The sequence below is a fragment of the Rhizobium herbae genome (assembly GCF_017873135.1).
In the GTDB taxonomy this organism is placed as follows: Bacteria; Pseudomonadota; Alphaproteobacteria; order Rhizobiales; family Rhizobiaceae; genus Pararhizobium; species Pararhizobium herbae.
In genome coordinates, this window is the sequence record NZ_JAGGJV010000007.1 from 113807 (window position 1) to 229149 (window position 115343).

Sequence of the window (115343 nt, forward strand, 5' to 3'; positions counted from 1 at the left end):
TAGCGGATGGCTGTCTTGTTTTCCATGATCAGGTAGAGAAAATGGTGCCTCGTATCGACAACAACGGTGCCGATCGGCTCGCTGCTGAAATATTTGACAACCTGGCGGCGCCACTGTTTGTCGATCTTGGCGAAGTTCGTCGCCCGGAACGTCACGCCATTGTCGACAGCAGTGCCGTCAAAATAGGAAGCCGCCGCGGCGAATGCCGGTTTCCGAAGCGCGCCGGCGCCAAGTAACGCCAGACCACCAAGCAAAATATCCCTGCGGGTCAACACCATCGGCAACATCCCCCGAAAGCCAATTAGCGAAGCGCCAGTAAATCAGAATTTTCATTTGCCACAACAGAAAACTCCTCGGCATCGATTCTTTCGCCGGACTGATGAGCAAGGGGTGTCTTATCGATAGCGGCAAAGACATATCCCAATTTCGGCGCCGGTAATATGTTTCCTCTCAAGAACATCGCCACTCATAGCGTATCTCATCGCGCTCATCGGTATGCCACGACGTGCCTTGCCCGCTTTGTTCGCAAGCAAGCGAAAATACAGCCCGAGTGGTGATCCGGCGAAAAACGCTGGTTCTTCTAACCGGCGGAACGAACAAAGACGATGCGACCAGCTCTCGACCGGCGCCAAATGCCCGTTTTGAGTTGAACCAACATGTCATTGATCTAGGACTTACCTGTTAAGGGCGCCCGTCAGACGGTGAATGTGCTCGGCCCCGATGCCGCAACAGCCGCCGACAAGCGTTGCACCGGCCTCCACCCAATCACAGGCAAAGCGGGAATAGCTGTCCCCTGTCAGATCGTTACGCGTGGCGTGTAACGTCTCATTGGCCGCGCCTTCTGTTTCTCCGTCAAATGCGTTGGCATAGACGCCGATCTCGATGCTCGCGCCGCACTCATGAAACACGGTTGAGGCGGCCGCGACGGCTTCCGCCATCACCTCGGGCCGGCTGCAATTGAAGAGTAGAGCCTGAATCCCGGCGCTCGCGGCCCAGTTCGCGGCACTTTCAACGGTCTCGCCGGATCGCAGTCTCGGTACATCGCCGGCAATCGAGTCCGGATCGTCGGCGAGGGTGAATGAAACCCACAGCGGCTTGCCGGTTCCTGCCGTTGCGATACGAACGGCTTCGCCTTCGGCGATCAGGCTCAGCGTCTCGCCCAGCCAGATATCGACATGCGGCAACAGTGCCTCGACCAGGACCGTAAGGTAGCCCTGCACGCGCGCGGGATCGAAGAGTTCGGGCTCATAGGAGCCAAAAATCGGCGGCAATGAACCGGCAACAAGGATTTTGCGGTCCCTTTGCCCGTCTGCCGCCTCGCGAGCCAATCTTCCCGACAGGTCTATCAGCGAGGCTCCCTGAGCGTGGAAACGTTCTTCGCCGATATGGAATGGAACGAGGGCATAACTGTTCGTTGTGATCACATCGGCGCCAGCCTCGATAAACTCACGATGGACCTGGCCGACGATGTCGGGCGTTTCGATCAACGCCAGCGCGGACCATTCCGGTTGCCTCAGTTGCGCGCCGAGACGCAGCAGTTCCCGGCTCATGCCGCCATCTAGAATACGTATCCTGCTCATTTTACTCATAATCTCCATACGAATCGGCTTCATTTACCTGCGAATGACCGATGACAGGGCAAAAGCCGTGAGGGTGTCCCGCACCCCGGGAAGTGCGGAAATTTCCTGCCAGACCAGCCTGATACGGTCGGCCTCCGTCGCTGTTGGACGCGACCATGAGCCAGGCGCCCGCTGAGAGCACCAGGAAAGGCATAGCCATATTGACGCCAAACTGTCTCAAGCCGAACCTTATCGGCGGCGATGACGTTGAAGGTGATATTCCTGCGTATACGGCACCGCCTTACATTCGAGACGCGATGAGAATCCAAAATCGGACGCATTTGTCTCTATCAATCCACCAGGAATTGCGCATCTCGTCACCGTGCTTCTTGCCATGCAAATCGCATCGAATCTAGACGATATCGAGCCACGTCTTCTCTAAAAAAGATCGCGCCATTGCTTGGACGGTCTGCTCGATGCGGCGGCCATCGGCCTGATAGAGTTCGAATTCGTATGCGTTCCTGATCAAAAAGGATCGAGCCCTTCGAGCCATAAATCTGCATGCGATACAGCCTTTGCGGCCCCAGGCAGCTCGATTGGCCATCAACACGCAGGAAATGCCCATATAACCCGTGCCGATCAGGCCGACGCCCAATGGTTTCATCGTTACCATCTTGCTGTCGGTGTGCGGGCACGTGTCGTCAGACCCTTTGGTGGGATCCTTCAATGCACGAACCAACAACCTATGGGGCGATTGGTGATTTCGAGCCGGGCTTTGCGGCGATGGACAGAGAGGAAGTCATCAATCAGACATTCTTCAGGTAATCAACCCAGCGTGGATCCTGCATGACGGCGCGGGCGCGCATGTGCTTCCAGGCGCCGTATTTGTAGAAATCGAAATCGAGCGCCGAGACAACCTTCTGGACCATGGACCAGGTGGACCATTTTATGTCGGCGAGCGCCTGATGCACAACGAGGCGCGCTTTCATCCGGGGATCGAAGCGGCCGAAATACTCCTCGATCACTTCGTTTTGCACCGAATCGGAAAAGAACATCTCGCCGCACCAGATGCCGATATCGTAGCAGCGGTCGTTGTTGGAGGCGTATTCGTAGTCGATGAGCATCAGCGACCTGTCTTCGGCGACCATGAAATTGCCTGCCATCGGATCGTTGAAGCAGGCAACGAGATCGATGCCGGAGGCTTCGAGCGCCGAGCGCGCCAGCCGATATTGCTTATAAAGCCAGGCAAAATCGAGCGGAAAGGCGCCACCCAGTTCGCGTACCTGTTCGATATGCTCGTCGATCATGTCGAAGATCGTCTTGGTCAGTGGCAGTTTTCCGGAATCGTTGAAGGTGCGGTAGAGCCCGACGACCGATTTGCGCACAGCCGGGTCCTGGAAATCGCGGTTGGTGCAGGCGCGCCGGCCTTCGATGAAATCGGTGATCTCCACACCCCTGTCAGCGAGGTATTCGTAAATCCTCGGGCCGATGCCGAGCTCCTGCGCCCGGCGGCTGGCATCCAGCGCCGCGTTGCGGTCGATGAACATCTCGGTGCCGCGGCCGGGAACCTTGACGAAGAACCGGCCCTGTTCGCCGGCAATCCTGACCCGCCAGTTGGAATTGCTGATACCACCGTGCACCGGGCCGTAATGGAGTTCGCGCCCCGACCACGGTTCAATCTCGCGCAGCAGGGATTCGATCTCTGCTTCCGCCTCGTTTGCCGCTTCTCCCAATCGTTTTTCCATGGCTTGATCTCTCAGAGTGTGCGGAGCATGGCTTCGAAACGCGGATTGCGCAGCGCCATCCGGCAGCGCAACAGGCGCCATTGCGCATATTTCAGGAATTCGACGCCGCCACGCGGTGAAACCGTGTCCATCAGCGTTCCCCACACGCCCCAGAAGAGATCGTCGGCAATGGCGTAAAGGCGGCAGCGGTTGAGCGATCTCTGGCGAAATTGCCCCTCGAAGATCTCGAGCGCCGGCTGCATTTCACTGTCGAACTGAAAGGCCTCGTTGAGCAGGATACCGATGTCGTAGAACGGATCGACATTGCGGGCCTCGTCGAAGTCGACCAGCTGCACCGCGCCATCCGGCGCGATCATAATGTTGGAAGCAAGGCCGTCGGCATGGGCAGGTTTTGGATCGAAGCCGCTGGCGATGATCGCCGCCTCGATATCGCCGACACACTCGCGCATCCACCAACCGTCAGCGGCAACCTCTGCGATGGCCGCATCGCCCAGCGCTTTCTCGGCGAAGCGGATACGGTCGAACACCGTCCACGTTTCGCCAAACGGTGTACTGCCGTGAAGGGTCTTCTTGGCCGCAATGGCATGCTCCAGAATGTCCGGCTTGCGCAGATCATCCATCCGGGCGGTGCGCCAGCTTTCCGGAAGAAGGTCGAAAACGACCGCGGACATCGGCGCGCTGTGCCAAAGGGGTGCCGGCGTCAGGCCCAGGGTTGAAGCCTGACGCGCGGCGGTAACGGACCTGTCCAGATCGATGAAATCCGACTGGTCCGCATGGAGAATTTTCAGGAAACAGGTGGCGGGCGCATCCCCTTTGGCAACGAACCAGTTCTGGCTGTCGACCGCGCGGTGCGTCGGCGAGGCGACGCCGGGAATGCCCGGCGTATAGCGCATGTCGGCGTTTTTCCAGTCCGGAACGGCACGGATGGCGGCTTCCGCCGCCCTCTCATCCGCCGTCGATGCTTGCCCGAGTGCCTTCACCATCCCACTCCTTCAGTCTGCGGTTTTCAGGATGTTGCCGTTGATGCAGAATTTCCACAGCATGGCGGCAAGGATTTCCGTGCCCAGCAACCGGTCTTCCGGCGTGGTGAATTCCGTCGGGTGGTGGATGACGCCGCCGACGCTCGGCACAGCGATGACGACTGCCGGGGAAACGGCCGTCATGCTGATGGCGTCATGTCCGCCGATGGTGTCGAGAAGCAGGGTTTCGAGGCCGAAGCCGGCCGCCGTATCCCGGGCAAGGGCCACCAGTCCTTCGTCCATGATGTCGGCGCGGCGACGATCGATCGCGCGAATCTCGAAGCCGACATCCGCTTTTTGGGCGCAGATCCCGGCCTTCTCGTTGAGTTTGGTTTCCGCCCAGGCAAGCACATCAGGCTTGGCAGAGCGCAGTTCGATGAACATCACCGCCTCGCCGGGCACCACGTTGGGGGAATTCGGATAGACCTCGAGACGACCGCAGGAGGTATGCAGGTCGATCCCTGCCTGATCGGCAAAGCCCTTCAGCTCGGCAATCAGGTAGGCCGCGGCCAGAAGCGCATCATGGCGCTCGGCCATCGGCGTCGGGCCGGTATGGGCCTGGCGGCCGATGAAGGCGAGCCGGTATTTGACATTGCCCCAGAAGCGGTTGAACACGGCAAAGCGCATACCCTTCTTTTCCAGCTCGGCGGAACCCTCGATATGCAACTCGATCAGGGCATCGGGAACAACCGGGCCGTAAGTCCCTGCATAACCGATGTCGTCCAGAGCGTCCTTCACGGAAATGCCGTCGCCATCCTTGCGAGCCAGCGCGAAATCGATGGAAAGCTCACCGGCGTTGAAACCGCTGCCGAGAAGACTCGGCTGGAAACGGGCGCCTTCCTCATTGGTCCAGTTGACAATGCAGAAGTTCACTTTCGGTGTCACGCCGGTCTTCGCAACATGCTTGCGGATGGCATCGATGGCCGCGCAGGCGGCGATCACCCCATAGGCGCCATCGAAGCGGCCGCCGTTCGGCTGGCTGTCGAGGTGCGACCCGCTCATGACCAGAGGTGCACCCGGCCCGGCCCAGTCGAGGAAGCCGTACATGTTGCCCATCGGGTCTTTCTCGAGGCGCAGGCCCGAATTCTTCAGCCAGTTCGCCAGCCAGTCGCGGGCCGCCTTGTCTTCCTGAGACAGGGTCAGCCGCGTCATCGCGCCGCCCGGTCCGCCGCCGAAGGCGGAGACCTCCTCCATCATCCGGTGCAGGGTTTCGGCATCGACCTGCGGCAGGGACGCGGGCTCATTGCGGGTTTCAAGCATAAATCACCTTCACTTGCGCCTCCTCAAGCTTTTCAAGGAAATCTGCCCGCGGAGGTGCATCGGTGATGAGCAGATCGACGTCACGAAAATTATAGGTGCAGAAGTTGCCCTGGCGGCCAAACTTGCTGCTGTCGGCCAGCATCACGACCTGCTTGGCGTGGCGGCGCAGCGCCCGGCGCACCAGCGCCTCGTCCTCGCCGAGATCCATGAATCCGAGATTGACATCAACCGTCACCGCACTGACGAAGGCGATATCAAACAGATGTTCGCGGATGACATTGAGGGTATCGGTGCCGAGAAACGCCCGGTAGCTCGGACGCAGAATGCCGCCGACGGCGACCACGTTGCTTGATTCTACCGCCGATAGCGTCTGGATGATATCCAGCGAGTTGGTGTAGACGTTGATCAGCGGCCGATCGACCAGATAGCGCGACAGCGCCAGCATCGTCGTACCGCTGTCGAGGAAGATCTTGGTGTGGTCGCGCAGATGTTTTGCGGCCAGTGACGCGATCTTTGCCTTTTCACGGGCATTGACGCGCATGCGCTGCGAAATCGGCTGGTCGGCATCCCGGCGCGGCGTCACGCCGCCGCCATAGATGCAGCGCAGGTGCCCTTCCATTTCAAGCTGCTTCAGGTCCCGGCGCACCGTTTCCGGACTGACGGAAAACTCCATCGCCAGCTCCTTGACCGTGACCCGGCCATGCTTGGCCAGCTCTTCGAGAATGTGTTGCAGACGAGTCTGGGGATGATCGGTCATAAGGGGTTTCCCGGTCACAGGCCCATCGGCAAGTCTGTCGAACCAGCGTGTCCCGTCGCGGTGGCTGCTGTTTTCTTCATCCGATCCTCCCGGGTTTCGATGCAATTTGCGGTTTCAAGCTGCCGCATGGGTAAGCGTGTTTTCTACCAAAAAGCAAGCAGCCAGGTCCTTTCCGCCGCGGGCAGTCAAAACCGGGCTTTGCTGGTGACAGCGGCCGAATGCGTTCGGGCAGCGACTGGTGAAACTGCAGCCGGGCGGCAGGTCGATCGGGCTTGGCGGCTCTCCTTCCAGCAGGCAATCCTCCGGCTTGTAACGGCGCTCCTCCAGCGTCGGCACGGCACTGAGCAAGGCCTTGGTGTAGGGATGGCCGGGATCGAAGAACAGCCGGCTGTTGTCGGCTATCTCGACGACTTCGCCGAGATACATCACGGCAACGCGATTGCAGACGCGCCGGACCATCGCCAGATCGTGGGAGATGTAGACATAGGTCAGGCCGTGCTGAACCTGCAACTGCTCGAACAGCTTCAGCAGCTTGAACTGCTCGGTCTGGTCGAGCGACGACAGCGTCTCGTCCATGATCAGCACCTTCGGTTCCAGCACCATGGCGCGGGCGACGTTGACGCGCTGGCGCTGGCCGGCGCTCAAGCCCAGCGGCAGCTCGTCGTAGAGCGCGCCGGGCAGGCCGACCTCATGCATCACGGAGAGCACGCGGTCGCGCAATTGCTCGCCCCTAGCGATGCCATGGGTCTTCAGCGGCTCCTCGATGATGGCCCCGATGGCGGTTCTCGGCGGCAGCGAATTGAACGGATCCTGCAGCACCAGCTGGAAATCGCGCCGGAATTTCAGAAGCCCCTTGCCGGACAGCCTGGCGATATCCTGCCCGTCGCAGAGAACATGGCCGCTATCGGGCCGTTCCAGCCGGCTGAGCAGGCGCATGAGGGTGGACTTGCCGCAGCCGGATTCGCCGACGATGCCGAAGTTCTCACCTGGAAAGACGTCGAAAGTGACGTTCCGAACGGCACGCACGGTGCTGTAGCTGGCAAAGGTGCCACGCTTGCGCACCCGGTAGGATCGCGTCGCATCCAGAATGCTGATGATCGGCTCGCGGCTCTGGGCCGGTGGGTCGATGGCGACCGCTTCGCTCGTCCAGATCTTCGGAATCTGGCTGATCAGCTCGCGGGTATAGGGATGCTGCGGCGTGGCGACGAGTGCCTTTGTCACCTGCCGCTCGACGACCCGGCCTTCGGCGAGAACCAGGATCTGATCGGCGGCATCGCTCACCAGCGGCAGCGACGAGGATATGAACACGATCGCCGTATCGAAGCGCGTTGTCAGCTCGCGCATCAGGCGCAGCACCTGGGCGGCAACCGTGACATCCAATGGCTGGGTGACGTTGTCGGCGACGAGGAAGGCGGGGTTGCTGACGAGCGCATCGACGATCAGGGCACGCTGCATCATGCCGCCGCTGAACTGCGAGGGATATTCATGGTAGCGCATCTGCGGTGAGGGGATGCGCACAGCACCCAGCAGATCGATGACCCGTTTCCTGGCTTCGTCGTGCGGAACTTCCGGCGCGATCGCCCGCAGCTTCTCGACGATCTGCTGGCCGACCGGCAAAGTCGGGTCAAGCGCGCCCGCCGGATTGGCGCCGACATAGGCGATCTCGCGGCGCAGCGTCCGTAGCTTCTGTGCCGGCAGGTCGAGAATGTTCTGTGATTTGTAGATCACCGATCCAGACGTGACCTTCAGCGGCGGGTCGATCCAGTTGACCAGCGCACGCGAGAGCACCGTCTTGCCGGCGCCGCTGGCGCCGATGATGCCGAGAATTTCGCGCGGGGCCAGATCGAAGCCGATGCCGGAAATGATCGGGCGTATGCCACCGCCCGTTTCCAGGCCGACGCTCAGATCGCGAACCTTGAGAAGCGGTGTGCCGGTCATGATTTGCCTCCGTAGATGCGATTGCGGGCCCGTTCGAGCGATGCGCCCATCAGGTTGATGCTGGTCAGGCACAGACAAAGAAAAACACCGGGCATGGTGGCGATCCACCAGGCATTGAGCAGGTATTTGCGGCCGTCGGCGATGATGTTGCCGAAGGTGGGCGTCGGCGGTTGAACGCCCAGACCGATGAAGCCGAGGATGGATTCGAAGATCATCATCCGGGCGACATCGAGCGCCGAGACGAAAATGATCGGCGGCAGCACCAGTGGGGCCAGCAGGCGCACCATGATGCGGAAATCCGATGCGCCGTAGATTTCGGCGGCGCGCACATATTCCCGCTTGCGCTCGGTCATCACGACACTGCGGGTAACGCGGGCATAGACCGGCCAGCTCGACAGCCCGAGGACGAGGATGATCGCCGGGATGGTCGGGCGCGAAACGCCGAGCACGGTGATGGCGAGGATGATCATCGGGATCGACAGCTGGGCATCCGTCAGGCGCATGATCACCATGTCGACGCGGCCGCCATAGTAACCCGCAACGGTGCCGAGCGAGCAGCCGATGATCAGCATGAGGACAACGGTGGAAAGACCGATAAACAGCGAGTAGCGCAGGCCGACGAGACTGCGCACCAGCATGTCGCGGCCGATCTGGTCGGTGCCGAGCGGCGCCGTCCAGCTCCATTTGTCGCCCATGAACGGCGGCGCATGCAAGCGGGTGGCGACGCTCATCTTGGTCGGGTCGATGCCGCTCAGTTCCGGATAGAGCAGGGCTGCCAGCACCAGCACGGTGAAGATGATCGCGCCGACGCGGAATTCGTTGGAGGCAAGGGCAATCCGCCAGATGCGCCGGGCAACCGAAGCACCGCGTTGTGTGGGAACCGGGATTACCGGGATGTCTGTCTCGGTCACGCTCATCAGTATTCCAGCCTTGGATCGATCATAGTGGCAATCAGGTCGACTGCGATGTTGATGAAAACGAAGATCGCGCTGGTGACGATGGCGATCCCCTGGATCAGTGGGAAGTCACGCTGCAGCACGGCGGTGATGGTCAGAAGGCCGAGGCCCGGATAGTCGAAGATGAATTCGACGACGAGGACACCGCCCAGCAGGCCGCTGATCTGGATGCCGATCAGGTTCAAAAGCGGCACCGAGGCATTGCGCAGCGCATGGGCGACGATGATGCGGCTGCGGCTGAGGCCGCGCACGTTTCCGACGGCGATGAAGGGCTCCATCATGACGCCGGCGACAGACCCGGTCAGTGTCCGGATCAGCACCGGCGCCAGTTCGACGGCAAGAACGATGGCAGGCAGGATGGTATAGGCAAAACCGCCATAGCCGATGGCGGGCAGCCAGCCGAGCTGGACCGACAAAAGCATCGCAAGGACGATGCCGAGCCAGAAGTTGGGCAGCGATATGAAGATCGAGGAAATATAGAAAGCCACGCGGTCCGGCCAGCGCCCGGGCGCCAGTCCGCCGGGAATGCCGACGAGGAACGAGAAGACCAGGGCGAAGAGTATGGCAAGGCCACCGAGTTGCAGCGTCATCGGCAGGGTTTCGCCGATCAGGGTGAGCACTTCGGCCCGTTCGCCGCGGGTGGAATCACCGAAGCTGGAACCGCCCGTGGACGCGCCGCTTGCGGGCCGCACGAAGGATTGTCCAAGATCGCCCCTAACCACGCCGCCCATGTAGCGACCGAACTGCACCAGGATCGGATCGCGCAGGCCCATGTCCTTAGCGATCTGCTCGATCAGCGCTTCCGGCGCCATACCGCCGGCCATCAGCCGGACCGGGTCGCCCGGAACCACACGCAGCAGCGTGAAGATCAGCAGCGTCACCAGAAAGACGATCAATGCGCCTTGCGCCAGCCGGCGAACCAGAAAACTGAGAACGAACATGTCATATCCTGACAGCAATCGGAGCGAACGGCCCTGAAGGGAGACGGTCGCTATCGTTTGTTGGCATCATGAGCGAAACGGAAGCTCTGCGGCGCCGGTATCCGCGCCGCAGAAAATGCAAGCCAGCGTCAGCCGAAAGTGGCTTTCGAGGCATCCATCGAGCCGTCGGGATAGATGAACAGGCCAGCCAGCGACTTGTCCATCGCGTGGATCATCACCGAGGTGAACAGCGACAGGGCAGGCACCTTGTCGGCAAGCATCGGCATGGTTTCGGTCTGAAGAATGGCCTTGCGTTCTTCCAGCGTCGGCGCGCTGCGTTCCTTGTCGAGGCTCGCATCGATCTCCTTGTCCACGATGCCGCAGATGCGTTTCGAGGACGAATGGAAATGCGTGCGCAGGACGAGATCCGGCTCGGGCGAACCGGTGGACCAGCCGCAATCGACCATGTGGCCGGGGCCGCCGCCCGGGCGGTCGTAGAGGCGTTCGTTCCAGGCAGCGATTTCCAGAACCGAGAGCGACACCTGAAATCCCTGCTCCTGCAGCATGGCGGTGATGACTTCGCCATATTCCTTGGTCTTCGGGTAGAAGCCGACCGAGGTGATGTATTCGAGCGCCGGCAGACCTTCGCCCTTGGGGAAGCCGGCTTCGGCCAGCAGCGCCTGGCATTTTTCAGGGCTGTATTCCGGGTAGTTCGGCAGATCGAGGTAGCCGAATTTCACCGGCGACACGTAGTTTGCCGAGGCATGGCCAGCCGAGCCGAGGATTTCGACCAGCATCGAACGGTCGATCGCGTGGCAGGCGGCCTTGCGGACCAGCGGGTTGTCGAAGGGCGCCTTCGAGCAACGGAACCAGAGATACTTGTTTTCCACCGAGATGACGCTGCTGATCGCGATCTTGTCGTTGCCTTCGAGCGAGGTCACCTGCTCGGGCTCAAGACGCTCGACGATCGACGCCTGGCCGTTGAGCAGGGAGAGCATGCGCGTGGTGCTGTCGCCGACGAAATTGAAGGAGATGCCGGGGATCTTCGGAGCGCCGAGGAAGTAGTCCGGATAGGCTTCGAGGATTGTGGCGTTGCCTTCCTGCTTGCCGAACTTGAACGGCCCGGTGCCGTTCAGACGCTGCGTCAGCGGGCCTGTGGGGCCGCCGGCGATATCCTTGGCCGACATGATCGGCAGGAAGGAGGCAAGGAAGATGAAGAGATGCGCGGGATAGCCGCCTTTCGAGGTATCGACGATCACAGTGTAATCGTCCGGCGTCTCGATTGTCAGCGTTTCCGTCGGACCGGGATACCATTGCGCCGGACGATCCGGCAGGGCGCCATATTCGAACGTCGCCTTGACGTCCTCCGCCTTGAACGGCTTGCCGTCATGGAACACGATCCCTTCGCGCAGCTTGATCTGGAGGCGGTGAGGATCGAGCAGCTTGATGTCGGTCGCCAGCTCGTAGACGACCTCGCCCGGATTATCGAGCTTCATCGGCGTGCGCGTCAGGAAGCCCATGACGAAGCCTTCGATGTTCTTCTGCGACAGCGTCGTGTGGCCGCTCGGGTCCCAGTTGCCGGTGATGTTTTCCGCCGACAGGAACACCATGGTCTTGCCCGTCTGGGCAAAGGCCGAGGAGAACAGGAAATCCGGGTTGATCTGCAGGAGACCGGCGCCGGCACCGGCCACACCGATCCCGGCGAGGAAATTGCGTCTGCTGATGTCATTCATAAGCTGTTTCCCTTTTTTGTGGTTTTATGTGACTTTCTTATAAGTCCACAATATCGGGCATTTTGGGTTTTGCAATGGGCGATTTTCGACGGACCTTTCCGGCATAGGCGGAGAGCCATAATTCAGCAAAAGCCTGCTCAAACTATGCGCAGAACAACGCCATTTAGCTTTAATTTTAGGATATTTAAGCCCGCGCGCCAATCGCTCGCAGTGCGATACGACGAAGTATGTGGCATCTAGCTATTCCTTAGGCAGAACGCCGCGAGGAATATTTTCTAAAACCACAATATCACATTTCATGACATATGCGTTGGCGGTTATCGCAAACCTGCCCACGTACGAAGAGCGGGGGTAAAGGCCTTAACAATACAGGGCAACGCATGTGAGGGATTACACGTAGCGGACTTCGACCCCCAGTTTATCCAATCGGCTGCGAATTCCATGCGGCATGCCGCTGTCGGTGATGATCAGATCGACCCGAGACAAGGAAAACGCCTTGGACGAGGCGCCAATATCCCATTTGCTTGAGTCCGCCACGAGGATCACCCGCCGGGCCATGCGAACCAGATTGCGCTTGGTGCGTGCGATGTCTTCCGAGACGTCGACAACATCAAACGATTGATCGATCGCATGCGCGCTGACGAATGCCTGGTGGGCGACAAGGCCGCCCACGGCCTTGTCGGAATCCGACACGATCGTGCTGACCGTGTTGGGAAAGACCCGACCGCCAATCATGTGCACGTCCAGCCCCGGGCGATACATCAAATGTTGCGCGATGTTCATCGCGGTTGTTGCCACCACGACATTGGTGACCGGTGGCATCTGCATGGCGAGTTGTAGCAGCGTCGAGCCGCTGTCGAACACCACGGACTGATTGTCGATGATCTGGCGCGCCGCCATCTGTGCGATACGCCTTTTGGCATCGAAATTGCGGTTCATGCGTTCTTCGAAGGCCGCCGCGGGCGAACCGGCCGGCAAGGCGATCGCACCGCCGTGCGTTTTGATCAGCTGCTTCTTTGCATCCAGAATTTCCAGGTCGGACCGGATCGTGACCTCGGAGACGCCGAAGTTTTCCGCCAGCTGGCTGGTGCGCGCCTGACCGGTTCGCTGAAGTTCCAGCATGATGTGGTGTCGCCGTTGTTCTGCAAGCATGTGTGATCCCGAATTGCCGTTGGAATTTCTGCCTGTGCCGAACTTTCGAAAAGCGAAATCTCTGAACATCTTGCGCTCACAAATTCCCGAAATAACGGCCATCGTTTTTGAAAATTACCCGATGCGACCATAATCTTAAATCAAAACGAAAGAAATCGAAATATTGAGTATTGTTTTACTTTCGAGTTAGGGTCCCTCAATACCGGATCAAACATCATGAAGGGATTCCTTGTTATGGGCCTCGGCACCAAAGTTCGTCTGTCACGTCTGTTCTCACATCCATCCGGGCATTTGTTCGGTGGCGCGGTCGACCATTTCGTGGGCTACGGCAACGTCCGCGAAGGCGGTCTTGCAGACCTGCCCGGCGCTCTGGCGCGGGTGATGGCCGGGGGTCCGGACTACATCAGCATTCAGCCCGGCGCGGCGCGTCATCTGTGGCCGGCTTATGCGGGCAAGGCGGCGCTGGTCATTCAGGCGGGCTGCTTTACGCCCGACGACCGGATCCGTCAGTTGATCGCGACGCCCGAAGATGCGGTGCGCTACGGCGCCGATGCACTGGCCGTCGCGATTCCCGTGCGTGGCGATACTGAGGGCCATTACATTCGTTGGCTTACCGATACGGTCAACGCCGCCGCCCGGTTCGAAATGCCGGTCGTTGCGCATGTTTATCCCCGCGACTATGCAAACGGCGGCAAGATCGTATTCACCCCCGACGAAATCGCCTATGCTGTGCGGATCGGCTTCGAGACCGGTGTTGACGTGATCAAGGTCGGATATACTGGCGACTTCGACTCCTTCCAGGAAACCGTTGCCACTTGCCCGGTCCCGATCGTCATTGCCGGCGGCCCGAAGACCGATACGCTTCTGGGCGCCCTGACCCAGACCTCCGAAGCGCTGCGTGCCGGTGCAAAGGGTGCCGTGGTGGGGCGCAACCTGTGGGGACACGGTGACACGACGATGGCCGCGCGCGCATTCAAGTTCGTCATTCACGACGGTATGGCGCCGGAAAAAGCCTTGGCGGCGGCAGGCGCCTGACACGTGACCCGCGATCTTCAGGTTCTGGGCTTCGGTGCCTTGGCGGTTGACGACATCATCTATGTCGACCGGCCGTTGAACGCCGGCAAAGGAAAGGTGACCAACCGCACGCAGGACCACGGTGGCAATGTGGCGACGGCACTTGTTGCTGTCGCAAGGCTGGGTGGACGCGCCGGCTTCATCGGCTGGCTGAGCGATCAGCCGCTGACTGATGTCGGCGGCCGCGAGCTTGAGCGGCACGGGGTCGATATATCGTTCGCGCCGCGTCGTGCGGACGCAAGGCCAATCCGGTCGGTCATCACCGTCGGGCCCGATGGCGACAGGTTCATCGCCTATGATGACGACGTGCCGCACGGAACCTCTGACGCGCTGGCCGATGGTATCCTTGCGCAAGCCCAGGTGCTGCTGATCGACGGCTATGCCACACATGCCGAGATGATCGTTGCGCGTGCCCGCAAGCTGGGTCTGGCGGTGGTCGCCGATATTGAATGGACGATCGGCCCGGCAACCGAGCGTTTGATGGATCTATCCGACCATCTGGTCCTGCCCCTGGGGTTTGCGCAGGCCAATACCGGCGAGAAGGGTGCGGCGGCGATCCTGCGCAAGCTGTGGTCGGGTGACCGCTCCGCGGTCGTTCTAACCGATGGCAATCAGGGGGCCTACATCCGACAAAAGGACGACGCCGTCCTGTGGCACCTACCGGCCTACAAGGTCGCGGCGGTGGATACCACAGGCGCTGGGGATTGCTTTCATGGCGCCTATGCCTTTGCCCTCACGCAGGGAAAATCGCCTGTCGCCTGCGCAATTTACGCGACTGCCGCCGCGGCGATTTCGGTGACGGGGCGAGGTGGCCGCATGGCTCTGCCGGATCACGAAACGTGCCTTGCATGGATGGCAGGAGAAAATGCGCCCGTGCCCATACCGATTGCGCCCTTGGACTGAAAATTCATCACCTGCTGTTGCCGATCCGAGGAGGGGCGGGCAGTACGGTGTAGGAGCAATCTGAGGGTTTGGACGCTTTGACAATAGGGAGGAAGTGACGTGGCTGTTGTTGTGTTGGACAAAATTTGCAAAACTTTTGGGACAAAATTCCATGCGATCAAGGATCTTAGCCTGACGATAAACGATGGCGAGTTTCTGATTCTCGTGGGTCCTTCGGGATGCGGGAAATCAACCGCCTTGCGCATGATCGCGGGGCTGGAGGAGATCACCAGCGGAACCTTGAGCATTGGCGGCGAGAATGTCGAGGACCTGGCGCCGAAGGACCGGGATATCGCGATGGTCTTTCAGAACTACGCCCTATATCCGCACATGACGGTCTTCGACAACATTGCCTTCTCGATGAAACTTGCGGGGAAGAGCAAGGCCGAACGTACGAAGCGCGTCCATGAAATAGCAAAGATCCTGCAATTGCATACGCTGCTCGACAGCAAGCCGGCGGCGCTGTCTGGCGGACAACGTCAGCGCGTCGCAATGGGGCGTGCGATGGTGCGGGAACCCGCGGCCTTTCTCATGGATGAGCCTCTGTCGAACCTGGACGCCAAGCTGCGTGTGCAGATGCGCGCGGAAATAGCCAGCCTGCAACGACAACTTGGCGTGACGACGATCTACGTGACGCATGATCAGACCGAAGCCCTGACCATGGGTGACCGGGTCGCTGTCTTGAAGGGTGGCGTTCTCCAGCAGGTCGATACGCCCAAGACCCTGTACAATCGGCCGGTCAATGCGTTCGTCGCCGGCTTTATCGGTTCGCCGTCGATGAACCTGTTCGAAGGCCGTTTGCACGATGGAAGGATCAACCTGTCGACCTTTTCGATACCGGTGCCGGCGGGCGTTTTCGAGCGCTCCCCCGGCCTGACTGCATTCGAAGGCAAGACAGTTATCTTTGGAATCCGCCCGGAAGACCTCTATGACAGCAACCTGGCATCCGGATCTGACCACGCGACGATTCCGGCGATCGTCAAGTCGATAGAAGAATTGGGGTCCGAACTCATTGTTCATCTGGGCATCGACGCGGTTCGGATCGATTCCGGCGACCCCGATGCCGTCGAGGACCTCAGCGGCGCCGCAAATGCCGTGGCGAAGTTCGAATCCGTCAGCGCGGTCCAAGCGGGCGAACTGATCAATCTGGCCATCGATGTGGCCAAGCTGCATTTTTTCGATCCCCAGACACATCTCGCGATCTAGCCTGATGTGCGCTTGTTGATCTGGGCGCGGGATCATGGTTCGGAAATGTTGTTTCAAGCTTCAGGCCCGACTGCGCGCGCTCAGAATAGACCGTTGTAAAGCTCTATTACGCAATCCCAACCGCATTATCTCGCTCAGCCGCTGAAATCGGCTGCGCGACGATCATCCTGGCTCATTGCCTCGAGCCTCTTGCTGCGGACCCGCACCGGCTGCGAGGCGGGCATTCGTTCGACGGATAAATACCTCGACCATGCCACATTCCCGGGAAACTCGGGCAGCACCTTCGTCGGCAATAGCACAATTTAAGCGACCTCAGATTGGAGCGATTGTAACGCGGCGGAGTTCTGTTGCGATGTGCCGATTTGCTCGCGAAGATGGAGCCCGATCAACCACTCCTATCGAACCTCGAGAAACGACAGCCCTTTGCCATTCCGAAGCTGGGGTGTACCTGCCGACCATGAGCTTCAAAGGCTTGGTCGCTGGTTCGTGAAATACAATCTTTAAGAGAAAAAAGCATCCAGTCACCTGCCCCTCGCCTTCAGGCGAGGGGGCTTTCATTTATTTTCTTTTAGACGAGGAGACTTTCATTTGTTTACGAACGTAAAGAAAAAATGCTTCGCGTGCGATGCACAAAATAGAAAAAACACTTCTGAGGGATTTCGATTTAATCGATCATAATCAGTTACTTACAGAAACAGACGACGCTCTGACGGTCCGCGGATCCATCACGATTGCAGTTCTTCGTTGACACAAACATCCCGAAAGGAACCTACTTTGATCGCGATCTTGGGAGGATCGAGCCAATTAGAGGTCCCATGGGAGGGAAACATGAACGTCAGAAAATATCTTGCGACGATGAAGGCTGCTGCGGCTGTCTGGGCACTATGTGCTACCTGCGCCTTTGCCGAGACCAATATCGAGTTCATCCAGTGGTGGGAGCCTGAAATGCCTGCCGGTGCCCTGCGCGGCATCATGGACGATTTTGAGGCCGCAAACCCCGGCATCAAGGTCACACTTGTCAGCGGCCCCTATTCCGCCACGCACGATCAGATCGTGGTCGGCGCCGCGTCGGGAACGCTTAGCGATGTCGTCGGGCTGGACGGTGCATGGGTCAACGGACTTGCAAAGCAGGGCGCCATCGCGTCGATGGACAGCCTGATGGCTGACGCCAAGTATGATCCAAGTCAGATCGCCGACATCGTCAAGGTCAACGGACAGAGCGTCATGTTCCCGCTCGCCTCGTTTGTCTATCCGGTCTTCGTCAACCTCGATCTGGCCAAGGCTGCGGGCATCGACAAGATGCCGGCCACCCGCACTGAATTTGCCGATGCCGCGAAGAAGATGACCAATCCGGACAAGAACGAGTACGGCTGGGTGCTGCCACTCGCCCTGCAAAATCCCGGCGGCATCCAGAATGACGTGATGTCATGGGTCTGGGCCTCGGGTGCGTCGATGCTGAAGGATGGCAAGCCCGATCTGGAAAACGAAGCGGTCGTCGGTACGCTCGAATATATCAAGTCGCTGCAGGACGCCGGCGTCATCTCGCCCGGTATCTTTGCCAAGAAGGAACAGGACAAGGTCGAAGAATTCGTCAACGGCCGTGTTGGCATGATGATCGACTCGCTGGCTCACATCAACCTGATCCGCGAGCGCAATGCCAAGCTGAATTTCGGCATCTCGGCACTGCCTGCCGTCGATGGTTATACCGGCAAGCGCGGACTGCCCTACGCCTCCTGGGGCATCGGCATCAGCGACAGCAGCGAGCACAAGGCAGAGGCCTGGAAACTCGTTGAGTATCTGATGAGCCCGGACGTGAACGGTCGCCTTGTGTCTATCGCCAACGCCTTTCCCGGCAACGTGAAGGCCAAGCCCGACTTCTCGAAATCGGACCCGCTTTTCGAAGAAGCCTTCAAGATCTTCCAAAGCGGTCATCTGGCCAACGAATTCGTCGGACTGCCGGTCGCCGAAGACCTGATGCGCGACATGAACGTCGAAGTGCAGAAGATGTTCGACGGCCAACAGACCGCAAAAGACGCGGCTGCCAATACGCAGAAGCAGTGGCTGGTCGAGTTCGCCAAATAAAACACAGCTGAAAACGTTCTGGCAGCGCGGCGTGATGTGCCGTGCTGCCAGAACGCACATCCACCAATCCGTCACGACCAAGTGGAAAATCACATCCGATGAGCAGCGCCAATGAAATTCTGATGGGCACGCAAGCCGGGACGTTCAAGCCCAGGACACGGCAGCGCGGCATGTTTTCCTACAAGACGAAAAAGAGGCTGGTTCCTTTTTTGTATGTCGCACCGGCGGCAGTCCTGTTTTCCTTGCTGATGCTGTTCCCGATGATCACCGTCCTGCGCTATTCGCTGATGGACGGCGCCATCATGAAGAAGAACGCAGTCTTCGTCGGGCTGCAGAACTACGTGACGATCTTCAGCGACCCGGTTTTCTGGCAGTCGGTCGGGCAGACGCTCTATTTCACGGTGATGAGCGTCATCTTCCATCTCCTGATCGGTCTGGCCTTCGCCCTTTTGCTCAACACGCAACGCATCGACCCGACGCTCAGAAGCATCCTGCGCGTTCTCTTCATTCTACCGTGGCTCTTTACGGCGGTGATCATCGCGATCATCTGGCGGCTGCTGCTGGATCCCAACGGCGTGGTCAACAGCATCCTGATCGCGCTCCACATCGTCGACTTCAAGGTCGAGTGGTTCTCGTCGACGAAAACCGCGCTTCATGCGCTGACATTCGCGAATATCTGGGCGGGATACCCGCTCTATATGGTCAGCCTGTTGGCCGGCCTCCAGGGCATCCCCAAGGAACTGTACGAGGCTGCAGGCATCGACGGCGCCAATGAGGTTCAAAAATTCCGCTACATCACGATCCCACAACTGATGCCGATCATCATCAGCATCGCGCTGCTGGACTTCATCTGGACGATGCAGGTCTTCCCGCTGGTCTGGATGACAACGGGCGGTGGCCCGATCCATTCGACCGAGGTGCTGAGCACCTACACCTACAAACTTGCGTTCTCGAGCTACGAATTTTCACTGGCTTCGGCGAGCGCGATCTGCATCCTGATCATGTCGATGAGCGTGACGTACTTCTACATCAAACATCAGAAGGCCAGGTAACAGCCAATGGCAAAACGTTCTTTCAACAAGAGTGCGCTACCGACCGTATTGACATATCTCGGGCTTGCGGTTGGTCTGGTCTTCGCAGGATTTCCGATCCTGTGGATGTTTTTCACCTCCCTGAAATCGAATACCGAGATCTTTGCACTGCCGCCGCGGCTGCTGCCCGACCAGTTCACCAGCGTGGCTTATCTGTCGATCTTCAACGATCCGGTCAAGGTCCGCTTCTTCATCAACAGCTATCTCGTCGCCGGCGTGGTTACCCTTCTGACGTTGCTGATCGCCATACTGACGGCCTATGGTTTCAGCCGGTATTCATTCCGGTTCAAGAACACGCTCAACGTTTTCATCATCAGCACGCAGACGGTGCCGCCGATCACGCTTCTCATCCCCTACTTCGGCATGGTCGTTGCCTTCGGCATTTTCGATACATATTTCGCGCTGGTTCTGACCTACATGGTCTTCACCCTGCCTTACGCGATTTTGCTGATGACTGGCTATCTGAACACCCTGCCAAAAGAGCTGGATGAAGCCGTACTGGTCGATGGCGGGTCGAGCTGGACCGCACTTTGGCGCGTGATCGTCCCCCTGTCCGTGCCCGGTATCGTCGCAACAGCGGTCTATACCTTCCTGCTGGCGTGGAACGAGTTCCTCTTCGCACTGACGCTCACCAAATCGATGGACATGCGGACCGTGCCGATCGGCATCGAGTTGCTCATGGGCCAGCATGCATTCGAGTGGAACGAGATGATGGCGATGAGCGTCCTCGGGTCGCTGCCGCTTCTGGTTCTGTATCTAATCGCACAGCGGTACTTCCTTGCGGGCATGACGGCTGGTTCTGTGAAGAGCTAGGCTCGCAGACAGCGTTGCTGCGGCTCATTCAAACTTGTCGATCAAAGTCCTGCTCACGCATCACTGGACATCAACCCCTTGCGCCTGAGCATTTGCGGATAGCGCTGAAATGCCGGTCGAAGAAATCGATGCGTCTTCAACATTACCCAACATAACAGAACATTTGAAAACGCTCATTCTTGCTATGGGTTGCCAACCATCGACGTGCCGATGGTTGGCATGTCTGTACGCCGGATGCGCGCGGACATGTTTTGGCCACAGCCATGCGGGAATTCAGCAGCTTACAATCCTGCGAACATGGGAATGGAAAGTACGATGACGATGAATATGCGGCAGACATGGTATAGGGTTCTACCTGAAACGGATCGGGGACCAGGCATCAGGATCGGTGTTTTCGCCGTCATCATCGGTCTGTTTTGCACGGTCGCCTATAACAGCCGGCAAGAAGTCGCTGTTGCGCCGATTGATACAAAAGACCGTATCGCGGCTGACTTGGGCAAACGCGAAGACAACCAAACCAAACTACAGGCCGCCGTCGACGCGAGTCCCGCCTTTCAAGTCGCACTTGCGATGAAACCGGATCTTCCGGCGACGGCAATCCCCTCAATGAAACCCGTTTCTTCGCCAAGGCGGGCGATATCTCATGCCGATATAAAAAAGGCGGCGGTTGAGACGACGATGCCATCAGGCGTTCTCCGGTTTGATCGTTGCCAGCCGCAGTGCGAAACGCACGATCCGCTGATCGTCGGCTATACCGCGCCAAGGCAGTATTCCGAGGAAGCGCCTTTGATAGCGCACAACGGGGACGATGAGGGTTTCAATCTGTCACCTCTGCAGGGAGCTCGCTATATTTTCGCTCGCACCGCAGAATTGCCGCGTTCGGCCCTCAGAAGAGGTCGGGAAGTGCTCGACAGTATCGTTCGCGCCGACTGATGAAATGTGCCGACGGCGTGGTGGGCGTTGCAACGCGGTGACGTTCAAGTCGTCCGGATTGCGGACCTAGATCCCGCTCCTTTTGATAGAGACGACAGTGCAGGCCGATATGACTGAATCCGTACATAAACGAGTGGTGTTGCACTTTCCTGGCTTTGAACGAATGGACACACAGGCGCACCACAGCCGTTTTAAAAGAACAGCCTACCAATCCGCAAAAGTATGGGACTTTTCGGCCGACATAGGACCATTGCGCAAATCAGGATCCGCATCGGACTTTGCGGTCGTTTGCAACGGGGAGAACTGGCAGACCTCGAGCAGGATTTACATCTGCGACCACAACACGCTTGTCGAAAGATTGACCGGCAGGCCTGTCTCCCAGCGAATCGTATCAGGCTTCCTCAGTGCCGCGCGCGTTGTGGAACAGGGTGGACTTGCTGCCTACTTCCGGCACGCATGGCGGTTCGGTCTGTTTTTCCTGTTCCCTTTTCTCCTCGTGGCCATCGCTCTCGCCACAAGCCTGGCCTTGGCCGCGTTGCCCGGATTGTCTGGTCTTACTCCCTGGCATTATCTTTGGAGCCTGCCACTGGCCTGGGCATTCTTTGGCGCTGTGTTTCTCCCTTTTTCCGAGAGGTTTCACACACTCCACCTGTTTGCGGATTGGGAATTGGCGGTGGCCGCGGCAAACATGGACAATCCCATTCTCATGGATTGGCTGGAGGATTGCGTCGATACCGTACTCAAAGCATTGGACGAAGACGCGGATGAATACGTCATCAGTTCACATAGTATGGGATCCAGTCTTGCGACGCATGTACTCGGCATGGTGCTGGAACGGAACCCCCATGCTTTGGAGGGCAGACGCGTCGTGTTTGTTACCCTCGGCGGCGCAATCCTTCAGTGCGCCTTGCTAAGGCCTGCGACCAGATTGCGGCGCCGCGTAGGGTTAATCGCACGTGCTCGGGACGTATCCTGGTTGGAAGTGCAGTGTTTGACGGATGTGATTCATTTCTACAAATCCCGCGTTGTCGCTTTGTCCGGGCACCCCGATGCACCGCAGGCCGGGCTGTTGTCTATCCGCGTAAAGCATCTTCTTTCGACGGAACGGTACAAAAAAATCAGGCGCGATTTTCTCAGGGTTCACCGCCAGTATGTGCTTCACCCCGACCTGCGGGGGCCGTTCGATTTTACCCTTTTGACGACCGGTCCATTTCCAGCCCGGTCGCTTACCGATTTTTCCAAGCTGGACTTTGATCGCTTGTCGACAAGAACGCCAGCGGTTCGTCACAGTGAACGGCTGGGCCTTTAGGGCAATCTTCCGGATCAGGACTGCGTCTCAGCGCTTGTCGGAATTGGACAGCGGTCCTGATTTGGGGCCGTTGGTGAAATCCGCGACAGCCAAAATGCATGGAATTCCACCATCGCGCAAAGCTCAGCGTTGCGATCATCGAGAAGAGTCTCGCAACATAATCGAACAAAACGGAACACACTAAAGCACGGATATCCGGTACCTGTTCCTTGGAACAACGAGGATAATGGCCGTGACGTCGCATCCGGAAATCAAAACCCAGAAATCGATCCTGGTATTTCTCCCAAGGCGCGCTGCCCAAGTCATCGTCTCGAAGCTCATCGAGCATGGTTATGGAGCGAACGCCGTCCATTCCGTGCCTGAACTGTTCGACGCATTGCGCTCCGACAGCTATTGCCTGGCCGTCACCACCCGGCCGGACATCGACATGGTCCGCAACATCAAATCCATGCCGGTCGTGAACCTGGAAGTGTTTTTCCACTCCGTCGGTATCATAGGGGACGGCGTGACCTCATCAAAGCAGTTCGATGGCAAGGCATTTCTGGAGCGGGTCAAGGCTCTCAGCGAACCACGGTCAACCAGGTCCGCAGCCATTCACGCCCATACGGCTGCCAACGCCAATTCGAGCGGCGCCAGAAGGCAGATGTCTCGATGGTGGGAGGCTGCAAGGTCCTATCTAGACAGCCGCGCGCGCGCAGGCGCGAAGAAATGAACATGGCCGTGCACCAGAACGAAGTCCAGACCGCAGCCAGCGATCATGGAAAAGGTTCACCCCGGTTCGTCACTCTCAACCAGTACCAAACAGCGGCTCTGAAAAGAGAGTTTCTCCTATACGGCGGGTGTCTTCTGATGTTTTGGTTGATTGGAGCAACATCGTTGAGCGGGTTCGTGATCACGGCTTTCTTCGTCATCATGGCAACGGCACAGTTCATCAAAAGAGCTGCACACAACGCCATGGCGAAAATGAGCAAGCGCTCCGCCTTCCGACGTTATGGAGCGGGGATGGTGTCACTCTGCTTCTTCTGCCTGATGGTCGCACGCGCATGTTACATCGCGACCGTCCTCGTCGATACCGAACTTCGAACGCCGGCCGTGCCTCTCATCGCCGCTTCAACCGGCCCGTCCTGACGCACGGGACGTCTGGTCGGTCGCAACATATCTCAACATATTGGAACATCGCGTTACACAGTAATTGATTATCCTGCTGCATGACTTGCATCGAGAATTCCCCATGCTTCAAACGTTGAATACGATCAGGACGCACATCCTGCTCTGCCTGCCCGATCCATACGTCACCACCATGCTCAATGCTTTTCTCACATCAAACGGCTTCGCCGTCACCACGACTTATCTATTGAGAGAGTTCACAGAGGCGGCAGCGCTGGGCAGATACAGCGTTGTCATCACGTCAACAGCGGTGGCTGGTCGGATTCGTGACGTTTCGGCACTGCCTATCATCGACATATCGGCTTTCCTCGTCAACACGGCGGGCGGTATCGGACATCGGCACAGCAAAAGCCTGGACAGCACTGCGCTTGCCGAGCGCATCAAGACGGTCATCGCCTTGAACCCAGGCCGAGACCGCCTGGCAAAGTCGGGGCGTCTCAACGTCAAAAACGGGTGTATGCAGCGGCCCGAATGACATGTTCGCTTCGACATGAGATAATTTCAGATGCATTAGAATTCCATCGATAACAAAGCGATCGATCATGGCGTACGAAATGGCAGTCTCCGACCAAACCCATATCCTCATCGTCGAGGACGATCCCGACATCTCGGGCATGCTGGTCGAGCTGGTCAAAAGCAACGGATTTGAAGCCTCTTCTGCGGCAAGCGGGATCGAAATGGATCGATTGCTGACCCGACACCAATTCGATCTGATCGTTTTGGACGCGATGCTTCCCGGCGAGGATGGCTTCAGTATCTGCAGGCGGCTCCGCTCGTCGCGCGCTATCCCGATCCTGATGCTGACGGCGCTACGGGAGGATATCGACCGGATCCTCGGCCTGGAACTCGGCGCCGATGACTATGTTACCAAGCCGTTCAACTCACGCGAGCTGATGGCGCGGATCAAGAGCATCCTGCGCAGGGCATCCCATTCCCAGGCGATGGACGAGGGACTTGCGCCGATGACATTTGCGGGATGGCGCATCGATCCCAAAAGCCGTCAGCTCCAGGACCCGGATGGTGCGCAGGTCTCCATGACCACTGCGGAGTTCGATCTGCTTCTCGCGTTCTGTTTCAATCCCAACAAAATCCTGACGCGAGAGCAGCTTCTATCCATGACGCATGCGGGATCCGCCGGGCCTGTCGAACGCAGCATCGACGCCCATATCAGTCGGGTCCGGCAGAAAATAGAGCCAAACCTCAAAGACCCGACGTTCATCAAGACCGTACGCCTCGGAGGCTATCTGTTCGCGTCCAAGGTGGAGCGCCTGCCTTGAAAAACCTGCGCAGGGCGTCCATTCAAAAACAGATACTCGTCCTGGCAATCTTTCTGGTCGTGCTTGTTTCCCTCGTCGCGACGTTCACCGAGCCGTTCATCTACGGCCGACATGATCGAGGCTTCCAGAATGGACTGTTTGCTGGCAGGGCAGAGAAGGTTCTTGAGCAGTTCGAACGAACAAAATCGGTCCCGGAAGAAAATGCGGTTCTGGCCTTTGCGGCAAGCTCCGGAATTTCGGTTAAGAAGCAGTCCCTGGATCTGTTCAATGATGGCCAGGAGAACATGATTTCTCCCACCGAGCTTGTGGCTCGGGTCAGGATATTGCTCGACGACAACGTCTTTGCGGCATTCCATCGCTTCATCGTCGGTCAGACCCATCCGGATTTTCTGGTTGTGAAGGTAAATCCGCAGAATGCCCTCATCTTCGAGATGCCGGTGTTCCCCCCGTCGTTATGGTTTGCTCCCGCTTTCGCCAGCGGACTTTTGAAAATCGTGATCCCGCTGCTATTGCTTGGTTACTTGAGCAGCTGGCTGATCACCAAACCCCTTCGGCGTTTTGCCGCTGCTGCACAGCGGGCCAGCATGGAGGAGGGATCGGATGAACCGTTCAGCGCAGATGGTGCATCCGAGATCCGGAGTCTGGCCAAATCGTTGAACGTCATGCGGAACCGGATCCAGAGCATGGTGGACTATCGGACACGTGTTCTCAGTGCGGTCGGCCATGACCTCAGAACGCCCTTGACGCGATTGCGCATGCGGGCAGAGCGTTCCAGCGAGCCAGAGCTTCGACGTCTCATGCTGACGGATATTGAAACGTTGGTGTTCATGATCGACGAGTGCCTGGCATATTTCAATGATCCATCCGTCGCGGAAAAGGATCGCAAGGTAGACCTTTCCAGCCTGCTCCAGACGATTGCGACAGACTTCTCCGATACGGGTATCAATGTAATCTACAGCGGACCACGAAGGCTTGCCTATGTCTGCAAGCCCCAGGCTCTCACGCGCGCGCTGTCCAATCTCATTGACAACGGTTCCCGATATGCCACGCAAATCGAAATCGTCCTGAGCCATGGCGAAGAAGGCGGGGTTCAAATCAGGGTCTGCGACAACGGTCCCGGTCTGACGGATGAACTCAAGGCAAAAGTTTTGCAGCCATTTTTCAAGGCGGACGAATCCCGGCAAATCGGGGTGAAGGGCGGTCTCGGTCTGGGCCTCACCATTGCTCAAGGTATCGTCATCAAAGGCCACAAGGGACGCTTCACGTTGCTCGACAGAATCCCCAACGGTCTGATCGTCGCGATAGATCTTCCCGCTGTCTCTGGATAGCACGACCCTATGACGGCTTCCGTGAACTACGCCGTGGGAATCTACGACGCCCCAGCAACCGTCTTCTGTCCGTATACGTCACCAAGCAGCCTCCCGACCTTGCTACTGGTAGGCTGCGTTGATGATAGTGCCTGTTACGGCGGCACGCCGCACACGCCATTTTCGGTATTGTTCCGCAACAAAACCTAACCGACCGCCTTGGTTTCGTCCGCCTTTTGACATCGGGAGGCTACTTGCACCGGTTATCACTGGCCATAGCAAACAGGAGCCAGCCATGACCCACAAAGACCTGACGATCGCCGATGTCCTTAGAGACCCTTTGATCAGACAGATGATGTGCGCGGACCGGATATCATTGAGCGGAATGACAAGCCTGCTTCAGGACGCTGCGCGCCTGCAGAAGAGCGGCAAGCAGGCTCGCCGGATACCGGAAGCGGCGCTCCGCCTGCATGGCATCGTTTGATCCCGTTGCTGATGCACCTTCGCTTCACGACCGATCCGAAAGAACAAGCGAAGGGCAATCACTGCATGCGCGAGCGGCGATGGCATCGAACCAAGGAGCGCTGAAAATATTGCCGATAGCCGCCGAAATTTGAAATAATTTTACTCCACAACCTCCATTCAAACGGTTGTTATGGGCCGAGGATTTCCGGGCTGTGACCAAGGGTGCCAATTCAGATCATTTTGGATTGGCCGGTTGATCGAAACAGCCACGTCGACATTGGAAACGCTGCAACGCCACGGATGGGCATCACGTGCAATTGAAATCTGTCGAGGACGATGCAAGCTCCATCCGGATCGCCAATCGGGGCGCCGGCGGGCTGTGGGAGAGACTCTGCAGCGAGGCAAGTGCAGCGATCGCAAACGACGTCTTGTTGACCCGTTCGATGAACCTGGCTGTGCTTTATCATCGGAGCTTTGCCGACGCTCTCGCACATCGCATCGCCCAGAAACTGGCGAGCCCCGACATCAATCAGGAAGAGCTGATCTCCATCATCCGTGAAGTCTTTCAACGCGATCAGCGTATCGTGTCTTCGGCAGAGGTTGATCTCGAAGCCATTCGCGACCGCGATCCCAGCAACGCCGAAATCCTGACGCCCTTTCTGTATTTCAAGGGGTTTCTCGCGTTGCAGGGCCACAGGATCGCGCACTGGCTCTGGCACCACAACAAAGCACACATGGCCCGCCATATCCAAAGCCGGATTTCGGAGGTTCTTGGCGTGGACATCCATCCGGCAGCCCGAATGGGTCAGGGAATCATGCTGGACCATGGCAACGGTCTCGTGATCGGGGAAACCGCTGTGGTCGAAGACGAGGTTTCCATTCTTCAGGATGTGACACTGGGCGGAACAGGTAAGGAAACCGGTGATCGCCACCCGAAAATCCGCCGTGGCGCACTGATTGGCGCCGGTGCCAAGATCCTCGGAAATATCGAAGTTGGGATCGGTGCAAAGGTCGGCGCCGGCAGTGTCGTTGTCTCGCCGGTGGCGGCTCATACGTCCGTGGCGGGTGTGCCTGCACGGCTGGTCGGCAAGCCAAACTCCGATCTGCCGGGCATCAGCATGGAGCAGACGATCACCGAGCCGGAATATATGATTTGACGGTATCGCGGATCGAACCTTTTGCGTCTCGGCAAGAGGTTCGATCCGCGATCGTTCCGACTCCAAGCACCGTCAAGAAAGAGCCCCTGTCTCTGCCGACAACGGCTATTTCCCGTTTTGAAGCGACCGCCGGGTTTTTAAAGCAGATCGGCGTGATGACGCTGGGCGACGTCTGGGTGTGACCGTAGCCGGCTTTTCAGGTTGTTCTGGCCGACTTCCCGAAAAATCGGGTTGAGTGGATCGACCGTGATGCCGCGTTCCTTGCGGCTCAACTCTTCAGGCAATTGGATGACCGGGACGACCGCGTCATAGCGGGCGCCGAGAAAGAATGGCACGGAGAAGCGCTCCGAGCCCGCCGGTGGGGCGACGACATCATGGACATCGGCTTTGACGTAACCGTTCGTCGCCAGTTCCAGCAGTTCGCCGGTGTTGATGACGAAGCTGCCCGGCAGGGGCGGGGCTTCCAGCCAGACACCCTCTTCCGTGCGGACCCGCAGGCCCGGCGTGCTGTCCTGCAGCAGCACAGTGACCAGCCCGCCGTCCTTGTGCGCGCCGACGCCCTGTTCGCTCTCGGCAACATCACGGCCGGGATAGCGGACGATCTTGAGCAGCTGGGTCGGTTGCGGCTCGTAGAGCGCGGAAAAGACATTCTCATCCTGACCGAGCGCAATGCCGATTGCCTTCAGGATATCGATGCCGACGCGGGTGACTTCCGCCTGATAGCGCAGCAAAAGGGGCTTCAGCTCCGGCAGCGCCGACGGCCACTGGTTGGGGCCGATGAGGCGCTTCCAGGCGGGCGTATCCGCAGTCAGCTCGACAGCTTCGGATTCCGTGTTGACGTCGATCTGTTCGCGCCAGTCCTGCTTGCCGCGCGTGTGTTCGAGGCCGGCCCGGTTATAGCCGCGAAAATGCGGCGAGTTGACCATTTCGATTTCCAGCTTGTCCTTTTCCGGCAGGGCGAAGAAGCGCTTGGCGGCGGCAAAGACATCCGCGATCAATTCCGGTGGCACACCATGGCCGACCAGATAGAAGAAGCCGTGATCGTGCAGCACACGGCGCAGGTCGGCGACGAATTCGATACGCGATTCCGCAGAGGCGTTGAACCGCGAGAGATCGAGGATGGGCAGCTGGACCGCCGACGTGTGGATGCTCATGATGAAAATCTCCTGCTGGATGCTCGGGACATGAGGCGGTCCCGTATTTGACTATAAAATGGATCGCGCCGGTTTTCAGGCCAGCTTTCGCCTGCGGGCGATGCGATGGTTGACGGCGCGCGCGGCCCAATCGCCCAGAACCTGCACGGACTGGACGATGACGACAAGGATAACGACGACGGCCAGCATCACCTCCGGCATGAAACGCTGATAGCCGAAGCGGATGCCGAGATCGCCAAGGCCACCGCCGCCGACGGTGCCGGCCATGGCGGAATAACCGATGAGGCTGACGAGCGTCACGGTCTGGCCGGCGACAATGCCGGGAAGCGCTTCCGGTACCAGCACCTTGGCGATAATCTGGAACGGCGTGGCACCCATGGATTCCGCCGCCTCGATCAGGCCCCGGTCGACTTCGCGCATGGCAGCTTCGGCCAGCCGTGCAAACAGCGGCGTGATGGCGACGGTGAGCGGTACGACGGCCGCCCAGGTACCGACGGTGGTGCCGACAATCAGGCGGGTGAACGGAATGATCGCGACCATCAGGATGATGAACGGCGTCGAGCGGACGAGGTTGACCACTGTCCCGATCACCCGGTTGAATACCGGCCGTTCGAGGATATGGCCGGGTTCGGTGGCGACGAGTAGAATGCCAAGCGGTAGGCCGATCAGGGTCGACAGCAACGCTGCCACCACGACCATCGTCGCCGTCTGCTTCAGCGATTCAAGAATGAGCCCGGCGAGCGCCGGGGGCAGCAGGTCGAACAGCATGTCCGATGACCTCTCCAAACAGTCTAAGGGATGAAAGATATGACAGGACGTCGGGCAGGCGTTCGCCCAATCCGCCGGCGATCAGTGTCAGCACACCGAGCGGCTTGCCGTCGATATAGTCGATGCGCCCGTGCAGGATGTTCGGACGGATGCGGAACCGCTCGACCAGTGTTGCGATCACCGGATCATGCGCGGCGTCGCCGGTAAAGACGATACGCAGCACGGGATCGGTATCGCCGTGCGCCTCGGGCAAAAGCCGTCCGGCAATCTCCGGCGGCAGGTCATGCGCGACGATGCTGGACAGGAACGAGCGGGCGACCGGCGATTTCGGAAAGGCAAAGACATCGAAGGTCGGGCCGTTCTCGATCAGCTTGCCATGTTCCAGTACCGCGACATGGCTGGCGATGGCGCGCACCACCTCCATCTCGTGGGTGATCAGCAGAATGGTCAGGCCAAGCCGGCGGTTGATGTCCTTGAGCAGGTGCAGGATCTGCTCGGTCGTTTCCGGGTCGAGCGCCGAGGTTGCCTCGTCGGACAGAAGCACTTTCGGGTCGAGCGCCAGAGCCCGGGCGATGCCCACACGCTGTTTCTGGCCACCCGACAGTTCGGACGGATAGGCATCGGCCTTGGAGGTCAGTCCGACGAGTTCGAGCAGCGGTGGTATCCGCCTGCGGATGTCCGCCTTGGAAACGCCGGCAACCTCCAGCGGCAGGGCGACATTGCCCGCCACCGTGCGCGACGAGAGGAGGTTGAAGTGCTGGAAGATCATGCCGATATCGCGGCGGGCGGCACGCAGCGCCGCCCCGTCGAGACTGGTGATCTCCCGATCCGACACGATGACGCGACCCGACGTCGGCGTGACGAGCTTGTTGAGGCAACGCACCAGCGTACTCTTGCCAGCACCCGACCGCCCGATAATGCCATGGATATGTCCCTCACCGATCGTCAGGGACACGTCGTCGAGCACCGGCCCGGCAGCACTTTCATAGGCCTTTGTCAGGTTCTCGATGCGCACGGCCACCCGGCCGGCGGCGGCGTTCCCGCCATCCGGTTCGATCTCCCCCTGTACAGCAGGTGTAAGAGGCTGTTTGAAGTCGAGGGATTGGGGGAGCGCCGTCACTGGACTTACCATCCGGCGATGACGTTGCCCTTGAACGTCGTCTCGATGAACTGTTTGACCTCTGGCGACTGGTAGCTTTCAACGAGCGTCTTCACCCAGGGCGCATCCTTGTTCTTCTCGGCAACGCCGATCAGGCAGAAATACTGCGAGAGTTCATCCTCAATCAGCAGCCCGTCACGCTTGGGAACGAGGCCGGCGCTAAGCGCGAAATGCGAGGTGATGACCGAGAAATCGACGTCTTCCAGTGAACGGGGAAGCTGCGCGGTTTCCATCGGGATGATCTTGATGTTCTTCGGATTGTCGATGATGTCGAGTTCCGTCGCCTTGAAGGTGGAGCCGGGGGTAAGCTTGATGATGCCGCCAGCTTCCAGAAGTTTCAGGGCGCGGCCTTCGTTGCTTGGATCATTGGGAACGGAGACCTGGGCACCGTCCGGAAGAGCGTCGAGCGACTTGTATTTGCGGGAATAGCCGGCCATCGGCAGGAGAACCGTGCGCCCGACCGACACGAGGTTCAGTCCGCGATCGGCGTTCTGCTGGTTGAGATAGGGCGTGTGCTGGAAGCCGTTGGCATCGAGGTCACCGTCATTGGTGGCCGGGTCGATCAGGGCGCCGTCGGAAAACTCGACGATGTCGATATCCAGGCCCTTGGCCTTGGCGATCGGCTTCAACGCCTCGGCGATCTGCGCATGCGGGCCGGCAGTCACGCCAAGCTTGATGGTTTCGGCGGCGGCGGACAGGTGGGAGGCAAAGAGCAGACCAAGAACTGAGACGGCAGTGGTCAGGCGGGATGCAAAACGCATGGATCAGGGTTCCTTGAAATCAGTTGGAATGTTCTGGATCGGCAAGCTCGGGAAGGATCTTGCCGGGATTGAGAATGTTGAGAGGATCGAGTGCTACCTTCAGCGTCCGCATCAGGGCGACGGCCTCCGCGCCGTGCTCGGCTTCCTGGAACGCCCGTTTGCCAAGACCGACGCCGTGTTCGCCGGTCGCAGTCCCACCGACAGCCAGCGCCCGCACGACGATGCGGCCCGCCAGCCGGTGGACCTCCGCCTGTTCCTGCGCATCGTCGGGATCGGACATGAACACGCAGTGGAAATTGCCGTCGCCGACATGGCCGACGATATAGGCCGGTATCTGCGAAGCGCGGATATCGGCGTGGGTATCCAGCACGGCATCGGCCAGGCTTGAGAGCGGTACGCAGACATCGGTCGGCCAGGACTGGGCGCCGGGACGCTCGGCCTTCGCCCAGCCCAGCCCCACCCTGCGGGTTTCCCAGATCCGGCGTGCCTCGTCGGCATTCTTTGCCCAACGCAACGGCGTTCCGCCATGGTCGGCAACGATTGCCGCGATGACATCCGAGAGAGTGGCGATGCTTTCAGGATTGCCGTGGAACTCGAAGAACAGGGTCGGGAGCGGAGCAAGAGCGAGCGTCTCGTGTCGATTGATTACCGCGACCAGAGCTTCATCGAGAAGTTCAACACGGCCGATCGACAGGCCGGCGCGCTTGATGTCGATGACGGCGGAAACAGCACCCGCCAGCGTCTGAAAGCCGGCAATGGCGGAGACCGCATCGGGAATGGGGTGAAGGCGAAGGATCACCTCGGTGACGATACCGAGCGTGCCTTCGGAGCCCACGAACAGGCGGGTCAGATCATAGCCGGAGGACGATTTTCGTGCGAGCGATCCGGTCCTGACGATGCGGCCATCGGCCGTCACCACCGTCAGCCCCAGCACGTTCTCGCGCATGACGCCGAAGCGGACGGCATTGGTGCCGCTGGCTCCTGTCGAGACCATGCCGCCGATCGAGGCATCCGCGCCGGGATCCACGGGAAAGAACAGGCCCGTGTCGCGCAGTTGTCTGTTCATCTCCTGGCGCCGGACCCCGGCCTCGACCCGCACGATCATGTCATCGGGGCGGATGTCCAGAATCCGGTCCAGCCGGCTGGTGTCGAGCGAGATGCCGCCCGCAACCGGAATGGCACCACCTTCAAGCCCGGACCCCGCGCCAAAAGGTACGATCGGCACGCGGTAGCGGTTGGCGATGGCGGCGATCTCAGCGACTTCTTCCGTCGAATTCGGGAACACCACAATATCGGGACGGCTTGCCGGATGATGGCTTTCGTCGTGCGCATGCAGATCGCGAACCGACAGGCCGGTGAGCGCCCGGTCTCCAAACCGGGAGACCAGCGCGGCAATCGCCTCTGCTGTTCCGCCTGAAGCGACATGCTGGTTCATGACGCCGCTTTCAATCCCTGATCCTGGCCCTGGTTCTCGCGCCAGCGTGACAGCCGCCTGACGGCCTCTTCCAGCGTTTCGATCTTCTTGGCAAAGCAGAAGCGCACATGACTGGTGACATCGCGCGCACCATAGAAGGAGGAGATCGGCACGGGCGTAACGCCGGCTTCCAGGGTCAGTCTGCGCGAGAAGGCGAGATCGTCGCCATCAGGGTCGAAACTGCTGATATCGGCGATGGCGAAATAGGTGGAAGCAGCGTCCGCGACGGTAAAGCCGGCAGCGCGCAGGCCGTTGACAAGCACATTTCGGCGCAGCTCCAGATCGGTTTTCAGACTCTGGAAATAGGTGTCCGGCAGCCGGAGCCCGACGGCGACCGCAGCCTGCAAGGCCGGCGGCGTGGTGAAGGTGACGAACTGATGCGCCCGCGCGATCGGCGCCAGCAGCTTGGCATCGGCGGTGACATAACCGACCTTCCAGCCGGTGACCGAGAAGGTCTTGCCAGCCGAACCGATGCGGACCACACGGTCGCGGATCTCAGGCAGGGCAAAAAGTGTCTTGTGCGCACGGCCGTCGAAGGTCAGGTGCTCGTAGACTTCATCGGCGATGACGAGGAGGTCGTGCTTCAGAACGAGCGCCGAAAGGAAGGCCAGTTCCTCGTCGTCGAATATCTTGCCGATCGGGTTCATTGGCGTGTTGATGACGATGGCGCGGGTTTTCGGTGTGATCAGCGCGGCCAGCTGCTCGCGCGGCAATTCCCAATGCGGCGGCGCCAGCCGAACCGGAACGGGGACCGCGCCGGCGCGACGGATCAACAGGGCATAGACATCATAAACAGGTTCGAAGACGATGACCTCGTCGCCTGTTTCAAGAAGCGCCAGAAACGTATCGGCAAGCGCCTCAGTGGCACCCGAGGTGACCAGCACCTCTCGCTCCCAGTCGACATCGATATCAAGGAAGCGCTTGGTGTTCTCCGCGACCGCCTGACGCAGAGCCGGCAGCCCCAGCATCGGCGGATACTGATGCGGCCCGTCCTGCAGCGCCTTGACAGCGGCATCGATCAGAACGGCCGGCTCCATGCCTTCCGGAAATCCCTGGCCAAGATTGATCGATCCGGTCTCCGCGGCCAGCCGCGACATGGCTTCGAAGATCGAGGTACCGGCGTTGGCGAAGATGGGGTTGACCAAGCATGTTCTCCTGCGTTCCGCGTCACACCAGCGCGGCGAGAAGAACATATATTCTGTAGATTACGTGATCAAAGATTGAGAGCTGCATGATTCCCATCTTTTGAGAATAAATTTGCGACAAAGACGCGCCCGGGAAACAATCCATCCGGCACCCGGCGCTGGCGGTCAAACCGGCTCGGGGGGCTGATTGGCAGCATCACGACGATCTCCCTTGATGAAGTTCATTCGCCAGCGGACGCTCGGCCGGAGAGCAGGGTTGTGCAGACCTTTTCACGCGCAATTTTCCATCACCTCAATGGCTGACAGCCCAAAAATTTTTGCAATCGCTACCGCCAGTAGGCGGCCGTTCCTTTAGTCTACTAATATTGTGGATAATAATACCCGCTCATCTCCTGATCGTCAGGCCGCCGGATTTCCGCCCTGCAAATGTGAGGACATAATGAGTTTTCTGAGACATTTTGAGCGCCTTCAAACCATGAGAGACCAGCTGGAAGCAAAGCTGGACCTTGATGATGCGGGCATCTTAGGCGGGAGCGGCATGGATTACCGGGCGCGGCGGGACCTGCGCGCGCGCATATCCGAAATCTCCGAGGAGATCTTCGCGTTGGAACAGCGATCTCGCTTCTTCCAGAGCTGACAACGCCTTAGAATCAGGGAACACCAGATGACACTCACCTTGATCTTGCCCGGGTTGAATGGGTCCGACGAAGGACATTGGCAGCGGTTCTGGCTCAAGGATGATGCACAAAGCCGGCTGGTCGAGCAGGATGACTGGAAATCTCCCAGAGTTGAAAACTGGACCAAGCGCCTCGAAGAGGTTCTTGCTCAGGAAGGGCCGGCCTATATCGTCGCCCATAGCCTTGGCTGCCTGCTGGCTGCGAAATGCGCGGACAGTCCCTCCGCAAGGTTGATCAAAGGCGCTTTGCTCGTTGCGCCGTGTGATCTGTCGACCACGGAAGACCTGCATCCGGGCGCCATCCATTTTGGCCGGATGCCAACCCGCGCTCTGCCATTTCCAACGATCACGGTCGGAAGCTTGAATGATATCTACATGCCGCTTGAAAGCCTGTCGCTCTATGGCCGCTTATGGAAAACGCCGGTCAAAAACCTTGGGCACGCGGGCCATATCAATATCGAAAGCGGTTTTGGCAGATGGGCCGGCGGCTATGGATTGCTGTCCTTGTTAAAGAAGAAAGCAAGGGCCCTCGGCAGTCCCGACCTTGCCGCGCCACTACGCTGCGAAACATCTACCGGAGCAGCGTTCAATCCCGGCAAGCCGCATTGAGAAAATTATTTCCATAAATTCTATAGAAATAGACATTCCGGCTTTCACGCCCCGTGGCCTTTGCCCGTAAGTTTACCCCAAGGCATCAATGGCAATGCCAACAACAGGGGATGGATATGGGCTTGTTTCGTTCGGCAATGATTGGTGTGGCGGCGGCTTTGAGTTTCGGACTGGCGTCAGCCCAGGCGGCCGATCTCTCGGAGATCAGGATCGACTGGGCAACCTACAATCCGGTCGGACTTCTTCTGAAAAAAGAGGGTCTGCTTGAGAAGGAATTCGCCAAGGACAATATCAGCGTCCGCTGGGTACAGTCCGCCGGCTCGAACAAGGCACTGGAATTCCTCAGTGCCGGATCGATCGATTTCGGCTCGACGGCGGGCGGCGCAGCATTGATTTCGCGGGTCAACGGCAACCCGATCAAATCGGTCTACGTCTTCTCGCGCCCTGAATGGACGGCCTTGGTCACGCGCGCGGACAGTCCCATTGCCACCGTTCAGGACCTGAAGGGCAAGACGATCGCGGTAACCCGCGGCACGGATCCCCATATCTTCCTCGTTCGGGCTCTGGCGGATGCCGGGCTGAAGGAAACCGACGTGACGCTGGTACTCTTGCAGCATGCCGACGGCAAGCTGGCGCTGTTGCGCGGCGATGTCGATGCATGGGCTGGCCTCGATCCGTTGATGGCATCGGCGGAAGTAGAAGAGAAGGCAAAGCTGTTCTATCGCAAGCCGGAAAACAACACCTGGGGCGTGCTCAACACCACCGAAACCTTCGCGGCCGAGCATCCGGACATCGTCAAGCGTGTCATCGCCGTCTATGAAAAAGCCAGGGCTCAGGCGATCGCCGATCCTGCGGCATTGAAGGCGGCGCTGGTGGAAGCGACGAAGCTGCCGGACGAGGTGATCGCCAAGCAGCTCGAACGCACCGATATCTCGCAGCCGACGATCGGCGACCTGCAGCGCGATACGATCTCGAAAGCGGGTATCGCCTTGCAGAGTGCCGGTGTCCTTCCGGCCGACGTGGATATCCAGAAAGTCACAAACGAACTGATCGACGACAGTTTCGCCGTTGGAAAAACCCAGTGAAGACGTAAAGCATCGTCATGGCGGATTTGGCCGAGACCGGCATCAAAACAGAGGTGAAGACGTCGCGTTCAATCGCGGCGTCGGTGTTTTATGGCGCGACCCGCCAGGCGACGGCGGCGATCATCGTGCCTGCCTTGGGGCTGTTGTTCTGGGAAGTTTCGGTTGCAGCCGGCTGGTTTTCAGGTCGCCTGATGCCGCCACCCTCCAGGGTTCTGGCAACCCTGTGGACGCTTTTGAAGTCCGGCGAATTGTTCAATCATATCGGCATTACGACGGCCAGGGTGTTCTTCGGATTTGTCCTCGGCACTGTCACGGCCACCATCGCGGGAGCCGTGACCGGATATTTCGGGCTGGCGCGCCGGCTGATCGATCCATCGCTCCAGGCGCTTCGCTCCATTCCGTCGATCGCCTGGGTGCCTTTGTTCATTTTATGGTTCGGGATCTTCGAAGCGTCGAAAGTGGCGCTGATCGCTGTCGGCGTCTTCTTTCCGGTCTATCTCGGTGTGTCGGGCGCCATCTTGTCGGTTGACCGCAAGATTGTCGAGGTCGGGCGCATCTTCCGGCTCTCCGGCTTTACCCTGGTGCGGCGGGTGATGATGCCAGCGGTCTTTCCGGCCTATGTGATCGCCCTGCGATCGGGCCTCGGTCTCGGTTGGATGTTCGTCGTCGCGGCAGAATTCATGGGCGCTTCGGAAGGGCTGGGCTACCTCCTCGTTGATGGCCAGCAACTGGGCAAACCCGACCAGATCATGGCTGCCATCATCACCTTCGCCATCATCGGCAAGGTGACGGACAGTCTACTCATGGCGGCAGCGGCGCCTTTCCTGACCTGGCAGGACAGCTACAGGCGCGAGGGATAAGCGGATGCTGACACTCCGAAATCTCGGTAAAACCTATGCCAACGACGTCCGGGCGCTCGAAGGCTTTTCACTGACCGTTGCCCCGGGAGAGATCGTCGCCGTCATCGGCGGTTCCGGTTGTGGAAAAAGTACGCTGCTGCGTTTGATCAGCGGACTCGACAATGCAAGCCGTGGGAGCGTGGAACTGAATGGCGATGTGGTTCGCCAACCGCATCCTCTCATCAATCTTATTTTTCAGGAGCCGCGGCTGTTGCCATGGCTGACAGTGGCAAACAATGTCGGTTTCGGACTGGCGGAAATCGAAGGGGAAGACCGCCGGCAACAGATCGAACTGGCGTTGAAAAAGGTCGGCTTGGCTGATCTGGCCCAGCGCTGGCCGAAGGAGCTTTCCGGCGGGCAGGCACAACGGGTCGCGATCGCTCGTGCGCTGGTCACGCAGCCGGAGGTCCTGCTCCTGGATGAGCCCTTCTCCGCCCTCGACGCCTTCACGCGGGCCGACCTGCAGGATCACCTGCTCGGTATCTGGGATGAAACGCGTCCGACCCTCCTTCTGGTGACGCACGATATAGACGAGGCGCTGGTGCTTGCCGACCGCGTCATCGTCATGCGGCCCTGGCCCGGGCGTATTCTTGACGAGATCAAGGTCGATCTGCCCCGGAAACGCGATCGCACATCTGCGGCATTCGAGACCGTCAAGCGCCAGCTTTTCAAAGCGCTGGACACGTCGCTGCAGCTCTCCTGATGCCTGGCGTCGTCGGGCGTATTCCAATTATGGAAAGCCTTCGTTGCGTGACGCTCGTCCTCCGCGAAGAGGCCAGCCAGCGCCGACGGCACCCGGGAGCAACTGGGCAAAGGCCGGCCCCGTCCAATCTGAACGTCAATGGGCCGGGTCAGCCACGGGGATGCCCTCCTGTTGCGGACCTTGTTTCCCCTTGAATATCTTGCGAACCGTGACGAACAGCAGCGGAATGAGGAACACGCCGAGAAGGGTCGCCGCGATCATGCCGCCCATGACGCCGATGCCGATGGCGTTCTGCGCGCCGGAACCGGCACCGCTGGCGATCGCCAACGGCGTCACACCGAAAATGAAGGCGAGCGACGTCATCAGGATCGGGCGCAGGCGCTGACGGGCGGCTTCTACGGTCGCGGAGATCAAGTCCTTGCCGTGATTTTGCTGCTCGATCGCAAATTCCACGATCAGAATAGCATTTTTCGCCGCGAGCCCGATGGTGGTGAGAAGGCCGACCTTGAAATAGACGTCGTTCGATTCGCCGAAGAGCGTCGCCGCAAGCAGCGCACCGAAGATACCGATCGGGACTGCGAGCATGACCGAAAAGGGAATTGACCAGCTTTCGTAAAGAGCCGCCAGAGCCAGGAATACAACCAGCCCGGAAATCATATAAAGCTGCGTCGCCTGACTGCCGGACAGCCGCTCCTGCGCCGAAAGCCCCGCCCACTCGTGCCCGTAGCCGGAGCCGAGCTGCGACACCATGCTGTCGATTTCATTCATCGCATCGCCGGAGCTGACGCCATTTGCGGCTGCTCCCTGAATTTCGACCGCGGAGGAACCGTTGTAGCGCTCGAGACGCGGCGAACCGAATGTCCAGTCGCCTGTCGCAAAGGCAGAGAAAGGCACCATCGCGGCATCGGAGTTTCGAACATACCAGCGGTCGAAATCTTCCGGCTGCATGCGGAAATCCTTGTCACCCTGAAGATAGACCGGCTTGATGCGACCGCGGTCGATGAAATCGTTGACATAGCTGCCGCCCCACGCCGTCGATAGCGTCGCGTCGATGTCCGACAGGTTGAGATTGAGCGCACTTGCTTTCTCCTGGTCGATATTGACCGAATATTGCGGCTGGTCTTCCTGGCCGTTGGGCCGTGTTCCGCTCAGGAGTTTACTTTGCGCGGCCATTCCGAGCAGCCTGTTGCGCGTTGTGATCAGCTCCTCGTGACCCGCTCCGTTGATGTCCTTCAGATAGAAGTCGAAGCCGCTGGAATTGCCGAACCCCTGGATCGCCGGCGGCGCCAATGCGAACACGCTTCCATCCTTGATCTTGGAGAATGCCCCCATCGCCCGCCCGGCAATCGCCGACGCGCTGGACAACGCACTGGTGCGATCGGCAAAAGGCTTGAGCTTGACAAAGGCAAGGCCGACATTCTGGCCGGAACCGCCGAAGCCGAAGCCGACGGCGGCAAAAACCCCGTCGACATAATCTTTTTCGGCCGTCAGATAGTGATCGGTCACCTGCTTGAGAATTTTGACCGTGCGATCCTGCGTCGCTCCGGGCGGCAGCTGAACGCTGGTGATCAGAATTCCCTGATCCTCGTCCGGGATGAAGGAGCTGGGAAGGCGGTTGAACAGATAGGCAACTGCCACAATGATCAATGCAAACCCGGCTAGGAACAGGAAAGGGCGCCGAATCATACCGGATACGCCGCGCTGGTAGCCATTCGTCGTTCGGTCGAAACCCTTGTTGAACAGGCCGGACAAGCCCTTCTGCTTTGCGCCGGGCTTCGGCTTCTTCAGGATCGTGGCGCAAAGGGCCGGCGTCAGGATGAGGGCGACGATCACTGACAGAACCATCGCCGAAACGATCGTCACGGAAAACTGGCGATAGATGATGCCGACGGAACCGGAAAAGAATGCCATCGGAATGAACACGGCGGAGAGGACTGTGGCAATACCGACCAGCGCGCCGGTAATTTCCTGCATCGACTTGATCGTCGCCTCTTTCGGTCCAAGATCTTCCTCTTCCATCACACGCTCGACGTTCTCGACCACCACGATCGCGTCATCCACCAGAAGACCGATGGCAAGCACCATGGCAAACATGGTCAGCGTATTGATGGAATACCCGAACAGGGACAGGATCCCGAACGTACCGAGAAGCACCACGGGAACCGCGAGCGTCGGTATGATGGTTGCCCGGATGCTCTGGAGAAACACGAGCATGACGATGAAGACGAGAACGATCGCTTCGATCAGCGTCTTGACGACCTCCTCAATCGAAAGTTCGACGAAGGGTGACGTATCATAGGGGTAAACCACTTCGACGTTTTGCGGCAGGGTCTGCTTCAAACCTTCAATGGTGCTCTTGACCGCCTCCGCCGTATCCAGTGCATTGGCATTGGAGGCAAGGTTGATGCCAAGACCAGCCGCGCTGTTGCCATTGTACAGCGCGGAACTGCTGTAGCTCTCGGCACCCAGTTCGACGGTTGCAACGTCGTTCAGGCGAACCAGCGAGCCGCTTGTCTCGCTCTTGATAATGATATTCTCGAACTGCTCAGGCGTCTGAAGGCGACTTTTCGCAGTCACCGTGGCGTTGAGCTGCTGCCCTTTGCGCTGGGGCAACCCACCGAGCTGGCCTGCTGAGACCTGCGTGTTCTGCGCCTCGATCGCCGATGCGACATCGCTGGCCATCAGGCTGTATTTGACCAGCTTCTCCGGATCGAGCCAGATGCGCATGGCATAGCTCGAACCGAAAATCTGTGTATCGCCGACACCGGCCACGCGCTTGATGGTGTCGTTCAGCGTGCTGTCGATATAATCGGAGAGATCGACCGAAGACATCTTGTTGTCCGTCGATACAAAGCCGATGACCATCAGAAAGCTCGATGTCGACTTCGCAACGGTAATCCCGTTCGACTGCACGGATTGCGGCAATTGCGATTGGACAAGTTGCAGTTTGTTCTGGACCTGCATCTGCGCAACGTCGGCATCCGCCGAATTCGTGAAGGTCAGCGAGATCGACGCCACCCCTGTCGATTGCGAGGTCGACGTCATATAATCCAGGTTGTCGATGCCCGTCATGCCTTGTTCGATGACCTTGGTCACCGAATTCTCGACAGTCTGCGCATCTGCGCCGGAATAGGTGGCGGTAATGCGCACCGTCGTTGGAGCGATCTGCGGATATTGGGAAATCGATAGTGTCGTAATGGCCAGCAAACCCGCCAGCATGATGCAGATAGAGATCACCCAGGCAAAAATCGGCCTATCGATAAAAAAGCGGGACATGGCGACCTCAATCTTTCGTTGCAAGCTTGACGCCGCCGGCAGCGGCATCAGCCGTCTGGTTCACCGGCGTGTCCAGGCTTGATTGAGATGTCTCCTCGATCTCTCCCGTCGCATCGTTGACGATGACATCGGTCGCAATCACATCCTGACCTGCTTTCACGCGCTGGCTGCCTTCGACAACGACGCGTTCGCCATCCTTGATGCCCTGGCTGACCAGCCAGCTGTTTCCCATACTGCGCTCGACCGAGACGATCCGTTCCTCGACCTTTCCGTCACCGCCGACGAACTTTGCAGTTGCCTCGCCCTTGGTATTGCGCGAGACCGCCCGCTGCGGAACGAGAAAACTGTTGTCGCGAATGCCCTCTTGAATCGTGGCCCTCACGTAGACACCCGGCAAAAGCAGCTGATCGGGGTTTGGAAATTCCGCCCGCACGGTGACGGAGCCGGTTGTCTCCTCGACGGCGGCATCGAGAAACTCGATCCGGCCCACCTGCTTGTAGGACGACCCGTCCTCCAGTGTCAGGTGGACGGAGACGTTCGCGCCGCTGGTTTTCAGCCGTCCATCTTCGATGGATCGGCGCAGCTTCAAGAGATTGGTGCTGGATTGCGTCACATCGACGTTGATCGGGTCGATCTGGCGAATGGTCGTCAACGTCGTCGTCTGACCCGCAGTCACCAGCGCGCCGACAGTCACCGTCGACGCCCCGACGCGACCGCCGATTGGCGCCCGTATCTTCGTGTACTCCAGATTGATACGTGCAGCATCGAGAGCGGCTTTCGCGGAGGCGACATCGGCGTTGGCCTGGGTCAGCAGCGATTGGGCGTCGTCGAGATCCTGCTGGCTGACCGCGTCCCGCTGGCTCAGCCCCTTGTAGCGATCGACCTTTGCCTGCGCACTTGGCACAGCACCTTCGGCCTTCTGCAAAGCGGCCACCTGGCTGTCATACGTCGCCTGAAACGTCGCGGGATCGATCTCGTAGAGAATATCGCCCTCCTTGACCGACCCCCCCTCCTGAAAATTCCGTTTGCGGATGATTCCGCCGACCTGTGGTCGAACCTCGGCAATCAGCGAAGCGGCAGTGCGGCCGGGAAGCAGGGCGGTGATCGCGACTGACGTCGGATGCAAGGCCATCACGTTGACCTCCGGCTTTACGGCCGGCGCGCTGGAGGCCTTTTCCGATGAACTGTCACTGCATCCGCTCAGCACGAGCAGTCCGCTCAACAGGGCGACGGGAAAAAATCGCATTTGATGATCCACGAACGGAGTTCCTTTGCGTCAACGGGAGGGCAGTGGGCTGCTCGAAATCCAAGCAAGCTTGCAACAGGTTTTTACGGTATTGTTGAGGTGCCATTGTTTCTCAGCATTTCACGGCACATCCGAAGCCAACTCAATAGCGGCCTCACATTTAGCTAGTGTGGCAACCGTTGTTATCAATTGCCAAGCGCTAGCTTCATTGCGCAAGCGCTGGACACCGATGAGGAACAGCGGCAGTGAGCCTTTCGAGGAATATTAGCATTTGACGGTTGTAAGCTGCGCATAATATTGGTACTTGTTAAGTACCAATAATTGGCATCATGGCAGATGTCAACGGCGCAGGGAGGGATCATGCAGAACGTGACGGTGCGTCGTGGCCGGGGACGTCCGAAGCTGGTCGAGGAGAACGACCGGCGCAACAGCATTGTCGTCGCCGCGCATCAGGTATTGGTCGAGTATGGCTTTGCAGCAGCCACGACCGAACGCGTCGCTGCTCGGGCCAAGGTGTCGAAACGAGGCATCTACGAGCTGTTCGCAAACAAGCAGGAATTGTTCGCCGCCGTTATACGCGAACATCGCCATCTGATGCTGGACCTTCCAAGACCAGAGGAGGAAAACATCCCGCTGGTGGATGCGCTGGGCAAGATCTTTCGTTTGGAGATCGACGAGAAGGGAGAAAGGGAGCGTGAGGCGATTCTCAATCTTATCGTTCGCGAGTCGGCGCAATTCCCGGAGCTGTCGGACTACCTCTATGACAACGGTATTCTCCGTTCGAGAGAAGACCTGATGGAGTGGCTCGCCATCCAGGCCCGAAAAGGTCTTGTTGTCATCGAAGACGAGACGGTGTGCGCGGGAATGCTGATGGACATCGCGTTCGGCGCACTTCTGCCTCGACGCCGGTTAAAGACCGCACCGGATCGTGCCGCAAGACTGATACACATCAGGAAGCGCTTCGAGATTTTCCTACGAGGGGTCAGTCCAAATCTGTGATCCGCGCCGTTGGGCGCGAAACCTCAAATATGGGAAAAGCGACGCCTGGCCTCACCATGGCCGCCATCGGCATTGTCGGCAGGGCGCGTCGCGTAAATGCGATGAACTGCCTCCCATTATTTCAACGTCGGCTCCCCATATGGAATTTCCATTCTCCTTTCGGCGAAAACATTAGCAATTCATTGTTATCAATAGATCATAAAATATATAGATTATAGCGACGAATTGGGAGCGTCGCGCATGAAGATTGTCGGTCTTTCGGGGAATGTCAAACGGCCGTCCAGAACGGCATCGCTGGTGGAGGCCATCGTTTCCGGCGTCCATGATCGCGTCGGAGGCGAAAGCCGGGTCATCGAACTCGTCGATGCGGCGCCCGTACTTTTCAAGGCCTTGCGTGCCGATCAGCTCGACGCAGAAGGGCGGGCTATCATCAATGCTGTCGAGGCGGCGGACGTTCTCGTTGTCGGTTCGCCGGTCTATCGCGCATCTTATACTGGCGCTCTCAAGCATCTGTTTGACCTGGTCGATTATCGGGCGCTGACAGGCAAGCGCGTCATCCTGGCCGCCACCGGCGGTACGCCACTGCACGGATTGATGACCGAGCACCAGCTGCGTCCCCTGTTCGGCTTTTTCAACGCACTCACCCTGCCGACGGCGGTCTATGCCACCGAATCCGATTTCACCGAATATGGGGTCACCAGCCCAGCCGTGCGGGAGCGCATCGAGCGCGCCGTTTCAGAACTCACGCAGGTCCTGCCTGCCACCGATCCAGCCGCCGCGCGTATTTCGGGGCATCGCCCGGCGCTGGTTGCGGCCCAAGTCTAATTTGCATTGAAGAGGAGATTACAATGCCACATATCGATAGAGACCCGGTCAAGTTCGCCTATTGGGTTCCCAATGTTTCGGGCGGTCTGGTTATCTCGAACATCGAGCAGCGCACCAGCTGGACGATCGAATACAACCGGAAACTGGCGCAGATCGCCGAAGCCAGCGGCTTCGACTACGCTCTGAGCCAGATCCGATTCACGGCCGGCTACGGCGCCGAATTCCAGCATGAATCGGTCTCGTTTAGCCATGCGTTGCTGGAATCGACCACCACGCTGAAGGTGATTGCCGCTATTCTGCCAGGCCCCTGGAACCCGACGCTGGCGGCAAAACAGATCGCCACGATCAACCACCTCACCAATGGTCGCGTCGCCGTCAACGTCGTCAGCGGCTGGTTCCGCGGCGAATTCCATGCCATTGGCGAGCACTGGCTCGACCATGACGAGCGCTACCGCCGTTCGGAGGAGTTCATCCGCGCCCTGCGTGGCATCTGGACCGAGGACAACTTCACCTTCAGTGGCGATTTCTACCGTTTCAACAACTACTCGCTGAAGCCGAAGCCGATCGATCCACAGCCGGAAATCTTCCAGGGCGGTTCCTCGCGCGCCGCGCGCGACATGGCATCGCGCGTTTCCGACTGGTATTTCACCAACGGCAACACGCCGGAGGAAATCCGCAAGCAGGTGGATGACATCCAGGGCAAGGCGAAGGCCAACGGTCATTCGGTGCGTGTCGGCGTCAATGCCTTCGCGATCGTTCGCGAGACCGAGGAAGAGGCACGGGCCGTACTCGCAGAGATCATCGAGAAGGCCAATCCGGACGCGGTCAATGCGTTCGGACACGAGGTCAAGAACGCCGGGAAGTCCTCGCCCGAAGGCGAGGGCAATTGGGCAAAATCCTCTTTCGAGGATCTGGTCCAGTACAATGACGGTTTCCGCTCCAACCTGATCGGCACGCCGCAACAAGTGGCCGAGCGCATCGTCAATCTGAAGCGGGCCGGTGCCGATCTTATCCTTCTCGGCTTCCTGCACTTCCAGGAAGAAGTCGAATATTTCGGCAAACACGTGATCCCGCTGGTTCGCGCGCTTGAGGACTCCGAGATCGCCACGGCTGTAGCCGCGGAATAATCCGAAGGCAGGAGCGGCGGCCAGAACAGGGCCGCCGCTGCGAAACAAGACTTGACGTGGGCCGTTGCCGGTCCGCGAAGGGAATTCTGTGCCCTGTCGCATCCGTCGGGATGCGAGTTAGCTGTCGAGATCTGGAGAAATACGGGCATGCAAGCAATGAACTATGCCTTTGGGGGACTGGGTTCCGTACCTTTTCCGCCGGACGTTCAGGAGCATCTGGCAGGCCTCGATGCCCGAACCGACGACGGTGGAGCCCGGCACGCGGAAGCACGGGATAGCGCGCTTAGTCTTTCCAGCATCAGTCTCTCGTTTGGTGGCGTCGTGGCGCTGACCGATATAGATATCTCCGTCCGCAAGGGCGAGATCCGCGCGATCATCGGGCCGAATGGTGCCGGCAAGAGTTCGCTGATCAACGTCATCAGCGGCGTCTACCGGCCTGATCGCGGCCATGTCCGCATCGGCAAGAATCGCTACCAACAGGTACCCACTCAGAAGCTCGCCCGTCTCGGCATAGCGCGCACCTTCCAGAACCTGGCATTGTTCAAGGGCTTGAGTGTTCTCGATAATGTCGTCGCCGGGCGCGCCTATACCGTTCGTTCCACTTTTCTCGGCCAGATCGCCGGTCTTGGCCGGGCACGCCGGGAAGAGGCCGATGCCCGCGACCGGGCCGGCCGCATTCTCGACTTTCTCCATCTCGGGCATGTCAGCGGACGTCTCGCCGGAACCTTGCCCTATGGCTTGCAGAAGCGCGTCGAGCTTGCCCGCGCCCTGGTGGCTGAGCCCGATATTCTGCTGCTCGACGAACCGATGGCGGGCATGACCGCCACGGAGAAGAACGAGATGGCCGGCTTCGTCCGCGCTGCGCGAGACCAGTATGGAACGACCGTGGTGCTGATCGAACATGACATCGGCGTCGTCATGGGCCTGTCCGACCGCATCGCCGTGCTCGACTACGGCCGCAAGATCGCCGACGGCACGCCGGAAGAAATACGAGCCGACCAGCGCGTGATCGATGCCTATCTCGGCGTCGCGTCTGAGAACGAAGACGGGGAGGGCATCTGATGTCGGATTTCGATTGGCTGTTCTTTATTGAGGTTCTGGTCGGTGGATTGCTGTCCGGCGTGATGTACTCGCTGGTAGCGATCGGTTTCGTGCTGATCTACAAGACTTCGGGCGTGCTGAATTTCGCGCAAGGGGCGATGCTGCTCTTTGCGGCGCTGACCTTCGTCAGCCTCACCGAGCGTGGCGTGCCCTTCGCCCTGGCCTTCGCGATCACTTTCGCGATCATGGTGGTCATCGGTATCGCCATTGAGCGCACGGTGCTGCGGCCCCTCACCAACAAACCGCCGATCACGCTGTTCATGGCAACGCTGGGGCTTTCCTATGTGATCGAAGGTGCGGCCCAACTGATCTGGGGCACGCAAGTCCACGGCCTGGACCTTGGCATCGAGGATTTGCCCTTCGACGTCGGCGGGGTCTTCATCAGCCAATTCGATATCTTCGCGGCCGTCGTCGCGGCCGGCATGGTCGCAGCGCTATCGGCTTTCTTCCGCTACACCCGGATAGGTCTCGGCTTCCGCGCCGTCGCCGATGATCAGTTCGCGGCCCTTGCCATCGGTCTCCGGCTTCCGTGGATCTGGGCGACCGTCTGGGCGGCCGCCGGACTGGTGGCTCTTGTGGCCGGGCTCCTGTGGGGTGCCCGCGTCGGCGTCCAGTTCTCGCTGTCGCTCATCGTCCTCAAGGCCCTGCCTGTGCTTGTTCTCGGCGGGTTCGATTCGATCCTCGGTGCGATCGTCGGCGGCCTGCTGATCGGTGCGACAGAAAAGCTCGCCGAGGTCTATATCGGCGAATATTTCGGCGGCGGCATCGAAGGCTGGTTCGCCTATGTCGTCGCACTTGCCTTCCTTCTCGTGCGCCCTTCCGGCCTGTTTGGCCAGAAGCTTGTGGAAAGGGTCTGATCGATGTCCGTCCTCACCGCCGATCTTCCTGTTTCTCGCTCCTTGCCCGGATGGGCTGGGACGGCTGCACTGCTGGCCGTGGCCTATGTGGCTGTGCCGATTTTCGGAACGAGTTATCTGTTCGAGGCGATCCTGCTCCCCTTCCTGGCGTTGAGCCTTGCCGGTCTCGGTCTCAACATCCTGACGGGCTATGCCGGACAGGTGTCGCTCGGCAGCGCCGCCTTCATGGCGGTCGGCGCTTTCGCAGCTTTCAATTTCAACTTGCGGGTCGAAAGCCTGCCGCTCATTGCCAGCATCGCGCTGGCCGGTTTCGCAGCCGCAGCAATCGGCCTGGTCTTCGGCCTGCCGAGCCTCCGCCTCAAGGGCTTCTATCTCGCGGTATCGACCCTTGCCGCGCAGTTCTTCGTTCAATGGGCTTTGACCAAGTTCAGCTGGTTTTCCAACGATTCGGCCTCCGGGGTCATCGACGCGCCGCCGCTTTCCATTGCCGGTGTCGCCTTCGAAGGCCCTGTCGGACGCTATCTGTTCTCGCTGACAGTCGTCACCGTGCTGACGTTTCTGGCCTATCGACTGGTGATCTCCCAGACAGGGCGCAATTTTATCGCAGTGCGCGACAACGAGACGGCCGCACGGATCATCGGCGTGCCGGTGCTGAAGACCAAGCTGCTGGCATTTGCAATTTCCTCCTTCATCATCGGCGTTGCCGGCGTGCTCTGGGCCTTTGCCTATCTGCGCACCGTGGAGCCGGCCGGCTTCAATCTCGATCGCTCGTTCCAGATCCTCTTCATCGTCATCATCGGCGGCCTCGCCTCCATCCGTGGCGCTTTCTTCGGCGCGGCGTTGATTGTGGTCTTCCCGCTGGTCCTGTCGCGGCTGGGGTCCTTCCTTCTTGGCGATATCTTCGATTCCGGCGTGCTCGACATGAGCCAGCGCATCGTGCTCGGCACGCTCATCATCCTGTTTCTGATCCTCGAACCGGATGGCCTGGTGGCTCTCTGGGACCGGGTCCGAAAACGCATTGGCACCGGCCTGCGGCGGTCCTGATCCAGTCCGGAGCCGCAAAGCTCTCAAAACACGCAGTCAACCTTTCCAGATCAACCCAAAACCGGTGTTCTCGCCGGTCCATACCAGGAGTGTGTCCAGATATGACGATCTTCAGCAAATTCAAAATCGCGGCTCTTGCCGCAGGCATCGCCTTCACGGTTGCTCTACCGGCCGCACAGGCCGACGAGCAGTATTTTCCGCTGCAGAGCTACCGCGTCGGCCCCTATGCTGCCGGCGGCACCGGCTTCTTTGGCGGCTTCATCGACTATCTCAACCTGATCAACACCCGCGACGGCGGCGTCAACGGCGTCAAGCTGACCTGGTCGGAAGCCGAAACGCAATATGAGGTCGAGCGCGGTGTCGAGGCCTATGAACGATTGAAGAGCAACCCGAACGTGGCTGCATGGAACCCGCTCTCCGTCGGTATTGCCTATGCGATGATCGATCGCATCACGGCTGACAAGGTGCCGCTGATCACCATCAACCACGGCCGCACGGACTCAACCGATGGCCGCGTTTTCCCTTATGTTTTCCCGCTGTTGCTTAACCCCTACAGCGAGACGTCCGGTATCGTGAACTACATCGCCGGCAAGGAAGGTGGCCTCGAAAACCTGAAAGGCAAGAAGATCGTCGTGCTTTACCACGGCTCGCCCTACGGCAAGGAAACCATTCCGATCTACGAGCTTCTGGCGCAGAAATACGGCTTCGAGCTTCAGCAGATCGAGGTCCCCCATCCAGGCAACGAACAGCAGTCCCAATGGCTGACAATCCGCCGCGCCAAGCCGGACTATGTCGTCCTGCGCGGCTGGGGCGTGATGAACCCGGTCGCGCTCAAGACTGCGGCCAAGACCGGCTTCCCGGTCGACCATATCATCGGCAATGTCTGGTCCAACTCGGAAGAGGACGCCATTCCGGCCGGCGAAGCAGCCAAGGGCTACACCGCGATCACCACGCAGGCGTCCGGCGCCGAATATCCGGTCGTCAAGGAAATCGTCAAGACGCTCTATGATGCCGGCAAGGGCAATCTGGAAGACAAGAACCGCATCGGCTCGGTCTACCACAATCTCGGCATCGTCAACGGTATCCTGAATGTCGAGGCGATCCGCATCGCGCAGGAGAAGTTCGGCAAGCGCACGCTGACCGGCGACGAGGTCCGCTGGGGCTTCGAACATCTTCAGCTGGATCCCGCCCGCGTCGAAGCGCTCGGCGCCAAAGGCCTGTTCCACTCGATCAACGTCACCTGGGACAATCACGAAGGCAACGGCTACGTGACCTTCCAGCAGTGGGACGGCAAGAAATGGAACGTCGTCTCCGACTGGATCGCCCCAGACTGGGCGCTGTTGCGGCCGATCATCGAAAAATCCTCCGAAGCCTATGCGGCGGAAAAGGGCATCAAGCTGCGCACGGCAGAAGACGCCGAAACTGCCACCAACTGATGTGTACCGGCCGGCCTGGTTCTGGATGGGCTCTTGTCAGTCCAGAACCAGCCCGGCCGGCATCGCAGCCATCAACGCAAGATTGGAAAGCGCCATGGGTCACAACGAAGTTCTGCTCTCGGTCAACGGTGTGAAGGCAACCTACAATCATGCCATCACGGCGCTCCATGGCGTCACTTTCACGGTGGCACGCGGCGAGATCGTTGCGCTTCTTGGTGCCAATGGCGCCGGCAAGACCACGACGCTCAAGGCGGTCTCCAATCTTCTACCGGCAGAGCGGGGCCTGGTGACGGAAGGCAATATCCTGTTTCAAGGACTGGATGTCGCGACCGCGAAGCCGGCCGATCTGGTACGCTCGGGCCTCGTCCAGGTACTCGAAGGCCGCCATTGTTTCCGCAGCCTGACGGTCGAGGAAAACCTCGTCACCGGCGGGCTGGGGCGCAGCGGCGGCAGGGCGGAGATCGCCGCCGCTCTGGAAAAGGTCTATGCGCATTTTCCGCGTCTGAAGGAAAAGCGCCATGCGCTGTCCGGCCTCACCTCCGGCGGCGAACAGCAGATGACGGCGATCGGCCGGGCGCTGATGTCCCGTCCGCGATTGCTGGTCCTTGACGAGCCTTCGATGGGTCTTGCCCCGATCGTCGTCCAGGACATCTTCAGAACCCTGCGCAGGCTCAACCGCGAGGAAGGCCTGTCGATCCTCGTCGCCGAACAGAACTCCACCGTCGCCCTGAAATATGCCGACCGTGCGACGATCCTCGAAAACGGCGCTGCTGTTCTCTCCGGTGATGCCGCGGAACTGCGCAACAGGGACGATGTCAAAGCCTTCTATCTCGGCCAAAGCCCGCGACCGGCCGCCCCGAACACACCCATTCTTCCGGCAATCGCGGTTTGAACCGCGCTGCATTTTCTCAAGAGGAGACAACCAGAATGACCCTATCCAACGTCAATACCGACAATGCCGCCAAGGCGGTGCCTGGGGTGCCGCGACCGGCGGAACCGGCGCACATCATCAAGACCGATGCCGAGGCGATCAGCATTGCAAAGAGACTCGCCGCCGATTTCGTGACGGGCTCCGCCCAGCGCGACCGCGAACGGATTTGGCCCGTCAAGGAACTCGACGCCTTCTCGCAGAGCGGTCTCTGGTCGATCAATGTGCCGAAGACGTTCGGTGGACCGGAAGTTTCCTATACGACGCTCGCCAAGGTCATCGAGATCATCTCGGCTGCGGACTCGTCCATCGGCCAGATCGCCCAGAACCATCTTGGCGTCGTCGCGGCAATCCGGACCGTTTCGGATGAAGAGCAGCAGAAGCTGCTGTTCGCGGAGGTACTGAAGGGTACCCGCTTCGGCAACGCCTTTTCCGAGTTCGGCTCCAAGCGCGCCGTCGATTTCGAGACGCGGCTGGTCGATGCCGGTGACCATGTCATCGTCAACGGGCAGAAGTTCTATTCGTCCGGCGCGCTGCTGGCGCATCTGGTACCGATCGTCGCACTCGATGACGAGGGCAGGGCCTGGTACGCGATTGCGGAGCGCGACGCGCCAGGCCTGACCGTCGTCGACGACTGGTCGTCGTTCGGGCAACGCACCACGCTGTCGGGTACCGTCATCCTCAACAACGTCAGGGTGCCGAAGACCCATCTGGTCCCGGGCTACAAGGGCTATGAGGTGCCGACGGCGGACGGTGCGATCTTCCAGATCATCCAGGTTGCCGTCGATACTGGCATCGCGCAGGCGGCAATTGACGAGACGATCAATTTCGTGCGCACCAAGAGCCGCGCCTGGGTCGACAGCGGCGTCGACAATGCCTGGGACGATCCCTACACGATCCAGGCGATCGGCGACCTGACGCTGCGCCTGCATGCGGCACAGGCCCTATTGGAAAAAGCCGGTTACGCCATCGATCGGGCGATTCTCGATCCGAACGCCGAGACCGTCGCCGAAGCGCAGATTGTCACGGCGGAGGCAAAGATCCTCTCTACCGAGATCGCCATCACTGCCACCAACAAGCTGTTCGAGCTGGCGGGCACCCGTTCGACACTGGCCGAGCACGGTCTCGACCGGCACTGGCGCAATGCCCGGACCCACACTCTGCATGATCCGGTCCGCTGGAAATATTCGATCCTCGGGAAGTATTTCCTCAATGGCGAAAAGCCGCCGCTTCACGCCTGGAGTTGAGTGTCGAAAAATGAGAACGACCCCCGCTATTTTGGTAGCGGGGGTCGTTCTCGCGTTCAAGAATGGTCGATGGATGACAATTGGGGATCTGTCCGTGATCCCTTTATCTAGCCGGAGCCCGTGACAGGCTGCTCTAGAATTACCTGTCCTGTTGCCGACGCTGGGTGCCAATGGCAAACGTTCGGGCAAGCAGTCCCTCGCGGAGCAGGCGAAACATATGTCCAAGCAATCTTTTCATGCTTTTGCTTCCTTCGTTACACCGTTGAGTTTGCATTTTTCGCGCGGATATAGGCCCGCCAGCCGCCGAGCGCCGTCACCTCCTGAGCGCCGGTAATGGCATGGGCCTCGCAGAGGAAGCCGGAGATGATCGAGCCGTCGTCGAGGGCCACTTTTCCGATGCCGAGCGGTCCGGGAATTTTCTGGACGAAATGGCCAAAAGCGGCTGGCGGTAGCGCCCAGACTTCGACCTCAAGTCCGTCGCCCGTAACGCCGGGCTCGCGGATGAGGCCGGGCTTGGGCGGCACCGTGCCCGGCAGCACGAAGAGGCGGTAGTCACCGGCTGTCCGGCAGGTCTTCACCAGATATCCGCCCGGCCCGGTGAGCTCATGATTGAGCGGCATACCGGTCAGGTGGGCACCGACGACGACGATCGGAACAAAACCGTCGTCGAGCGGTGCGACGCGGCTTGCTTCGGGCAATGGCGCCGATATGTCCTTGCCCATGCCGGCGTCGAGCGCCCGGTGCATGGCGTCGGCAAACGGGGCGAGCGCATCATCCGTAAACGTCGGCCCGATCAGCGTCACGCCGCCGGGCAGACCATTGCCGCCAAAGCCCGCTGGAATGGCGATTGCGGCATAGTCGTAGAGATTGACGAAATTCGTGTAGCGCCCGAAATGGCCGTTCTTCACGATCGGATCGGCCAGCATCGCGTCGACGGTGTACGTGGTAGGCGAGGTCGGCAGCATCAGGATGTCCACCTTCTCCCACTCGACCTTCGTCTTCTGCCGCAACGCCTCGAGCTTGTACTTGCCCTCGAAAGCGGCGACGGCATCATAGGCGTTCGCACCCTCGATGATGGTGCGCACCGTCGGGTCGAAGTCATCGGCGTTGCTCGTCATGAAGTCCTTCACCGCCGCCAGTCGTTCCGCGACCCAGGGGCCGTTGTAAAGCAGTTCGGCCGCCTGCCGGAACGGCGCATAGTCGAAGGGGACGATGGTTGCACCGAGCGATTTTGCCCGCTCGATCGCGGCGTCATAAAGCGCCTCGACATCCCGGTTTCCAAAGAACTCGCGCTCGGGCCCCTCCAGCACGCCGATACGCAAACCGGAAGCAGGAAGGCTGGCGGGCGCCGCATGGCGCGAGAACGGATCGGCGGCGTCATAGCCCTCCATGACCTTGCGGATCGCGACGCCATCGCCGACCGTGGCGGCAAAGACGGTCACGACATCCACGCTGCGGCAGGCCGGAACGACGCCGACATTCGGCACCAGTCCCGGCGTCGGCTTGATGCCGACAAGATTGTTGAAGGCGGCGGGTACGCGGCCGGAACCGGCCGTGTCCGTGCCCAGCGCGAATGTGGCAAGGCCGGACGCGACGGCAACGGCCGAACCGGAGCTTGAGCCACCCGACACATAGGCCGGATCGAAGACGGAACGTGGCGCACCATAAGGAGACCGTGTGCCGTTGAGCCCGGTCGCGAACTGGTCGAGATTGGTCTTGCCGATGACGATGGCGCCGGCCGCCTTCAGACGGGCGACAACGGTCGAATCGGCGGCTGGCTCATAGGCATAGGCGGGGCAAGCCGCCGTGGTCGGCAGACCGGCGGCATCGATATTGTCCTTCACCGCGAAGGGTATGCCCCAGAGCGGCAGACTGTTTGCCTCCGGCGCCCGTGCCATCAAGGTGCGGGCCGCTTGACGCAGGTCCTCATCCGGCGTGGGCGTGATGAAGATCGCCGGATCATTGGAGGCCGCGCGGCGGGCAATCACCTCCTCGACAAGGTCGAGCGGCGTCAGGCCGGATTGATAGGCGGCGCGAAGGCTTGAGAGATCGAGAATTGTCGGCAGCATGTTACAAGGTCTCCAGAACGACGATGATATCGCCGGCTTTGATATTTCGTCCGGGCCCGGCGCGCAGATCGCGGACGCGTCCGCTGACGTGGGCAGTGACGTTGATCTCCATTTTCATGGATTCGATGATGGCAACCGTATCGCCGGCGGCAACGGAGGCTCCCGGCTCCACCATGAGTTTCCAGATATTGCCCGGCACGCTGCTGGCGACGCCGAAGCAGCCGGCCGGGATATCGCCTTCAAGGCTTTCGCCTGCTCCTTCGTCACTGACGAAACTGTCGAGGCCGGTTTCCTTCCAGCTTTGCCGCTCGGCGTCGAAAGCCGCCTGCTGCGTGGCCTTGAAGCGGTTGATCGACACCGCATTCGCCTGCAGTTCCTTCTCATAGGCCGCATAGGAAAATTCCGTCTCCTCGATCCGCACGGGATAACCGCCATGCGGGAAGGCGGCCCGCGCCTCGGTCAACTCCTGATGACTGACGGGAAAGAAGCGGATCTGGTCGAAGAAATTCAGCAGCCATGGCTTGCCCCTGGCGAATTCGGGCGTTTGCCGCCAGGTATTCCACACCTGGATGGTGCGGCCGAACAGCTGGTAGCCGCCCGGTCCCTCCATGCCGTAGATGCACATATAGGCGCCGCCGATCCCGACCGCGTTTTCCGGCGTCCAGGTACGAGCCGGATTGTATTTGGTGGTGACGAGGCGGTGACGTGGATCGACAGGGGTTGCCACCGGCGCCCCGAGATAGACGTCGCCGAGACCCAGCACGAGATAGCTGGCATCAAAGACGATGTCTTTCACCGCCTGTTCGTCAGCAAGCCCGTTGATGCGGCGGATGAACTCGATGTTGGACGGGCACCAGGGCGCATTCGGGCGGACCAGCTCCTGATATTTGCGCATGGCAAGCTCGGCATCCGGATCGTTCCACGACAGCGGCAGATGCACGATGCGGCTCGGGACGGTGACCGCCTGCGCGGGCGGAAGGCTCGTCTCTATGTCCGCCAACAGTCCAAGCAGACGCTTTCGTGTCAATGTTGTGCCATCATAATGAATCTGCAGCGATCGGATGCCGGGCGTCAGGTCGATGAGGCCGGGCAGGCGGGCCTCCACGACGGCCTGCATCAGCAGGTGCACGCGCAGCCGGAGCGCGATATCGAGCGCCATCGGCCCGTATTCGACCAGCAGATTGTCGTCCCCCTGGCGGCGGTAGACGACGGAAACAGGGCCATCGTCGCGCGTCCCGACGATGGCCGAGCCGATATCCGCAGCCGGCCGGTGAACGGCAGGACCGGCGACAGGATCTTCGCTCCGCGCGACGGCATGAAAGCGGATGTGGTCGCCGGGCTTGAACTGGCCCATTTTCCACTGCTCGTCGCGGGCGATCACCGCCGGGCAGACGAAGCCGCCGAGACTTGGGCCATCAGGACCGAGAATGATCGGCATGTCGCCGGTGAAATCGATGGCGCCGACGGCATAGGCATTGTCATGCAAATTGGACGGGTGAAGTCCCGCTTCTCCGCCGTCGCCGCGCGCCCATTTCGGCGCGGGCCCAATGAGGCGGACGCCGGTGCGGGCGCTGTTGAAATGCACCTCGTAGGCCGTGGAAAACAGCGTATCGATGTCTTCTGGCTGGAAGAAATCCGGCGCGCCATGGGGGCCGTAGAGCACACCGACGCTCCATTCGCGGGTGAGTTCGGCCGGTTCGTTCGCCGGTTCCGGCGGCTTGACGGGTGCTTGCCGCGCAAGGTGCAGCACATGGCCGGCCCTGAGCGTGCCGGTGGCGTTGCCGCCGAACTGGCCAAGGCCGAACGTGGCGCGCGAGCCGAGTACCACGGGCGCGGAAAAGCCGCCCGCAACGGCGAGATAGGCGCGCTGGCCAGGGCCTTCGATGGTACCGATGGACAGCACTTCTCCGGCACGGATGGTCACGGCCATGCCGTGCGGCAGCCGATTACCATCACAGGTCATCGGCATCTGCGCTCCACCGAGCGCAATCACCGTATCGGTGTAGAACCGCAGCGTCGGGCCGGACACGGTCAGCTCCAGCGCGGCGGTCGTGTCGGCGTTGCCGACAAGGCGATTGGCATGGCGGAACGAGCGCTCGTCCATCGGTCCGCTCGGCGGCACGCCGACATGCCAGAGGCCGAGGCGGCCGGGCAATTCCTGAAGGCTGGACTGGGCGCCCGGAGACAGGACCTCGATGACATCCGGCACGAAGACGAAATCGCGCAGGGCCGTCGTGGCCACCTTGCCGCTTGCGAGAAGATCGGAAGCGGCGATTTCCCGGAGATAGTCGAGATTGGTCTCGATCCCGGCGATCGACGTCGCCGCAAGGGCTGCCTGAAGTTTCGCGATCGCCGCAGGGCGATCCTCGGCCACGACGATCAGTTTCGCCAGCATCGGATCGTAGAACGGCGTCACCTCGGTGCCGGTCTCGATCCAGCCATCGACGCGGGCAGTTTCGGGAAATACGACCTCCGTCAGCAGCCCGGCGCTCGGGCGGAAGTCGGCATGCGGCATCTCGGCGTAGACGCGCACCTCGATGGCGGCGCCCTTCGGCGCCAGAGCCTCGGTACCCGAAAGCACATCCTCGCCGGCCGCCTGGCGGATCATCCATTCGACGAGATCGATGCCGAACACCGCTTCCGTCACCGGATGTTCGACCTGCAGCCGCGTGTTGACTTCCAGGAAATAGAATTCCTCGCGGGCCGGATCGTAGATGAATTCGACCGTGCCGGCCGATGCATAGGACACCGAGCTTCCCAGATCGACCGCCGCCTTGTGCAGCCGCGCCCGTGTGGCCGGCGAAATGCCCGGTGCCGGGGTTTCCTCGACGACCTTCTGGTTGCGCCGCTGCAGCGAGCAGTCCCGCTCGCCGAGCGCCACCACCTTGCCCTTGCCATCGCCGAAGATCTGCACCTCGACATGGCGCGCATCGGCGACGAAGCGCTCGATATAGACACGGGCATCGCCGAAGCTGGCGCGCGCCGTGCGTTGCACGCTTTCGAAGGCGTCCTTCAGCGTTTGCGCATCGGTACACAGCTGCATGCCGATGCCGCCACCGCCCGCCGTGCTCTTCAGCATCACCGGATAGCCGACGGTTTCGGCGGCCGAGAGCGCGTCATCGATACCCTCCAGCAGTCCGCTGCCCGGCAGAAGCGGCACGCCGCTCGATTTTGCCAGTTCGCGGGCAGTGTGTTTCAGCCCGAAGGCCGAGAGATGCTCCGGACGCGGCCCGATGAAGGCTATGCCCTCGGCTGCCAGCCGTTCGGCAAAACCGATATTTTCGGACAGAAACCCGTAGCCGGGGTGTACGGCTTGCGCGCCCGTCGCCTTGCAGGCGGCGATGACGGCATCGACGTTCAGGTAGCTTTCGGTTGCGGGCGAGGGGCCGAGACGGATAGCTTCGTCCGCAAGCCGCGTTGCCATGGCAAACCGGTCGGCGTCGGAATAGACGGCGACAGAGGCGATACCCATTGTCTTCAATGTCCGGATGACCCGGACAGCGATTTCGCCTCTGTTGGCGATGAGAACCTTGTTGAACATCAAATCAGACCCCCGCATCCCAGATCAGCACCCGGATCGGTGTCGGATCGAAGCCGTTGCAGGGATTGTTGATCTGCGGGCAATTGGAGATCACGCAGAGCACGTCCATCTCGGCCACTAGCTCGACATAGTCGCCCGGCGACGAGATGCCGTCGACGATGGTCATCTTGCCATCGGGGCTGATCGGCACGTTCATGAAGAAGTTGATGTTGGGCACGATGTCGCGCTTGCTCATGCCGTGTTTCATCACCTCGATCACAAAGTTGTCGCGGCAGGCATGCAGGTATTTGGTGCCATGGCCGAAGCGCACGGTATTGCTCTCGCAGGAGCAGGCCCCAGCCGACGTATCGTGGCGGCCGCAGCTGTCGGCCGTCATCGTCAGCATCACGCGGCCTTCGTTGGACATGATCCGCGTGCCGGTACCGACATATGCCGCACCCTGTTCGCGCATCGTGTCCTGGTTGGAGTAACGCTCGGAAAAATCATCGGCCTTGTAGAACAGCGTATCGATCGCCTGCTGGCCGTAGCTGTCTTCGATGCGGATCGTCTGGCCCTTGCGCACGATGCCGGACCAGGGCGCTTCGGCCGGAATGAAATGATCCTGCGCGGCGTTTTCGACAGTGCGCGAGGCGGCGGTCTGAATGAAATCGGTCATGGTCCGCTCCTCCTCAAGCCTGCATCAGGGCGTTGTTTTCAAAGCCGCGAACGGCCTCGGCGGTGGCCGTGCGGGCTAGATCGTCTGCTACCGGTGCTGCTGCATGGAAGCGGGTGATGGTCACAGGCGCGGGCGCATAAACCGGATTGGGGTCGAGCGGGTGCGGGCAATTGGAGAGCGCCACCACCATGTCCATCTCGGCACGCATTTCGGCGTAGTCGCCGCTGTTGGAGGTCTTGCCCTGCCAGTGGAACCCGCCGGCATCGTCGATGCGGACCGGTGCAAAGAGATTGAGAACGGCCGGAATATCGCGTCTATCGAGGCCGAGCTTGCCGGCCGCGAGGATGAAATTGTCGCGCGTGTTGCGGGTCTTGACGCCCGGATATTTCGCGGCGTTCGACGCTGCCGTCGATCCGCCCATCAGGCAATCGTGAGAACCCGCGCTGTCTTCGATCATCGAGAACATCACCCGGCCCATATCGGAGAAGATCACCCGTCCCTTGCCGAGCGCGGTCGTCCACTGCATCTTGACCGTATCGACCAGATTGAGCCGCTCGCTGGTGTCGGCGGCGTTCCAGGCGATCAGCGCCACGGTCGAGGCGCCGTCGTGCTGGTCGATGCGCAGCGCCTCCCCACGCTTCAAAAGGGTCGACCAGTACCAGCCGCCGGGGATGATTTCCTGATGGATGATTACAGTGGAAGAGATCGCCGGCGCGGGCAGGGCGCTCGGTGTCGGAAGTGTCTTGGGAGCGAACTCCAGGCCCTTCTTCTGATGTTCTTCGTAGCGCTGCCGGTTGGCGGCGATTTCTTCTGCGGAACGTCTGACGTGCATGACTATTTATCTCCTGACGGACTGGAAGACGGGTCGTCCCGGTAAGGGCCCTGCAAAATGACCGGGCCGTCCCGGTCGGGGCTGAAGTACGAAGGTTCGCCCGCGCGGCGCGGCGGCCAGATGGCAATGTCCTTGGTGATGGTGGCGCCGTAGCGCTGTTTTTCCTCCGGCCGATCGCGCGGACGCTCGAAGGCGACAACGCGGGTGGCAAGCGTGAAGGCTTCGCGCATGTCATGCGTGACCATGACCACGGTCATCTGCGTCTCGTGCCAGAGTCGCTTCATCAGCGTGTGGATTTCGGCGCGAATGCCGGGATCGAGCGCGCCGAACGGCTCGTCGAGCAGCAGCACCTTCGGCTTCATGATCAGCGCCTGTGCCAAGGCCAGCCGCTGCTGCATGCCGCCGGACAGCTGGGCGGGATATTTGCCTTCAGCGCCTGAGAGACCCACTTCGGCAATCAGCTGCCGGGCCTCCTCGATGCCCGCGCGCCGGGCCGCGCCGAAAAGTTTGGCCTTGTATCTGGAGACCGTCAGCTCCTTGCCGAGCAGCACGTTCCCTAGCACTGTCAGATGGGGGAAGACCGAATAGCGCTGGAAGACGACACCGCGATCCGGACCCGGCTCGGGCGGCAGAGGCTCGCCGTCAAGCAGGATCGTACCTCTGGTTGCCTGTTCCTGGCCGAGCAGCATGCGCAGGAAGGTCGACTTGCCGCAGCCCGACGGCCCCACGAGTGCGACGAAGGCGCGGGATGCAACGGTGAGAGAAACATTCTCCAGCACGATCTGGTCGCCATATTCCTTCCAGACATTGTCGATGATCAGTTCGCTCATCCCTGCTTCTCCAGTTCGGACCAGGGGAAGACGGCGATGCGGATGCGGTCGAGGATGAAGTTGGTGAGAACGGCGAGAAGCGTGATCCAGACGACATAGGGAAAGATCACGTCCATCGATAGGTAGCGGCGGACGAGGAAGATGCGGTAGCCGAGGCCGCTATCCGACGAGATTGCTTCCGCGGCGATCAGGAACAGCCAGGCAGGACCGAGCTGTAGTCGCACGCAGGTGATCAGCCGGGGCAGGATCTGCGGCAGCACGACACGAAGGGCGATCTGCCACGACGAACCCCCCAGCGTTTCAGCCTTGACGATCTGTTCGCGCGGTAGTTCCAGTGCCTTCAAGGCCAGGTCGCGGATCATCGTCGGCGCGACGCCGATGACGATGAGCGCGATCTTGGATGTCTCGCCAAGGCCCATGACGATGAAAAGAATGGGGAGCAATGCCAGCGGCGGCACCATCGAGATGACGGCGACGAACGGGGCGAGCAGAGCCCGCAGATAGGGCAGCATGCCGATGACCATGCCGATCAAAAGCGCCGTCAGCGTCGAGATGCCAAGCCCTGCGAAAAGCCGGATCAGGCTGGCAGCCGTATCCGACCAGAGCAGATAGTCGCCGGTGCGTGCGTCCGGCAGGAAAGCCAGCCGGTTGATGGCCTCGGTAAAGCCCGCAAGACTGGGCAGCAGCTTGTCATTGGCATTCTCGGCCAGCCGTGCGGCGGACCCCGCCGTATAGGCGGCGATCAGCAGCACGAAGGGCAGAAGCATCAAAGCAAGTTGTGCGCCCCGGCTCGGCTTGGTGTTGATCCAGCGCATCGATATGGCTCCGCTGATGAAAAGAAGAGGGCGACGCGGAAAACCCGCATCGCCGATCGGTGCAACGCTCAGAGGGAACCGTCAGCAGCGGCCTTCATGTAGACCTCGGTGAAGCGCAGCTTGACGTTGCCGCTGTCGCCGAGAACCTTGCCATCCGGCATTTCGATGCCGATGACATCGGCCGACGCCGCGCCGCTGCCGAGCAGGCCCTTCTCAAACAGGAAGTTGCGCACGAGATCCATCGTCTTCGGCAGGCTCGTCGAGGAGGTGAAGGCAACGGCATCCGCCGGCTTGTCGAACAGCTTTGTGGCGGCGATCTGGGCTTCGAAGCCGGCGAGATCCGTGCCGGATGCTTTACCCATGGCTTCACGGGCGGCCTTGCCCTCCGCATTGTCGGCCGTCATCAGGGCTGCCGTCTCGTACCAGATGCCTGCAAGTGCCTTGCCGAAGTTCGGATTGTCTTTCAGCACGTCCGAATTTGCGACCATCAGGTCGATGATTTCGCCTGGGATTTGCGAGCTGTCGAAGACCTTGTGGGCACCAGGAAGCGCCACGATTTCCGCCACCATCGGGTTCCAGGTGACCATGGCGGTGACATCGGCCGTCTGGAAGGCGCCAACCATATCCGGATCGGCAGTGTTGACAACCTTCAGGTCCTTTTCTGACAGTCCGACGGTCTCAAGTGCCCGGGCGAGCAGATAGTGCGAGACGGAAAACTCGACGAGATTGACATTCTGGCCCTTCACGTCGGCCAGTGTCGCCTTGTCTTTCAGGATCACCGCGTCGTTGCCATTGGAGAAATCGCCGACGATCACGGCCGTCGTATCGACGCCGCCTGCTGCCGGAATAGAGAGGCCGTCCATATTGGTCAGCGTTACCGCGTCGAAGGCGCCGGCGGTGTACTGGTTCATCGATTCGACGTAATCGTTGAACTGGGTGACTTCGATCTTGATGTTGTACTTGTCGGCCCATTTCTTGACGATGCCGTGGTCGCTGGCATAGCCCCAGGGCATCCAGCCGACATAGATCGACCAGGCGACCTTGAAATCTGTCTTGGGCGCAGCGGCGGCACCAGATGCCATGCCGAAGGCCAGCGAAGCTGTCAGTGCAGTGATTGAGAGCATTTTCGAAAAAGTCTGCATTGAATTTCCCCTTTTTGCTTTTCTTCAAAAAGGGATCGGCATGGACCATCGCGCCGCCAATCCCTTGGCTAACGAGGTCTCCCGGGCTTTTGTCCCGCCGTGCACCCGGCGGGATGTCTCCCCAACCGGTGGCAGCTCTCGGACCAGCACGTTTTCAAAACGCCGGAACCCTAGCCACCAACTCTGCAATTAAACAAGCAAACTGCGTGCCAATTGTTAAGCCTATGATTTCATTTGAATCTATCCCAAGAACAATTCTGCATTCGCGCAAAGTGCATGCACTTGCTCATTCATTGGGCGCTCGCTTGCCTTTTAAGTCGCCACCCTGTGACGCGGCGCTTGAGAATGTCTCCCAACTTTTGCCGGACCGGCCTACCCAGAAGATTTTCGGGATGATATCGGCCCGACCATGAAAGGCTGCGGATCACATGGTTATGAAAGGACCATTTCTTCGTGCTGTCGAGCAGATTCCCGACATCGCCTGCTCGGCGCTGAAAACACGTTGATGCACGAGCCCGCGACTGCAGGCGCCTGCCACTTCCGCGGAATGTTCTCCGGGCTGCCATCAAAGCAGGAAGTAATCCGTCAGAAGCGCGGCCGCTTCGCCGTGTTTGAACGCGACGGTTCCCAGATCGTCAGGTTCCGGGCCGCTGGGTACCGCCGCATTTCCTGCCAGTCCGGAAAGATCGATCCTGCCGCTTTCAACCGTCGAGAAATTGAACATTTTGTCATGTATGTCCAGTGAACGCGTTGTTTCGGCTGTGTCGTGAAACAGGAAAATATCCGTTCCGGTTCCGTCATGGGGGGATACGGCTGCCTTGGCCGATTCGGCAACGTTGGTGACGGTTATCGTGAACGTCTTTGTTGCAGCAAGCCCGTCGGCATCCTTGACCTCGACTGTGATGGTATCGCTTTTCACCTTCTCGTAGTCGATGGCCTTCGCCACCTGCAGCGTTGATCCCGTCAGCTTGAACAGGCCGCCGGCGTTGTCCGTCAGCGTAAACGTCAGGGCTTTGCCCTCGGGATCGACGGCCGAGACCGTTCCGATCTTTGTTCCGACAGCCGAGTTCTCCGCAACGCTCGCCTTTGACAGGGCGATGGTGTTTGGGGCTTCGTTGACATCACCAACACCGATGGCAAGGGACTGGGTATCGGTCAGGCCGCCATTGTCGGTCACCCTGACGATCACATCATAGACGTTGTTGCCGCCTGCATCGGCCTTGGCCTCGAAATCGGGCGCCACTTTGAAGACGAGAGCGCCTGTCGTGGCGTTGATCGTGAAGCGTGCCGCATCGGCGCCGCCGGAAAGCGCATAGGTGCGGGACGCGCCTGTATCCGGATCCGCAGAGACGACCGTCGTGACCGCGGTAGTGTTTTCTTTGATCGAGATCGCCGCCGTACTGCCGCCGCCGTTCGACGTGATGCGCGGCGCTTCGTTGACATCGGTCATGGTGACGGCAAGCGCCTGGGTGTCGGTCAGCCCGAAATTGTCGGTGACCTTGACGACGAGGTCATAGATGTTGTTGCCGCCACTATCCAACTTCGTCTCGAAATCGGCCGCTGCCTTGAAGGCAAGAGCGCCTGTTGCCGCATTGATGGTGAACCGTGCGGCATCAACGCCACCGGAGATCGAATAGCTCCGCGTCGCGCCTGTATCTGGATCGGTGGCGGTAACGGTGGTGACTGCCGTCTTGTTTTCGGCGATCGAGATTGCCGCAGCACTGCCGCCGCCATTAGACGTGATGCGTGGCGCCTCGTTGACATTGGTCACCGTAACGGCAAGTGCCTGCGTGTCCGTTCCACCGGTCGATGCAGCCTTGACGATGACGTCATAGACGTTGTTGGCGCCAACATCCGCCTTGGTCTCGAAATCGGCAGCGGCTTTGAAGACGAGGGCGCCTGTTGTGGCGTTGATCGTGAAGCGGGCCGCATCGGCACCGCCAGAGATCGAATAGGTCCGGGTGTCACCTTCCGGATCGCTGGCAACGACTGTGGTGATGGCCGTCGTATTTTCGGCAACCGATACGACCGCTGCCGAGCCACCGCCATTCGACGTGATCGCGGGGCCTTCCTCGACATTGGTGACGGTGACGGCGAGGGCCTGGGTGTCCGTCAGTCCGAAATTGTCGGTGACCTTGACGATCACGTCATAGACGTTATTGGCGCCACTATCTGCCTTCACCTCGAAGTTGGGAGCGGTTTTGAAGCTGAGTACGCCCGTTGCGCTGATCTGGAATTTCGAAGCGTCAGTACCCGTCAACGAGAAGGCGATGGCGCCGCCATCCGGATCGACCGCGGCGATCGTCGAAACCGCCGTGGTGTTTTCGGCGACCGAGCGCGACAGGGCGGCCCCTCCATTCGAGGTGATCGTCGGGGCACTATGGGCGATGACGCTGGCTTTCAGGTTTTCCCAATCGAGGTTCATCAACGTCAAACTGGTGCCTGCGGCAAAGTTGATGACCGTGTTGACGTGGTTTGTCTGGTCTATCTTGGAAAGAAGCTGTGTGAAGGACGTGATCGTGCTGAAGAGCGCACTCTTCACCTTGTCCTGGGTAATGTCGAAATCGGCGATCGTGTCATTGCCGCCGCTGTAGACGAAGAGATCAGCGCCTTGGCCGCCTGTCAGGCCGTCGTCTCCGGCCCCTCCCGACAGGGTGTCTGCCTGATCGCCGCCTCTCAGATCGTCGTTGCCGCTGCCACCGGTCAGTTCGAAACGTTCGACGCCGCTGTAGTACATATACATGTAGCCGTCGTAGTCGCCGCTCGCTGTGGCATTGACGGTGGTGCGATAGTGGTTGCCACCATAGACGATACTGTTGTTGGCGCCGCTCCAATCCATGACCAGCGTATCGACGCCATCGCCGGCGGCAAAGGCATGGCTGTAACCCTGGCTGTTGAAATTGATCTTGAAGGTATCGTTACCTGCGCCGGCATCGAAGGTGTTGCCATAGTAACCCCAGATACCGACGGCGGTCTTAACGGTCAATCGCGCATCGAGAACGTCATCGCCGCCGGCAGTTGTCAGCTGGACGGTTTCGACGCCGCGCCAGCTGGTTTCAACAGTCGTGCCGCTATTGACGACAATGGTTGCCGGCTGGGTTGCCTGCAGCGCAAGCGCAAAGTCCGCCACAGCGGTCGAGGCAATGGATGCGATCACGACGTCCGTGCCGTTGCCGCCATTGTAGCTGCCCTTGCCGGCCCCGCCTTCCAGACGGTCCACGCCTGCGCCACCCGATAGAATATCGTCCAGTGCTCCTGCGACCAGATTGTCGTCACCAGCGCCACCCATGAGCTGGAACCGTTCGACATTCGAATAGTAGACATACATGTAGCCGTCGTAGTCGCCGGAGACAGCCGCATTCACCGTGGTGCGGTAGTTGCCGTCGCCAAAGACGATGGCATTGTTGGCACCGCTCCAGTCCAGGACAATCGTGTCGATGCCATCTCCGCCCGCGAAGGAATGGCTGTATCCCTGGGCGTTGAAGTTGATCTTGAAGGTATCGTTGCCCGCACCGCCGTCGAAGCTATTGCCGGTATAGCCCCAGATGTTGACAGCGGTCTTGACGTTCAGCGTCGCGTCCAGCGTATCGTCGCCGGCGCCCGTGCCGAGTTGAACGTTTTCCAGTCCCTGCCAGATCGTCTGGATGTCCGTGCCCGAGTTCAGGGTGACCGCGGCGCTCTGCGTGTTTTGAAGCGAGAGCGAGACATTCTTGCCGATATCGCTGGCAATCGTGGCAATTGCGACATCGGTGCCGCTGCCGCCGTTGTAAGTACCCTTTCCGGCCTTGCCGTCGAGGCGATCGTAACCGCCGCCGCCCACAAGGATGTCATCCAATGCACCGCCGACCAGATTGTCGTTGCCCGCACCGCCCGTGAGCTGGAAACGTTCGACGTCGGAAAAATTGACGTACATGTAGCCGTCGTAGTCGCCGGAGACAGCCGCATTCACCGTGGTGCGATACGAACCGTCGCCAAAGACGATATCGTTGTTGGCGCCTGCCCAGTCCATGACCAGCGTGTCTATGCCATCGCCCGCAGTGAAAACATGGCTGTAGCCCTGGGCATTGAAGTTGATCTTGAACGTGTCGTTGCCGGCGCCGGCGTCAAACCGGTTGCCCGTGCCGTGAATATCCACACGGGTCTTGGCCGTCAGCTGCGCGTCGAGAATGTCGCCCCCGGCGCCGGTGCCGAGTTGCACGACTTCGATGCCGCGCCATTTGGTCTCGATGCCGGTCCCGCCATTGACGGTGACGGTCGTCGCCAAGGCCGCCTGGAGGGCAAGGGAAAAGCCGGTGTCTGCAGTGCTTGCAACCGTGGCGATGGCGATATCGATGCCGGTGCCGCCGTCATAGGTACCCTTGCCGGCCTTGCCTTCCAGCCTGTCAGACCCACCGTTGCCGATCAGGATGTCGTCGAGCAGGCCACCGACCAGATTGTCTCCGCCGGCGCCGCCGGTCAGCTGGAACCGTTCGACGGAGGTGAAGCTGACATACATATAGCCGCTGTAGTCGCCACTGGTCACGGCATCGACGGTGGTCCGGTAGTTCGTTTCTCCATAGACGATGCCGTTGGTGGCGCCGCTCCAATCCATGACCATCGTGTCGGTGCCGTCCCCTGCGGCAAAGACATGGTCGTAACCCTGCGCATTGAAATTGATCTTGAACGTGTCGTTGCCGGACCCTGAGTCAAAGCGATTTCCGGTGTAGCCGTGGATGTTGACGGCCGTTTTGATGGTCAGTCGCGCATCCAGAGTGTCGCCGCCGCCGCCTGTTGCAAGCTGAACGACTTCGATGCCTTGCCATGTCGTTTCGATAGCCGTGCCACCATTCGCCACGACCGGGCCGCCTTGTGTCGCCTGGAGCGCGAGCACGAAGTTTTTCCCGGCCTCCGAAAGTCCCGAAGCAATGACGATGTCGGTGCCGGTGCCACCGTTATAGGTGCCTTTGCCGGCCTTGCCTTCCAGGCGATCGATACCATTGCCACCGATGAGAACGTCATCGAGTGCGCCGCCCACCAGATTGTCGTTGCCGATGCCGCCAGTCAGCTGGAACCGCTCGACGCCGGAAAAGGCGACATACATGTAGCCGCTGTAATCGCCGCTGATGGCGGCGTTGACCGTGGTGCGATAGTTGGTCTGGCCATAGACGATGTCGACGCTTGCGTCACTCCAGTCCATCACCAGCGTATCGGTTCCATCGCCGGCAATGAACGTGTGCTCATAGCCCTGGGAATTGTAGTTGATCTTGAAGGTGTCGTCGCCAGCACCGGATTCGAAGCGATTGCCGGCGTAGCTGTGAATATTGACTGCGGTCTTGTCGGTGAGGCGGGCATCCAAGAGATCGTCGCCACCGGCCGTCGCAAGTTGCACGACTTCAACGCCATGCCATTTGGTTTCAACGTCCGTACCAGCGTTGACTGTAACCTCTGCGCTCTGGGTAGTCTGCAGCGCCAGCGTGAAATTCTTGCCGGCATCACTTGCAACGGTTGCGATGACGACATCCGTGCCGAGGCCGCCGTCGTAGGCACCCTTGCCCGTCTTGCCTTCCAGCCTGTCGATGCCTGCGCCGCCGACAAGGATGTCGTCGATGGCGCCACCGACCAGATTATCGTCGCCACTGCCGCCGGTCAGCTGGAAGCGTTCGACATCGGAGAAGCTGACATACATATAGCCGCCGTAGTCGCCACTGACGACGGCATTGACGGTGGTGCGGTAATTCGTTCCCCCATAGACGATGGAGATGGTTGCGTCGCTCCAGTCCATCAGCAGGGTATCGATACCGTCACCGGCGGCGAAAACGTGATCGTAGCCTTGCGCGTTATAGTTGATCTTGAAAATGTCGTTGCCAGCTCCTGCGTCAAACCGGTTGCCGGTATATCCGTGGATATTGACAGCAGTCTTGGTGAAAAGTCGCGTATCCAGCATGTCGTCGCCACTGCCGGTTGCGAGCTGGACGACTTCGACACCCTGCCATTTCGTCTCGATATCGGTGGTCGAATTGACGGCGATCTCGGCTGCAAGCGTATCCTGCAAGGCCAGTGTGAAATTCTTGCCCGAAACGCTGGCAACGCTAGCGATGACGATATCGGTACCGCTGTCGCCGTGATACGTGCCCTTGCCGGACTTGCCTTCCAAGCGGTCGATACCGGCACCACCGATCAGCACGTCTTCAAGGATATCGCCGACCAGATTGTCGTTGCCCGAGCCGCCGCTCAGACGGAAGCGCTCCACATCCGAGAATGACATATAAGCATAGCCGGAATAGTCGCCGCTGTTCACGGCATTGACGGTGGTACGATAATTGGTTCCGCCATAGACGATGTCGACGGTGGCAAGGCTCCAGTCCATCACCAGCGTATCGACGTCGCCGCCGCCTTCGAAAACGCTATTATAGGCGTTCTGACCGGACAGATCGAAGACGCCGGTATCATCGCCGTCGCCCCCGCGCAGCGTATCGCCGCCGCCAATGGCGATCAGCGTGTCGTTGCCGCCCAAACCATCGATCGTCTGGGCATTCTGGTTGCCGGATATGACATTGCCGAGCGCGTTGCCCACCAGGTGCACGTTCTTCAGATTGTCGGTGAGAAACAGGTCCTCGACATTGACGGCCCAGCTGTCATTCAGGCTGAAGGTCGGAATGGTATTGATATTGGAAAATTCGCCCGTCGCCAGCAGGATGGTGTCGTGGCCGCCGTCTAAGTCTTCGACGACACGATCGTTGCCGGTGTCGAAGACATACGTATCGTTGCCGCCGGCGCCGTAGAGCGTGTCGCTGCCGCCACGCCCGTCGATATAGTCGTCGCCAACGGTACCGTAGATCGCGTTGCCCAGCGCATTGCCGGTAGCACCGCGGGCCGAGCCGGTGAGCCGTAGCTCCTCGATATCAGCGCGCTTGCCGGCCGCGTCATCGAGCGAATAGTCGATGGACGCGTAGATCGTGTCGTATCCGCCGCCGGTCGCGCGCAGGTTTTCAAAGACGATCGTCTGCAGCGAGTCGATGTAATAGGTATCATCGCCACCTTCGCCGACGAGCGTGTCCGCCCCGCCGCTGGCAAAGAACGTATCCTCGCCATCACGACCATAAAAAGCGTTTTCGCCATCGCCCCCGAAGAAATGGTCATCGTGGTCGGAGCCGATCGCGCCTTCGATGTCCACGAATGTGTCGGTGTCGTTATCGCCATGATTGGCATGCATCGACGCGACGGTCACCCCGTCGGCGGTCTTGTCGCTGTCGCTGAGATTGACGACGACGTTGGCATAGTCGATCTGGTAATCGGCAAGGTCGAAGCCCGCGCCGCCATCGATATGGTCGTCTTCCCACTGCCCCATCAGGATGTCGTTGGCGGCATCGCCATAGAGAAAATCGTCGCCTTCGCCGCCCTGGACGATATCGTTTCCGGCGCCGCCATGCAGCGTGTCGATTCCCTTGCCGCCGAGCAGCGTATCGACGGCGTCGCTGCCGAACAGCTGGTCGTCGCCATCACCGCCGCTGAGCGCCGAGCCGCCGTCACCGGCAATGATGATGTCGTCGAAACCGCTGCCGTAGACCTCTTCGAAATTGCTGACCTGATCGATGAAACCATAGGCGTCGAGGACCGTTCCTGCATCGACGGTGAAACCATCGATGGTTCGTTGGGTGCTGCTCAGGTTGACGATCGAGCGCTGGGGATCGAAAGCCAGAGAGAGGCTGTCGACGCCGTCACCACCGTCGAGAATGTCAGCACCATCGCCTCCGACAATGAGGTCGTTGTCGGCTCCTCCGTTGATCGTGTTGGCAAGAGCATTGCCGGTGATGGTGTCGTTGCCGGCAAGGCCGTCATAGGTGACCTGATGCGGCGTCAGCGTCAGGTAATCGTTTCCTGTCGTACCGACATAGAACCGCTCCCACGGGATGACGTAGTCGATCTCGACGGTGCCGAGATCGACGTCGAATGTCTCGTCAAAGAGTGCGATCTTGGCGAGGTCCCAATCCTTGGAAATCGAGATCAGCGGTCCCCAGCCGAATTCGAAACCCAGACCCGGTGCCAGGATGGTGTTGGAGATATAGGCCTTGAAGATATCGAGCGTCAGCTCGCCGTTGATGACCAGGCTGGTGAGATTGCGCAACTCGCCGGTCAGATTGAAGCTGGCATGCACATTGTGCTCGCCGTAGCCCGCATCTGGCGTCTGAAAGACAAAATCGTCGCCAAGAACACCGGTGAGTACCTGGCCGGTTTCCGCGACGCTCATTGTGACGGCAATTGGGTCCGGGGTGAACTCGAACTGCTGGTCGACCCTGAAATTCAGCGATGCCGTCGTGTCGATCAGGTCGAAATCGAACCGGAGTTGTCCTCCACCCGGATCGGTGAAGACCGGTAGTGAAAGGCCGAGCGGCGAGGGCGATCCGAAGAAGGCGGCGATCAGACCGTCGATATCGAGAGAGGCCTGCAGGAAGTCGATCGTGGATCCATCGCTCAGCAGGTCGGCGAGGGCGCCTTGCAAGGTGCCGCTGGTATCCGACGTGTCGAGCGGATCGAGCGGGACTTGAAGCAAACCGGAAATCAACGCTCCCGGAAAATTGAACGGGATGGAGCCATTGACGACATCACTCAGATTGGCCTCAAAAAGCGTATTGGTGACGGTCGGCAGATTGAAGACCGAAATAGGATTAGCAAGGTTGGCGCCGAACGCGCCGATATTTGCCCCGGTCGTGGTGTCGAATTGCGCGAAGGCGCCATAGGTCATGGTAACGTCGAAATGGAAGTTCGCCGGGTCGAGGCCTGATGTCAGTAACTGACCGCTTACCTGAGTAAACCCACTCGTATCGAAATGGACGATGTCGTTGAGCGAGAATTCAGGCGTATCGAGAATGGCCGCGTCAATCGCATAACCGACTTCCATGCTGCCGAAATCCCATTTGAGATGGGCAGCCAGATTGAACAACGCCGCATAGCTGAAACCAACATCCAGACCGACGTCAAGACCGAGAACCTGCCCCCCCAGGCTGAAGACCTGCTGATCGCTGAAGTTTAAATTGACCAGATTATAGGTTTGGTCGATGCTCTGGCTGTTCGGCCCCCACATTGGCACGTCTTCGATAGAAAACGACAGCTGCGTTGTCTCAGACACGTCCGATCCCCCCAAAGCCAAAATCGTTCTTATTTTGCAGTGCAGTAAAAATATTTAAAAAGTATTTGTTTACCAATTATATATTCTTAAATTAGCGACAAGTGAATTGAAAAGATACAAACTCATCAAAAAAAAAGAAAAATCTGGATAAAATCGTCGGCTGAAAGCAAGAATTTAGGCAGACATTGATCATTTTCGACGTCAAATTGCTCGATTATGCGATACAATTGTAATATTAATGAATCAAAGAACAGGGGCGTCGCGCGCATTTTACGTGCAGGTTTCAACAGTTCTACATATTGAGGAATCCCAGGGATTTTTCTGTAGCGTTGCGGAAAGTATATAAAAACTTACATATCCCACAGCACGCCAGGCATGTGCGGATGATGGAAACCGTTTCGGGCCGTGCGTCCATGATGGCCGGGCCTCCCGCACCCTTCCTCGTCGCGACGACGGCAATCCGCTTCATCACTTGCGCGCGACAAAGTCTGCCCGATTGATCCCATGGCGCTGCAGTTTGTCATAGAATGTTTTTCTGGCTATGCCGAGCACGTCAATCGTCCGGCGCACATCGCCGTCATTGGCAGACAGAGCGTCTCGAATGATTTCGGCTTCATAGAGCTCCAGTTTTTCAGGCAAGGTTGCGCCGCCCGGCTGCGGGGAGGCCGTGCTTCCCTCACCCTTTTCCAAGCCAAGTACCACCCTTTCCGCGAAATGCGAGAGCTCGCGCACATTGCCGGGCCAGGCATGAGAGGAGAGGTGACGGCGCACGCTCTGCGAAAGCGGCGGGACCTCCCGGCGAAAACGGGCCGCGGCACGGCCGGCAAAATGGGAGAACAACAGCGGGATATCGTCGCGCCGTTCCCTCAACGGCGGAATGGAGATGGTGACGACATTCAGCCGGTAGTAAAGATCCTCGCGAAAATCGCCACGCACGGCCGGATCGCCGAGATCGATCTTGGCAGCAGCGACGACCCTGAGATCGACTGGGCGCACGTCATTGGTCCCGAGCGGCATGATTTCGCGCATTTCGAGAACGCGCAACATCTTCACCTGCGTGCCGAGCGGCATGCTTTCGATCTCGTCGAGGAACAGCGTGCCGCCGCTCGCATGTTCGATCCGGCCGGTCCGACGCTTCTGGGCGCCGGTGAACGCGCCGGCCTCGTGGCCGAACAGCTCGCTTTCGATCACCGTTTCCGGCAGGGCGCCGCAGTTGAGCGCCACGAAATTGCCCTTTCGCCTGCGGCTCCACTGATGCAGAAGCTGGGCGACGACCTCCTTGCCGCTACCAGTTTCGCCGGCGACGAGTACATCGACATCGGTATCGGCGATATGCCGGAGGATGTTTCTCAGATTTTCCATCACCGGCGTCTGGCCAATCAACGGCAGGCTGTCCTGCGCCTCTTCGGCAGCGCGGCGCAGCGCCCGGTTTTCCATCACCAGCGTTCGCTTCTCGCTCGCCCGGCGCACGCTCTGCACCAACCGGTCGGCCGCGAAGGGTTTGGCGATGAAATCATAGGCACCGTCCTGGATCGCCTGAACGGCCATTGGGATATCGCCGTGACCGGTAATAAGAATGACCGGCAGGTCGGCATCCATGTCCTTCAGCGCGCCGAACAATTGCAGGCCGTCTATCTCGGGCATGCGGATATCGGTCACGACAGCGCCCGCAAAGTCCGGCGACAGCGCGGCAAGTGCCGCCTTAGCGCCGCCGAATGCCGAAACGGAAAATCCGGCCAGTTCAAGCGTCTGGGCCGTGGCGCGGCGAAGGTCCTTGTCGTCGTCGATCAGAACAACTGGCGTCAACGGGTTCATGATCTCAAGCCTTCTTCAAATAGACGATGAAACGGGTTCCGCGGTCGTCGCTCGATACGTCCATGCGGCCGCCATAATCGGCGACGATGTCCTTGGAGATAACCAGCCCCAGCCCCAAGCCGCCTTCCTTCGAGGTGTTGAAGGGCGTGAACAATCCTTCGCGGATCTCCGGCGAAATGCCCGGCCCGTTGTCCGAGACTGCCAACAACACCTCTTTTGCGTCGTCTTCGATCCGAACCTCGACGTGGCCCCTCTCGCCTTTCGGTGCCACGGCCTCCAGCGCATTCTGAAGGAGGTTGATCAGCACCTGCTCCAACCGGATGCGGTTGCCCATGACCTGAAGACCTTCAGGCGGCAGAAGGATATCCAGCACATCCATGCGCCCGGAAAAACGGCTGCGCAGCAACATGACCGCGCCTTCGATGACATCCTTCATCTCGGTTGGCTCGGCAGTGCCGCGACCCTTGCGGGCGAATGCCTTCAACTCGTCGGTGATCGTGCCGATCCGTTCGGTCAGCGCGGCAATGCTTTCCAGATTTTCGCCGGCCGGCGCTGTCTGGCCGCGATCGAGGAAGACGCGCGCATTGTCGGCATAGGCGCGAATGGTCGCGACCGGTTGATTGATCTCATGGGCGACGCCGGCTGCGACCTGGCCGAGGATCGCCAGCCTGTTGGCCTGCACCAGATCCTGCTGCACGGCCTGCAATTTTTGCTCGGTGTTTCTGTGATCGGTGATTTCCGTCTGCAAGCGGTCGCGCGCCTGACTGAGATCCAGCGTCCGTTCGGCCACGCGCCGCTCCAGGTCCTCCCGTGCCCGCTGTTCGTTGAATATCCGCAACGCGATTAGGTGCCGGCGGCGCAGCAGGAAGGCGGCACAGGCCAGCAGCGGCAAAAGAACGAGCAGTGCCAGCATGCGGGCTTCGCGCACGCCCGCATCGACCGAAGGCTCCGATGCCACCAGGTGCTGCAATTGCCATCCCGTCATCGGAATTTGAACCCGCACATCAAGAAACGCCGATTTTCCGGCGCCGCCCGGCATGACGATCCGGACGAGATCGGCCCCTTCCTTTGTGGTGCCGGCCACCTCGAACGGCAAGGGCCGCAGTGGTGCATCGCCGAACTGAAGGCTTTCCCGGATGGCGGCCAGACGATCCGGGGCGATTTCGCCGATGGTCATGAAGCGCCAGGACGGGATACTCGTGATGAGGACAATGCCGCGGTCGTCAACCACATAGGTCGGTTTGCCCGAGGCGTTCCAGTCGGCCTCGACGTCGTCGAACTCGACCTTCACCACGACCACGCCGAGCGGGCCGTTGATGCCGTCGATGCGCTGTGAAATGTAAAGCCCCGGTTTCTTGCTGATGCTGCCAAGCGCAAAATGCTCGGCCCGTCCTTGCGCAAACGCTCGCTGAAAATATTCCCTGAAGCGATAGTCATTGCCGACGAAACTCGTCGGCTCGCGCCAGTTGCTGGCCGAAACCGCAATTCCGTCCGCCCCAATCACGTAGATAACCGCGGCCTTCGTGCCCGCCGCCAGGGTTTCCAGCTTGCGGTTAAGCCCGTCGAGTGTAGCCGCGTCCTTTGCCGTCAGCGCCGTCGCGAGCGCGCTGTCCTGCGAAAGTACGAACGGGAGGGCTCGGTATTTTTCCAGAACCGTGCGCAGCAATGCCGCATTCAAATCGGCATCGATGCGGGCCTGAGTTCCCAGTGCGACCTCAGCACGACGCCTGCCGATCTCGCCGCTTGCCCAGAGACTTAACAGGATCAATGCCAACGCCATACCGGCGTGAACCAGCCGCATCCGCCGGATGCGTTCCCGCAAGGGGAGGGTCGGCCACAACCGTCGGGACACCGAAAAAACCATGATGAATCTGTGCATATTTCAGCACAATTATCAAATCAATTTGTGTGGATTTCCGCATCAATTGATGGCTCTGTAAAAGAGAAGAATTTTTTACTTAGTTTTTACAACAGGTTAAAACGAACGCCAAAATTGGCACGGAGATTGCGAAGCGCTTCCCCAACAGCAGCTCGACTGCTGGACTTGAAGCGAACGGCTCGGGAGGCCGGAACTCGTTCCGGACGAGCCACAAGGAGGAAATCATGATCGCAGCCCCCTTCGATTCGGCCGCAAGGCCCCAAGGTAAAACACCTTTTTACCGGCATCTCTACGTCCAGGTTCTCGCAGCCATTGCCGCGGGTATCCTTCTCGGCCATTTCTATCCGGAACTCGGCACGCAGCTGAAGCCGCTTGGCGATGCCTTCATCAAGCTCGTCAAGATGATCATCGCGCCGGTCATCTTCTTGACGGTCGCCACCGGCATTGCCGGGATGAGCGACCTGCAGAAGGTCGGCCGCGTCGCCGGCAAGGCGATGCTGTACTTCCTGACTTTTTCAACGCTGGCCCTCGTGATCGGTCTCGTCGTCGCCAATGTCGTCCAGCCCGGTGCCGGCATGCATATCGATCCGGCTTCGCTCGATCCGGCGGCAGTCGCGACCTATACCGAAAAGGCGCATGAGCAGAGTATCGTCGGCTTCCTGACCAACATTATCCCGACGACGATCGTCGGCGCGTTCGCCGATGGCGATATTCTGCAGGTCCTGTTCTTCTCGGTTCTGTTCGGCATCGCGCTCGCCATGGTCGGCGAAAAGGGTGAGCCCGTCATCAATTTCCTCAACGCGCTGACGGCACCGGTCTTCAAGCTCGTCGCCATCCTCATGAAGGCCGCACCGATCGGTGCGTTCGGCGCCATGGCGTTTACCATCGGCAAATATGGCGTCGGCTCGATTGCCAACCTTGCTATGCTGATCGGTACATTCTACCTGACCTCGCTGCTCTTCGTGTTCGTCGTCCTCGGCGCGGTTGCCCGCTACAACGGCTTCTCGATCCTGGCATTGCTGCGTTACATCAAGGAAGAGCTGCTATTGGTGCTTGGCACCTCATCCTCGGAAGCCGCCCTTCCGGGCCTGATGAACAAGATGGAAAAGGCCGGCTGCAAGCGCTCGGTCGTCGGCCTCGTCATTCCGACCGGCTATTCCTTCAATCTCGATGGCACCAACATCTACATGACGCTGGCGGCGCTGTTCATCGCTCAGGCCACCGACATCAATCTCTCCTGGAGCGACCAGATCCTGCTGTTGCTCGTCGCCATGCTGAGTTCCAAGGGTGCCGCAGGCATTACCGGTGCCGGCTTCATCACGCTGGCGGCCACGCTTTCGGTCGTCCCGTCCGTGCCGGTCGCCGGCATGGCGCTCATCCTTGGCATTGATCGTTTCATGTCGGAATGCCGGGCTTTGACCAACCTCGTCGGCAATGCCGTTGCCACCATCGTTGTCGCCCGTTGGGAGAACGAACTCGACACCACGCAACTTGCCGCGGCACTGGGCGGCAAGGACACGGGTGTTGTTCCGGCGGCGGGGCTGCAGCCGGCAGAATAAAAGCCGACTTTCTGAGCGCCCATTTTTCGCAGAACCGGCTCGCCAAGAGGCGAGCCGGTTTTATGCATTCATGTTTGGGCAAGCGGGCATTGGGATGCGCCGCTTCACGCTCGAGGCAGGCAGAACGCCTTATGCCATTCGGCGAATTTCGGCTTGAAGATGCTGAGCCTGGTTCTGCAGGGCGATGTATCGGAGCGTCGGTATGGCGCCGTTATTCTGATCGGCCGCCCACATCGCTTCACGACGTATCTGCCCGTCTTCCGCCTTCAGCTGCTGGGATTCGCTCGCTGTCAGGAGACCCCGTGCCCGATCCGCGTTCACGCGCTGGTCGTCGGCCCGGAGCTCTGCGAGGATTGTCTGAAGCCGCGGGCCCGAGACATGAACGGGAGTATAGGCGGGAACAATGAAGGTAGGGCTCTGAACGTCATCGTTGGTGATGTCGTCATCCCCCAGCATCGAACGATCACGACTACCGTCGCGGTGGTGGTGATCATCACCGCCGCCATGCGAACCGGCGAGAGCCACGCCCATGGAAGCCGAGATGAAAATTGCGGAAATCGCTGCGGTCTTTGCAAAAGAAAACATTTGCGTTACCTCAATTGGAAAGACGCTCATGAAGCGTCTTTTTGGCATGAAGCTATCTTATAGTGTCGAGTCGCGGCTCCATTACCGCCGGCAGTACCTAGCTTCATTATGAAGTGTACTTCCCACGGAAAACAAATGCATGTTAAATAAAAATAATATTTGAGTTAATCTTATTGCCACAATCGATTCACAATCGTGGTGGCTCCAATTGCTAGGACACGATGCCTGACGCAGGCTGGAATAGTACTTTCATGCAGAGTGCATATTCATTCCGCCGCAAGCGGCGTTGGTTGATGCCGTTCCTCTACACGCTGTTTTCTGACACCAAGACCGATGGCCCAGTTGTTAAGCCTGTCCATTTCCACGAAGATGATCGGCGTGATGAACAGCGTCAGCGCCTGCGAGACGATCAAGCCGCCGACGACGGCAATGCCGAGCGGCTGGCGCAGTTCCGAGCTGGCGCCGGCGCCAAGCGCAATCGGCAGGGCGCCGAGGAGCGCGCAGAATGTCGTCATCATGATGGGCCGGAAACGTCGAACGCAGGCCTCGTGAATCGCTTCCGACGCCGTCATGCCTGGAGATCGTAAATTCTCCAGCGCCACGTCGATCATCATGATCGCGTTTTTCTTGACGATGCCGATCAGCATCAGCAACCCGATGAGGGCGATGATCGACAGGTCGATGCCCATCACTTTCAGCGCCAGCAGCGCACCGAGAGCGGCTGACGGCAGACCGGAGAGAATGGTCAGCGGGTGGATAAAACTCTCGTAGAGGATGCCGAGGACAACATAGATCGTCAGTATCGCAGCAAGGATCAATATCGGCGTGTTGGCCTGCGACTGCTGGAAAATCTCTGCCGTTCCTCCATAGGACGTGAAGATGTCCGCCGGCAGGCCTATGTCCTGCTTTATCTGCTCGATCGCGGCCGTGGCATCGCTCAGCGCTTCGCCTGCCGGAAGATTGAACGACACCGTGGTTGAGACGAGTTGTCCCGTCTGATTGATGGTGACCGGCCCGGTTGATCTGTTGACCCTTGCAAAGCTGGACAGCGGCACAAGATTGCCGGTGGCGGATGCGACATGAATTCCCTGCAGCGTCTGGTCGTCCCATGGCTTCTTGGTATCGTACTCGACGATCACATCGTAGCTGTCGCCGGTCGATTGAATCTGTGCCGCGGCATAGCTGCCGAACGCCTCCTGCAGCGTCGTTCGCAGCTGGCTGTCGGTAATGCCGTAGGCTGCGGCCTTCTCCTTGTCGACGACAATATTGGCCTGAAGCGCATTGTTCTGCGCGTCGGAGGTCACATCCGTGAACCGCCGATCGGCAAGCATCGCGGTCTCAAGGCGGCCGGCCCACAAGGTCGTCTGGTCGGCACTCAGCGCCTGGACGACAAGCTGATACTGGCTGGCCGTCTGGCGTCCGCCGAAGCGCAGGCTCTGTTGCGGCGTGATGAAGGCCTGCAGGCCGGGGATTTTGCTGATGCCGGTGCGCAACTCGCGCAGCGTCTGGTCGAGCGCCGGACGCTGCGTCTTGTCCTTCAGCTCGACAAACATCGTGCCGTTGTTAAGCGGGCTGCGGACATTGCCGCCGACGATCGACATGACGTGGTTGACCGCCGGATTTTGCTTCACCAACGCCGCCGCCTGGTTCTGCAGATCCCGCATCGCAGAGTAGGAGATGTCCTGTCGCGCACGGGTGGAGATGGTCAATCGCCCTATGTCTTCCGTCGGGAAGAAGCTCGTGGGTATCGTCATGAACAGATAAGCCGTGAGCCCGATGGACGCGAAGAACAGCAGCAGAATTGCCGGACGATGGTCGAGACACCAGGCCACCGACCTGTCATATCCCTGAAGTGTACGCTCGAAACCGGCTTCGAAGAGACGCAGGATCCAGGGCGGCCTGCTGTGTCCGGTGGAAAGGCGCGAGCCGAGCATCGGCGTGACCGTCAGGGAAACGATTGCCGAAGAGATGATTGCGATAGCAACCACCATGCCGAATTCGTTGAAGATTCGCCCCACGACCCCGCCCATCAACAGGATAGGGATAAAGACCGCGACCAGCGAGACCGACATCGAGATGATGGTATAGCTGACTTCGGCGGCACCCTTGATCGCCGCTTCCCGTACCGGCATTCCCGCTTCTATGTGGCGGAGGATGTTTTCCAGCATGACGATCGCATCGTCGACGACGAGGCCTACCGCCAACGTCAAGCCAAGCAGCGAAATGTTGTCGATACTGTAGCCAAGCACATACATCATGCCGAAGGTTGAAATCAGCGAAAGCGGCACGGCGAGGCCCGGAATAATCGTCGCGGTCAAGTGACCGGTGAAGAGATAGATGACCAGGACCACCAGGCCGACCGTCAGCAGCAAGGTGAATTTGACGTCCGAGATGGCGCCGCGGATCGGCTTTGCCGAATCGTTCATGACCTTCATCGAGACGGATGCAGGCATCTCGGCATGCAAGCCCGGCAGCTTCGCGTTGATGGCATCGACGACATCGACCGTATTGGCGTCCGGCTGGCGTTGGACGGCAAGCATGATACCCCGCTTTCCATCATACCAGCTGCCCGTATTCTGATTCTCGACGCTGTCTTGAACATCGGCGACGTCTTCCAGATGAATTGGTGCGCCATTGGGGTTGGCGATGACCAGCGAACGGAACTGCTGGGCATTCGTGCGCTGCGTATCGGCATTGATCGTAATGCTCTGCATATCGTTCTGAAGAGAGCCGACCGGAGCGTGGTTGTTGGCGGCAGCAATTGCTGTGTTGACGGTATCGATGCCGATGTTGCGGCTCACCAGCTTGCCCGGATCGACTTCGACACGCACCGCATAGGTCTGGGCACCGAACACGTTGACCTCGGCAACGCCCGGAAGCGTCGAAAGCGACGGCGAGATGACGTCTTCGGCTATCTCATCCAGCTTGCTATACGGCATCGTTTCGCTTTGCACGGCAAGCAGCATCACCGGCGCATCGGCCGGATTGGTTTTGCGATAGCTGGGCGGCGTGGTCATATTGTCAGGCAACTGGCGGGTTGCATGCGAGATCGCCGCCTGCACATCGGCGGCGGCGGCATCGATATTCCGGTTCAGATCGAATTGCAGCACGATGCTGGTATTGCCAAGGGAGTTCGTCGCGCTGATTTCGTCGATGCCGGGAATGGTTTGAAACTGCTTGATGAGGGGGGTCGAAACGGAGGTCGCCATGGTTTGCGGCGATGCCCCGGTCAGCGACGCAGAAACGCTGATCGTCGGAAAATCGACCTGCGGCAGCGCTGAGACGGGCACCTGCTGGTAGCCTGCGATACCGGCGAGTACGACACCGATGGCAAGAAGCGTGGTCGCGACAGGGCGCTGGATACAGAAATTCGGGATCATGGCTGTGCGCCTGTCAGGAGAGTTTCGGTCCGCAGCTCCGGCTGATCGGCAGAAGCCAGGTTCTCTGTCTGACCGCTGAACTGTTCATCGACATGCTGTTGGTCCGTCAGCTGCGCCTGGCCTTCGACCACCACGTGATCACCGTCTGAAAGACCTTTCGCAAGCGCCGTGAAACTGCCTTCAGCACGGGCGACAGTGACCGGCGTCAGCTCAACCTTGCCGTCCTTGACGACGTAGGAATAGAAGCCGTCTGCGCCTGGGTTAACCGCCACGGTCGGCACGACGATCTGCTGCTCGGGGTCTTTGAAATGAACCACAAGATTGACGGACTGTCCTGGCCAGAGCGCGCCAGAGGCATTTTCGAATTTTGCCTTGGCAAGGATCGTGCCTGAAGCCGTGTCTATCGTATTGTCGTAGAAGCTTATCTGCCCCTGGCGGGCCTTGCCTTTATCCGACTGCGGAACCGTGGTGACATCGACAGGCCCGGCGGCAAGCGCCAGTTTCAATCGGCGCAGATTGCGCTCCTCCAGATGAAACTTCACATAGATCGGATCATATTTGGCGATCGTGACGATCGCCGTCCCCGCACTCACGAAGGCGCCACGGCTGACACCGACATCACCCAGGCGACCATCGAAGGGCGCACGGATCTGGGTATTTTCCAGAACAACCTGATCGGCGGCAAGATTGGCCTTGTCAACGTCCAGTGTGGCGGCTGCCGTATCGCGCGCCGCTTTGGCCTGTTCGTAGGCCTGCTGTGTTCCGGCGGTCTGGATGAGAAGATCGTTCGCTCGCTTCAGCGCGGCCTCGGCCTCCGTGAAAGCAGCATTGTCGCGAACGATCGTTGCATTGTCCCGATCGACGGCAGCCTGCGCGGTGCGGTCGTCGAGTTCGGCAATCAAATCACCCTGTTTGACAACCGCGCCGTCCATCACGTCGACCGCGGTGACGACGCCCTGCTCTTGCGCGGCGATCGCCGTGGTATCATCGGCTTCTGCCCATCCTGATGCGGTGACGTCCATCGGCAGCGTCGTTTTGGTCGCCGACACCGTCTTGACGAGTGTCGGTCCGCCATTGCCGCGCCGGTGTCGGCCGCCACCTGCCTGATCTCCCGCCTGAACTTGCCCCCCGCCGGCATGCTTGCCATCGCCATTTTCAGCTTGGAGAGCCGGTTGCTTGGTAAATTGCGAAAGATAGGGAATCCGATCACCCCCCAATGCGCCGACGCCAACGCCGACGACTGCAACAACACATACAGTTGGCCAGAATTTTTTCATGTGAAGGACCGGGTTTTGAATGATTGCGCGAAGCGTTCGAAGCGCTATAGAGCCTCGGATATTGCGGCGCAAAAAAGACATACTTCCCCGTGGTCGATCACTAACCTGTTATAAATGCTTAAATTTTTGTAATGAACGGGCGGCATCGCAAAACGAGAAAGAACAAACACTTCGGGGCAATGATCTGCGGCGAAAACGGTGGCTCTTGTCGCTGACGACGGTGATACGCATGCGCGGCGATCGCGTCATCCGCCCATCGGCGTCGAATGGTTCATTGACGGGCCATCGCTCGCAAACGCAGATACTTGGTTTGAGGGGAAAAAGTGCCGTAGTTACTGCGCAAGTCCCAAATTTTTGGTGGCTTCACGGAAACGGGCCGGCGTATAGCCGGTGAGATGGCGGAAGCTACGGGCAAACGCGCTCAGTTCGCTATAGCCGAGCTGGGTCGCAATGACCGGGATCGGCAGGCGTGTATTGGCAAGCAGGCTCTTTGCGATCTCCATCCGCACCATGTTGCGCAGGTCGGCATAATTGACGCCGGTTTCGCCGAGCTTGCGCTGAAAACTGCGCAAGCTCATGCCGAAATCTCCAGCCGCATCCTCTATGTCGATGCTGGCATGCTGACAAAGCGCGGCCGTGATCCATGCCTTGAGGGCGGTCACGAGATCGAGGCGTTTCTCGCGGCGATAGAGAAGATCGGAGAGTTCGGAGACGATGCGGAGATGACTTTGCTCATCGCCGCCCTTGCCGATCGGGCGATCGAGAAATCTCTTCGGAAAGACAATCGCATTTTCCCGTCGACCAAATGCCAGGCGGCAGGCAAAATGTGCGTGATAAAGCGCCAGATTCTCGCCTGGATTATGCTCAAACTCTATGCAGGACGGCGTCCAATCCGCCCCGATCGTCGTCTTCAATATCGTGTTGAAGACGCTCTGCGTAAAATCCGCATCCTGGGTTTTATGGCGAACGGTGTTGTCGCAGATCGAATAGGAAAAGCGCGCAACCTCATTCTCCACCACAAGTGCCGAACGGGTATTGCTCTGCAAGGCCGGAAAATAGCGGCTGAATTGGGTCAGCCCGTCTTTCAACGTCGGGGCCGTCAGAAAAAGCGCCGCCAGAGCGCCAAGTGCCTCGAATTCAAACTCTTTCCCGAGTTTCAAGCCCAGCAACGGATCGTTCTTTTCTTCCGATGCGACCTCAAGCGTTGAGGTGAAGGCCGCAAGCGGCATGAAGTCGCCGTCGGCAAACAACGCAGTGCTGCCAAGGCCGACCCGGGCCGAAACGGTGCTCATATCGAGTCCCCCAAGACGGATCGATGCCAGCAACCCGTCCATGGCAGAAGAGGCGATCATACCGGCTGTTTGCATGGTTTGCCCTCCGAATGGCTTCAAAGCTCCCGGAGCAAAAATCATGCCAGATTAAATTATCTGCTGTTCCCGCGGTTTGGCGTGAAGTGTCAAATACAAGCAGGGTGATTTTTGCGTAGCATCAATCCCATAATGTAAAAATGTATGCGTTAAAGTAGAGCAAGACGACAATCCGTCTATAGATGGCAGATACACTCCGTGCTTTGGAAACAAATACGCAAGAACTGAAATATATCAGGAAAACAACCGTAACATTGACCGCACGAAGAAAAGGAATTACTTATGTCCGTGATCGAACTTGGAGGGGCTGGAACCGATCTCCGGCGCAATGCGATCGGCGTCAGCCATATCGTCTTTTTCGTCGTCGCCGCGGCGGCTCCCCTGACGGCGGTGGTCGGCGCCTCGCCGGCCGCATTCGCTTTCGGAAACGGATCCGGCGTGTCGGCCACCTATCTTCTCGTCGGCGCGCTTTATCTCCTGTTTAGCGTCGGCTTCACGGCGATGAGCCGCTTCGTCGGCTCGGCCGGTGGCTTCTATCCCTACATCGCGGCCGGTCTCAGCCGCCCCGCCGGCGTGGCTGGTGCATTCATCGCACTCGCTACCTATATCGCCATAGAGCTGGCGGTATTCGGCCTCTTCGGTTTCTTCGTGAATGACATCGTCAAGACCTCCGGCGGCCCCGATATTGCCTGGTGGGCATATGGCTGCACGCTCGCGATCCTGATCTACGCCTGCGGCCGCCGGAACATCGAGTTTTCGGGCCGCATCCTCGGCTATTGCATGATCGCGGAGATCGCCATCCTCGCCCTGTTTTCGCTTCGGGTGCTGATATCCGGTGGCGGCCCCGAGGGCATAACGCTCGCGCCATTTGGCTTTTCGGCTGTTTTCGGCCCTGGAATGGGTGTCTCGCTGGTCTTCGTCGTGGCCTCCTTCATCGGCTTCGAGGCAACGGCCATATTTGGCGAGGAAGCGCGCGATCCCAAGCGGACCATCGCCCGAGCCACCTATATCGCCGTCATCATCATCGCCGTGTTCTATGCTTTCGTCACCTGGGCGGTGGCACTGCATTACGGGCCGTCGAAGATCGCAGCCGAAGCGACCGCCAACACCGCGACGCTCTATCTGACGGCCGTGCAGGCGATGCTGGGTGGCCCGGCCGGAATTGCCCTGAACGCCCTGCTGGTCACCAGCCTCTTTGCCTGCGCGCTCTCCTTCCACAATACGATCAACCGCTATTTCTACTCGCTCGGTCGTGAGGGCCTGACCTGGTCGGGCTTCGCCCGCACGCATGGAACCCATCAGTCGCCCTATATGGCAGGTGCAGTGCAGACCGCGATGATGATCGTGCTGATCCTCGCCTTTGCGCTCAGTGGACAGGATCCCTATGCCGTCGTCTTCGCCTGGATGGGGGCCTTTGCCAGCGTCGGCATCCTTGCTTTGCAAACGATGGTCTGCCTGGCCGTGATCGGCTTTTTCCGGGCCGATGCACGCGGCGTCAGCGCCTGGCATCGCATCGTCGCGCCGCTCGTCAGCATGGCGGGTCTCATGGTCTGCCTGGTATTGATGATCTTGAACCTTCCGCTCGTCAGCGGTTCGGAATCCCCAATAGTTGCAAGCTTTCCCGTCATCCTGGCCGGCATCGGCATTGCTGGCGCAGCGCTCGCAGTCTGGCTGAAAACCCGGAAGCCGGAAGTTTACGCCAATCTTGGCCGCGCCTTCGCATAGTTCATGCGGCCTATGCCCGCACATGAACAAACGCGATAGCGGGTCGGATGCACCCTGCCGTCGCCCTCCGGTGAAAAAGCACAGTCAAATCGACAAAGGAAGAACACCATGGACACCTGCTGCGTTTCCAATCCGCCCCGCCAGATGCCGCTTAACGTCAGCCATCCGCTGCAGCCGCTAACGCCGGCGGAGATCCGCTATGCGGCTTCTATCGTCCGCAAACATCCGCCTTATGGGGACGACACGCGCTTCGAGACGATCGAACTCATGGAGCCGGAAAAGCAGACAGTGCGCGCCTTCTTGCCCGGTGCGCCGATCGCCCGAAAGGCGCGCGTGAACGTGTTTAGCTCCGCCATCGTCAGCGTCACCAGCCTCGTCGTCTGCCTCGATACGGAAACGATCGTCAGCCGTAAGGATTTCCCCGGCAAACGGCCGATGATCCAACTCGAGCAGTTCCTCGGCATCGAGGGAATAGTGCGTGCCGATCCGGATTTTATCGCCGCCTGCGAACGACGCGGGATCACCGACATGAGCACGGTCTGCATCGATCCCTGGTCGGCGGGCAATTTCGACGTGCCGGGGGAGGAGGGCCGTCATCTCTGCCATGTCTTCTGCTGGCTGCGTCTGCGGGAAAACGAGAATTTCTACGCCCATCCGATCGAGGGGCTGAACGCCGTGATCGACCTCAACACCAACGAAGTGATCCGCGTTGATGATTACGGGATCGTGCCGATTCCCATGCAGGAGGTGAACTACGAAAGCCAGTTCATCGAAACATTCCAGCCGCAGGCCAAACCGATCGATGTCGTCCAGCCGGAAGGCGTGAACTTCACGTTCGACGGTCACAGCATCATCTGGCGCAACTGGTCCCTGGTGGTCGGCTTCAATGCGCGCGAGGCGCTGACGCTCCATGACATACGCTTCGATGGCCGCCCGATCGTCAATCGCGCCTCGATTGTGGAGATGACGGTGCCTTATGGTAGCCCGGACAACGGCCATTTCCGCAAGAATGTCTTCGACATCGGCGAATACGGGATCGGCAAGCTTGCCAACTCGTTGACGCTCGGTTGCGATTGCCTCGGTGTCATCAAATATCTCGACGTGCATCTCAACACCATGGATGGCGAGCCCTGGACGATCGAGAAGGCAATCTGCGTGCATGAGGAAGATTCGGGTCTTCTCTGGAAGCACATCGATTTTCGCACGGAGCGCGCCGAAATCCGCCGCGGCGCCAAGCTGGTCATCTCCACCATCTGCACGGTGGGCAACTATGAGTACGGGCTTTACTGGTACCTCTTTCTCGACGGCACGATCGAACATGAGGTCAAGGCAACGGGGATCATCAATACGGCCGCCTGCATTCCCGGCCAGCCACCGAAATACGGGCGCGAAGTGGTGCCGGGCGTCGTCGGCCACATCCACCAGCACATTCTCTGCGCCCGCCTCGACATGGCGGTGGATGGCGACGCCAACAGCGTGGTGGAGTGCAACACCTATGCCGAGCCGCTCGGCCCAACCAACCCCTATGGAAATGCCTTCTACGAGGAGCAGACCGTGCTGACGCGGGAAAGCGAGGCGGCAAGACGAGCCGAGCCGGCGTCACACCGGTATTGGAAGGTCATCAATCCGAACAAGACGAATTATGCGGGCTCGGCCGTCGGCTACAAGCTGGAGGCCAACCATTGCGTCACCCCCTTCGTCCATCCGGATTCGCCCTCCGGCAGGCGGGCCGCCTTCGTGCAGAACCACCTCTGGGTCACGGCCTACGATCCGGACGAACGCTTTCCAGCCGGCGACTTCATGAACCATTCCGACGGAACGGGCGGGCTTGTCGAATTCATCGCCAAGGACAGGCCGATCGAGAATACGGATATTGTTCTCTGGCATGTCTTCGGGCTCCATCATCCGGTGCGGATCGAGGATTTCCCGGTGCAACCCTGCGTCTTCACCGGCTTCAAACTCATGCCGAGCGGCTTCTTCAACGGCAACCCGGCGATAAACCTGCCGCCGGTCGTCAACGCGGCAAGCTGCCCGGCTTGAGGCCACGTACCATGAACGGCGATATCGTCAAACCGAAAGGACAATGATGTCGGATCCAGCGATGCTCGTCGGCGTCATTGCCGCGGGCCTGTTGATGGGCCTTGCAGGCAGCCTGCACTGCGCAGGCCAATGCGGCGGCATCGCATCGTCGCTCCTGATCGCGACCGGTCGGGGCAGTTCCGGAAGGGAAAGGGCAAAGGCGCTGCTGGCGACGCAACTTGGCCGCGCCATCACCTATACGATCGCCGGCGGTGTGGTCGGCGCGACCGGCGGTGCCTTGGGCAGTCTTCTCGATCTTGCCGGCATCCAGCCTGTGTTGCGGGTGCTTGGCGGGGCGATGCTGGTATGGGTGGGGCTGGGATTGATCGGCGCTCTTCCCGGTCCACAACTGCTTGACCGGCCTTTGATGGCCGCTTCGACGATGATCCTTCGGCGCAGTCATGCTTCCGCCTTCAGGGCTCCTTCGGCGTTATTTCTCGGAATGGCCTGGGGCGCTGCTCCATGCGCCATGGTCTATAACGCGCTGATGACCGCCATGCTGACCGGTACGCCTGCAACCGGCGCCCTGTTCATGATGAGCTTCGGCCTGGCGACGGTTCCTCCGGTAGCACTCACAGCCCTCGGAACGGCGCAGATTGCCGCCATGGGCTCGATCCTGCCGCGGGCGGCAATTCGCAAGATCACCGGGCTCGCCATCGCCTTGCTCGGCCTGGCGAGCCTGGCTTTGCCGGCTGCTTCGCTGGCCGCGCTCTGCATCACCGGCTAAGAATGAAGGGCCGGCCGGAGATAGGCCGTGCCCTCAAGCTTCTTCGTAGACGGCGCTCGGCGGTAACGCGAGCAGGCGATCCGCCATCTCCTTTTTGAGCCAGACGAGGCGTTCCTCTTCTGCGGGAGTGCGCCCCGGCTTGCGGCTGAGTTCTATGAACTCCTCGCGGACATGACCTTCGCGCAGCTGTAACGTTGTGGTCCTGCCACGATAGGTCAACTCGAAAACGTAGCGCTCCAGGATATTGCCGCGCTCCGGTTTTTCCAGCGTGGCATCGACACTGTAGCGGCCTTCGGTCAGGGACCGTGTTACCATCTCGAAAGCATCGCGGGCTCCCGGCCCCCGGAACGCGGTCCGGATGGAAATCTCGCGGCGCTCCGGTGGACCATCGGGGCTGAGGAGAGGCAAGGCACGCTGCATCACCTTGAACGCATGCGCCACGCCGCCTGGAAATCCGTAGCCGTGATAGTGCATGATATCGGCAAAGCTGTAGGAGAGGGGACTACCATCCTCGAGGACTTCGATCTTCGCTTCGGTCATTTCTGCTTTTCTCCGTCCAGGTCTTCGCGCATCCAGGGTAGGAAACCGTCGAGAAAACGCGTCGTCGCCGGCATGAAATGGGATCCGTGATGAAAACACGGATCAAGGCTGGTGATGATCATCCGGCCTCGGGTCGAGACCTCGTCCACGTAGAAGATCGGCCGACCCTCGGCATTGACGGCAAGCACCTCCACGCCCTCCGGCGGATCAAACCAACCGTGCAGGTGCCAGGTGATATCATCCTGACCGAGGCGCTTGAACAGCGGGTGTCCGGGTGCGGCGATCCGAACACCGAGATCGGCGCCCGGCTCAAGCCACCACCACCAGTTCGTCGGCTGCGGCGTGAACTGTATCGCCGGAAGAAAGACGTCCCACGCCGTTTCGCCGGTGGCGACGATCGTGCCGCCCTGGTCAAGATAGCGGCGCAACCGATCGGCATGGGGAGCCAGGCGGTCAGCAGGCGTGCGGCAGGGAATGAAGACGACATCGTGGTCCTCCAGGTTCACGGAGGCCAGGTCTTCCGGCCGGACGAGCGTGTCGAAATGGTGCCGGTAACGCGGCGCTTCGAGCGTCTCGATGTGATAGTAGGCGCCGGGATGGATCGCGAGGATGCTCATCAGTTCAGAATCCCGCAAAGCCAGGCGACGGCGCGATCTGCCAGTTGCCGTTTTACATCCGTGTCGTCGCCGCAACCCCAGAATTCATTTCCGGCATGCGACAGCAGTTCGCCGCCATCGGGCCGTTTCCAGATCCAGTCGACGGGCACGGCTGACGGCCCGAACACGTTGATGGCGACGGCACCGGCCGGTAGAGGATTGTGTCCCCGCCCGTAAAATCCCGCCACGCCGTGGTTTGTCTCCAGCTTTGTCTGGTCGACCCCGGCAAAGACGGGGTGATCGAATACCCTGGTCTGGACGAGATCCGCGCGCCTGGGCTGAGGCATCGGGATATAGGTCGAAAGCTCCGGCAGGACTGGCCTGAGAATATGGCCATTGTAAATCCAGCGGCCGCCATGATCGAGGAAACCGGTGACGGCCGGAATAAACCGCTGAAAGCCGATCTGGTCGAGATGCGTGGTGGTGATAAGACCCCGCGCCGTCGCGAAATGCTCATCCCTCAAGTCCGTTTCCCGAACAACTGTCATCAGATCCTGCGCGACCGCCTCGGCAAACGGTTCCGCGCCCATGTTGAACGGATCCTGATAATGCGACTGGATGAAGAGGATCGTCATGCGGCGCGTATTCCCGCAAAGGCCGGCAGTACCGCCCGCTGGGGGTCGCCCCCCGGTCCGGGAAGGTCGACGATCCGCATCGGTACGCCATAGAGCCGCTCCAGATGGCCGGGCGTGATGGTCTCCATGACGGGACCGAACAACGACTGGCCGTCCGGCATCATCAGCAGCGCGTCGTCGGCTGCGGCCAGCGCGTGGTTCGGATCATGCGTCGTGAAGACGATCGCCTTGTCGCGCAGGGCGCGAAGACCGTTGAGCAGCGTCAGCAGTCGTTCCTGATTGTGAAGGTCGAGAGCCGCTGCCGGCTCGTCGAAAACGAGGGCGGCGGAGCCGGTGGCAAGCGCCCGCGCCAAAAGCACCATTTGCCGCTCGCCGCCCGAAAGCCGGTCGAAGAAATGACCGGCGAAACGGGAAGCGCCCGCACGTTCGAGCGCGGCATGGGCGATGTCGAAATCGTCGGGACCTGGCTGCCCGAACAGGCCGAGATGGGCTGCCCTTCCCATGACGACGACATCGATGGCACGGTAGCGCTGATTGCTGCTTGCCGTCTGGGGAACATAGCCGACGATATCGGGGGCGGTCCTGCTTCCGGCGTCGAGGCGCTGGAAACCCAGAACGGCTTTCAGCGTCGTCGTCTTGCCGCGGCCGTTCGGCCCGAGGATGGCGAGGGTGCGTCCAACGGGGACCACGAAGCTCAAGCGATCGAGGATCGTGCGCGGGCCGAACCGTACGACGGCTTCAGTCAGTCCGATCATGAGCCCGCCCTTTCGCGATAATGATGACGCAGCAAAAGCGTGAAGATCGGAGCGCCGACGAGCGCGGTGATCACGCCAAGCGGGATTTCCGCTGCGGTCGCGGTGCGCGCAATCGTGTCGATGATGACCATGAAGCCGGCGCCAAGCAAGACGGAAGCGGGCAGCAGGGTCCGGTGGTCATGTCCAACAATCAGCCGGGCCGCATGCGGAATGACGATGCCGATCCAGCCGATGATGCCGGAAACCGCGACCTGGCTGCCGACGATGACGGCGACAAGACCGAAAACCAGCCATCGTTCAAGCGACGTATTCGCCCCGAGGCTGCGAGCTTCGGCCTCATCGAGAGAGAGGATGTTGAGCCGGAAGCGCAGCATCCAGAGCAGAAAGGCGCCGATGACGAGGCCTGGCGCAGCCACCAGCGTGCGGTCCCAGGTCGCCGTCGCAAACGAACCCATCAGCCAGTAGACGATGGCGGGAAGGGAAGTATTGGGGTCGGCGACGAATTGCAGCAGGGAAACGACCGCCGAAAACATCGAACTGATGACCAGCCCCGAGAGGATCACGGTGACGGTCTCCGTCCGGCCATTGATCCGCGACAGCAGGCCGACGAGGATCAGCGCCGCCAGGCCGCACAGGAACACCATGGCGATCAGCGGAAACCCCCATATTCCGAGCATGATCGCCAATGCGCCGCCGAACGCAGCGCCTTGCGAAATACCGAGAATATCCGGCGAAACCAGCGGGTTGCGGAAAACACCCTGCAGCGCAGCGCCGGAAACCGCCAGCCCGGCACCGGCAAGGGCGGCGAGCAACACACGCGGCGCCCTGACCAGCAAGACAATGCGTTCGTCGATCTCCGTCAGGTCGCGCGCGGGATCGGTGATCCCCTGCCAGATCAGTTCCAGCGCACGTCCCGCCGGCACCGAAAAGCGGCCGACACACAGGCTGGCGACAACGGCAACCGCCAGCAGGACCAGCAGAACGGCGAAAGCCGCCGTCTGCCGGGCAAGATGTGGCCGGACGACTGGTGTCGTCAGTTCCTGTGTCACGGTCGCCATGCCGTCACTTCGCCTTGAACTGTGCGTAGCCGGCGGAGGCGCCCTGCTCGTTCAGCCAGAGAATGCCGTCGATGTCCGCATCTGTAAGCTCGTAGCCGTAGAGTGTCTTGTAGGCAGCCTTCATTTCCGTCCTGAGATCATAGCTGAAGACATCCGGATGCAGCAGATTGGCCGTCCACATCCAGGAAAGCGGGGATTCCTGGCTCGGCGGATCCCAGCGATAGCCGCCGAGCGGCATCTTGTAGATACGCTTGTTCCTGGCAGCATTGGTCAGCGACAGGATGGGATCGTCATAGACCCAGTCGACGTTGAGTTCGGCCTCGAAAGCATTGAGGAAGATCACGTCCGGATTCCATTGGGCGATCTGCTCCTTGTTGATGGACAGGGTACCATTCAGCTCGGCTGCGGCATTCTTGCCGCCTGCCAGATCGATATACCATGGAGTGTAGTTGCCTTTGGTCCCGGATGCGCTGATATCCGAAAGCGCGCGTCCGAGATAAAGAACATTCGGCTTCTTGTCTTCGGGAATGGTCGCAGCCTTTGCCTCGATATCCTTCTGCACCCTGTCGCGCCATTCCACCAGTTCGCCGATGCGCTCGGGTCTGCCGATCGCGTTCGAAGTCATGCTCATGTAGTCACGGGTCCGTTCCTCGGTGCCGTAGAGGATCAGCATCGTGTTGAGACCGGCATTGGTGAGCGGCGCAACGATATCGGTGCCGCGACCGCCCCACTGGATGACCAGGTCCGGATTGGTGGCGGTCAGGGCTTCCACGTTGGGAACGAAATTCGGAGCGGTCACATCGGAGGGGATGTCCTTGGCTTCCGGAAAAATCTTTCCGAGAATGCCTTCCGTCACCGCGCTTTTCGCGGTCGGGTTCATGCCCACCAGCTTGCTGGTACCGCCGTCGAGCGCAATGACCGTGGAGGCCATGGGGATGACGATGGAGACGACGCGTTCGGCTGGCTTTGCCAGGCGAACTTCGCGGTTCTCCTGATCCTTGAAGACAATCTCTTCGGCAGAGGCCGCCGGCGCAAGGAACAGTCCTATAAGCGCTACAGCAGCAAGGCGCGGCATATCGAGGTGGAATGAACTCAGCGGAACCATGGTGTCTCCCCATATGGCCTGACGGATGGGAAGCATTCCTATTCCGTGTTTTTAATCTTGTCTATAAATCTCCACTTTAAAAACATCTTAAACCTTCGATTGAGTTTGAAGCGGCAATGGCCCCAGCAACCGCGCCAACCGTGGCCAACAGCTGCATTTGCGAGTGGTTGTTTTTGTCTCGCCTGATTGCGCCACCCGATTGACCGCCTGGCCCCCGCGTTGCTCTTCACAAGCGAATGTCTTTGCGTTAGAAGCCGCCCGTAATCCGGTCGCAGCCCACCCGGTCAAAACAAGGGACCCTATCCTATGAAAACCATCGTCATCTGCTCCGGCGGATTGGACTCCGTTTCGCTTGCGCACAAGGTCGCCGCGGAACATCAGCTTGTCGGCCTTCTTTCCTTCGACTACGGACAGCGGCATCGCAAGGAACTGGACTTCGCCGCCGACTGCGCCAAACGGCTTGGCGTCGCCCATCAGATCATCGACATCCGGAATATCGGCAGCCATCTCACCGGATCGGCGCTGACCGACGATATCGACGTTCCGGACGGGCACTATGCCGAGGAAACGATGAAGGCCACTGTCGTTCCAAACCGCAATGCGATCATGCTGGCCATCGCCTTCGGTCTTGCCGCCGCGCAGAAAGCCGACGCTGTCGCCGTTGCCGTGCATGGCGGCGACCACTTCATCTATCCGGATTGCCGGCCGGGCTTCATCGATGCGTTTCAGGCGATGCAGAACCAGGCACTCGACGGTTATGCAAACGTTTCGCTCTACGCGCCCTATGTCAGTATCTCCAAAGCAGACATCGTCACCGATGGGGTGAAGAGCGGAACGCCGTTTGTCGAAACCTGGTCGTGCTACAAGGGCGGGGCTCGTCATTGCGGCCGGTGCGGAACCTGTGTCGAACGGCGCGAAGCTTTTCACCTCGCCGGGGTCGATGATCCGACCGGCTACGAAGATCCGGAATTCTGGATGGCCGCCACCGCGGGCTTCACTGCCGAAGAGGTGCAATGATGTTCCGCATCACCAAGGAATTTCACTTCTCCGCCTCGCATCAGCTGACGCATCTGCCGGCTGAGCATCAGTGCGCGCGCCTGCATGGGCACAACTACATCATCGAGGTGGAGCTTTCCGCCGCTGCGCTCAACAGTGACGGTTTCGTTCGCGACTACCACGAGCTTGCGCCACTGAAGCGCTACATCGACGAGAGCTTTGATCATCGCCATCTGAACGAAGTTCTCGGCCATGATCGGGTGACATCTGAATGTCTGGCGAAACATTTCTACGACTGGTGCAAGGAGCGCCTGCCGGAAACATCGGCCGTGCGCGTCAGCGAAACACCGAAGACCTGGGCGGAATACCGGCCATGAACACAACCCGCGAGACGCCGATCCGCGTCAGCGAAATCTTCGGGCCGACGATCCAGGGGGAGGGCATCCTGATCGGCCTGCCGACCGTCTTCGTCCGGACCGGCGGTTGCGATTATCGCTGTTCGTGGTGCGATACGCTGCATGCGGTCGATAGCGCCTATCGCGAACAATGGCATCCGATGTCGGCAGACGAAATCTGGCTGGAAGTCGTCCGGCTTTCCGGCAACAGGCCGCTGACCGTTTCGCTGTCCGGCGGCAACCCGGCGATCCAGCCGCTCGGGCCGCTCATCGAGCGTGGGCATCGCGAGGGTTATCGTTTCGCGCTCGAGACCCAGGGTAGTGTCGCGAAGGATTGGTTTGCCGATCTTGATGTTCTGGTGTTGAGCCCCAAGCCACCATCAAGCGGCATGGCAACGGACTGGGGGGCATTCGACACGTGTCTGGAAATGGCTGCGGATAGGCCGCAGATTGCATTGAAAGTCGTTGTCTTCGACGACCTCGACTACGCCTATGCCCGCGCCGCGGCAGCCCGCTACCCTGATCTTCCGGTCTATCTCCAGCCCGGCAATCACACCCCGCCGCCGCCCGATGACGATGATGCAAGGGTCGATATCGACGGCATCCTGGACCGAATGCTGTGGCTAGTCGACAAGGTGACGGAGGACCGGTGGTTCGAGGCCCGTGTTCTGCCACAACTCCATGTCCTGCTCTGGGGCAACAAGCGCGGCGTCTGATTTGTGCCGGACCGCGCCTCAGTAGCGAGGCGCATAATCCAGACCGCCATCGATCCTTGCCGGGCGCCCGGGAAGCAAAAGCTCGCCGATGCGCGGCGCCGAGCGGGCGATGACCTTGCCGCGGCGGAGGACCGCCAGCCGGTTTGGTTTCAGCCGTAGCGCTTCTAGCGTATCCTGCGCCTGGAGGATGACGAGGTCTGCGTTGCAGCCGACTTCCAGGCCATAACCTTCAAGGCCCATCGTCTTTGCCGAGTTGACGGTCAACGCGTCGAAGATCTTCTTCTTGTCGTCGATACCGGCCATCTGCGCGACATGGATGGCCATATGGCCAACCTCCAGCATGTCGCCCGATCCCATCGAATACCAGGGGTCCATGACACAATCGTGCCCAAAGGAGACGTTGAGACCTGCATCCATCAGTTCACGCACGCGGGTCATGCCGCGGCGTTTGGGATAGGTGTCGTGTCGGCCCTGCAGCATGATGTTGATCAGGGGATTGGGGATGACGTTGATCCGCGCCTCCGCCATCAGCGGGATCAGCTTGGAGACGTAATAGTTGTCCATCGAATGCATCGAGGTCAGATGCGAACCGGCGACGCGTCCCTCAAGGCCGAAGCGGATGGTTTGCGCGGCCAGCGTCTCGATGTGGCGCGACAGGGGATCGTCGGTCTCGTCGCAATGCATGTCGACCGGCAGGCCGCGATCGGCGGCGATGCGGCAGAGCGCCTCGACCGAAGCCGTGCCGTCCCCCATGGTGCGCTCGAAATGCGGAATGCCGCCGACGATATCGACACCCATGTCGAGCGCCCGGTTCAGTGAACTGACGCCATCGGCGGCGCGATAATAGCCATCCTGGGGGAAGGCGACCAGTTGCAGGTCGATATAGGGCGCGACCTTCTCACGAACCTCGATCATCGCCTCGACCGTCACCAGTTTCGGGTCGCTGGTATCGACATGGCTTCGGATGAACAGCAGCCCTTGCGTCACCGCCAGATCGCAATAGCGCAGGGCGCGGTCTACGAGTTCCTCTTTCGTCACGATCGGGCGGAGTTCGCCCCAGAGCGCGATGCCTTCGAGCAATGTGCCGGATACGTTCATGCGCGGCAGGCCGAGGGACAGCGTCGCGTCCATGTGGAAATGCGGGTCGACGAAAGGCGGGCTCACCAGCCGTCCGGTAGCATCGATTTCCTCCCCTGCCTGCGCCGCGATCGACCTATCGATAGCGCCGATCTTGCCGCCCGTGATGCCGATGTCGATGTCCTTGCGACCGTCGGGAAGATTTGCGTTGCGGATGATCAGGTCGAACATGGAAACCTCGTTGAGTGAAAGCGGTTATCGCTCGCCGCGCCGGTAAGGCTGCATCAGCGCCTGCGGCACGCGCGCACGGCGGGCCATGACGGCAAGCGCGACGATGGACAGAACATAGGGTGTCATCAGGAATATCTGGTAGGGCACACCGTCGACGGCTGTCTGCAGTCGAAGCTGGAAGGCGTCGAAGAAAGCAAAGAGCAATGCGCCGAACAGCGCACGCCCGGGCCGCCAGGAGGCAAACACGACAAGCGCGATGCAGATCCAGCCGCGTCCCTGCACCATGGTCGGGAAGAAGCTGTTGAACGCCGACAAAGTCAGGAATGCGCCGCCCATGCCCATCAGCGCGCTTCCGGCGATCACAGCGCCATAGCGTACCTTCATCGGGTTCACCCCTTGCGCCTCGGCGGCATGCGGGTTTTCGCCGGTCATGCGGATCGCAAGGCCCAGGGGCGTGCGAAAGAGGATGTAGGCCAGCGTGAGCGCGATCAGGATCGCCAGATAGGTCGGCGCAGTCTGCGTGAAGAAGGCCGGCCCGATGAAAGGCAGTGTCGACAGGCCGGGAATGGCGATCGGCTGGAACGGCACGATGGTCGGTGGCGTGCCCGCCGTTGGCACGATCAGGCGGAAGACATAGTAGCTGAAACTTGAGGCGAACAGCGTGACGCCAAGACCCGCGACATGCTGGGACAGACCCAGCGTCACCGTCAGGCCCGAATGCAGCAGGCCGAAGACCCCACCGGCGATCGCCGCGATCAAGAGGCCGGTCCACAGATCGGCGCCGTGATAGACCGAAAGCCAGCCGATCATCGCGCCAAAGGTCATGATCCCCTCTATGCCCAGATTGAGCACACCCGCCCGCTCGCATAGCAGCGCCCCGAGCGTGCCGAAGATCAGCGGCGTGGCGATGCGGAGAACAGCGCCCCAGAGCCCGACGGAAGCGATGATGTCGAACAGCACGGTCATCGGCGGATCCTGTACTGGGTGAAGAACAGCGCGATCAGCATCGTCAGCAAGGACAGCGCCACCGTGACGTCGGCGATATAGGTGGGGATACCGAGGCCACGGCTCATGCCGTCGGCACCGACGAACATGGTGGCCGTGAAAATGGCCGCGAGGATCACGCCGAGCGGGTTGAGATTGGCAAGCATGGCAACGACGATGCCGGCATAGCCGAAACCCGGCGACAGGTCGGTCGTGACATAGCCTTTCACGCCCAAAACCTCGATCGCGCCGGCAAGGCCGGCAAGCCCACCCGAAAGACAGGCGACCTTTACCAGCGTTCTGCCCAGCGGAACGCCGGCGAAAACGGCGCCGACGGGATTGAGCCCCGCCGCGCGCGACTGCAGGCCGAACACGGTGCGCGACTGGATGAGGTGGACGACGATCGCCAGCGCAATGGCGATCGCAAAACCGATATGCAGGCGGGAGCGGGCAACCAGCTTCGGCAGCATGGCATGATCGCTGACCGATTGGGACTGCGGCCAGCCGAAGGCGAGCGGATCCTTCAGCACCCCATCGATCAGCATCGAAACGAAGAGCAAGGCGATGAAATTGAGCAGCAGGCTGGTGACGACTTCATCGACCGAGAAGCGCAGGCGCAGCCATAGCGGAATGAGAATGAGGGCCATGCCCGCGACGGCACCGACCAACAGCAGCGTCGGAATCAGAACCGGCGCAGGGAGATCGCCCAACAGTTTGGAGCTTGCCGCGGCAACGGCGATGGCACCAAGATAGAACTGGCCCTCGGCACCGATATTCCAGAGCCTCGCCCGGAAGGCGACGGCGGCGGCAAGCCCCGTCAGCATCAGCGGCGTGGCGCGTGTCAGCGTTTCGGTCGCGGAAAGCCGTGAACCGAAAGCACCGATCAGGATGCGCCAATAGGCATCGAGCACCGGTGCGCCGGCGATGGCGATCAGGATGCCGGAGAGCGCCAGCGCAGCAATGACAGCGAGAACAGGCGTCAGGACCATCAGGTAGACCGGGCGATGCTCCCGGCGTTCAAAGCGCATGGTCTGGCTCCCGCGTCTCTTGCCATTCTCCGGCCATCATCAGCCCGAGCTTTCGCGCATTTGCAGCCTCGGCTTCGACCGGCGGTGACAATCGACCCCCGACGATTGCCTGAACACGGTCGGCGAGCGCAATCACCTCATCCAGATCCTCCGAGATCAGGAGTACGGCCGTGCCCTGTCTTCGGGCCTCCAGCAGCCTTGCATGCACGGCCGCCACGGCGCCTTCGTCAAGGCCGCGCGCCGGCTGGGCGGCGATCAGGATGCGTGGCCGCCGGTGCAGATTGCGGCCGAGAATGAGCTTCTGCATGTTGCCGCCGGACAGCAGCCGCGTGCGGCTTGCGGGGCTGCCGCCGCGAACGTCGAATTGGTCAATGATCTGCTTGGCAAAAGCCATGCCTGCCTTGCGATTCACCAGTCCATGTTGTGAAAACGCCGACGCGGAAATACGCTCCAGCACGGCGTTTTCCCAGATTGCCATTTCCCCGATCACGCCCTCCTCGTTGCGGTCTTCCGGAATGCGGCCGATACCTGCGCCGACGACATCGGCAACGCCGGGATTGCCGATCGCCTCGCCGAAAAGGAGGAGGTCGCCGGATGTGCGTGAAAGCGTGCCGGAGAGAAGATGCGCCAGCGCCGCCTGACCGTTGCCCGAGACGCCGATAATCCCGAGGATTTCGCCTTCGCGCAGATGGAAGCTGATAGATTTCAACCGCTCGACGCCGTCGATCTTCACCGTGACCTCGGCAGCCTCCAGCGCAACGGCGCCGGGCGTCGATGGCTCACGTACCGGCCGGGTCACGCGGCGGCCGACCATCAGTTCGGCAAGTTCGGCCTTGCTGGTTTCGGATGCCGTGCGTTTAGCCACCATCTTGCCGCCGCGCAGCACGACGATGCGATCGGCAGCGGCCATGACCTCGTCGAGCTTGTGGGAGATGAAGATCAGCGAAAGGCCCTGGCGCGCCATTTGTTTCAGCGTCGCGAACAGCTTTTCGGCCTCGATATTAGTGAGCACCGCCGTCGGCTCGTCGAGGATCAGGATGCGGGCGTCGTTGTAGAGCGCCTTGAGGATCTCGACGCGCTGCTGCTCGCCCACCGACAGGTCGCCAAGACGCGCGCCAGGATCGACCTTGAGGCCGAAGCGCTCGGAAATCGCGAGAAGCTTTTTCCGAGCGGCGGAAGTGCCCGAGCGCCAGGACCAGAGCTTTTCGGTACCGGTCATGACGTTTTCGAGAACGGACAGATTGGGCGCCAGCGAGAAATGCTGATGCACCATGCCGACGCCGGCGCGGATCGCGGCGCGCGGCTTGCCCGGCGGCAGCTCCGCACCATCGATCAGAATTCGGCCCGCATCCTGCATGTAGTGACCGAAGAGGATGCTCATCAGCGTGGTCTTGCCGGCGCCGTTTTCGCCAAGCAACGCCACGATTTCGCCTTTTGCAAGCGTCAGCGAGATGTCGTCATTGGCCAGGTTGGCGCCGAAGCGCTTGCTGACACCTTCGATTTCGAGGACGGGACTTGTCATGCCGCAAGTCCTGCGACCGGAAAACGATGCTGCCAGCGCCCCTCGGCCTCCAATCGCGCGGCAAGCGATAATAGAAGTGGCTCGTGGCCCATCGGCGCCATGATCTGGACCGGCAGGGGCAAGCCGTCCGCATCGGCTCCAAAGGGCAGGGTCAAGGCCGGAAATCCTGAAATGTTGGCAAGAGAGGCAAGCGGAGCAAAGGCAGCCATTCGCTCAAGCTGCAGCTCGGTATTGCCATGATCGAACGGAAACGACCCGATCGCAAGCGGCGCCTTGGCCAGCATCGGCATCAGCATGCAATCGACCCTGTCGAAGATGGTCCAGAGTGTGTGGCTGGTTTGCACGGCGCCGTTCAGCGAAGTCCAGAGTGCCAGCCCAGTAAGCGCGCGACCGCGCTCAATGAATGCCTGGGTCAGGGGTTCGGCACGGGAGATATCGAGCGCGAGCGTATCGATGAAGGATGCGAGATTGACGGCAATGATGTCGCCCAGCGCGCGACCGCTGGCCTTGACGCTTTGCTCGAATTCAGCCCAGCGGAGCGGGACGATCTGATGCCCGTCTGCCTCCAATGCGCGCGCAGCGTCCTCAATCGCTTCGATCCGTTTGCTATCCGTCGGATATTTCATGCCGGTCTCTGTCAGCAGGCCGATCCGCAACCGGCCACCTCCGGTTTCAACGGTTGCCGGATCGGCAAACGGTCCCTTTGCCTTACCGCGCAGCGTGTCGAAAACCAGCGCCGTGTCTCTTACCGAGCGGCAGACGGCAAGTTCGCTGGCAATGCCGCCAAGATGATTGCCGAAGGATGGACCGGCGGGCATGGTACCGCGCGTCGGTTTGAGGCCGATAAGGCCGCAGCAGGCGGCAGGCACGCGGATGGAGCCACCGGCGTCCGTTGCATGCGCGATCGCGACGATGCCGGCTGCGACAGCCGCCGCCGCCCCACCACTCGAGCCCCCGGGCGTGCGCGCCGGATCAAGCGGATTGCGGCAGGTCGGCCCGACAGCCGGTTCGCTCGCCAGAGAAAGGCCGAATTCCGGGCTTGTCGTCAGCCCGAAAAGGCAGAAACCGGCATTGCGGAAACGAATGGCGAGATCCGAGTCCGGTTCGCTGCCCTCTCTTTCGAAGAGCCGGGAGCCGGCCGTGACCGGCAAGCCGGCGAAAGGCCCGCCCAGATCCTTCGCCAGCGTCGGCACGCCGCCAAAGGGCCGGGCTGCAAGGCGGCCCGGCTCCAGGTGCCGTTCTCGATCCATGGCCTCCGCCGACGCCATGCCCATCGCAGCGTCGAGATGGGCAATGGCACCGAGCGCACTGTGATTTTCCGCCGAGACAAGCGAAGCCTGCATCACTTCGACAGAGTTCAGGCTGCCGTTCCTGATCGCCTGCGCCAGGTCGGTCGCATCGCCGCGCATCAGCCGAATTACTTCGGCTCGTCCATGTTCTTGGCGACCTCGAACGTGCCCGCCTTGATCTCCGCCCGCTTGGCTTCCATCGCAGCTTCCGCCTCTGCTGGCGCCACGCCCTTCACAAAGACGATATCGCTGCCGCCTTCCTTCATCAGGCCGAACGGCGTGTAGGTCTTGCCCACCGGCTTGCCGGCGGCGACGTCGGCGATGGCGGCATTCAGGATCGGGCGGAAATACCACATGGCGTTGGCAAACACCGTGTCCGGGTAGCGCGGCGTATAGTCGATCAGCGATCCCACCGACTTGATGCCGCGTTCCTTCGCAGCATCCGCTGTGCCGATGCGCTCGCCGAACAGAATATCGGCGCCGGCATCGATCTGGGCAAGGCCGGCTTCGCGGGCTTTCGGCGGATCGAAGAACGTACCGATGAAGGAGACCAGATGTTTGGCATCCGGATTGACGGCCTTGACGCCTTCCGCGAAGGCATTGATCAGCATGTTGACTTCAGGGATCGGAATGGCGCCGACCGAACCGACGATGTTCGATTTGGTCATCTTGCCCGCCAGCATCCCGGCAAGATAGGCGCCGTCATGGTTCCAGGTGCCGAAGACGCCAAAATTGTCGCCGGCCTCAGCACCGCTCGACCCGAGCACGAATGCCGTGTCCGGATAATCGGCCGCCACCTGGCGCGCTTCCTTTTCAACGGCGTAGGCCTCGCCGATGATCAGCTTGTTGCCCTGCTCGGCATATTCGCGCATGGCGCGGGGATAATCTGTGCCGGAAACACCCTCGGAGAACACATATTCGATGACGCCTTCCTTGGCTGCATCCTGCAGCGCTTGATGAAGGCAGGAGTTCCAGGCATTTTCGACAGGCGAGGCATGAATGCCGGCAACCTTCATCGGGGCCGCCGCTCTTGCCAGCGGCGCGAACCCGCTGACCCCGAGGGCGATGCCCGATGCGATCACTGCACGGCGTGAAATCAGGACGTCTTTGGTCATTGATTTGCTCCCCTTTTTTACCATTTGGTTCAAAAACCATAGGGAGCGCCCAAAAAAGTGTCAAGCGCCAAATTGGCTTAAAAATCAGGCTGTTCGACCCAGCGCAACACCTTGAACTCGCTCGTCATACATCCTGCACGGAGGGGTGAAAAACGCCGGCGAACTGATAGCGGTCGCCGGGATGCGTAACTTCGACATGGGTCACCGTGCGGCCGTTCTGCCACGTTTGCCGCGTCAGGCTCAAACAGGGCTCCCCTCGTTGCAACTCCAGCAACTGCGCCGTCGCTACATCGGCCGGGACGGCGCGAATGATATGCTTGGCTTCGGTCCAGGGAACCTGCTCCAAAAGCCAGACGCCCGGCGGGATGGACGCGAAGGCTTCATCGCGGGCGCCTGGGACGGCGTCAAGCATGATCAGACGTCGCTCGATCGCATTCGGCCTGCCGTCGACGACATGAAGGCACTGCAATCGCAGCACCTCCACATCCGGCGTCTCGGCCAGCTTCAGCGCCTCATGCGGCGTCAAGCGCTCCACTTTGCGGGTCAGGATCGAATAGCTGTATTCGTGGCCGGCCATCTGTGCCTCGACGCCGATGTCCTGGATGTCCATGACTGTCCGGTCGATCTGCGGCGCGCTGACGAAGGTGCCGTGGCGGCGGCGGCGCACGATCATGCCGCGGCGGGCGAGAACGGTCAGTGCCTTGCTGACCGTCATGCGCGAGCACTGGTACTGATCCACCAGCTCCTGCTCGGTGGGAACGCGCTGGCCGGGCTTCCAGGCGCCGCTCATGATCCTTGCTTCGATCTCCTCGAAGATACGCTGATGAAGCGGCGTCACATATCACCTCGACTTTGCATGGCGGCCTTGCTTTGAGCGGCGCCATCGGACCTGCCCTTTGGCTCTTTTCGGATGAGCTTTGCATCGACCAAACATCCCGGCACAAAAATTGCAACACAGGGTGCATTGACACTCCCTGTATGGCGCTGTTTATTTGTATAGTCAAATGCGGGACAAAGAAACCTGCAGACTTCGATAACAGATGGGAACTTCCCCCTGGTCCATCATGGAAGGGGTAAAACTGGAGAGATGACAATGAGAGCAGGTTTCTTGGTAAGAGGTCTCGCCACCGCCGCCCTTCTGCTGGGCACGACGTTTTCGGCACACGCCGAAGACGCATTGGCGCGCGTCAAGGCCGCAGGCAGTTTGAAGGTTGGAACGGAGACGGCGTTTGCGCCATTCGATTTCATCGACGCCGGCGAACATGCCGGATTGAACGTCGATGTCTTTGCCGAGATCGGCAAGGAACTCGGCGTCACCATCGAGTGGGTGGCACTTCCCTGGGAGGGCGTGCTGCCCGGACTGGAAGCTGGAAAATTCGATATGGTCGCCGGTCCGGCGACGATCACCAAGGCCCGCATGGAGCGTTATCGCTTCACGCCGCCGGTGGCCGAAGCAACCGTTGCGATCCTGAAAAAGGCAGGCGACACGACGATCACCAAGCCGGAGGACATTGCCGGAAAGGCCATCGGCGTCGGCAAGGCCACCGCCCAGCTGGCGCAGCTGACGGCCTATTCCGAGACGCTGCCGACCAAGGTGGACGTACGCGAATACCCGGCCTTCACCGAATCCTACGCCGATCTGGCTGCCGGCCGTATTGCCGGCGTTGCCAATTCGCTGCCGAACATCGCCTTCGTCGCCAGCCAGCGCAAGGATACGTTCGAGGTCGTCTTGCCGCCCTTCGGCCAGAAATCCTATTTCGGCTTCATCGGCACCAAGGATGCGGACCATGCGCCGCTGATGGTTGCGATCGATGCAGCCCTTCTGAAAATGAAGGGCGATGGCCGGTTGGCCGAAATGCAGAAGAAGTGGTTCGGCGCCAGCTTCGATACGCCGGATTCCGTGCCGGATCCGGCATTCTGATCTGACCTTGCAAGTCTCGATGCGCGCCGGTCCAACGGCGCGGCGCGCATCCCTTGCCAGCGCTGAAGCGCTTGCCTCCACCGGACGGAACGGTATGCAATGTCCCTGAAACTCTTCGAGCTTCTGCTGAAAGCGTCGCTCTACACCATCGGCATCAGCCTGATATCGATCCTGATCGGCTTTGCCATCGCCATTCTTCTGTCCGGTGCGATGCTGTCCGGCCGCAAGTTCTTTAGCGCTCCTGCACAGATTTTCATCAGCTTCTTTCGCGGCGTGCCCCTGCTGGTGCAGCTCCTGCTGATATACAATCTCCTGCCGGTGATCGGCATCAACGTGCCGAGCATCGTCGCGGCGATCGTCGGCCTGTCCCTGTGCACCGCCGCCTATCAGGCGGAAAACCTGCGCGGCGGCTTTGCCAGCGTTCCGCGCGGCCTGATCGAATCCGCCGAGATGGTGGGCTTCACGCCCGGTCAGGCCTTCCGGCGCATCAAGGTTCCGATCGCACTCCGGCTGACCTTTCCAGCCCTCGTCAATGAGGCGATCCTCATCCTGAAGGCCTCGTCGCTTGTCTCCGTCGTCGGCATCGTCGAACTGACGCGCATGGCACAGGATCTGGCTGGCAGCACCTTCCTGCCTCTTGAGATTTTCGCCTCCGCCGGTCTCATCTATCTCGTGATCAATTTGGTGGTCGCCCGCGCCGGCGGACTGATCGAACGGTCGCTGCCGGGGATACCGCGATGATCTTCGACGTCAACGTCATCTTCGACCAGTTGCCGGCAATCCTCAGAGGCGCCGGCGTCACCATTCTTCTCTGGATCGCAGCGACGATCGGCGGCGCCTTCTTCGGCTTCCTCGTCGCGGTCGGCCGGCGCTATGGCGGCCGGCTTGTCAATCTGCCGCTCGGTTTCTGCGTCGAAATCCTGCGCGGAACACCGTTCCTGATCCAGATTTTCCTGCTTTATTATGGCGGCCCCTTCATCGGACTTGCGCTCGATCCGGTCCCCGCCGGGCTGATGGGACTGACGGTCTATGGAGCGGCCTATTACAGCGAGATCTTCCGTTCAGGCTTTGCGGCTATTCCCGTCGGCCACATCGAAGCGGCACAATGCGTCGGGCTGACGCAAGGACAGATCATTCGCCGTATCCTTTTGCCGGAAATGACAATGCTGGTGCTGCCGCCTTCGGTCAACATGGCGGTGATCATCCTCAAGGAAACCGCCATCCTGTCGATCATCACTGTGCCGGAACTGACGCTGACCGTCAGCGCCATCGGCTCCCAGCAATATGCCTTCGTCGAATCTCTCTTCCTGCTCGCCCTGATCTACTGGGCGCTGGTCGAAGCGGCCGGACGGCTTGGCCATCTCGCAGAAACACGGTTGTCCAGATACAGGTTTTCCCAATCATGAGCCTCCCAGCCATCGCAGTCAAAAATCTGGTCAAGCAGTTCGGCGAAACCACCGTGCTGCACGGTATCGACCTCGATATCCCGCAGGGCAAGGTCTCCTGCCTGATCGGTCCCTCCGGCTCCGGCAAAAGCACGCTGTTGCGCTGCATGGCCTTTCTGGAGGAGGCGACGCGCGGCACGATCACCATCGATGGTGAGGTGCTGGGCTTTTCAGAAAGTGCGCAAGGGGTGCGCGAACGTTTGCCCGCTGCGACCAACCGGGCCATTCGGTCGCGGATCGGCATGGTGTTCCAGCAGTTCAATCTCTGGCCGCATATGACGGCACTCGGCAATGTCAGCGAGGCGCTGAAGACGGTTCACAAGATGAGCCGCAAGGACGCCGAGGACCTTGCGATGGCACAGCTAGTCAAGGTCGGTCTGGAAAGCCGCGCCGGTCACTACCCCGCCCAGCTTTCCGGCGGCCAGCAGCAGCGCGTGGCCATCGCCCGCGCACTGGCGCTGAAACCCAAGATCATGCTGTTCGACGAGCCGACGTCGTCGCTCGATCCGGAACTGACCGGCGAAGTTCTCAACGTCATGCGCGATCTGGCGGCCGAGGGCATGACCATGGTTGTCGTCAGCCACGAAATCGGTTTCGCCGCCACCGTCGGCCAGCAGATCAGCTTCCTCGATCAGGGAAAGCTGCTGTTCACCGGCGCTCCTTCGGATGTTTTCCGCAAGCCGCGCAATCCAAGGCTTGAACAGTTCCTGGACACTTATCTCGATCGCGGCGCGTCGATGCTGGTTTGACTGCTAAGACCTGTCGAACAGCTTGCCGGGGTTGAAGAGATTGGCCGGATCGAGCGCTTTCTTGATCTGCGCCATTAGGACGAGCTTTGTCGGGTCGGAGGTCGCCCGCAGAGCGTGAATGCGCTTCGAGCCGACGCCGTGCTCGGCGGAAAACGATCCGCCCATCGCCCTGAGATCCGCGTAGAGAATGGCCTCGATCGCGTCGCGCCGCTCGTCGGTCAGCCAATCTCCGGGCCGGTTCAGAACGATGTGCAGATTGCCGTCGGCGAGGTGGCCGAAGACGAAAGGAGAGAGTCCCGCTTCGATTGTCGATAACGCCGGAACCGCGCGGTCGAGAAACGCTTCCGTCTGACCAAGCGGCACCGAGATGTCGTAGGACGGCGCTGCCGGATAATCCCGGTACATCAGGCCGGTCTCTTCCCGAAGGCGCCAGATTTCCTGTTCCTGCGACGTCGACGCAGCAAGCACCGCCGTCGTCTCCGGATAAGGTTCGGCGATCGTCTCGAACAAGGCCATCAAGGCGTCGTGAAGCTCAGTTTCGTCATTTCCGCCGAGCCCGATGACCAGATGTGCCGGGCTGTCTCCATCGTAGTCCGGCGCGGCCCAACCGAAGTGTCCGGAGGTGAACTTGAAATAGCGCGACCAGAGAACCTCGGCGGCCCGAAGCTTTCCGGTAGCGCGCGCCAGTGCCACCAGGTCAAGGGCCGCGCGCGTCGAGGGAAGGCCGAAGATCGCTGTCGCGGTGGCGCGCGGCACCGGGTCCAGCTTGATCACGAGCTTTGTCACCACGCCGAGCGTGCCTTCGGCGCCAATGAAGAGATGCTTCAGGTCGTAGCCGGCCGAGTTTTTTACCACCCGTGTGAGATCGGAATAGACCGAGCCATCGGTCAGAACCGCTTCCAGTCCGAGAATACGGTGGCGCATGACCCCGTTGCGGAAGGCCATGACGCCGCCGGCATTGGTGGAGACCATGCCGCCGAGCGTCGCCGATCCCCGCGCGGCGAGGTCGATCCCCGGCTCAAGACGGTGTTCCATGGCCGCCTCCTGCAGGGCTTGCAGGGTCGCGCCGGCCTCGACGACGGCGACGCACTCGATCGGATCGATCTCAACGATGCGGTTCATTTTCTGCAGCGAGAGCACAAGCTCGCCGCGCTTCGATATGCCGCCCCCGACCAAACCGGTTCGTCCGCCCTGCGGTACGATCGCGATAGAGTTGCGCCTGCAGATCCCGATGACGGCGGCAACCTCTTGCGTCGATGCTGGCGAAACGACCGCGGATGCCCGCAGATTGTCCGGATGTCCGCCCGGGTCGAGTTGTGCGATTGCCTCCCCGTGGCGGATGCCGCCGCTGCCAATGGCGGCGGCGATCTCCGCAAGTGCTTGGTTGAATATCCGCGTGTCTTTCATCGGCGCCGCCATGCCAGGTTTCCCGCCCCCGTTAGACGTCACGTGTCATCGCCAATTGCTGAAATCCACCCTGCCAGTAAAGGAGCGGTTGCACATCGGGCCTGACGGTGATGGCCCGCACATGTCCGATCAGGATCGCATGCGAATGATGATGGATGGCCTGTTCCAGCGCGCAGTCAAGGACCGTCAAGGCATCCTTCAGCGCCAGCGTACCGGTCGCCAGCGTATGCCAGTCCGCGCCTGTGTAGCGCGCCAAACCCTGGCGCCCATCATGGCCGGCAAAGGATTGCGCGATATGTTGCTGATCTTGGGCAAGCACGTTGACGCAGAAGCGGCGGTGCCGTTCGAGGGCCGGCCAGGACGACGAGGTACGGTTGACGCTGACGATGACCGACGGCACGTCGGCGGAAAGCGACGAGACCGACGTGGCCGTGAAGCCTGTCCGATCATCGCCATATCCAACCGTTATGACGCTGACGGCGCCGGCGAGCTGGCGCATGGACAGCTTGAAGCTCGCCGCGTCGACGAGATGGTCCGAGTCCGGAATAATCGCGGTCGCGGCGTTCATGGCCTCAGCCTCCTGCCTTGGTGCGGGCAACCGTGAAGCGATTGTCGGGCATGGACAGGCCCAGATTTTCCCGCAGGGTCGGGCCTTCGTATTCGTCGCGGAACAAGCCGCGGCGACGCAGTTCCGGCAAGACGAGTTCGGTGAAATCGGTAAGGCTCGAGGGTAGGGTCGGAAACATCAGGATGAAGCCGTCGCAAGCGCGGCTCTCGAACCATTCCTCCATGAAATCGGCGATCTGCTTCGGCGTCCCGGTCATGCCGTTGCCGGTGTGTTTTTCGGCATAGTGGCGGATCAGTTCGCCGACCGTGCGGCCTTTCTTGACGAAATCGACCAGTTCATCGAACAGAGCGCGCGAGCCCTTCGGGGCATCCGGCAGGCGGTCCATCGGGAAGGGCTTGTCGAGCGGTACGCCGCGGAGGTCCGCCTCCAGAAACTCCGACAGCATCAGCCGTCCGACATCCGGATGCAGCTTGTCGATCAGAAACTCGACCTTGGCCTTTGCTTCAGCCTCGGTTTCGGCAACATTGATGACGACACCGGGCATGATCTTCAGGTCGTTCGGGTCGCGCCCATAGGCCGGCATGCGGCCCTTGACGTTCTGATAGAAGGCGCGGTTGCGGTCGATATTGGAGGCAAGGCTGAACACCACTTCAGCCGTGCGCGCCGCCATGTCCATGCCGGGTTCCGATCCGCCGGCTTGCGCGATGACAGGGCGCCCCTGCGGCGAGCGGGCGATATTAAGGGGGCCGCGTACCTGAAAGTGCTTGCCCTTGTGGTTCAACGTATGATGCTTGGTCTTGTCGTAGTAGACGCCGTTTTCGCGATCCAGCAGCAACGCGCCATCCTCGAAACTGTCCCACAGGCCGAACACCACATCGACGAATTCGTTGCCGCGCTCATAGCGCAGCGCATGCGGGTCCAGCCCTTCGCGATTGAAGTTGTAGCCGGTCTCGTCGTGGTCGGAGGTAACGACATTCCAGCAGACCCGCCCGCCGCTCAAGTGATCGATCGAGGCAAACAGGCGGGCGACGTTGAACGGCTCGTAGTAGCTGGTGGAGACGGTCGCCACCAGGCCCAGTTTTTCGGTGGAGACGGAGAGGGCGGACAGGAGCGAAAGCGGCTCGAAGCGGTTCATCTTCGTCGGGCTGCGGGCCAGCGCATCCGGATCGCCGACGCCGGCCGCAGGTGAATCGGCCAAAAACATGAAGTCAAATTTGGCGGCTTCCGAGAGCTTGGCGACGTTGAGCAAATGGCTGAAATCATTGGCGCCATTCACATCGCTTGCGGGATGGCGCCAGGCTGCAGGGTGGAAACCGAACGTGTAGACAAAGGTTCCAAGCTTCAGTTTGTCTTCTCGTGCCATGACATCCCCTTTTCTCTGTCGTGTCCGATGCTGCTTTGCAGCTCATCGTTCCAGTCGCCGAGGAAAGTATGAATGGATTGCCGATACGAACAAGCGCGCGCAGCTGCGATTTGGTTTAGTTTTTCTAAAATGTCGGCCGCATCAGAGAACATCGCGCGGCTTTGACAAACCGGCCTGAACGCGCGAAATCGCCATCACCCAATTGCGAAACTGCAGGCCGAACGGCTTTTGCAAAGCCGAACGGTCCCAGGCCAGAAAATAGCTTTCCGGCAACGGCAGGCGGATATCGACCGGAATGACCAGCGTCCGGGCCGCCAGCTCATCCTCGATCATGGAAACCTGCGCCAGCACGAAGCCGCGCTTGTTGACTGCCGCATCGATGGCGCTGCTGGAAAGGGTGAAGGAGAGCCCGGCTGGGGCCTCGCGGTATTCGATCCCGACCTTCTGCGCAAATTCACTCCAGCGCGGATAGGGCGTGAAGTGCTTTTCCCATTCCACGTTGAGCAGCGGATAGCCAAAGATGCCCGCAGGCGTCAAAGTCTCTTGCTGCAGGATGCCCGGGGCGCAGACCGGCACGACCCAGTCGCGATAAAGCTCTGTGTAGTGCTCATGCTGGATGACGTCCGAGCCGTAGCTGATGCGGAAATCGACGTCATCGAAACCCATCTGCGGTTCCTTGTCGCGGCCGATAATGCGAACGTTGGCATCCGGGTGCAGCGCCTGCCAGTCGAAAATCTTGCGGCCAATCCATTTGTTGACTACCGAAGACAGCGCACTCAACACTAGGCTGCTTTCATTGCGTGCGCGGTCGAGGGATTGCTGCGCCAATGCAAACTGATTGAACCCCTTGGAAATCTCACGGTGATAAATCCGCCCGAGCGAGGTCAGCTCGACGTTCCGTCCCCTGCGCTCCAGCAAAGCCACGCCCAGATATTCCTCGATCTTGCGGATCTGCTGGCTCACGGCACCGGGAGACACATTCAATTCAAGCGCTGCCGCCGTCACGCTTCCGCAACGCCCCACGGCCTCGAAGGCCTGCAAACCCCGAAGCGGAACCGTTTTCAATCGGCACTCCCAGCTGTTCGATCTCTAAGGACAAGTCGCCAGAGGCAAATGTCCGTTCAACTGTCTTTCATAGCCGCGCCTTTGCATCGCGACAATGATGCACAAACAGTATCGAGCAAGGCACAGCGCGATAAAAGCTAGAGTGCCCACCTGCAGAATATTTTTGCGATCACGTACCCGTCTTCACGCCGCAACTGTCCCTGCGCCGACAACGAGTCGTCGGAAAGGGCAAGCAGATCGAAGACGACGCTTTCATTCGGCTGGATGTTTCCAAGGAAAAAAACATCCCTGTGAACCAAACTGCGGCGGTCGGGAAACCAGCGCTCGAAGGCACGGTCGGCCAGCGCCTGGAATTCGGCGAAATAGAGGAGCCCGGCGCCGTTGAAGTCCTGAGAAAGGCTTGGTTCGAACCGGCATTCGCGCAGCGCCTTGTCAGTCATGACCGGAAATCCGAAATGCTCCTCCAGTCGGCCATTACGGGCATCCGCGGCTGCGCGCGCGAGAAAACTGGGCTCGAACCGCGTCGATTGCGGCTCTCGCAACGCGACACGCGTGATGGAATGATTGTCGCCTCGAACCATTCTGCGCACGAAGGTCGAAACCAGCTCGCAGGCACCAATACTTCGACCATGAACGGACATTTCGTGGCGGGTTAATGTCTGCGTGCGCGAAACGGTACTGAGTACCGAGCGGATCGTCAGAATGTCATTTGCCTGCACGTCGCTGAACCGTGCCGCCGTCAGCGACGACGCACAGATCGCGGCATAGGCTTCCTCGCCGTCGGCTGTCCGGAAGTCGGCATTGTCCATGCCGAGATGCAGCGCAAGCATCAGCCAATGGCGATGGCCGAGCTCCTTCATCAGCCAGGTTTCCGACAGGCCGCAGCCGCTCAGGTGCGGCATGCCGATCAGGACATGCGGATCAAGGGCGCGCACCATGAGATCGCGTGCCGATGGCTTTGGCGGTGGAAAATCGAGAAGGGTAGCGCTGCTCATCAGGCGTTCACCGCTTTCTTCTGAGCGGGCCTCTCCGCTGAAAGCCGGGCCGCCAGATGGCCGACGACATATTCCGCATCCTTGCCGACACTCAGGAAACGGCCCGAGCCCCAGGTCCACTGCCACGGAAGACCGAGTACGTAGACGCCAGCGACGGCGGTGACGCCACGGCGATGGACGGGATAGGCATTACCGTCGAAGATCGGTAGCCCGACGAAGGACCAGTCGGGGGTGAAACCGGTCGCCCATATGACGGACGTAATGCCTTCCGCCTTCAGATCGAGTTCGCCGGTCTCGGTTTCGGGCTGCCACAAAGGTTCGTAGACGGAACCAGTCGGGGCCTCGATATTCTTCTCGGTAATATACCGGTCGATCAGGGCATTGATGCCGTTATAGACCCGGTCGGCACCGTCGAGATTGGCCTTGAGGTTGGGTTCGAACAGCATCCGGCCTGCGGCCACGCCCGACATGCGGCCGTAAAGCGCCATGCCCTCCAGCGCGAACTTGCGCAGATCGATATCGCGGCCGCCGTCGCGACCGGTGAGATAGTGGTTGGTGTCGTGCTTCTTCTTGGTCATGCCGTCCTGTTCGACGGTGATGTCGTATTGGCCGATATCCGACAGCCAGTCGACCACATCACGGCCGCGATAGAACCGGGCGCAGCGCGGCGCATTGCCGGTGACGAGATGCACTTTCCGGCCGGCCAGATGCAGATCCTCGGCAATCTGGCAGCCGGATTGACCGGAGCCGACGACGATGACGCCACCATCGGGCAATTGACCGGAGTTGCGGTATTGCGCGGTGTGGATCTGCATGATCCCTTCGGGAAGGCGCTCGGCGGCGCGCGGGATGGCGGGGTCGCTATAGAGGCTGGTTGCGATCACCACGGCCTGCGCTGTCACCGGGCCGGCCGATGTCTCGATGTGGAAGAGATCGCCATGACGCTCCAGCGAGGTGACGACGGTGTGTTCCAGAACCGGCGCATCCACCTTGGCGACGAAGCGATCGACATAGGAAAGGATCTCGTCCTTGACCATGAAGCCGTTCGGATCCTTGCCGTCATAGGGATGGCCGGGCAGCTGGCATTGCCAGTTGGGTGTCACCAGGCAGAAGGCATCCCAGCGCTCGTTCTTCCATTTGTGGGTAACGGTCTTTTTCTCAAAGACGACATGATCGATACCGTGGGCTTTCAGATAGTGACTGGCCGAAAGCCCGGCCTGGCCACCGCCGATGACGACAGCGCTGTAATGGGGCTTCAGGGGAGGGTTGGCCATGGGAGTTCCTTTCACAGGATGAAGGTTTCGCAGCGGATGGTGGCATCCGCGTCGGTTAAAAAGGGGGTGGCTGCCTGTTCGATGCGGGCCAACTGCCCCAGCGCAAGCGAGCAGGGATAACCGTATTTCGCCTCGACCCGGTCGCTGGCGATCGTCAGCGCCTTGCGGCTGCGGTCGAGAAAATCGGTGAGCCCGTAGGTTTCTCCCTCGATGAAGAAGTCCCTGATGACGAGCGACGGGGAATAGCAGGTCTCCTTGCGGCCATCCGGCCAGGCGATGACGAAGCGCATTTCAGGCATGGGTGGGCTCCATCAGGCGTTGGTAGGAGGCAAGGTGGGCGGCAGCGGTGCGCGACCAGGCATGACGTCCGGCAACATCGAGACCCCGCGGGATGATACGGTCGCGCACAGGCCCGATCAGGGAAAGCGCCATGCCTTCCGCGATCGAGGCAGGATGGCGCGGGTCGCACCAGATCGCATCGTCCGCGTCGAGATATTCGGTGAAAGGGGCGATCGACGAGACGACGACGGGCACACCGCTTGCCATCGCTTCGAGCACGACGAGACCGTATCCCTCGGTGATGGACGGGAATACCAGAGCATCGGCCAGCCGGTAGAGATTGTGCATGTCCGCATCGGCAACCGTCCCGATGATATGGACGGCCGCGGCGTGGCTGCGCAGGCCTGAAAGGGCCGCGTGGAATTCCTGCTGATAGCCGTGATGATCGAGCAATGACGCGCCGCCGGCTATGACCAGCTGGGCATCCGGCCGGATCGCGCGTATCTGCCGGAAGGCTTCGAGAATGCCCAACGTGTTCTTGCGCGCCTCGATACCACCGATGCTAAGGAAAATCGGGCCGTTCGTCAGCTTCAACCTGTCGCGGAGCGCTGCCTGCTCGCCATTCCATGCCGGTGAAAAACGCACCGTATCCACGCCGTTGCCGACGATAGCGGCTTCAAGTCCCCGCTCGTCCTCGAGCGCTTTTTTCCAAAGACTGCTAACGGTGAAGAAGACATCGGCCGCGTCGATCGAGCGATCCTGCAGGGCCATCAGCCGTGGGTCGGCAAACTGGTCGATGTGATGAACGGTGCGGGCGAAACCGGGAATGAGCGCCTGCTGCTTCAACGTCGCGAGCGCATTGCCTGAAATGCCATCATGCGCGTGGAAGAGGTCGAAGCCGGCGGTTCCCACCCGGTCGAAATAAGCGACATAGTCATGTATCCGCTGCTCGACCATTTCCGTCATGTCCACGGCTGCAGGCTGGACAGGAATGCATTGCGTCTTGCAGGCAGGATTGCGGAAGAAGCCCGTCCCTTTCGCATCCGGCGCATGCAGGACGACCTCATGACCGAGCGTGGTCAAGGCTTCTGAAAGCTGCATGGCATGCACCACGCCGCCGCGTGGATTGGTGGAATGGGTCAGCATGGCGATGCGCAACGGTCGGCTCATGCAGCGTCCTCCCCCTGTCCAAGCCGCAACAAGGGTTTTTGGTCGTAGTCGCGGACGAGCGCATGCTCGCTGCCATCGGTAATGGTGATCCGGCTGCCGGTGCTGACCGTGCCGATCGTGGCGGCGGCGATGTTGCGGGCGGCGAACCGGCGAAGGACTTCAGTCTCGTGTTCGGGCGACACGGAGAGCAGGTAGCCGAAGCTCGGGAATGTGGCGAGCCAGCGCTCCAGGCTGACGCCGGCGGGCAGGGGAATGGCGGAAACATCGATCTCGATGCCAACACCGGAGCATTCGGCCAGCATGATGGCGGTGCCGACGATGCCGCCCTGGCTGATGTCCTTGGCCGCCAGCGCCAGCCCGGCCTCGGCGATCCCGGGCAGGATTTCCAGGTCGCCCCGCAGCCGCGCGGATGGCGCGTCGGTTGCGGCTTCCCAATTGTTGAAAGGCTCGCGATAGCGGCCGCGGTGGTCGATGGCGGCGATCAGCACATCGCCAGGCCGGGCATCGAAACTGGTCAGCAGTTTTTTCGCCCGGCCGAGGATCGCGACCGAAAGCTGGCTACGATCGGTGCGGATATTGGTGTGCCCGCCGACAATGGGAACACCGAAGATCCTGGCCGCCGCCCGCATGCCTTCGAGAACGGGCGCGGCCCCCGTCTCACCATTCGCCCAGACGGCATCGACGACCGCTATCGGGCGTCCGCCCATGGCAACGACGTCGGAAATATTGACCATCACCCCGCACCAGCCGGCAAACCACGGATCGGCGGCGACGAATTCGTTCATGAAGCCTTCGATCGCAAGGAGCAGGTAGCCGTCGCCATCCGGCAAGGCGGCGCAGTCGTCACCAACGGCGACGGATTGGCCCTGAAGGCCGAGGCTTGCCGCCACCGATCCGATATCCTGCTTGGCGGCAATGCCGTTGCTTGCGGCCAGTGTGGCGGCAAGTGCCTTGATGTCGATTACCGCCATGGTCATGCCGCCTTCCTGGCGAGTGCGACGAAGCCGGCCTCTGGCGTGATACAGGGCGGATAGAAATCGAGGTCGGCCTTCATGCTGAGATGCGGTTTGCCGTGGATCTCGATTTCGGCGAGCACATCCCAATGCAGGCGCCGGAACAGGGGGCCATTCTGGACCTGCACATTGGCCAGAAAGGTATGGCAGCCCATCGCGTGGGCGGAGGAGACGGCAAGCCTGATCAGCGTTGCCCCCAGAGCGCCGATCTTGCGGAAATCTTCATGCACGGCAAGCCGCGAGCCCCACCAGACGCCCGGTTCTGCTTCATGGATGCGCACCGTTCCG

At 60.2% G+C, this 115343-nt stretch carries 96 protein-coding genes, 2 pseudogenes and 1 riboswitch (2 of these 99 running past the window's edge); of the genes and pseudogenes, 40 read left to right on the forward strand and 58 right to left on the reverse strand.

Going from position 1 to position 115343, the window contains the following annotated elements; genetic code table 11:
- The 13 genes and pseudogenes from J2Z75_RS19435 to J2Z75_RS19490 form a co-directional block, all read right to left on the reverse strand.
- Positions 1–278 carry the 5' portion of a L,D-transpeptidase gene (locus J2Z75_RS19435; protein ID WP_209854429.1) on the reverse strand. Its footprint begins 388 nt before the window's first position, so only the first 278 of its 666 coding nucleotides appear in the window; its start codon is at positions 276–278; its stop codon lies beyond the left edge, outside the window.
- A gap of 396 nt (positions 279–674) precedes the next feature.
- Positions 675–1580 (reverse strand): homocysteine S-methyltransferase family protein, encoded by a 906-nt coding sequence (locus J2Z75_RS19440; RefSeq protein ID WP_209854430.1) that lies wholly within the window; start codon positions 1578–1580, stop codon positions 675–677.
- Positions 1581–1613: 33 nt separating this feature from the next.
- A pseudogene (locus J2Z75_RS29295) lies at positions 1614–1730 on the reverse strand (Lrp/AsnC family transcriptional regulator); the annotation flags it as partial.
- Between the two features lie 298 nt (positions 1731–2028).
- A pseudogene (locus J2Z75_RS19445) lies at positions 2029–2181 on the reverse strand (Gfo/Idh/MocA family protein); the annotation flags it as partial.
- A gap of 184 nt (positions 2182–2365) precedes the next feature.
- Positions 2366–3304: a choline/ethanolamine kinase family protein gene (locus tag J2Z75_RS19450; protein ID WP_209854431.1), complete on the reverse strand. Its 939-nt coding sequence runs from the start codon at positions 3302–3304 to the stop codon at positions 2366–2368.
- A gap of 11 nt (positions 3305–3315) precedes the next feature.
- Positions 3316–4287 (reverse strand): phosphotransferase, encoded by a 972-nt coding sequence (locus J2Z75_RS19455; protein ID WP_234937454.1) that lies wholly within the window; start codon positions 4285–4287, stop codon positions 3316–3318.
- 9 nt (positions 4288–4296) lie between these two features.
- A complete protein-coding gene (locus tag J2Z75_RS19460; protein WP_209854432.1) occupies positions 4297–5583 on the reverse strand; it encodes a Zn-dependent hydrolase in 1287 nt (428 codons plus the stop codon).
- The gene (locus J2Z75_RS19465; RefSeq protein WP_209854433.1) at positions 5576–6340 is read right to left on the reverse strand and encodes a DeoR/GlpR family DNA-binding transcription regulator; all 765 of its coding nucleotides are present in this window, start codon (positions 6338–6340) and stop codon (positions 5576–5578) included. The genes J2Z75_RS19460 and J2Z75_RS19465 overlap by 8 nt, the downstream gene beginning before the upstream one ends.
- 114 nt (positions 6341–6454) lie before the next feature.
- On the reverse strand, positions 6455–8278 hold the full coding sequence (locus tag J2Z75_RS19470) for an ABC transporter ATP-binding protein (RefSeq protein WP_209854434.1): 1824 nt from the start codon (positions 8276–8278) through the stop codon (positions 6455–6457).
- On the reverse strand, positions 8275–9195 hold the full coding sequence (locus J2Z75_RS19475; RefSeq protein ID WP_209854435.1) for an ABC transporter permease: 921 nt from the start codon (positions 9193–9195) through the stop codon (positions 8275–8277). Before J2Z75_RS19475 ends, J2Z75_RS19470 begins: the two co-directional genes overlap by 4 nt.
- Positions 9195–10175, reverse strand: a complete 981-nt coding sequence (locus J2Z75_RS19480) for an ABC transporter permease (protein ID WP_209854436.1) — start codon at positions 10173–10175, stop codon at positions 9195–9197. Before J2Z75_RS19480 ends, J2Z75_RS19475 begins: the two co-directional genes overlap by 1 nt.
- Positions 10176–10303: 128 nt before the next feature.
- On the reverse strand, positions 10304–11887 hold the full coding sequence (locus tag J2Z75_RS19485; RefSeq protein WP_209854437.1) for an ABC transporter substrate-binding protein: 1584 nt from the start codon (positions 11885–11887) through the stop codon (positions 10304–10306).
- A gap of 390 nt (positions 11888–12277) precedes the next feature.
- Positions 12278–13039 (reverse strand): DeoR/GlpR family DNA-binding transcription regulator, encoded by a 762-nt coding sequence (locus tag J2Z75_RS19490; protein ID WP_209854438.1) that lies wholly within the window; start codon positions 13037–13039, stop codon positions 12278–12280.
- A gap of 234 nt (positions 13040–13273) precedes the next feature.
- Here J2Z75_RS19490 and J2Z75_RS19495 point away from each other — a divergent pair, with 234 nt between their 5' ends.
- The 15 genes from J2Z75_RS19495 (at position 13274) to cysE (ending at position 27862) form a co-directional block, all read left to right on the forward strand.
- Positions 13274–14074: a beta/alpha barrel domain-containing protein gene (locus tag J2Z75_RS19495; RefSeq protein WP_209854439.1), complete on the forward strand. Its 801-nt coding sequence runs from the start codon at positions 13274–13276 to the stop codon at positions 14072–14074.
- A 3-nt stretch (positions 14075–14077) separates the two neighbouring features.
- Positions 14078–15016 (forward strand): PfkB family carbohydrate kinase, encoded by a 939-nt coding sequence (locus J2Z75_RS19500; RefSeq protein ID WP_209854440.1) that lies wholly within the window; start codon positions 14078–14080, stop codon positions 15014–15016.
- A 99-nt stretch (positions 15017–15115) separates the two neighbouring features.
- Positions 15116–16261, forward strand: a complete 1146-nt coding sequence (locus J2Z75_RS19505; RefSeq protein ID WP_209854441.1) for an ABC transporter ATP-binding protein — start codon at positions 15116–15118, stop codon at positions 16259–16261.
- A gap of 828 nt (positions 16262–17089) precedes the next feature.
- Positions 17090–18343 (forward strand): ABC transporter substrate-binding protein, encoded by a 1254-nt coding sequence (locus tag J2Z75_RS19510; protein WP_209854442.1) that lies wholly within the window; start codon positions 17090–17092, stop codon positions 18341–18343.
- 122 nt (positions 18344–18465) lie between these two features.
- Positions 18466–19395 carry a carbohydrate ABC transporter permease gene (locus tag J2Z75_RS19515; protein ID WP_209854634.1) on the forward strand — a complete coding sequence of 310 codons (930 nt, stop codon included), beginning with the start codon at positions 18466–18468 and terminating at the stop codon, positions 19393–19395.
- A 6-nt stretch (positions 19396–19401) separates the two neighbouring features.
- Complete coding sequence (locus J2Z75_RS19520; protein ID WP_209854443.1) at positions 19402–20247, forward strand: carbohydrate ABC transporter permease; 846 nt, start codon at positions 19402–19404, stop codon at positions 20245–20247.
- 315 nt (positions 20248–20562) lie between these two features.
- A complete protein-coding gene (locus J2Z75_RS19525; RefSeq protein ID WP_209854444.1) occupies positions 20563–21180 on the forward strand; it encodes a hypothetical protein in 618 nt (205 codons plus the stop codon).
- Between the two features lie 97 nt (positions 21181–21277).
- Positions 21278–22489 (forward strand): hypothetical protein, encoded by a 1212-nt coding sequence (locus J2Z75_RS19530; RefSeq protein WP_327791277.1) that lies wholly within the window; start codon positions 21278–21280, stop codon positions 22487–22489.
- 226 nt (positions 22490–22715) lie between these two features.
- On the forward strand, positions 22716–23201 hold the full coding sequence (locus tag J2Z75_RS19535; protein ID WP_209854445.1) for a hypothetical protein: 486 nt from the start codon (positions 22716–22718) through the stop codon (positions 23199–23201).
- A 2-nt stretch (positions 23202–23203) separates the two neighbouring features.
- Positions 23204–23617, forward strand: coding sequence for a hypothetical protein (locus J2Z75_RS19540; RefSeq protein WP_209854446.1), 414 nt, complete (start codon positions 23204–23206; stop codon positions 23615–23617).
- 103 nt (positions 23618–23720) lie between these two features.
- Positions 23721–24131: a hypothetical protein gene (locus J2Z75_RS19545; protein ID WP_209854447.1), complete on the forward strand. Its 411-nt coding sequence runs from the start codon at positions 23721–23723 to the stop codon at positions 24129–24131.
- Between the two features lie 79 nt (positions 24132–24210).
- Positions 24211–24933, forward strand: a complete 723-nt coding sequence (locus J2Z75_RS19550; RefSeq protein ID WP_209854636.1) for a response regulator — start codon at positions 24211–24213, stop codon at positions 24931–24933.
- The gene (locus J2Z75_RS19555) at positions 24930–26261 is read left to right on the forward strand and encodes a sensor histidine kinase (RefSeq protein ID WP_209854448.1); all 1332 of its coding nucleotides are present in this window, start codon (positions 24930–24932) and stop codon (positions 26259–26261) included. Before J2Z75_RS19550 ends, J2Z75_RS19555 begins: the two co-directional genes overlap by 4 nt.
- A 274-nt stretch (positions 26262–26535) precedes the next feature.
- Complete coding sequence (locus tag J2Z75_RS19560; RefSeq protein WP_209854449.1) at positions 26536–26724, forward strand: hypothetical protein; 189 nt, start codon at positions 26536–26538, stop codon at positions 26722–26724.
- 298 nt (positions 26725–27022) lie between these two features.
- Entirely contained in the window at positions 27023–27862 is an 840-nt protein-coding gene (gene cysE, locus J2Z75_RS19565) for a serine O-acetyltransferase (RefSeq protein WP_234937470.1), read from the forward strand.
- Between the two features lie 137 nt (positions 27863–27999).
- Here cysE and J2Z75_RS19570 read toward each other — a convergent pair whose 3' ends face one another.
- From J2Z75_RS19570 to J2Z75_RS19595, 6 genes are all read right to left on the reverse strand, one after another.
- The gene (locus J2Z75_RS19570) at positions 28000–29016 is read right to left on the reverse strand and encodes an isopenicillin N synthase family dioxygenase (protein ID WP_209854451.1); all 1017 of its coding nucleotides are present in this window, start codon (positions 29014–29016) and stop codon (positions 28000–28002) included.
- 75 nt (positions 29017–29091) lie between these two features.
- Positions 29092–29784 carry a methionine ABC transporter permease gene (locus J2Z75_RS19575; protein ID WP_209854452.1) on the reverse strand — a complete coding sequence of 231 codons (693 nt, stop codon included), beginning with the start codon at positions 29782–29784 and terminating at the stop codon, positions 29092–29094.
- Complete coding sequence (locus J2Z75_RS19580; RefSeq protein WP_407692792.1) at positions 29738–30841, reverse strand: methionine ABC transporter ATP-binding protein; 1104 nt, start codon at positions 30839–30841, stop codon at positions 29738–29740. The genes J2Z75_RS19575 and J2Z75_RS19580 overlap by 47 nt, the downstream gene beginning before the upstream one ends.
- 68 nt (positions 30842–30909) lie before the next feature.
- Positions 30910–31704: a MetQ/NlpA family ABC transporter substrate-binding protein gene (locus J2Z75_RS19585; RefSeq protein WP_209854454.1), complete on the reverse strand. Its 795-nt coding sequence runs from the start codon at positions 31702–31704 to the stop codon at positions 30910–30912.
- 19 nt (positions 31705–31723) lie between these two features.
- Positions 31724–33139, reverse strand: a complete 1416-nt coding sequence (locus J2Z75_RS19590; RefSeq protein WP_209854455.1) for an FAD-binding oxidoreductase — start codon at positions 33137–33139, stop codon at positions 31724–31726.
- Entirely contained in the window at positions 33136–34323 is a 1188-nt protein-coding gene (locus tag J2Z75_RS19595; protein ID WP_209854456.1) for an aminotransferase, read from the reverse strand. The genes J2Z75_RS19590 and J2Z75_RS19595 overlap by 4 nt, the downstream gene beginning before the upstream one ends.
- Positions 34324–34762: 439 nt before the next feature.
- Between J2Z75_RS19595 and J2Z75_RS19600 the strand changes: the two genes are divergently transcribed.
- From J2Z75_RS19600 to J2Z75_RS19620, 5 genes are all read left to right on the forward strand, one after another.
- On the forward strand, positions 34763–34960 hold the full coding sequence (locus J2Z75_RS19600; RefSeq protein WP_209854457.1) for a hypothetical protein: 198 nt from the start codon (positions 34763–34765) through the stop codon (positions 34958–34960).
- 27 nt (positions 34961–34987) lie between these two features.
- Positions 34988–35608 carry an RBBP9/YdeN family alpha/beta hydrolase gene (locus J2Z75_RS19605; RefSeq protein ID WP_209854458.1) on the forward strand — a complete coding sequence of 207 codons (621 nt, stop codon included), beginning with the start codon at positions 34988–34990 and terminating at the stop codon, positions 35606–35608.
- Between the two features lie 116 nt (positions 35609–35724).
- Positions 35725–36693, forward strand: a complete 969-nt coding sequence (locus tag J2Z75_RS19610) for an aliphatic sulfonate ABC transporter substrate-binding protein (protein WP_209854459.1) — start codon at positions 35725–35727, stop codon at positions 36691–36693.
- Between the two features lie 17 nt (positions 36694–36710).
- Positions 36711–37553 carry an ABC transporter permease gene (locus tag J2Z75_RS19615; protein WP_209854460.1) on the forward strand — a complete coding sequence of 281 codons (843 nt, stop codon included), beginning with the start codon at positions 36711–36713 and terminating at the stop codon, positions 37551–37553.
- 4 nt (positions 37554–37557) lie between these two features.
- Positions 37558–38295, forward strand: coding sequence for an ABC transporter ATP-binding protein (locus J2Z75_RS19620; protein ID WP_209854461.1), 738 nt, complete (start codon positions 37558–37560; stop codon positions 38293–38295).
- Positions 38296–38430: 135 nt separating this feature from the next.
- On the opposite strand, the gene J2Z75_RS19625 is transcribed toward J2Z75_RS19620, so the two are convergent.
- Positions 38431–41571, reverse strand: a complete 3141-nt coding sequence (locus J2Z75_RS19625; protein ID WP_209854462.1) for an efflux RND transporter permease subunit — start codon at positions 41569–41571, stop codon at positions 38431–38433.
- A gap of 7 nt (positions 41572–41578) precedes the next feature.
- A complete protein-coding gene (locus tag J2Z75_RS19630; RefSeq protein ID WP_209854463.1) occupies positions 41579–42817 on the reverse strand; it encodes an efflux RND transporter periplasmic adaptor subunit in 1239 nt (412 codons plus the stop codon).
- Positions 42818–43177: 360 nt separating this feature from the next.
- On the opposite strand from J2Z75_RS19630, the gene J2Z75_RS19635 reads away from it, so the two are divergent.
- From J2Z75_RS19635 to J2Z75_RS19675, 9 genes are all read left to right on the forward strand, one after another.
- Positions 43178–43816, forward strand: coding sequence for a TetR/AcrR family transcriptional regulator (locus J2Z75_RS19635; protein WP_209854464.1), 639 nt, complete (start codon positions 43178–43180; stop codon positions 43814–43816).
- A gap of 240 nt (positions 43817–44056) precedes the next feature.
- Entirely contained in the window at positions 44057–44641 is a 585-nt protein-coding gene (msuE, locus tag J2Z75_RS19640) for an FMN reductase (protein WP_209854465.1), read from the forward strand.
- 23 nt (positions 44642–44664) lie between these two features.
- Positions 44665–45768: a dimethylsulfone monooxygenase SfnG gene (sfnG, locus tag J2Z75_RS19645; RefSeq protein ID WP_209854466.1), complete on the forward strand. Its 1104-nt coding sequence runs from the start codon at positions 44665–44667 to the stop codon at positions 45766–45768.
- A gap of 147 nt (positions 45769–45915) precedes the next feature.
- Positions 45916–46830: an ABC transporter ATP-binding protein gene (locus tag J2Z75_RS19650; protein WP_209854467.1), complete on the forward strand. Its 915-nt coding sequence runs from the start codon at positions 45916–45918 to the stop codon at positions 46828–46830.
- Entirely contained in the window at positions 46830–47726 is an 897-nt protein-coding gene (locus tag J2Z75_RS19655) for a branched-chain amino acid ABC transporter permease (protein ID WP_209854468.1), read from the forward strand. Before J2Z75_RS19650 ends, J2Z75_RS19655 begins: the two co-directional genes overlap by 1 nt.
- 3 nt (positions 47727–47729) lie before the next feature.
- The gene (locus J2Z75_RS19660) at positions 47730–48770 is read left to right on the forward strand and encodes a branched-chain amino acid ABC transporter permease (RefSeq protein ID WP_209854469.1); all 1041 of its coding nucleotides are present in this window, start codon (positions 47730–47732) and stop codon (positions 48768–48770) included.
- A 101-nt stretch (positions 48771–48871) separates the two neighbouring features.
- Positions 48872–50206 (forward strand): ABC transporter substrate-binding protein, encoded by a 1335-nt coding sequence (locus J2Z75_RS19665; protein WP_209854470.1) that lies wholly within the window; start codon positions 48872–48874, stop codon positions 50204–50206.
- A gap of 94 nt (positions 50207–50300) precedes the next feature.
- A complete protein-coding gene (locus J2Z75_RS19670) occupies positions 50301–51098 on the forward strand; it encodes an ABC transporter ATP-binding protein (protein ID WP_209854471.1) in 798 nt (265 codons plus the stop codon).
- A 35-nt stretch (positions 51099–51133) separates the two neighbouring features.
- On the forward strand, positions 51134–52381 hold the full coding sequence (locus tag J2Z75_RS19675) for an SfnB family sulfur acquisition oxidoreductase (protein WP_209854472.1): 1248 nt from the start codon (positions 51134–51136) through the stop codon (positions 52379–52381).
- A gap of 254 nt (positions 52382–52635) precedes the next feature.
- Here the strand turns inward: J2Z75_RS19675 and atzF are convergent, their stop codons facing one another.
- The 10 genes from atzF to J2Z75_RS19725 form a co-directional block, all read right to left on the reverse strand.
- Positions 52636–54450, reverse strand: coding sequence for an allophanate hydrolase (gene atzF / locus J2Z75_RS19680; RefSeq protein WP_209854473.1), 1815 nt, complete (start codon positions 54448–54450; stop codon positions 52636–52638).
- A 1-nt stretch (position 54451) separates the two neighbouring features.
- Positions 54452–57991 (reverse strand): urea carboxylase, encoded by a 3540-nt coding sequence (gene uca, locus J2Z75_RS19685; RefSeq protein WP_209854474.1) that lies wholly within the window; start codon positions 57989–57991, stop codon positions 54452–54454.
- 4 nt (positions 57992–57995) lie between these two features.
- Positions 57996–58646: an urea amidolyase associated protein UAAP2 gene (locus J2Z75_RS19690; RefSeq protein WP_209854475.1), complete on the reverse strand. Its 651-nt coding sequence runs from the start codon at positions 58644–58646 to the stop codon at positions 57996–57998.
- 13 nt (positions 58647–58659) lie between these two features.
- Positions 58660–59478, reverse strand: coding sequence for an urea amidolyase associated protein UAAP1 (locus tag J2Z75_RS19695; protein WP_209854476.1), 819 nt, complete (start codon positions 59476–59478; stop codon positions 58660–58662).
- 2 nt (positions 59479–59480) lie between these two features.
- Complete coding sequence (locus J2Z75_RS19700; RefSeq protein WP_209854477.1) at positions 59481–60308, reverse strand: ABC transporter ATP-binding protein; 828 nt, start codon at positions 60306–60308, stop codon at positions 59481–59483.
- Positions 60305–61123 carry an ABC transporter permease gene (locus tag J2Z75_RS19705; RefSeq protein WP_209854478.1) on the reverse strand — a complete coding sequence of 273 codons (819 nt, stop codon included), beginning with the start codon at positions 61121–61123 and terminating at the stop codon, positions 60305–60307. Before J2Z75_RS19705 ends, J2Z75_RS19700 begins: the two co-directional genes overlap by 4 nt.
- 68 nt (positions 61124–61191) lie before the next feature.
- Complete coding sequence (locus tag J2Z75_RS19710) at positions 61192–62265, reverse strand: putative urea ABC transporter substrate-binding protein (RefSeq protein ID WP_209854479.1); 1074 nt, start codon at positions 62263–62265, stop codon at positions 61192–61194.
- A gap of 76 nt (positions 62266–62341) precedes the next feature.
- A riboswitch (guanidine-I (ykkC/yxkD leader) is annotated at positions 62342–62450 on the reverse strand.
- 380 nt (positions 62451–62830) lie between these two features.
- The gene (locus tag J2Z75_RS29545) at positions 62831–71371 is read right to left on the reverse strand and encodes a cadherin domain-containing protein (RefSeq protein WP_209854480.1); all 8541 of its coding nucleotides are present in this window, start codon (positions 71369–71371) and stop codon (positions 62831–62833) included.
- A gap of 468 nt (positions 71372–71839) precedes the next feature.
- The gene (locus J2Z75_RS19720) at positions 71840–73186 is read right to left on the reverse strand and encodes a sigma-54-dependent transcriptional regulator (RefSeq protein ID WP_209854481.1); all 1347 of its coding nucleotides are present in this window, start codon (positions 73184–73186) and stop codon (positions 71840–71842) included.
- A gap of 4 nt (positions 73187–73190) precedes the next feature.
- Positions 73191–75050, reverse strand: coding sequence for a sensor histidine kinase (locus tag J2Z75_RS19725; RefSeq protein ID WP_407692788.1), 1860 nt, complete (start codon positions 75048–75050; stop codon positions 73191–73193).
- Between the two features lie 239 nt (positions 75051–75289).
- Between J2Z75_RS19725 and J2Z75_RS19730 the strand changes: the two genes are divergently transcribed.
- The gene (locus J2Z75_RS19730) at positions 75290–76624 is read left to right on the forward strand and encodes a dicarboxylate/amino acid:cation symporter (RefSeq protein WP_209854483.1); all 1335 of its coding nucleotides are present in this window, start codon (positions 75290–75292) and stop codon (positions 76622–76624) included.
- A gap of 129 nt (positions 76625–76753) precedes the next feature.
- Here the strand turns inward: J2Z75_RS19730 and J2Z75_RS19735 are convergent, their stop codons facing one another.
- The 4 genes from J2Z75_RS19735 to qhpR all read right to left on the reverse strand — a co-directional run bounded on the left by J2Z75_RS19735 (position 76754) and on the right by qhpR (position 83233).
- Positions 76754–77257 carry a hypothetical protein gene (locus tag J2Z75_RS19735; protein WP_209854484.1) on the reverse strand — a complete coding sequence of 168 codons (504 nt, stop codon included), beginning with the start codon at positions 77255–77257 and terminating at the stop codon, positions 76754–76756.
- 218 nt (positions 77258–77475) lie between these two features.
- Positions 77476–80589 carry an efflux RND transporter permease subunit gene (locus J2Z75_RS19740; protein ID WP_209854485.1) on the reverse strand — a complete coding sequence of 1038 codons (3114 nt, stop codon included), beginning with the start codon at positions 80587–80589 and terminating at the stop codon, positions 77476–77478.
- Positions 80586–81866 carry an efflux RND transporter periplasmic adaptor subunit gene (locus J2Z75_RS19745; protein ID WP_209854486.1) on the reverse strand — a complete coding sequence of 427 codons (1281 nt, stop codon included), beginning with the start codon at positions 81864–81866 and terminating at the stop codon, positions 80586–80588. Before J2Z75_RS19745 ends, J2Z75_RS19740 begins: the two co-directional genes overlap by 4 nt.
- Before the next feature lie 332 nt (positions 81867–82198).
- Positions 82199–83233, reverse strand: a complete 1035-nt coding sequence (gene qhpR / locus J2Z75_RS19750; RefSeq protein WP_209854487.1) for an AraC-like transcriptional regulator QhpR — start codon at positions 83231–83233, stop codon at positions 82199–82201.
- Between the two features lie 282 nt (positions 83234–83515).
- Between qhpR and J2Z75_RS19755 the strand changes: the two genes are divergently transcribed.
- The 3 genes from J2Z75_RS19755 (at position 83516) to J2Z75_RS19765 (ending at position 87764) form a co-directional block, all read left to right on the forward strand.
- Positions 83516–84958: an APC family permease gene (locus tag J2Z75_RS19755; protein WP_209854488.1), complete on the forward strand. Its 1443-nt coding sequence runs from the start codon at positions 83516–83518 to the stop codon at positions 84956–84958.
- Between the two features lie 108 nt (positions 84959–85066).
- Complete coding sequence (locus tag J2Z75_RS19760; RefSeq protein ID WP_209854489.1) at positions 85067–86998, forward strand: primary-amine oxidase; 1932 nt, start codon at positions 85067–85069, stop codon at positions 86996–86998.
- 43 nt (positions 86999–87041) lie between these two features.
- A complete protein-coding gene (locus J2Z75_RS19765) occupies positions 87042–87764 on the forward strand; it encodes a sulfite exporter TauE/SafE family protein (RefSeq protein WP_209854490.1) in 723 nt (240 codons plus the stop codon).
- Between the two features lie 33 nt (positions 87765–87797).
- On the opposite strand, the gene J2Z75_RS19770 is transcribed toward J2Z75_RS19765, so the two are convergent.
- The 6 genes from J2Z75_RS19770 to J2Z75_RS19795 are packed head-to-tail and all read right to left on the reverse strand — an operon-like array spanning position 87798 to position 92453.
- The gene (locus J2Z75_RS19770) at positions 87798–88304 is read right to left on the reverse strand and encodes a hypothetical protein (RefSeq protein ID WP_209854491.1); all 507 of its coding nucleotides are present in this window, start codon (positions 88302–88304) and stop codon (positions 87798–87800) included.
- On the reverse strand, positions 88301–88921 hold the full coding sequence (locus J2Z75_RS19775) for a hypothetical protein (RefSeq protein WP_209854492.1): 621 nt from the start codon (positions 88919–88921) through the stop codon (positions 88301–88303). Before J2Z75_RS19775 ends, J2Z75_RS19770 begins: the two co-directional genes overlap by 4 nt.
- Positions 88921–89535, reverse strand: a complete 615-nt coding sequence (locus tag J2Z75_RS19780; protein ID WP_209854493.1) for a hypothetical protein — start codon at positions 89533–89535, stop codon at positions 88921–88923. The genes J2Z75_RS19775 and J2Z75_RS19780 overlap by 1 nt, the downstream gene beginning before the upstream one ends.
- Positions 89532–90290: an ABC transporter ATP-binding protein gene (locus J2Z75_RS19785; protein ID WP_209854494.1), complete on the reverse strand. Its 759-nt coding sequence runs from the start codon at positions 90288–90290 to the stop codon at positions 89532–89534. Before J2Z75_RS19785 ends, J2Z75_RS19780 begins: the two co-directional genes overlap by 4 nt.
- On the reverse strand, positions 90287–91348 hold the full coding sequence (locus J2Z75_RS19790; RefSeq protein WP_209854495.1) for a FecCD family ABC transporter permease: 1062 nt from the start codon (positions 91346–91348) through the stop codon (positions 90287–90289). Before J2Z75_RS19790 ends, J2Z75_RS19785 begins: the two co-directional genes overlap by 4 nt.
- A gap of 4 nt (positions 91349–91352) precedes the next feature.
- Complete coding sequence (locus J2Z75_RS19795) at positions 91353–92453, reverse strand: ABC transporter substrate-binding protein (RefSeq protein ID WP_209854496.1); 1101 nt, start codon at positions 92451–92453, stop codon at positions 91353–91355.
- A gap of 306 nt (positions 92454–92759) precedes the next feature.
- Here J2Z75_RS19795 and queC point away from each other — a divergent pair, with 306 nt between their 5' ends.
- Genes queC through queE form a run of 3 tightly spaced genes read left to right on the forward strand, consistent with a single transcriptional unit; the run spans position 92760 to position 94560 of the window.
- On the forward strand, positions 92760–93470 hold the full coding sequence (queC, locus tag J2Z75_RS19800) for a 7-cyano-7-deazaguanine synthase QueC (protein WP_209854497.1): 711 nt from the start codon (positions 92760–92762) through the stop codon (positions 93468–93470).
- Positions 93470–93826 carry a 6-carboxytetrahydropterin synthase QueD gene (gene queD / locus J2Z75_RS19805; protein WP_209854637.1) on the forward strand — a complete coding sequence of 119 codons (357 nt, stop codon included), beginning with the start codon at positions 93470–93472 and terminating at the stop codon, positions 93824–93826. Before queC ends, queD begins: the two co-directional genes overlap by 1 nt.
- Positions 93823–94560 carry a 7-carboxy-7-deazaguanine synthase QueE gene (gene queE, locus J2Z75_RS19810; RefSeq protein ID WP_209854498.1) on the forward strand — a complete coding sequence of 246 codons (738 nt, stop codon included), beginning with the start codon at positions 93823–93825 and terminating at the stop codon, positions 94558–94560. The genes queD and queE overlap by 4 nt, the downstream gene beginning before the upstream one ends.
- A gap of 18 nt (positions 94561–94578) precedes the next feature.
- Here queE and J2Z75_RS19815 read toward each other — a convergent pair whose 3' ends face one another.
- The 7 genes from J2Z75_RS19815 to hutC form a co-directional block, all read right to left on the reverse strand.
- Positions 94579–95868 (reverse strand): amidohydrolase family protein, encoded by a 1290-nt coding sequence (locus tag J2Z75_RS19815; RefSeq protein ID WP_209854499.1) that lies wholly within the window; start codon positions 95866–95868, stop codon positions 94579–94581.
- 24 nt (positions 95869–95892) lie between these two features.
- Positions 95893–96834 (reverse strand): ABC transporter permease, encoded by a 942-nt coding sequence (locus tag J2Z75_RS19820; RefSeq protein WP_209854500.1) that lies wholly within the window; start codon positions 96832–96834, stop codon positions 95893–95895.
- On the reverse strand, positions 96831–97880 hold the full coding sequence (locus J2Z75_RS19825) for an ABC transporter permease (RefSeq protein WP_209854501.1): 1050 nt from the start codon (positions 97878–97880) through the stop codon (positions 96831–96833). The genes J2Z75_RS19820 and J2Z75_RS19825 overlap by 4 nt, the downstream gene beginning before the upstream one ends.
- Positions 97870–99402 (reverse strand): ABC transporter ATP-binding protein, encoded by a 1533-nt coding sequence (locus J2Z75_RS19830; protein ID WP_209854502.1) that lies wholly within the window; start codon positions 99400–99402, stop codon positions 97870–97872. The genes J2Z75_RS19825 and J2Z75_RS19830 overlap by 11 nt, the downstream gene beginning before the upstream one ends.
- Positions 99399–100811 (reverse strand): amidase, encoded by a 1413-nt coding sequence (locus J2Z75_RS19835; RefSeq protein ID WP_209854503.1) that lies wholly within the window; start codon positions 100809–100811, stop codon positions 99399–99401. The genes J2Z75_RS19830 and J2Z75_RS19835 overlap by 4 nt, the downstream gene beginning before the upstream one ends.
- Before the next feature lie 8 nt (positions 100812–100819).
- Positions 100820–101806, reverse strand: a complete 987-nt coding sequence (locus J2Z75_RS19840; RefSeq protein WP_209854504.1) for a BMP family protein — start codon at positions 101804–101806, stop codon at positions 100820–100822.
- A 124-nt stretch (positions 101807–101930) separates the two neighbouring features.
- Positions 101931–102644, reverse strand: coding sequence for a histidine utilization repressor (gene hutC, locus J2Z75_RS19845; RefSeq protein ID WP_209854505.1), 714 nt, complete (start codon positions 102642–102644; stop codon positions 101931–101933).
- 249 nt (positions 102645–102893) lie between these two features.
- On the opposite strand from hutC, the gene J2Z75_RS19850 reads away from it, so the two are divergent.
- From J2Z75_RS19850 to J2Z75_RS19865, 4 genes are all read left to right on the forward strand, one after another.
- A complete protein-coding gene (locus tag J2Z75_RS19850; protein WP_209854506.1) occupies positions 102894–103727 on the forward strand; it encodes a transporter substrate-binding domain-containing protein in 834 nt (277 codons plus the stop codon).
- Positions 103728–103826: 99 nt separating this feature from the next.
- Entirely contained in the window at positions 103827–104468 is a 642-nt protein-coding gene (locus J2Z75_RS19855) for an amino acid ABC transporter permease (protein ID WP_209854507.1), read from the forward strand.
- Positions 104465–105133, forward strand: coding sequence for an amino acid ABC transporter permease (locus tag J2Z75_RS19860; RefSeq protein WP_209854508.1), 669 nt, complete (start codon positions 104465–104467; stop codon positions 105131–105133). Before J2Z75_RS19855 ends, J2Z75_RS19860 begins: the two co-directional genes overlap by 4 nt.
- On the forward strand, positions 105130–105921 hold the full coding sequence (locus J2Z75_RS19865) for an amino acid ABC transporter ATP-binding protein (RefSeq protein WP_209854509.1): 792 nt from the start codon (positions 105130–105132) through the stop codon (positions 105919–105921). The genes J2Z75_RS19860 and J2Z75_RS19865 overlap by 4 nt, the downstream gene beginning before the upstream one ends.
- A 3-nt stretch (positions 105922–105924) precedes the next feature.
- On the opposite strand, the gene J2Z75_RS19870 is transcribed toward J2Z75_RS19865, so the two are convergent.
- The 10 genes from J2Z75_RS19870 to J2Z75_RS19915 form a co-directional block, all read right to left on the reverse strand.
- Positions 105925–107340 (reverse strand): FAD-binding oxidoreductase, encoded by a 1416-nt coding sequence (locus J2Z75_RS19870; RefSeq protein ID WP_209854510.1) that lies wholly within the window; start codon positions 107338–107340, stop codon positions 105925–105927.
- A 19-nt stretch (positions 107341–107359) separates the two neighbouring features.
- Entirely contained in the window at positions 107360–107896 is a 537-nt protein-coding gene (locus tag J2Z75_RS19875; protein WP_209854511.1) for a flavin reductase family protein, read from the reverse strand.
- A 4-nt stretch (positions 107897–107900) separates the two neighbouring features.
- Positions 107901–109259: an LLM class flavin-dependent oxidoreductase gene (locus tag J2Z75_RS19880; RefSeq protein WP_209854512.1), complete on the reverse strand. Its 1359-nt coding sequence runs from the start codon at positions 109257–109259 to the stop codon at positions 107901–107903.
- A gap of 141 nt (positions 109260–109400) precedes the next feature.
- On the reverse strand, positions 109401–110324 hold the full coding sequence (locus tag J2Z75_RS19885) for a LysR family transcriptional regulator (protein ID WP_209854513.1): 924 nt from the start codon (positions 110322–110324) through the stop codon (positions 109401–109403).
- Between the two features lie 137 nt (positions 110325–110461).
- Positions 110462–111319, reverse strand: a complete 858-nt coding sequence (locus J2Z75_RS19890; RefSeq protein WP_209854514.1) for a Pnap_2097 family protein — start codon at positions 111317–111319, stop codon at positions 110462–110464.
- Positions 111319–112593 (reverse strand): MSMEG_0569 family flavin-dependent oxidoreductase, encoded by a 1275-nt coding sequence (locus J2Z75_RS19895; protein WP_209854515.1) that lies wholly within the window; start codon positions 112591–112593, stop codon positions 111319–111321. Before J2Z75_RS19895 ends, J2Z75_RS19890 begins: the two co-directional genes overlap by 1 nt.
- 11 nt (positions 112594–112604) lie before the next feature.
- On the reverse strand, positions 112605–112892 hold the full coding sequence (locus J2Z75_RS19900) for an MSMEG_0570 family nitrogen starvation response protein (RefSeq protein ID WP_209854516.1): 288 nt from the start codon (positions 112890–112892) through the stop codon (positions 112605–112607).
- Positions 112885–114042, reverse strand: coding sequence for an MSMEG_0565 family glycosyltransferase (locus J2Z75_RS19905; RefSeq protein WP_209854517.1), 1158 nt, complete (start codon positions 114040–114042; stop codon positions 112885–112887). Before J2Z75_RS19905 ends, J2Z75_RS19900 begins: the two co-directional genes overlap by 8 nt.
- Positions 114039–115013 carry a sll0787 family AIR synthase-like protein gene (locus tag J2Z75_RS19910; RefSeq protein WP_209854638.1) on the reverse strand — a complete coding sequence of 325 codons (975 nt, stop codon included), beginning with the start codon at positions 115011–115013 and terminating at the stop codon, positions 114039–114041. Before J2Z75_RS19910 ends, J2Z75_RS19905 begins: the two co-directional genes overlap by 4 nt.
- A gap of 2 nt (positions 115014–115015) precedes the next feature.
- Positions 115016–115343, reverse strand: the 3' portion of a protein-coding gene (locus J2Z75_RS19915) for an MSMEG_0567/Sll0786 family nitrogen starvation N-acetyltransferase (protein ID WP_209854518.1). 215 nt of this gene lie beyond the right edge of the window; the window shows 328 of its 543 coding nt (coding positions 216–543); the start codon falls outside the window, past its right edge — the gene reads right to left on this strand; it ends in the stop codon at positions 115016–115018.

What these genes read in the sequence shown, in the direction of transcription:
- msuE (WP_209854465.1), top strand. Translation starts at nt 44,057, where the DNA reads ATGAAGATTGTCGGTCTTTCGGGGAATGTCAAACGGCCGTCCAGAACG.
- J2Z75_RS19570 (WP_209854451.1), bottom strand. Translation starts at nt 29,016, where the DNA reads ATGAGCATCCACACGTCGGCGGTCCAGCTGCCCATCCTCGATCTCTCG.
- J2Z75_RS19860 (WP_209854508.1), top strand. Translation starts at nt 104,465, where the DNA reads ATGATCTTCGACGTCAACGTCATCTTCGACCAGTTGCCGGCAATCCTC.
- J2Z75_RS19650 (WP_209854467.1), top strand. Translation starts at nt 45,916, where the DNA reads ATGCAAGCAATGAACTATGCCTTTGGGGGACTGGGTTCCGTACCTTTT.
- J2Z75_RS19690 (WP_209854475.1), bottom strand. Translation starts at nt 58,646, where the DNA reads ATGACCGATTTCATTCAGACCGCCGCCTCGCGCACTGTCGAAAACGCC.
- J2Z75_RS19455 (WP_234937454.1), bottom strand. Translation starts at nt 4,287, where the DNA reads ATGGTGAAGGCACTCGGGCAAGCATCGACGGCGGATGAGAGGGCGGCG.
- atzF (WP_209854473.1), bottom strand. Translation starts at nt 54,450, where the DNA reads ATGCTGCCGACAATTCTCGATCTCTCAAGCCTTCGCGCCGCCTATCAA.
- J2Z75_RS19550 (WP_209854636.1), top strand. Translation starts at nt 24,211, where the DNA reads ATGGCAGTCTCCGACCAAACCCATATCCTCATCGTCGAGGACGATCCC.
- sfnG (WP_209854466.1), top strand. Translation starts at nt 44,665, where the DNA reads ATGCCACATATCGATAGAGACCCGGTCAAGTTCGCCTATTGGGTTCCC.
- queE (WP_209854498.1), top strand. Translation starts at nt 93,823, where the DNA reads ATGAACACAACCCGCGAGACGCCGATCCGCGTCAGCGAAATCTTCGGG.
- J2Z75_RS19655 (WP_209854468.1), top strand. Translation starts at nt 46,830, where the DNA reads ATGTCGGATTTCGATTGGCTGTTCTTTATTGAGGTTCTGGTCGGTGGA.
- J2Z75_RS19525 (WP_209854444.1), top strand. Translation starts at nt 20,563, where the DNA reads ATGACGATGAATATGCGGCAGACATGGTATAGGGTTCTACCTGAAACG.
- J2Z75_RS19725 (WP_407692788.1), bottom strand. Translation starts at nt 75,050, where the DNA reads ATGGTTTTTTCGGTGTCCCGACGGTTGTGGCCGACCCTCCCCTTGCGG.
- J2Z75_RS19770 (WP_209854491.1), bottom strand. Translation starts at nt 88,304, where the DNA reads ATGACCGAAGCGAAGATCGAAGTCCTCGAGGATGGTAGTCCCCTCTCC.
- J2Z75_RS19905 (WP_209854517.1), bottom strand. Translation starts at nt 114,042, where the DNA reads ATGAGCCGACCGTTGCGCATCGCCATGCTGACCCATTCCACCAATCCA.
- J2Z75_RS19855 (WP_209854507.1), top strand. Translation starts at nt 103,827, where the DNA reads ATGTCCCTGAAACTCTTCGAGCTTCTGCTGAAAGCGTCGCTCTACACC.
- J2Z75_RS19450 (WP_209854431.1), bottom strand. Translation starts at nt 3,304, where the DNA reads ATGGAAAAACGATTGGGAGAAGCGGCAAACGAGGCGGAAGCAGAGATC.
- J2Z75_RS19665 (WP_209854470.1), top strand. Translation starts at nt 48,872, where the DNA reads ATGACGATCTTCAGCAAATTCAAAATCGCGGCTCTTGCCGCAGGCATC.
- J2Z75_RS19465 (WP_209854433.1), bottom strand. Translation starts at nt 6,340, where the DNA reads ATGACCGATCATCCCCAGACTCGTCTGCAACACATTCTCGAAGAGCTG.
- J2Z75_RS19600 (WP_209854457.1), top strand. Translation starts at nt 34,763, where the DNA reads ATGAGTTTTCTGAGACATTTTGAGCGCCTTCAAACCATGAGAGACCAG.
- J2Z75_RS19540 (WP_209854446.1), top strand. Translation starts at nt 23,204, where the DNA reads ATGGCCGTGCACCAGAACGAAGTCCAGACCGCAGCCAGCGATCATGGA.
- J2Z75_RS19825 (WP_209854501.1), bottom strand. Translation starts at nt 97,880, where the DNA reads ATGCGCTTTGAACGCCGGGAGCATCGCCCGGTCTACCTGATGGTCCTG.
- J2Z75_RS19485 (WP_209854437.1), bottom strand. Translation starts at nt 11,887, where the DNA reads ATGAATGACATCAGCAGACGCAATTTCCTCGCCGGGATCGGTGTGGCC.
- J2Z75_RS19720 (WP_209854481.1), bottom strand. Translation starts at nt 73,186, where the DNA reads ATGAACCCGTTGACGCCAGTTGTTCTGATCGACGACGACAAGGACCTT.
- J2Z75_RS19790 (WP_209854495.1), bottom strand. Translation starts at nt 91,348, where the DNA reads ATGGCGACCGTGACACAGGAACTGACGACACCAGTCGTCCGGCCACAT.
- J2Z75_RS19875 (WP_209854511.1), bottom strand. Translation starts at nt 107,896, where the DNA reads ATGAACGCCGCGACCGCGATTATTCCGGACTCGGACCATCTCGTCGAC.
- J2Z75_RS19740 (WP_209854485.1), bottom strand. Translation starts at nt 80,589, where the DNA reads ATGATCCCGAATTTCTGTATCCAGCGCCCTGTCGCGACCACGCTTCTT.
- J2Z75_RS19635 (WP_209854464.1), top strand. Translation starts at nt 43,178, where the DNA reads ATGCAGAACGTGACGGTGCGTCGTGGCCGGGGACGTCCGAAGCTGGTC.
- J2Z75_RS19865 (WP_209854509.1), top strand. Translation starts at nt 105,130, where the DNA reads ATGAGCCTCCCAGCCATCGCAGTCAAAAATCTGGTCAAGCAGTTCGGC.
- J2Z75_RS19590 (WP_209854455.1), bottom strand. Translation starts at nt 33,139, where the DNA reads ATGAACCAGCATGTCGCTTCAGGCGGAACAGCAGAGGCGATTGCCGCG.
- J2Z75_RS19615 (WP_209854460.1), top strand. Translation starts at nt 36,711, where the DNA reads ATGGCGGATTTGGCCGAGACCGGCATCAAAACAGAGGTGAAGACGTCG.
- J2Z75_RS19605 (WP_209854458.1), top strand. Translation starts at nt 34,988, where the DNA reads ATGACACTCACCTTGATCTTGCCCGGGTTGAATGGGTCCGACGAAGGA.
- J2Z75_RS19735 (WP_209854484.1), bottom strand. Translation starts at nt 77,257, where the DNA reads ATGCCAAAAAGACGCTTCATGAGCGTCTTTCCAATTGAGGTAACGCAA.
- J2Z75_RS19895 (WP_209854515.1), bottom strand. Translation starts at nt 112,593, where the DNA reads ATGGCCAACCCTCCCCTGAAGCCCCATTACAGCGCTGTCGTCATCGGC.
- J2Z75_RS19545 (WP_209854447.1), top strand. Translation starts at nt 23,721, where the DNA reads ATGCTTCAAACGTTGAATACGATCAGGACGCACATCCTGCTCTGCCTG.
- J2Z75_RS19660 (WP_209854469.1), top strand. Translation starts at nt 47,730, where the DNA reads ATGTCCGTCCTCACCGCCGATCTTCCTGTTTCTCGCTCCTTGCCCGGA.
- J2Z75_RS19535 (WP_209854445.1), top strand. Translation starts at nt 22,716, where the DNA reads ATGGCCGTGACGTCGCATCCGGAAATCAAAACCCAGAAATCGATCCTG.
- J2Z75_RS19695 (WP_209854476.1), bottom strand. Translation starts at nt 59,478, where the DNA reads ATGCACGTCAGACGTTCCGCAGAAGAAATCGCCGCCAACCGGCAGCGC.
- J2Z75_RS19480 (WP_209854436.1), bottom strand. Translation starts at nt 10,175, where the DNA reads ATGTTCGTTCTCAGTTTTCTGGTTCGCCGGCTGGCGCAAGGCGCATTG.
- J2Z75_RS19470 (WP_209854434.1), bottom strand. Translation starts at nt 8,278, where the DNA reads ATGACCGGCACACCGCTTCTCAAGGTTCGCGATCTGAGCGTCGGCCTG.
- J2Z75_RS19815 (WP_209854499.1), bottom strand. Translation starts at nt 95,868, where the DNA reads ATGTTCGACCTGATCATCCGCAACGCAAATCTTCCCGACGGTCGCAAG.
- J2Z75_RS19880 (WP_209854512.1), bottom strand. Translation starts at nt 109,259, where the DNA reads ATGGCACGAGAAGACAAACTGAAGCTTGGAACCTTTGTCTACACGTTC.
- J2Z75_RS19515 (WP_209854634.1), top strand. Translation starts at nt 18,466, where the DNA reads ATGGGCACGCAAGCCGGGACGTTCAAGCCCAGGACACGGCAGCGCGGC.
- J2Z75_RS19850 (WP_209854506.1), top strand. Translation starts at nt 102,894, where the DNA reads ATGACAATGAGAGCAGGTTTCTTGGTAAGAGGTCTCGCCACCGCCGCC.
- J2Z75_RS19870 (WP_209854510.1), bottom strand. Translation starts at nt 107,340, where the DNA reads ATGGCGGCGCCGATGAAAGACACGCGGATATTCAACCAAGCACTTGCG.
- J2Z75_RS19835 (WP_209854503.1), bottom strand. Translation starts at nt 100,811, where the DNA reads ATGCGCGGCGATGCGACCGACCTGGCGCAGGCGATCAGGAACGGCAGC.
- J2Z75_RS19785 (WP_209854494.1), bottom strand. Translation starts at nt 90,290, where the DNA reads ATGATCGGACTGACTGAAGCCGTCGTACGGTTCGGCCCGCGCACGATC.
- queC (WP_209854497.1), top strand. Translation starts at nt 92,760, where the DNA reads ATGAAAACCATCGTCATCTGCTCCGGCGGATTGGACTCCGTTTCGCTT.
- J2Z75_RS19585 (WP_209854454.1), bottom strand. Translation starts at nt 31,704, where the DNA reads ATGCGTTTTGCATCCCGCCTGACCACTGCCGTCTCAGTTCTTGGTCTG.
- J2Z75_RS19475 (WP_209854435.1), bottom strand. Translation starts at nt 9,195, where the DNA reads ATGAGCGTGACCGAGACAGACATCCCGGTAATCCCGGTTCCCACACAA.
- J2Z75_RS19670 (WP_209854471.1), top strand. Translation starts at nt 50,301, where the DNA reads ATGGGTCACAACGAAGTTCTGCTCTCGGTCAACGGTGTGAAGGCAACC.
- J2Z75_RS19765 (WP_209854490.1), top strand. Translation starts at nt 87,042, where the DNA reads ATGATGTCGGATCCAGCGATGCTCGTCGGCGTCATTGCCGCGGGCCTG.
- J2Z75_RS19495 (WP_209854439.1), top strand. Translation starts at nt 13,274, where the DNA reads ATGGGCCTCGGCACCAAAGTTCGTCTGTCACGTCTGTTCTCACATCCA.
- J2Z75_RS19830 (WP_209854502.1), bottom strand. Translation starts at nt 99,402, where the DNA reads ATGACAAGTCCCGTCCTCGAAATCGAAGGTGTCAGCAAGCGCTTCGGC.
- J2Z75_RS19755 (WP_209854488.1), top strand. Translation starts at nt 83,516, where the DNA reads ATGTCCGTGATCGAACTTGGAGGGGCTGGAACCGATCTCCGGCGCAAT.
- uca (WP_209854474.1), bottom strand. Translation starts at nt 57,991, where the DNA reads ATGTTCAACAAGGTTCTCATCGCCAACAGAGGCGAAATCGCTGTCCGG.
- J2Z75_RS19760 (WP_209854489.1), top strand. Translation starts at nt 85,067, where the DNA reads ATGGACACCTGCTGCGTTTCCAATCCGCCCCGCCAGATGCCGCTTAAC.
- qhpR (WP_209854487.1), bottom strand. Translation starts at nt 83,233, where the DNA reads ATGCAAACAGCCGGTATGATCGCCTCTTCTGCCATGGACGGGTTGCTG.
- J2Z75_RS19780 (WP_209854493.1), bottom strand. Translation starts at nt 89,535, where the DNA reads ATGACGATCCTCTTCATCCAGTCGCATTATCAGGATCCGTTCAACATG.
- J2Z75_RS19745 (WP_209854486.1), bottom strand. Translation starts at nt 81,866, where the DNA reads ATGAAAAAATTCTGGCCAACTGTATGTGTTGTTGCAGTCGTCGGCGTT.
- J2Z75_RS19520 (WP_209854443.1), top strand. Translation starts at nt 19,402, where the DNA reads ATGGCAAAACGTTCTTTCAACAAGAGTGCGCTACCGACCGTATTGACA.
- J2Z75_RS19775 (WP_209854492.1), bottom strand. Translation starts at nt 88,921, where the DNA reads ATGAGCATCCTCGCGATCCATCCCGGCGCCTACTATCACATCGAGACG.
- J2Z75_RS19490 (WP_209854438.1), bottom strand. Translation starts at nt 13,039, where the DNA reads ATGCTTGCAGAACAACGGCGACACCACATCATGCTGGAACTTCAGCGA.
- J2Z75_RS19620 (WP_209854461.1), top strand. Translation starts at nt 37,558, where the DNA reads ATGCTGACACTCCGAAATCTCGGTAAAACCTATGCCAACGACGTCCGG.
- J2Z75_RS19630 (WP_209854463.1), bottom strand. Translation starts at nt 42,817, where the DNA reads ATGCGATTTTTTCCCGTCGCCCTGTTGAGCGGACTGCTCGTGCTGAGC.
- J2Z75_RS19730 (WP_209854483.1), top strand. Translation starts at nt 75,290, where the DNA reads ATGATCGCAGCCCCCTTCGATTCGGCCGCAAGGCCCCAAGGTAAAACA.
- J2Z75_RS19440 (WP_209854430.1), bottom strand. Translation starts at nt 1,580, where the DNA reads ATGAGCAGGATACGTATTCTAGATGGCGGCATGAGCCGGGAACTGCTG.
- J2Z75_RS19840 (WP_209854504.1), bottom strand. Translation starts at nt 101,806, where the DNA reads ATGACCAAAGACGTCCTGATTTCACGCCGTGCAGTGATCGCATCGGGC.
- J2Z75_RS19795 (WP_209854496.1), bottom strand. Translation starts at nt 92,453, where the DNA reads ATGGTTCCGCTGAGTTCATTCCACCTCGATATGCCGCGCCTTGCTGCT.
- queD (WP_209854637.1), top strand. Translation starts at nt 93,470, where the DNA reads ATGTTCCGCATCACCAAGGAATTTCACTTCTCCGCCTCGCATCAGCTG.
- J2Z75_RS19710 (WP_209854479.1), bottom strand. Translation starts at nt 62,265, where the DNA reads ATGCAGACTTTTTCGAAAATGCTCTCAATCACTGCACTGACAGCTTCG.
- J2Z75_RS19890 (WP_209854514.1), bottom strand. Translation starts at nt 111,319, where the DNA reads ATGAGCAGCGCTACCCTTCTCGATTTTCCACCGCCAAAGCCATCGGCA.
- J2Z75_RS19900 (WP_209854516.1), bottom strand. Translation starts at nt 112,892, where the DNA reads ATGCCTGAAATGCGCTTCGTCATCGCCTGGCCGGATGGCCGCAAGGAG.
- J2Z75_RS19705 (WP_209854478.1), bottom strand. Translation starts at nt 61,123, where the DNA reads ATGCGCTGGATCAACACCAAGCCGAGCCGGGGCGCACAACTTGCTTTG.
- J2Z75_RS19820 (WP_209854500.1), bottom strand. Translation starts at nt 96,834, where the DNA reads ATGACCGTGCTGTTCGACATCATCGCTTCCGTCGGGCTCTGGGGCGCT.
- J2Z75_RS19560 (WP_209854449.1), top strand. Translation starts at nt 26,536, where the DNA reads ATGACCCACAAAGACCTGACGATCGCCGATGTCCTTAGAGACCCTTTG.
- J2Z75_RS19625 (WP_209854462.1), bottom strand. Translation starts at nt 41,571, where the DNA reads ATGTCCCGCTTTTTTATCGATAGGCCGATTTTTGCCTGGGTGATCTCT.
- J2Z75_RS19700 (WP_209854477.1), bottom strand. Translation starts at nt 60,308, where the DNA reads ATGAGCGAACTGATCATCGACAATGTCTGGAAGGAATATGGCGACCAG.
- J2Z75_RS19460 (WP_209854432.1), bottom strand. Translation starts at nt 5,583, where the DNA reads ATGCTTGAAACCCGCAATGAGCCCGCGTCCCTGCCGCAGGTCGATGCC.
- J2Z75_RS19510 (WP_209854442.1), top strand. Translation starts at nt 17,090, where the DNA reads ATGAACGTCAGAAAATATCTTGCGACGATGAAGGCTGCTGCGGCTGTC.
- J2Z75_RS19610 (WP_209854459.1), top strand. Translation starts at nt 35,725, where the DNA reads ATGGGCTTGTTTCGTTCGGCAATGATTGGTGTGGCGGCGGCTTTGAGT.
- J2Z75_RS19910 (WP_209854638.1), bottom strand. Translation starts at nt 115,013, where the DNA reads ATGGCGGTAATCGACATCAAGGCACTTGCCGCCACACTGGCCGCAAGC.
- J2Z75_RS19675 (WP_209854472.1), top strand. Translation starts at nt 51,134, where the DNA reads ATGACCCTATCCAACGTCAATACCGACAATGCCGCCAAGGCGGTGCCT.
- J2Z75_RS19575 (WP_209854452.1), bottom strand. Translation starts at nt 29,784, where the DNA reads ATGCTGTTCGACCTGCTGCCCCCGGCGCTCGCCGGGCTCATTCTTGAA.